The following is a 115,343-nucleotide window of genomic DNA, read 5'->3' as shown; positions in this document are numbered from 1 at the left end:
GCTCTGTCGTAGGAGTGACATCGAGTGAACTGTCAGGGAACAACGTGACATCGATTCCACTCGCCAGTGGGTCCAGTACCCCCATCGCGGCAGGTACTGAATTGGAAATCATCGACCCGAACGGGATAAAACCGGCGGCAGTCATTGTCGCGTCCGCAGTGAAGCAGGGCGATCAGCAAATAGCTATTCAGGCTTATGATTTCTCTTCAGCCCCTCTTGGTACGAACAGCGTCGTCCGTCTTCTTGCCACAAGCTCATTCCTTCACCCGTTTCAGCCGACGACGATGAACGTCGGTTTAAATCAGACTACTCAGTTCAACATCAACAACATCAATATCGGCAATAATTATTCCATCGAAGCCTGGGATGCACTTCAGAATCCTGACGGTCAGCTCTTCCTGACAGCCGTCGGGCCGGGAAATGTTTCTTTCGCGGCGTATGTCCCCGGAGTCAAGGATGTTTTTTCATTTACTGATACCGATGTTCCTCCTGAAGGAACCGGTGTTTATACATATACTTATATGGTCGTCGGCTGGTATTCCGATCCGGCGAATGCCGACCCGCTTCGCGGCGTAAACACATATGTTCCGGGAATCTGGAAGAGCCAGATCGATTGGCAAAATCAGACGCCTGCACAGCGCCTGCAGACGCTTCTCAATTATCTCAAGTGGTCCGTACAGGGAACGGTTTCGACAGTCCCGGCGACAAGCCTGTACCAGGCTACTGTGGTCGATGTGCAGTGGCCGCCGCCGCAGCCAAGTCCTCCTGAAAACACTCAAGTTGCAGTTGCCAATACATCGATCGACGCCCTTGCTGCACTTATTCAATGGCAGGCACAGCAGCAGGGCGAAAGCGACATCGGGGATACCCTCGCCGCGCTGGTTCAGGCTTCAATGTATGATCTTCTGAACGAATATGGAAAACCGGGAAGCAACGCGCTTATCAGGCAAAGAATCCAGCAAGCGTGGTACGGCTCAGATCCGGGCGGAACTATCTGGGAAGTCGTCTCTGCCGTGCCGCAGAGCTCCGGCCAATCTGCTATCACCTCACAGCTTACGCCGGAACAAGTTGCTGCACTTAATGCTCAATTGGCGGCATTAAACCAAAGTCAAAGCGATCTGGATGAGGCGCAGCGGCAACTGGAATCACTCCAGTCCAGCTTATATATGATGTGGATGAAAGTTGGAGTCGGGAACTCCTACAGCGGCTGGGTGAACCCGCCGCCGACTACGAACCCGGAATGGCAGTACCTTTTTCCATTTATACAGGGCACCATATACCCGACGATATTCAACTCAACATGGAATCAATACTGCCTGGTCAACCAGGCAAAGTCTAAACTCCCCAGTCCTACCGATTCGAAGGCGGCGAACGATTGGGCAAACTCCAGCTGGACTTTTCCGACACAAGATGGAACGACAACACTTGCAGATCTTAGTCTTGCACTGAAGGCAAGCCCTGCTCCGCGCTTCTGGCATCCGGTCGACCCGGTTCTCCTGATCTGCGGAGCGAATCGCTCACAGAAGCACGGCGAAGACGGTCGTTACAACAAAGATGGTACACTCACATGCCGATTGCCTGGCCAGACAATAACCGGCGTTCAAATCACGGGTCAACCCGCGATCAATATGCAGACTATGACGGCTGCCGGAGTCAACCTGAATCCGTGCGGCTCTTATTCTTCTGTTCCGGGTATTCCATCGCTGACGCAAGAAACATTTTTCGTCGACCCGATGAATTCAACGATCATGGCAAAAGCCGTCGGTGGAAATGCAACTGCTATTAGCCAGGGAATCACGAGCCTCCTCGGACAAAATCCCGGCACTAACTCGTGGATCGGAAAACCGCCTGTCCCGTTTGCACTTGTCTTGTGGTCGCAGGCATGGGCCCCTCTCTTCCTTGAATGGGAACTGCATTATTTTCCGACCGGGACCGGCCAGTTCTCGCCGAACGACTGGAGCTTCGACGGTGAGAAGTATGTCTGGCAGGGAACCGGATTCAACCAGCAGAATTATGTCCCGTTCAAGGGGAGGACGACTCTCACTCCGCAGGTGGCGCTTGTCTTCAAGGATAAAATTGAAAACTACCTCAAGAACCACCCCGACATCGACTCGCAGCATCTGGAAGATCTTATTTCCACCGTCGCAAACTGGGACATCTTATCGCAGTCGCTGAGCGGGCTGACCGGCCAGCTCGTCACGCTTTTGTCTCAGGAAGCTTTTCCGCCGACACCTTCGAACGACGTCGTGCAATGCCCTGCGGGGAATTCGCCTTCACCTTCCGCAACTGCGCTGATAGGCGACCAGTACCATAACATGCCGCTTCTCGAATCGAGCATAGATTACTTCTATCCTGTCCGGGGCGGCTTCGTGCAATTCCAAAAACTGCAGATCGTGGATGCCTTTGGACAAACGCTCGTCCTGTCCAATCCGAACACTCCGCAGGGATTTCTGCCGCTGATAGGGTCGGACCTCATACCGTCAGATTCGTCCACCGATCCCAACAATCCTCTTCCTTACGGCTCGATTCAATTTACTCCGCGCATAGTACAGAGCTCCGAACTTGATGTAGAAATCCTTGCCAACGACGTTTCAGGAAAAAATATTCTCGTTTCCGGAAATCCAAACCCGGTCTGCGGATGGCTTCTTCCTAACCATCTCGACGGCGGAATTTCCGTTTACGATGAAAACGGAATCTTATTGGGCGAACTGCTCCCCTTGCCGGTGCCAAACAATTGGAGGCCGAGACCCGGTGCATCAGGAATAACCCCGCCGCCCGCCATGCCAAAAGATATTCCAAACGAAACGTTGAGAAACGTCGTCGTAAGTATCGCCGCACAGACTCCGGCCATCTTCAAGGACTTTCTGAAGGTGATTGACGAGACGTTGTGGATGGTCGATCCGCTTGGGGGGAGAAAAGATCAATACCTATCGGTGCTCATCGGCAGGCCGCTTGCAGTGATCCAGGTGCAATTAAACCTTGAGCTGCGAGGTGAGCCGATCTACAGCCAGCTCTGGGATGACATGGCGACGGGAGGCAAATCTAAACCTCCCTTGATGTGGACGAAGAAGATCGGCGAGGTGGAAAACGTACCGTTTCCTGTGCGACTCGGAAGCCTCGAACTCCGCAACGACGGGCTGATCGGCTATTTTCTGCCGACCGGCGAGTACACAACCTTTTATTCGGTGCACACTTCACCCGAGATTAGCAAAGGCGACATGTACATCAAGCCGATCATGAACAACTCCCAATATCAGGGAGACATAACGCTCCAGTACCAGGGTCCCGGTGTCACTGCGACGTTGCTGATGGATCCGCGCGGTTGCTTCCACGCCTATACGGCGATACTTCCTGTCAAGTCCGTCAATCTACCGGCCAACCTGATCGAAAATTTTATCAGGGACATCAACGTAACATTTCAAACGGGTCCGATCATTGCCGATCCTGGTACACTTCGCATACCGAGGCCGGCTGAGCAACATGGAGTGTGGAATTGGATTCAGGCAGTACCAGCGCCGCAAAACTGGGAAGAGGATACGATCGTAAACGCCGACGACCAGGCGCGCATGCCGGATGCCCAGCTTCAGCTCCGCGAGGGATGGCTGCAGTTGTCGGGCTTGAAAAGCTCCGATGTGAAATCTAAGACCAAATAGATGAAGAAAACCTCTTTGGAGCCGATCCTGGAATACAGTATCACCACCGAGCCGTTCCCGCTCAAAGTCGATGCCTCCGAAGCGGAGTTGGAGATCGTCGCCACGAACAATTCGGAAGACGACGTAACACTTCGCGGGATAAGAGTAAAAATCCCGGTAGGGAACGAATCTACTCAACTTACGAACGATTCAAGAAGCATAGTCCCTATTTCACCCGAGGGATGGCGGTCCGTCGAACCGCCGAGGTATGCGGCCGGAAGTGTTGAGTTTACATTCAGACCCAATTCGGAGAGCACAAAGCTGCCAAAACACAAATCGCTCAGTTTTACTTTCAATGATGTCCGGGTAAATACCGAGCCGGGAATTGTGGAGATCGACATAACGGAAGGAACGGACGACTGCACTCCCGGCATGGACTGTCCGGTCGAGACATTATCACTGGCAAAGTTTCCGCATGCATGGGGTGAAGTCAAGTTTACGGCGAAACCTGTCAACGTACCTTACGACGGCGGCACGGTGCTAAGATGGGACGGACCCCAAGATGGAACATACTCGATAGAGTACATCGACTGGGGGCATGATGGAGAGAATGTGATAATCCCAAAACAGGGTGGGCCGCCTTTTGGAAACAGCGGGCGGTACCCGGCACAGGGTGCCCCTGAATTGAGACTCCGGCGGAGAACGACTTTTACTTTAAATGTTGAAGCGAATATAAGGAGAATGCCATTCTCCGCGCAGAAACAAGTCACCGTCGACGTGAAGATGCCTCGCCCGGTCATCGATTTGTTCGCGGCGGAGCCGTCGATCGTGAATATGAGCAATGTTCCCCCCATAAATCTGAAATGGAAGACTTCCAATGCCTCCATGATATCGATAGACGGCCAGGGAGACTTCGAAGATGCGAAAGCAGAAAATGGAAGCATCATGGTGACGCCAGGGAGAACGAGACAATATTTCGCGACGGCGTACGGACTCGAGGGTTATGCAGGACGCCCGGCAAAAGCAAACACTTGGGTGAAGTTCATCGGCACTGCTTCGTCCGGTTACCTGCCTACATTTTGGCCGCCGCGCAGTGATCCATGGTGGATTATCGAGATCTTAACTGGCAGGAAAGTCTTCGCGCTTTATACGACGATGAGGTTGGATAGTGAGAGACAGGAGGTCTGGGTAGAAGCATTCCTTTCAATTGTTCCCGGAGTCCGGGTCGCGAACCTTGGGTATACCCGGGAGGCCGCAAGCTATGACCAGGTGTTGAACGCAGAGTATGGTACCGATGTCCCGATGTCTCACATACTCAGCGGATTTAATAACGGGTATGATGTATGGGACCAGAAACCTGACAACGTAGGTGCGACATGGGGAGTGAAGTTCAACGACGGGCTGCTCGGCATCATTTGGTTCCACGGCGTCAACCAGCAAGACAGTAACATATCGTATACTTTCAAGTGGATTTTGTTCGATAAATCTTTGATGCAAAATAAAAAGAAATGAGGGGAGCCCTGCGGGAGAACAAGAAATCGGTAGTTCAACTTGCGGAGATTGCATGTATCAAACCGGAATAAATCTATGAACCCAATCTTGACTTACAGCATCACCACCAACCCTTTTCCTCTCCAGGCGAGCGCCGCGAGTGGAAACCCGAATATTGCACAGCTGACTATCGTCGCGACGAACAACTCGGAAAGCGACGTGACGCTACAGGGAATGATGGTACAGATGCCGATCGGTCAATTGTCGACCCAACTTACTAACGATTCTGCTGATATCGGCCCCGTCGCCCCCACGAACTGGCAGAAGCCGCAGGTACAAACTCCGGCAGGGTATGTGCAATACACCTATCTTCCGCAGCCAGGCTACGGCACTGTCAAGGCCGGGGAGTCTTTGAATTTTGTATTCAACAATATCCAGGTGAACAGTCAGACAGGACGGGTGGAGATCGATGTGACGGAAGGATCGAACAACTGTACTCCGGGAGATTGTCCGGTCCAGCAGCTGTACATTACGAAATTTCCGAACAGCTGGGGACAGGTATCGTTCTGGGTCGATTCACCGGTTATCCCTCTTGGAGGCAATATCACTCTGCACTGGTCCGGCCCGGCAGGTGCAACATACTCGATACAATATTACGATCCTCGAACAGGTATCGTCAATATCCCGTCCCAGGGTCAGCCGCCTCTTGGGAATCAGGGTCAATATCCGGCTCAGGGTGATCCGCCGTTAACTCCACAGCAAACGACTATTTTCACGTTGAACGTCACGGAAACCATCAGCGGGCAATCATACGCGGCACAAACTCAACTTACCGTTACTGTGGAGATCTCTCCACCGTTGATAAACTCTTTTGCCGCGGTGCCTTCAAACATGGATATGAATAATCCACAGAAGGCACAGCTGACATGGAACACATCAAATGTATCTCTTATCAAGATAGACGGCGTCGGAAGTTTCACCGGCCCGCAGGCAGCAAACGGTAGTACCACTGTCGCGCCGGTCAGGACGACCCGCTACTTTGCCACGGCTTACGGGAATCAGGGTTATTCGGGGCCGCCGGCCACTGCGAATGCATGGGTGAATTTTGTCGGGACCGCCGACTCAGGTTTCCTCAACGTTTGGGGATCGGCAGGGAATATCTGGAATCTAAGTCTCGGACAAGGAAGAAACGTCTTCGCGATGAACCTGCAGGTGAATGGAGATGGCACGCCCGGTAAGGAGCAGGACTTTAACGTTTATCTTAACCTGCAGCAGGGAGTTCAGGTCGCTAATCTCGGAGGCGCCAGAGGCGGTGCAGGTTACGATGCCGTCTTGAACGGGTCTTACGGAACTGGGGTTCCGATGTCGCAGGTGTGGAGCGGATATTGTTACAACTTGAGCGACGATATTTTCGGAGAAAATCCCGTGAATGTCGGTGCAACGTGGGGAGTGAAGTTCAGCGATGGTCTCCTGGCGCTGCTGTGGCTGGATAACGTATATCCTAGCGGCGACTATTATGGAACACACCTCTGGGCATTTACATTCAAGTGGATATTCTACAACCAGCAAACTCTTGTCGCAGGCAGGAAAAAGAAGCCATGACCCCACTTCTTCTCTACAGCATTACCACCAACCCCTTTCCTCTTCAGGCAAGTGCCGAAAGTGGAAAGCTGAACGTCGCCCAACTTACCATCGTCGCGACGAACAGTTCTGGGAGCGACGTGACGCTCCAGGGGATGATGGTACAGATCCCGATCGGAGATGGTGCGACCCAGCTTACGAGTGACGTCTCTGCTATTGGTCCCGTGGCCCCGCAGGAGTGGACAATGAAGACTCCACAATATCCGTCAGGTTATGTCCAGTACTTTTTTGTTCCCCCGCCCGGGAACCCCAAACTCCCTAATAATCAGTCGCTGACTTTCGTCTTCAACGGCATCGAGGTGAACAGCAGTACAGGTTCGGTGGAGGTCGATGTCACCGAAGGTTCTAATAACTGTACCCCCGATGACGACTGTCCTGTACAGAAATTATTCTTGACGAAATTCCCGAGCGGTTGGGGAAGCGTTTCGTTCTGGGCCGTTCAACCTTTGATTCAAAGTGGAGGGAGCACCGTTCTGCATTGGAACGGCCCTTCCGGAGCGACCTATTCGATTGAGTATTACACACCTCAAACCGGGATCGTAAAAATCCCCGCCGAAGGACAACAGCCTCTTTCAAATGAAGGAATATATCCCGCGCAAGGAGCTCCGCCTCTTACTTTGGAGCAGACAACGACTTTTACGATGGAAGTGGATGATTCGACAGATGGGAACGAATACCATGCGCAGATTCAAACGGTTGTGACCACAATTGCATCGCCTCCAACTATAATAAAGTTTTCGGGGACAGTTCAGAAGACCGTGACCGGCCTGATGCTCGTCCTTCATTGGGCAACCGATGGCAAGCAGTGTACTATCACAGGTAATGCGAACTTTCTCAGTCCGTCGTATGGAAGGTACGAAATAGTTCCGAGCGTCGACAATCCTTTGCTGCCGCAATACACTTTGACGGCTCTGAATGATGCCGGTCAGACGACTTCAACCATAAACATAGTCTGGGGAGTGAGCGGAAATACACTTGACGCACCATACGGCATCAACTGCGTCGTGGCCTCGGCAGACTCGACGCAGATCTATGCAGCGTGCCAGGATGGTTACGTGAGAGCCTTCGATGCCGGAACACTTGCGCAGACGGGCTCGCTGCCGATTGGCTTTCAATTCGGATACCTGGCGGCATCGCCGGACGGGAACTCGCTCTACGTTCTTGACCCCGGGGCCGACACCGTCTTTGCCGTAGAGACTTCCGGGGGTCAGATGGCAGCAATGGGCACGGCGAAAGTGGATGGTTACGCGACCGCTAACCTGACCCTCGACTCAGTAGTCGATCAAATCTTCGTCGCTTGCAATGTCGGGACTATAGTGGCATTCAAGACGACGGGCAACAGCGCCCAACCCATGGTGCAAAGCGGATCGATTTCGTTTCCATTATGTAATTGGGTGAATTCCATCGGAGTATCGGAAGATGGTTCGCTCCTTTTCGTGGCGGCGGATGTAAACAACGCCAATCAGGGGTTTGTCACAATGGTCGATGCGGCAAAAGTCAGCATCGTGGGTCAACCGGTCGAGGTCAACACTGTGCCGATGCTCGTAAGCGTTACGACGAACGGGATCTTCGTTGCATGCCAGAACAGTGACCAGACAGCGACGATCATCTCATACACTTTGGTCAATGGTGCGCTTGTTCAATCCTCTGAGTATCAAATCCCGGGGTTTAATTTCGGAATGGGAGTATCTGCCGACGGTGGGTATCTCTATGTATTCGCAGCCGATAAAAGCGGAAACCTGTCCATGACAACCTTCTGCGACGTCTTATTCCACGCTGTCGGGACACCGACCATATTGGATCAGGCAGAGATTTATGTTGCCCCAATCCCCGTTCCTGCATCGAGCGACGGAACAAAGATCTTCGTCAATACCTCTTCCGGCCGGACGTTGTGGGTTCTCGTTCCCGTTTCCATTTCAGGCGGACAATGAAATATCAGCTTCAACGCAAACTCTCGGAGTGTTGTGGATTGCCTTTTACTCTATAGCATAACAACCAGCCCGTTTCCTCTACAGGCAAGCGCTGCAAGTGGAAATCCGAATGTGGCAGTGATAACAGTCGTTGCCACCAACAATACCGGCGGCGAAGTTCCTCTTCAGGGAATAATGGTACAGATTCCGGTCGGAAAAGGATCGGCGCAGCTCACGAACGACGCAAAAGTCATCGGTGCCGTCCCGCCTGATGGTTGGATGCTGCATAAAACGAGCTATCCTTCTGGCGGTGTACAATATGAGTTTACCCCGAAAGAAGGTCATGGCACACTCGCCAACAATGCGTCCATCAATTTTGTTTTCAACAACGTGCAGGTCAATTCGCAGACGGGAACAGTCGAAATCGTCGTCACGGAAGGAAGCGGAAGCTGCACGCTCCCTGATTGTCCTGTGCAAAAATTATTCATCACGAAGTTCCCTCATGGATGGGGAGAGGTTTCTTTTTGGGCAGAGCCCGTGACGGTTCCTCCCGGCGGGAACACAACTCTCCACTGGAACGGTCCATCGGGCGCAACCTATTCCATAGAGTTCTACACGCCGCAGAAAGGGATCGTCAAAATCCCCGCGCAGGGAGAACTGCCTCTCTCGAACCAGGGACAATACCCGTCGCAGGGCGATCCACCACTTACACTCCAGCAAAGGACCGTTTTCACTTTGAATGTGACCCAGCGCGTCGAGGGACAAACGTATAACGCCCAGCTTCAGAAAACCGTCACCGTTACCGAAGCTCCTCCACCGAAGATCAATTGGTTCCGTGTTGCGCCTGCATGGACGGATTTTTCTCCGGGGCCCCAGTGGGTGACCCTTACGTGGGATGCCTCGAACGCAAAAGAGCTAGAGATTGAAGGAGTTGCCAAAGTCACCGGACTCAAAGATTACTCGACTCAGGTCGACAAGACGACCTCATTTGCATTAAGGGCGATGGGGTCCAAGCAGCGGTTCGATCTTGCGACCGTCACGGTTCAAAGCATCAGAGACTATCTCGCGACGCATTCGTTGAGATTGACCGACCATGACTTCGGATCTATTCCTGACTCAGACGGGGTGTGGACATTCGATTATAAGCTTGTCGAAACGCTGACCTTCCGTGCTGACGGCGGCGGCGAATACTCTTATTCCATAGATGGAGGCAGCAGCGCCGGCCGCGGCAGATACAACCCCCGGCACGAGAGATGGGGCTCGGCAACTAGATGGAGCCTTTCGGGAACCATTGTAACAATCGATACCGGTAAAGGGCAGATTGTCTTACAGCAATCGGCTTCCTCATTTGTGTACAAAAAATCCCTCGAGATATCTTTCGACCGTCACTCGTTTACGTTTAGTCCGGCATAATCCTTTGACCCGGAACAATTTCTGCCAAGCGAACTCAGTCTGAGATAAATTAAACATGACTCTAATTCATGTCGACAAATGGAATGATAATGATCTATGTCCACACTTCTTCTTTACAGCATCACCACGAATCCTTTCTCACTTCAGCTGCAGGAAGTTTTCCGAACTCCGAAGGGAAGTTGTCTCTGTCATTATCAGCAAGGAAAATTAATGCATGCGCATAGTATACAAATCTTTAAAAAAGATCTTCAAGTAAAAAGGAGGAGGTAGTAATGAAACAGATTCATATCATTATGATGTGCCTGGTAACTATTATGCTTGCCGGCGGCTTTACCGGAGGCACGGAGAAGAAGCCTGTCCAGCTTTGCAGGACGCGCCACCCGCTTTCGTTCAACCCGCAGCCCGGCAACCCGAACAAGCTCAGCTCGTTCATCCCGCATGATGTGGATTTCGTCCAGCTTCAGAACGGCTACTCGACGCTCACTGCCGAATGCCAGACTACATTCGATTACTATTCGTGGCAGTTGTTTGTCGCTCTCAACTGGCCTGCAAATCCGAACGGTACTCCGATGCCATCGCTTACATCGAGCAACAGCGCGCCGCGTGTCTGGGAGTTCTACACCGACCCCAAAGATGTCTTCAATCCCGCACACACAAAGAAGCTTCAGCTTCTTGCAAACGCCCACGGAAAAGATATTCTCACAATGATGTTCAAGAACGATCTCCCGGACACTATCAACGGATATCTGCAGGCACTTCCTCAGGATCCGCTGATAGACCGCAACCTGAACTTTGTAATGTATGAAGTCCGGGTGAATAAGGATTGGGTAAACTATGCGACAAAGAATCGTCTCAACACCATCCCGGGTCAACAGAGATTCGTTGACAGCGGCAAGGTGGTAATGTTCACTACCGGTTTCTATTCCGACACTACCCACAATAAAGGCGGCAGGGTGGGCGCTATGGAGATTAAGGCAGCATGGCGGATACTCGACACCACGAAGGGCGATGATCCGACCCGATATTATACTAAGCAGGTCGTGATCTACATGGACAGCTCGCATACCACGAATGGAAAACCGCTTATCATCAACGCGCTGGTCGGACTTGTTGGATTTCATGTGAACCACTATACGGATACAAAAGGAAGTGACGGTATCTGGACGACGTTCGAGCAGGTCGACAACGCACCCGCCGCTCCAGTCACACCGGGAGATACTATGTGGTATTCATTTTATAATCAGGGATGCACGGATTGCCCCGTGAATACTCCGCCGAGTCTGATCGACTCGCAAAAAGTCTACAAGTGGTCTCCCGGCCCGCCTTATGCTTCGATGTATGCATACGATGGCAAGTACGGTACGCAGGTCGAGCGTGCCGATTCGATTTTCTATGCGACGGAGAAGGTGAACGCAATCTGGAGGAAGAAACTGAAAGGCACCATCTGGGCAAATTATAAGTTGATCGGTACTCAGTGGCTCAATGCCGAAGACAGCCGCCCCGGCGACATCCTCGGGATTCCGCCTCAGCTTACCAACACGGTGCTGGAAACATACATACAGGGAAAGCCCATGGGATCCTGTATGAACTGCCACGGTTTTGCCACCGGCGCCGTGAAGAAGCTTAATTCGAACCTCAGTTTTCTCCTCGGTCATGCGACGGGAAAATAGATTCTACATATCCATTACATATGATATGAATCCAAACGAATCCGAATTTACGGGGTATGATGGGAACTTATTACCCAATTACCCCGTTCGGTTATTTAACTGGAGAGTAGAAGATAGGAACTATTGTCTGGCTTCAAATGTCAGCAGGTCGAAGATGGTTTAGACCACGAAGCTGTCATGGTTGCATACTCTCACACTATAAGAACTTAGATTTTGTAATTAATTGAGTTGGAGAAGAACTTAGAGTCATTGGATACACCGAACTTATCTGTTTCAGAACTCTTGCCTCGCTTAAGTGTAACCTTGCGAGACGCGAGGGGGGAGGATGGCGAATTTCTATTTCAACTCTTTTCCAGTACTCGCGAAGAGGAACTTGCCGCCGTCCCCTGGACGGAGGAGGAGAAAGAAGTTTTTCTTCGGATGCAGTTCGACGCACAAACCAGGCACTACTCAGCCGCGTTCCCCCATATGGACTACAAGATTATTCTCGTCGACGACAATCGCGCCGGGAGGGTCCTGACCACCAGGCTTCCGGGGGATTTGCATGTAATCGATATCGCGATATCTCCTTCCTGCAGGAATCTCGGGATCGGGACAATGCTGATACGAAAACTCAAGTCCGATGCCGAGAGAGAAAACCTGGTACTCTCACTTTACGTTGAAGTCTACAACCGGGCGCGAATCTTGTATGAGCGGCTCGGTTTCGTCGAGGTGAGTACGGATAACATTTATACGAGGATGGAGTATCGCCCGGGTAAAATACTTCAAGATGAAATTCACTCGGAATCAAACATGTCAAGACGAGAGACAGAAATCACAAGGTGATAGAGACCGCGTTGCAAGCGTAACCACTTTTTTTGCCGAGACAATAAACTCCTAGAATAAAAGAGAAGGAGACCAATGACTGACGAAATTATCGCGGAGAAACTCACATACAAAGAGTTCCATGAAACCCTGAACAGCGATTTCGAAGTAATCTTACCATCGGAAGTAAGAATCCCACTCAAATTATCTGGGATGTCGGAACGCAAGACTTCAGCGATTCAAGAAACTTTTTCTCTCACATTGCACGGCTCATCGAACATATTCCTTCCTCAAGCTGCATATAATTTTAATCATCCGAAAATTGGGGGGTTCGAAATGTTCATAGTTCCGGTGGGACGAGATCTTGACGGTTTCATCTACGAAGCAGTTTTTAATCGACTCATTAAAAATCAGTAAAGAGGAGGTAAATAGAAATGGCAACTCCCTACTTAGGGGAAATAAGAATGGTCGGATTCAATTTTGCACCGGTTGGTTGGGCCTTATGCGATGGATCTACGCTGAACATATCGGAAAACGATGCACTCTACAGTCTGATCGGCACCACATACGGCGGCAACGGTCAAACCACTTTCAACCTGCCGGACTTGCGGGGCCGCGTTCCAATTCATATGGGGAGAGATCAACCTGGAAATGTTTATGTTCTGGGGCAGAACGGTGGAGTGGAAGCTGTTCCCTTGACGGCAAACCAGGTCGGCGCGCACAACCACACGCTTATGGCGAGTGACAATAAGGCGAGTCAGCCAACTGTGTCCGGCAACGTGTGGGCGGTCGCGACAGAGACTGTGTACACCGACAGGCCGGGAAATGCAGCAATGAATCCTGCTGCAATGACATTAAGTGGGCAGAGTCTGCCTCACGAAAACATGATTCCGTTCCAGGTAGTGAATTTCATAATAGCACTGCAAGGGACATATCCCACACAACAGTAGATTTATAAGAGGAGCTCGCGCAAATGAATAATAGGAGGAGATAGACCCAATGGCATCACCTTATCTCGGAGAAATTAGAATCGTTAGCTTCGGTTTTGCACCGAGGGGTTGGGCGCAATGCAACGGTCAGACGATGGCGATCAGCCAGAACCAGGCTTTGTTCGCAATACTCGGCACGTTTTTCGGAGGCAATGGCGTAAGTACATTTGCGCTTCCAAACCTTCAAGGCCTCGTCCCATATCATGTTGGTACAAATAATTTTGGGACAAACTATTCAATCGGGCAGGTTGGCGGAGTGGCAAGTGTTGCACTTACATCCCAGCAGATACCGAGTCACACGCACTTCATGAGGGGAAGCTCGGCAAGTCCCAACAAAGGGCAGGTGGCGAGCAACTTGTGGGCGACTCAGACAGCCAACGCGTATGATCCAAATCCCACAGGCAACATGAACGGATCGGCGATCGGAACGATTGGCGGCCAGCCGCACACAAACATGTCGCCTTTCTTAACTCTCAACTTCGTTATCGCGCTTAACGGGATCTTCCCGTCTCGCAACTAAGCATACAAGGAGATTTTATGGCAGATCCATATTTAGGTGAGATAAGAATGTTCGCTGGAAACTTCGCGCCGGTGAATTGGGCGACGTGCGACGGACAGCTCTTGCCTATCAGTCAAAACACCGCTCTATTCTCACTTCTCGGTACAAATTTCGGAGGGAACGGCACTTCAATTTTCCAACTTCCTAATTTGAAGGGGAGTGCGCCGTTGTGCGCCGGGGCCGGAATCGGATTGACTGAAAGATTTGTCGGCGAAACGGGCGGGGTGGAATCGGTGACGATTGATTCTGCAACGATGCCTGCTCACAACCACGCGGTGCTCGGTGTTGGCGGCGGTGGAGATAAAACGACTCCCATAGGGAACACATGGGCTGAGATTCTTCACGGAAGGACTGCAGAGAATTTATACACGGATGACACTGCGTCTCTCGTCCAACTCGGGAAATCAGGAACGCAAATCGTCTCCTCCGTTGGCGGCAGCCTGCCCCACGAAAACAGGCAGCCTTATCTCGCAGTGACCTTCATTATCTGCCTAAGTGGGATATTTCCCCAACGCCCATGATTAGTTGATTTTCTTTCTGCTAACGAAACTTGAAGCACATGGTGCCGGCACGATCGGCGCTTGGGTGTCTTGAGGAGGATTTCTTAATTAAGGAGAGCTGATGATGTTTGGAAAGTTGATACCATATTCAAAGTGTGATTCTGAGAGGATTGCTGCTGCCGACAAAAGAAAGGATGCCTGTTTAATCTTTGCCTGGTTCGCGGCCGTAATTATTTTCATTTCCATCGGTGCGGCGGGAAGTGCATTATTCGCAGCAACGGTCGCCGTCAATACGACGAGCGATACTCATGCTTCGAGTCCAAGTACGTCCGCAAATGATGGCTCAGGAAATATTTCACTGCGTTCGGCGATAGAGTATGCCGACTACCATTCAGGAACCACGGTCAGCGTCGGATCTGGTACGTATAACCTTACTCTTGGTGAAATTCAGATTGGCGCGATAAGCACGCCGACTACTACGACCATAAACGGTGCAGGTGCTGGTTCTACGATCATTAATCAAACGGATGGAACAAACCGCATATTCGACATTGATCCCAGCATCGGCGGCGGAATTGCGTGCACCATTACTGGAGTGACAATTGAAAACGGCAAAGACAAAGCCGATGGCTTCGGTGGCGGAGGGATCATAGATGGAAATGGAGGTACCGGTACGTCAGATCATTTGACGTTAACGAACTGCACCATCCAAAATAATACTGCATACGGTGACGCTTCAACTCAGGAGCCGGTAGCTGGTGGTGTAGAGATGGACGGCGGGTATTTAACGCTTACCAATTGTACCATCTCGTCAAATACGCTTGTCACGAACACTTATGGTGGTGACGCGACGGGAGCAGGCGTGTCCTTTGCTCCGTTCGCAACATCTGAGACACTGACGATTTCAGGTTGTACCTTTTCAAACAATACAATCAATGTGAGTAGTGCAAGTGGGCAGGGCGCCGGCCTACAAATAGACAACACTATAGTGGGCGGAGCTGGCGTGAGTATCACGAATACTGTATTCTCAAACAACACCTTTGCTTCGGCGGGGACGAATAAAGGGGAAGGCGGCGGTATTTTTGTCTCAGAAGGCGGAACGCTTACAATGACCGGATGTACCTTTACAAGCAACTCCGCCGGTGGAACGGGTGGCATCGGGGGAGCAATCTTTTCCAATGGCGGCACGGCTAATATCAACTACTGCCGTTTCTCAGGTAATAGTGCCACATCCGATGCGAACATTAACGTCACCGGGGGTGGCACGGTATCCGCGACCAATGATTGGTGGGCAAGTAATTCAGGAGCGACGGGCATAAGCGCTGGTGTAACGGCTACTCCTTACTTAAAATTGACAAACACTGCTGCCCGGACAACAATCAATTCAGGTGATACAACAAAGCTTACGGCGAGCTTTCTTACAAACTCTGCCGGCTCGACAATTTCCGCGAGCAACTTGAGTGCGTTGAGCGGGCTTGGTGTTTCATGGGGAAGCCTTGTACTTGGCACGCTCTCGAACCAACAAACTTCAATCTCAAGCGGAATCGCGACGGCAACGTTCACAGCTGGTGGAACCGCTGGAAGCAACGGCAGTGCGCAAGCAAGTGTTGACGGCGGGACGGCAACGACTTCGCCGACGATCACTGTGAATGTCGGCCCGAGCGTTACCGTGCAGCCAACTAACCAGACCGTGAATACCGGCCAGGGTGCCTCGTTCACCTCAGCCGCCAGTGGAAGTCCTTCACCGACAGTCCAGTGGCAGGTGAGCACAAATGGCGGCTCGACATGGAATAACATCGGAGGTGCCACGAGTACGACTTATTCGTTCACCACTGCATCGACCGACAATGGAAAAGAATACCGGGCAGTGTTCACGAACACCGTGAGCTCGGTGAACAGTAATGCTGCGATATTGACGGTGGATTTTGCTCCCACTGTTACAACAAACCCTGCAAACGATACGGTAGTTGTCGGCAACAGCGCCTCGTTCACCTCAGCCGCAAATGGCAATCCCGCTCCGACCGTGCAATGGCAGGTGAGTACGGATGGCGGTACGACATGGACCAATGTTCCCGGTGCAACCGGTACAACTTATTCATTCGTCGCGTCGATAACTGAAAACGGCTACGAGTACAGGGCGGTCTTCACCAACGGCGTTTCGTCTGCAACATCGAACCCTGCGTTGCTTGTCGTCAAAGATAATTCGCTCGCGGTAGAAGTCTCTTCGTTCAAAGCCGCGGCGAGCTACAGCTCTGTTGCATTGACATGGCAGACCCAGTCGGAAGTCGACAACGCGGGATTCAACATCCTTCGTGCAGATTCCGGGACAAACGGATTTAAATTGATTGCCGGTTTCATTACGAATAACGGCTTAAGAGGTATAGGTACGAGCAGCACGGGGAAGGTTTATAACTTCACAGATGACCATGTAACGGCCGGTTCCACATACGAGTACGAGATTCAGGGCGTTTCCACGAGCGGCGCGGCAAAAAATATAGATACGCTTACGGTTAGTGTAGCAATCCCGAAGGATTTCGCGCTCTACCAGAACTATCCAAACCCGTTCAATCCATCGACCACGATCAGGTTCGACTTGAAAGAACAATCGACGGTGGCTCTGGATATCTATAACGTACTTGGACAAAGGGTACTTGAGAACAATTACGGAGCGATGAACGCCGGAAGATTCAACGAGGTGGTGAATATGGACAGGTTCGCAAGCGGAGTGTACTTCTACAGAATCGCTGCCATCGGTAATAATGGACAAAAGTTTGTTTCGATAAAGAAGCTGGTGTTGATGAAGTGAAGTAGCTTCACGGAAGGCCCCGCGGAAAGAGCGATTGGAAGTATCGGATTGACAATTGGAAACATCGTATCGTGTATTGGATCCGTCGTATTGCTAATTGGAAGTTTCGTATTGTTGATTGGAACCATCTAATTGCCAATTGGAGCCATCGGAACGTCAATTGGAAAGATCTCAAGGTCGATTTGGGGCCTTGGATCGTCAGCTCTGCCAGTTTTGAGAGCTTTCGGAAAGCACTTTGAGTCAAATGGAGCAAACGTCTCTGTCCAGAGTCAGTCAGTAATCTCGGAAAATTTTCCCAGGGGACACCGGGAACTTAATACGCAATTCAAAAGTTGGAAATTAACGTGAAGGAGGAGAACACTGTGTAAACGTTACGGCACATCTTAACCCCATCCAGTTTTAGAAAATCAATTGCCATTCGAACGAAAATTCTCGAGGAGGAGAAATGAGAAGAAGTATATACAAGTTAGCTGCAACATTGGTCGTTGCTTTGATCAGCGCTGCAAGCATTTCGCTTATCCCGTTATTTGCGCGGACAACTCTGGCACAGACAGAAACAGCACCCACACGAAATGGGGACACACTATACATAGCAAATCTTGACAACCTCGCTTGGCTTCAGGATGCGAACAATGACACCGCATGGAGTGATGCGAACGATTACTTCAAACAGACAGCGAACATAGATGCGTCGCCGACCTCGGGTTGGAACTCAAATGCTGGCTTTGGACCGATCGGGACTTCGCAGCTTTCTAACCCTTTCAAAGGCGTTTACGATGGAGGAGGTTATTTAATATCGGGCCTACATGAAAACAATACGAGTACTTTAGGAGGGATGTTCGGTTATACCGCTTCGGCGACTCTAAAAAATATCGTGCTTGTTAGCGAGAGCATCACTGCGAATGGAACCAACGCGTATGTTGGTGGCTTGCTCGCGTTTCCGGATGGCAATGGCGGGACCACCACCGTTAACGGGTGCTCCACTTCTGGAACTATAACATCCAGCAGTGGATCAAACATCGGCGGTCTTGTTGGTATAAGCAGCTCAGGAACAACCATAGAGGACAGCTACAGCTCCGCAAACGTTACCTGCACCTCGAGTAGCAGCCCCGTTGGCGGGTTGGTAGGTGATAATAATGGATCGATAAGAAACTGTTACACTATAGGAGGAAGCGTTCAGGGCGGCAGTAGTGCTGACGTGGGAGGATTGGCGGGTGAAAACAACAGTGGCACCGTTCAATACTGTTACAGTGCTAACACCATCACAGGTGGATCCTCAACCGCTACTGGCGGTCTCATCGGATACAACTATCTTGGCTCGGTCACCAATAACTTCTGGGACACAGACTCTTCCGGATCTACCGGGATCCAGGGCTATCCTACGACGGGCGCAACGGGCGAAACAACATCAAATATGAAAACGGAATCGACCTTCACCGGCGCCAGCTGGGATTTCACGAACACATGGGCGATAAATTCAAACACCAACAGTGGATTTCCCTATTTGCAAACTGCCCCGCCAGATCATTCTCTTCCCGTCCAGGCAATCGCCTTCCTTGCGACCGCCGACATGAATTCCGTAACTCTGTCATGGAACACGCAATCTGAAGTTGATAATGCAGGATTCAACATACTTCGCGAAGACCCAGGAACAAGTTCTTTCAAACTGCTGGCAAGTTACATCGCCGACGGCAGCCTCCGGGGTCTCGGGACCAGCAGCACAGGAAGAGCCTACAATTACACGGATGACAAAATAATTTCCGGTTCTACGTATCAATATGAAATCCAGAGTGTCTCGACAAACGGAACGACTAAAGACTTATCCACTCTCACCGTTACCGTAGATGTACCGAAGAATTATGCATTATACCAGAACTATCCGAACCCGTTCAACCCGAGTACTACGATACGGTTCGACCTCAAGGAGCAATCGATGGTTATTCTGGAGATCTATGATGTTCTGGGTCAACGAGTGTATTCGGAGAACTACGGCAGCATGAATGCCGGAAGATTCGACGAAGTCGTGAACATGGACAGGTTTGCCAGTGGAGTTTACTTCTACCATATCACAGCGCAAGGAAATGACGGACAGAAGTTCGACAACGTAAAGAAGCTAATGCTGATAAAGTAGAGGAAAAAATTTTTGGCCTGCGCCGAAGTTTTAGCGCAGGCAAGTGGTAAAGTTGAATCCTGGTGCCACAGGATCAAATCCCGCCCTGCGGGAAAGCTGATGTTGATAAAGTGAAACTCATAAAATATATTATTTCGTCTAAAACGGGCGGGGCCTAAAGACCTCCGCCCAATTTGTCTTAAGCATAATTGAAGAGTAAGTGGGAACTTCATCCGCATCAGACTGGCTAGGGAGCGATGAAAAAGAAAGTTGATGATTTCTGGAGAGCAGCGGAGCAGAAGGGAATTAGGGACCATTCGTTACATAGAGTTTGTTTCATCCCACTGACTCTCCAATTCCATATGAGATCGATTGATGCAAGCATTAAGTTCCTTTGAAATCGGAACATTGCTTCCAATTTCGATCGCAACCGTCAACAACCAAGATAATGGAGGGTAAAATGAGCAAATTCTACAAATGCATATTCCTTACTTCGATTATTTCAATTGTGATCGGAACGAACGTTTTTGCTTTCCCGTCTTCAGTCAAAAGACATTCGCATCCCGGAGTCATGTCCGTCTTGAGAACCAGACCACGTGTACCATCTGACTTTCTAAGTAAATTCAATTTCACAGCTTCGACTGGATCGTTCAACAGTATCACTTCAACTGGAGATACGATTCCTGAGGTATTTGATTATGACGAAGGGGTATCGGTCGCGCTGCCGATCGGCTTCGCATTCTATTTCGGTGGAAACCCGTATTCCTATGTCTTCGCGTCGTCAAACGGGTGGCTTTCCTTTAACCCACTCTCTAGAAACGATTCACTTTACAAATACGCCGATACCCTTGCAGACGCGGATACAAGAATGCTGCCGTTCATCACGCCGTTGGATGCAGACCTTATCGTAAATAATCATATCTATTATGAGACAGATGGCAGTGCTCCCAATAGAATATTCACGGTTGAGTGGAGCCAGGTTGTCGGTTATGGGAACTCCGTCGGCCCTAATGCAACTGACCAGCTTTCATTCCAGGTTAAGCTTTACGAGACAACGGGCGAGATCCAATTTATTTACCAGCCGGGACCTGATTCCTCCGTCGCTTTCGACGCGTATGACACGGGTACTAGTATCGGGCTTGTCGATTCCCTGGGGGAATTCATATCGCTGAGCGGCATGAGCACTTCAGCAACGGCAAGCTCAGTGACGGAAATTGATTCCGTAAAAACGCCCCCCTCCGATGGGCTCACGTTCTCGTTCGTCCCAACGGATCACTCCCTTTCTGTTCAGGCGACGGATTTTGTTGCTACGACAGATGTCGGCTCCGTGATGATTTCATGGAAGACGCAGTCTGAGGTCGGCAACGCGGGATTCAACATTCTCCGCGAGGATCCAAATACTTCCACCTTCAAACTCATTTCGAGCTACACGAGCAACGACAGTCTTCGCGGCCTCGGCACGAGTAGCACCGGAAGAAGTTATGATTTTACCGACTACCATGTCGTTTCTGGCTCAACATTTCAGTATAAGATTCAAAGTGTTTCGACAGGCGGAGTAACGAAAGACTTGTCTACACTTTCCGCTACAGTGGATGTTCCGAATGCCTGCGCTCTTTACCAGAACTATCCAAACCCGTTCAACCCGACTACCACGATACAGTTCGACCTGAAGGCGCAATCGACGGTGACACTGGATATTTACAACGTTCTTGGACAGAGAGTTTTTGAGAACAACTATGGAACAATGAATGCCGGAAGGTTCACCAAGGTCGTGAACATGGACATGTTTGCGAGTGGAATGTACTTCTACCGGATCGTAGCGATTGGAAATAATGGCGAAAAATTTGTGTCGATGAAGAAATTTGTGTTGATGAAGTGAGAAAAAGGGAAGTAGTTATTGTCATTCATTGATTGGCTTTTTGAACGACAAATGACTAAATGAGAAAATTCATTAAGATTTTCGGGGCGGTAGTCGGAGGAATTGCCGCCCTGATAATAATCGGCCTCGTTTATTTCAATCTGTCGTTCCCCAAGGCCGAGCCCGTACCGAATATCAAAGTTGAACTTACGTCTGCGAGGCTTGCACGAGGTGAATATCTCGTCAGGCATGTCGCAGGTTGCTTCGATTGCCACTCGGAGCGTGACTGGACAAAATTTTCCGGCCCGGTAATTCCTGGAACCGAAGGCGAAGGCGGCGAGGTATTCGATAAGGTTACGGCAGGAGTTCCCGGAACGGTTTACGCGAAGAACATAACTCCGGCGGGAATCGGCGGTTGGACGGACGGCGAATTAATCAGGGCAATAACAACGGGAGTTTCAAAAGATGGAACGGCACTGTTTCCGATAATGCCGTATCAGGATTTTAATTATATGAGACACGAGGACCTTTACTCGATAGTCGCGTACCTCCGCACCATCAAACCTGTCGAGAGTAAAATTCCTGAGCGCCATTTGGATTTCCCGATGAACTTGCTGGTGAAAACGATCCCATTCGGGAGTTATAACCCCGGTCGGCCGATCGACAAGTCCGACTCAGTGATCTACGGAGAATACCTTACGACCATGGCATCATGCAGCGGATGTCACACTCCGGTTGACAAAGGTGAGCCGATAAAAGGGATGGACTTTGCGGGCGGAATGGATTTTATTTTACCTGCAGGAATCGTTCGATCTGCCAATATCACTCCCGATGATGAAACAGGGATCGGGCGATGGACCAAGGATGAGTTTGTTAAGTATTTCAAGAATTTTTCGTCGGACAGTTCGCGCAATATCCCGGTGGCACCGAACGAATACAACACGGTGATGCCGATGACATCGTTTGCCGGGATGACAGAAGGGGATTTGGGCGATATCTACTCTTATTTGAGAACGCTACGACCGATGCACAATCAGGTGGTTCGATTCACTCCGAAACACTGATATCGCGGGCCGGACAATCCTATTTCAGCAGGACTAATTTTCTTGATTGGATAAAACTCCCGGTGTTTAGAGTGCAGAAATAAACTCCGCTCGCAAATTTGGTCCCGTCGAATTTAACCTCATGTTTCCCTGGCTTATTAACTCCGTTCACCAAGGTCTCGACTTCTCTCCCAAGTACATCGTAAAGTTTCAGTGTGACACTGCTGGCAGCCGGAAGTTGATAGCGAATTATCGTGGTCGGGTTGAATGGATTCGGAAAATTTTGATACAGCGCAAAGCTTGCCGGAATTCCCGGCGCCTGCCTGACCTCGGTTAACGAAGACGCCGTGACAAACCCAATAGCGTTTGCAGAAGCGGTCGTGTCGAATCCGTTTGTGGCGAACCCTGTAAGAACATAGTTGCTTAATGGCTGGATGTTGCCGACAGAAAATGTGTCGGTTGTGTCGACGGTCGTGAAGGTCGTATCCACACCCGGCCCAAAAAAATGCATTACATAAGTAACTGGTTTTCCCAGCGGATCGAAAGACCTTGACCAGGAAACTGAGAGGTTCTGATAAAAATGTCTCAAGCTGTCGCCGGGTGCGGGAGCGAAGTTGATCGTCGTCGGGTTGTCAGTTGTGTCGCTGTTCGCCGGCTCGCCGTAAAGAATTCCGCGACCTCCGGTCGAGACATAACATCTTCCGTATACTCTCGGGTCACCCGTCACATAATACAGATAGCCAAATTGGTGAGCATCATCGTTTACTCGGATCCATGACGCGCCTGTATTATCCGAACGGAAGATGCCGAGGGTCCCGTTTATGATCCCCCACAGATAAAGTGCCGGATATCCTCCTGGCGTTGAGGATTTACCTGCTCCTAACAGCCAGGCAGTATTAACACTGCTCATTTTCGACACGGATGATCCAGAGTTTGTTGAGTGGTGTAACCCTCCGCTGCCGGTACATATCCACAAATCTCCTTCAATGCCCGGCACGGTGGTTATAAGTCCGTCTTGTGCTTGATAGCTCGGCACCGTTGGTAGACCTCCGGCGCCTTTTGAGAATGTTTTGCCGGCGTTGGTGGAAACCCAAATTTGCCCCATCGAGGTCGCATCAAAAACGTAGAACTTCTCGGGATTTACCGGGTCGGCCTTTGGTTGCACGGAGGACGGCACTCCTCCGCCGCAGCCAGTCCACGTTTTCCCGTTGTCAGTGCTGTAAGACATAGATGCGCCTGCCGGTGACCACACGATCGTGTTTCCATCTGCAGATATTGTGATCGAGAGCTGGCCCCAGCTGCCTCCGGCGGTTGTTCCGCTTGGATACGTGGTGAAATCATTCCATGTTGTGCCGCCATCAATAGAATAGGCAGCGTAGGGCGATGACCCGTTTGTGTTGTTGTACGACTTGACTATTTTCGATGGGACTTTTCCGGCAAAGGCAATTGAATATGTTGTGCCTTTCGGAGGATTCCATCTTCCTTGCGGAGGCGGAACGCCGAGACTGTCATGTCTGAAGCCATCATAGTCCGCCATCGCAGAAAGCAAGTTTGTGAAGGGAGGGCTGATAATTTCGAATGGAACTGTCTCCTCCAAATTTTGGTCTTTGAAATGCCATGTTGGCGACGACGCAAAGAGATTATCACAAGCCCAGATTCCATATCCTGTCCCGAACACTGCCCTGCTTGAGTCGAAAGGATCCATCGCAATCGAAGCAAGCCAATGCGGTTTAAGGTTCCCGCTTGCTGTATAAGGAGCATAGCTGTGATTCAAGTTCGCACTTCGAAGCTTGCCGGTCCAGTGTGTTCCACCATCCGTCGTCAGGTAGACTTCGTCCATAGGAGACCAGCAATCGAGTGTGCTGACGATAATATAATTCGGATTTTTGGGATATAATGATATGCCACTATACCCACCCTGGGCTGGTGGTGCTGGAGCTGGAGTAACGTTTGTCCAGGCAGAGGTGCTTACGTTGTATTTCCAGACGGATCCTGCGGTCGCGCCGTTTGGGCCTTGGTAATTTGCGAACGTCATGTAAAGGAGGCTGTCTGCGATGACGGCCCTGATCGCCATAACGCCTTGCGGTTGTCCGGAAACGATAGTCCATGTTCCGCCGCCGTCTGTGCTCTCATATAGACTTTTGCCGCTGGTATCAGCCGCGCCCACAAATATCCTTTGTGTCGGATTCCCGGGAGAAGAGCTTGAAGGATCAAAGAGGACGAAATTCACATTCTTAGGAGTGAACAAGGAAACGCTCGACCATGATGCTCCGGAGTTGGCTGATTTCCAAAGTCCAGGCTGGGAGGGACTTGTCCCGGAGAAGGAAGATGTTCCCATGAAGAATATAGAGTCAACATTGGGGTCGACCTGCAGTCGCTCGCCGCATCCGCGTCCGTCCTCGTTTCCGCCGACCTTCATCGGGAGAGTGAATATTGACCATGTATTGCCACGATCGGTTGAAGATAGTAAAGCTCCGTATCCCGCCCACGACTGTGTGTATTGGCCTGTTTCCATGAAGACGCGGTTTGTATCCTTTGGATCAACAGCGATTGACAGGATGCCCATGTAATCGTAAGTGCTTCTGTTCATCATATCGGTCAACGGTATCCATCGATTTGTGGAATTATCCCATCGATATGCGCCGCCGATGTCTGTTCGCGCGTAAGCAAGCCCCGGAGCTGCGGGATGATAAATTATGCCGGGAACAAATCCGCCGCCTCCGGCTGCTACGCTCTTCCATGTGTAGCTGCTCTGCGTCAAAGCATCCTGGGAGATTGAAACTGAGATAATGATAAAAAAAGAAATCATCCATGGTATCTTAGACCCGATGGCAAAATTTTCACGCATGATGGATTGCCTCCGATGCTTGATTCTCATTGAGTTAGAGATCCGGTAACCTGGCGCAAATTTAGAAAATTCTTTCGGCTACTGTACTTGATTACATTACAAAATATTTGGAATTTTAGAACGCTATGTTAACAAGTACTCAGGCATTATTCGTTGCTGCTGACATTTTACCTGCATAATGTAGTTCTTCGTTTGAGTCTTATCAAGATTCAGTCTTGCAGAATTGATGAGCGCCGTCGAAAGGTAGCTAGTATGAATAGATTTTTACCGATCTGTGTTCTTCTTTTTATGAACCTTGGAGTTGCAGAAGTTCCGCCAAGAATTGAGATTCCTATCAATGACAATTGGAAGTTTTCGAAGGGCGACTTCCCCGGCGCGCAGAACACAAACTTCAACGATTCCGGTTGGGATAAAGCGTGCTTGCCGCACACATGGAATAATCTTGATGGACAGGACGGCGGCAATTATTATCGCGGTCCCGGTTGGTACCGCAAGAGTCTTCTCATTGCAGAAGAATACTCCAGCAAAAGAGTTTTCGTAAGATTTGGGGCGGCAGGCATGATCGCGGACGTATACGTCAACGGCAAGTTTGTCGGCGAGCATCGTGGCGGCTTCGCGGCTTTTGTCTTTGATATTACCGATTTCTTGATTCCCGGAAGGAGTAATTTCATTGCTGTCAAAGTTGACAACACATCACCCCAAACCTCCGACAAATTCAAGATACCGCCGCTCAGCGCAGACTTCACCATGGACGGCGGGTTGTATCGCACTGCAAAATTGATTGTCACAAATGATGTCCACATCTCATTGTCAGATTACGGATCGCCCGGCGTTTATATCAGTCAGAATGAAGTCTCCGATACTTCGGCAAAAATATCCGTAATGGCGAAGTTAGCCAATGAGTCAAAGAAGGCTGAGACTGTTTCTGTTAGAACATCGGTGTACGATGCTGAAGGTAATCTTGTGTCTGATTCCACCGGAAGGACTGAGATCCCGGGAAACAGCAACAAGGATTTCACGAACGAATTTAAAATTGACAAGCCGCATTTGTGGAACGGGCGAATTGACCCGTATCTCTATAAAGTTGTTGTCTCGGTTTACCGGGATAATGAATTGGTCGACCGGGTCGATCAGCCGCTGGGTCTGCGTTATTACAGTGTCGATCCCGAGAAAGGATTTATTTTAAACGGCAAACCATACAAGTTGCACGGAGTCGCCCTTCACGAAGACAAAAAGGATAAAGGCAGAGCGATCACCGGCGAGGATCGAATGCAGGAGATGAAGTATATCGTCGACATCGGTGCCACCATGGTACGCTTCGCTCATTACCAGTACGATCAGGAAATGTACCGGCTCTGCGACAAAAACGGGATTGTCGTATGGACTGAAATACCCATCGTGAATCAAATCGACAGCTCAGAGTTGTTTGAGGAAAATGCAAAGAAGCAGTTGATTGAACTGATCCGCCAGAATTACAATCATCCCTCCGTTCTTTTCTGGGGGATCTTCAATGAAATACACAATGTGAAAGGTCCCGATCCATTAGAGCTTATAAAAAAACTCGACAGCCTGGCGAGAGATGAAGATGTCACGCGGCTCACTACCGCTGCATCGAACGATGAAGGATCCGCCAATTCCGTAACCAGTGTTTTGGGGTTGAACCAATATTTCGGATGGTATCGCGGCAAAGCCCAGGATCTTGGAGAGTACCTGGACACATATCATAAAGAACATCCCGATCGAGCGATTGGTTTAAGCGAGTACGGCGGCGGTGGAAGTGTTTACCAGCATGAAGAAAATCCGAAGCAGCCTCGCCCGGACGGACCATGGCACCCCGAAGAGTATCAGACATATCTCCACGAAGTGAGCTGGAAAGCAATCGAGTCAAGGCCGTTCATATGGTTTTCCACACTCTGGAATATGTTTGATTTTGCATCCGACTCGAGGAGGGAAGGGTTTCAGCCGGGAATAAATGACAAAGGAATCATCTCACAGGATCATGAAACAAAGAAAGACTCATATTACTGGTACAAAGTAAATTGGAATCCGGAGCCGATGGTCCACATCAACAGCAAGAGGTTCATGGTGAGAGATACGAGCATGATTACCGTCGAGGTTTACTCGAATGCAAAAGAAACGGAGCTGTTCGTGAACGGGAAGTCGGCAGGAAAAATTGCGAGCGGAGATCATCGCTTCTTCTGGAACAACGTCAGCTTGAATAAGGGTTCTAATTACGTGAAGGCTGTTGCAATCATTGACGGGAAAGAATATTTTGACGAGTGCTGGTGGAGATATCAGAGGTGAGAGGCAAGAAGCCGGAATTGAGAAAAGACATGATGAAGATTCGGAATGATGGATTATCTTTTTACTTTCGTTTGATAAAGGAGAATTAAGATGACGGGGATAATGAAAAAAGAATTACCGGCTTTTGTCCTGATATCATTTGTCCTTTCCTCTGCAGCATTCTCTCAGCGAACAAAAACCTACTTTAGTGTAAAAGATTATGGCGCGACGGGTGACGGACATACAACCGATTCTAAAGCAATCAACGCAGCGATAATTGCCGCGTCAGATGCCGGTGGAGGCACGGTCTATTTTCCTGCCGGAGATTACATTTCGGGATCCATTCGACTGAAAAGCAACGTCACTTTATATCTCGCGCGAGGTTCAGCTATCATAGCGACATCTGACAGCCCGCAGGTTAACTATGACCAGGCGGAGGAGAGTGTTAATACTATTTTCCAGGATTACGGTCACAGCCATTGGCACAACGCGCTGATCTGGGGAGACAGCATCCAAGACGTGTCTATCATTGGGGCGGGAAAAATATACGGCAGAGGTTTGGTCAAAGACTGGGTAAAGGATAGCAGGGCTGCGGACAAGTCGATCAGTCTGCACGAGTGCCGGAACGTCATCATCAGGGACTTGACAATAGTTCATGGCGGATGGTTCGCGATCCTGGCCACGGGTGTCGATAACTTGACGATCGACGATCTCAAGATCGACACCAACAGAGACGGAATAGATATCGACTGCTGTAGAAACGTCAGAGTTTCCAATTGCTTCGTAAATTCACCTCACGACGACGCCCTATGCCTGAAGAGTTCGTATGCACTCGGATATGCACGTTCGACTGAGAACGTCACAGTGACGAATTGCCAGGTGAGCGGCTATGATGAGGGAACACTCCTGGACGGAACCTACGAGCGTGTCAACAGCGAAAAGTATGGATACCATCCGACCGGCAGAATCAAGTTCGGAACCGAGTCGAACGGAGGCTTCAAAAATATTACGATCACCAACTGCGTGTTCGATTACTGCGGAGGATTAGCGCTGGAGAGCGTCGATGGAGCGCACCTTGAAGACGTAACCATCAGCGATATCACAATGAGAGATATAGTCAACGATCCAATTTTCTTGAGGCTCGGTGCACGGATGCGCGGACCCAAAGGGACCTCAATTGGTGAGATAAGAAGAATCAAGATAAGTGACATAGTTGTTTACGGCGCGGATTCCATGCACTCCTGCACAATCGCGGGTCTGCCGGGCCATGATATTAAGGATGTTGAGTTGAGCAACATCAGCATTTACTACAAAGGCGGCGGGACCAAAGAGCAAGCTGGAAGAGAAATCCCGGAGGAGGAAGAGAAATATCCGGAGCCCGGTATGTTCGGCGCGGCACCCGCTTACGGATTGTTCGTCCGCCACGCCTCAAATATCCAAGTGAGAGATGTTCAATTCAAATTGTTGAGTCCGGATCAGCGACCTGCACTTGTTTTTGACGATGTAAAGGGAATCTATATGAACCACGTTACCGCAGAACGAACAGGCGATGCCGGGATGGTTGTTTTCAAAGACGTCTCGGACCTGGGTATATACCAAAGTCCTGGAATAAAAGACCAGCAAGTCAAGACTATTAAAGAAGAAACATTGAGATGACAAGGTTTTTGAGGTTCAAACTTTAAATCGACGGAGCTAAAAATGTACTTGCCAAATGAACATCGTTATGAAAAAATGAAATACAACAGATGCGGGAGAAGCGGGATCGATCTCCCCGCAATTTCTCTGGGGCTCTGGCATAATTTCGGCGGTGTTGATGTGATTGAGAATTCGAGGGCGATGGCGCGAAGAGCGTTTGATCTGGGAATTACGCATTTCGATCTGGCAAACAATTATGGCCCGCCTCCGGGTTCTGCAGAAGAAACGATGGGATACATCTTGAGGCATGATCTCCACGGCTACCGTGACGAGTTGATCATTTCTTCAAAAGCCGGCTATGGAATGTGGCCCGGACCTTACGGCGATTGGGGCTCGAGGAAGTTTCTTGTCGCGAGTTTGAACCAGAGTCTGCGCAGGATGCATTTGGAATACGTCGATATTTTTTATCATCACAGACCCGATCCGAATACTCCGCTCGAAGAAACGATAGGAGCATTGCATGACATCGTACACAGCGGTAAAGCCCTGTATGCCGGGATTTCAAATTACCCGGCAGAGCTGACCAGGGAAGCGGAACAGATAATGAATTCGATAGGAACTCACCTTCTGATACACCAGCCGAAATACAGCATGTTCGAACGCTGGATCGAGGATGGCCTGTTGAGAGTTTTGCGTGAACACGGGATGGGCTGCATTGTCTTTTCGCCGCTTGCACAAGGGCTCCTGACAGACAAATATCTTGAAGGAATTCCTGCAGGTTCCCGGGCATCAAAGCCGACCGGTTTCTTGAGACCGGAGCAGGTCACCGCGGAGAAGGTCGGGAAAGTTCGCAGGCTCAATGAGATGGCAAAGGTCCGCGGGCAGTCTCTCGCTCAGATGGCGCTTTCGTGGGTGCTTCGCCATGATGAAGTAACAACGGCGTTGATCGGCGCAAGCAGAGTTGAACAGATCGATGATGCTGTGAAAGCGCTGGATAATCTATCTTTCAGTTCCGAGGAACTTAAGAAAATTGACAACATCCTTCTCGGGAAATAGAACTCAAGTTTGTTAATCGAAGTGTATGCAATCGGATCCAGCAGATATGCGCCTCATCATCAGGGAAATCATTTTCCCGATTAACCACAATCGCAAATGGAGGAAACAAACATGAAAAAATCTTTACTCACAGGATTAGTTTTGTCGGTCGCCTTTCTATTGTTCGGAAACGCTCACTCACAGCAATTCGAGGATATCGCTCTTACGCCGCCGATGGGGTGGAATACATGGAACAAATTCGGATGCAATGTGAATGAGCAAATGATTCGCGATATGGCGGACGCCATGATTGTGTCGGGCATGAGAGACGCCGGGTACGTTTACATAAATATCGACGATTGCTGGCACGGCGAGCGAGATAGTCTAGGGTTCATTCATCCGGATTCCGCGCGGTTCCCCCACGGCATGAAGGCTCTCGCGGACTATGTCCATTCCAAGGGATTGAAATTAGGAATATACTCGGATGCCGGATATAAGACCTGCGCGGGCAAACCAGGCAGCCGGGGATTCGAATATCAGGATGCACTCATGTACGCAAAATGGGGGATCGATTATTTGAAGTATGATTGGTGCAACACGGAAGGAATGTGCCAGCTCGGTGCTTACATGACGATGCGGGATGCGCTGTACACTGCAGGAAGGCCGATGGTGTTCAGCATCTGCGAGTGGGGTACGAGTAGACCGTGGGAATGGGGAAAGGGGGTCGGCAACCTGTGGCGGACGACCGGAGACATCTCAGCCAACTTCGAAAAAAACATAGATCATGGCACATGGATACAGTTAAGTGTTCTGTCAATCCTGGATCAGCAAGACAGTCTGAGAAAGTATGCCGGACCCGGTCACTGGAACGATCCCGATATGCTGGAAGTCGGCAACGGTATGACGAATAGCGAAGACCGCGCGCATTTCTCGATGTGGTGCATGCTGGCTGCCCCGTTGATTGCAGGAAACGATTTGACCGCTATGACCAAAGCGACCAAGGATATTCTCACAAACAAAGAGGTAATTGCGGTCGATCAGGATTCTCTCGGCATAGAGGGCTTCAAGTATTCTTCGAACGACAGCGTAGAGATTTGGTTCAAACCTCTCGAGCAAGGGAACTGGGCGATGTGTTTTCTAAATAGGGGCACAACGCCGAAACCTGTCTCCTTCGATTTCCTGAAGGAACAGGTCACCGATAGCCTTTCAGGAAGAGGTATTGAAAATGCCGAGTATACCCTTCACAACTTGTGGACGCATAAAGACATCGGCACGACGAAGAAGAAATTGAGGGGTGTCGTATCTGGACACGATGTGTCGATGCTTGAGCTCGTCAGGAACAAGAACTAGCGGGAGAGTCAGCATGAATTCATTTTTGTTCTCGAGCAATGTCGGAGATCGAAAGTTGAAAATATTCTTAGTAGTCATTGCCTTATCGCTCACTTTCGCATCGGGACTTGTCCGTGGGCAGAATACTATTTTTACCGGACAGGCAAATGTCGGGAATGTCAGGATACCGGGCTCAGTGCTCTATGATTCAGCAAAAGGAACGTACACCATTACCGGCAATGGGAACAACATGTGGTTTAATGAAGACGACTTCTTTTATGTCTGGCGCAAGGCAAAGGGAGACCTTGTTTTGAAAGCCGACATCGGCTGGGTCGACGAAAGCAAACAGCCTCATCGGAAAGCGGGCTGGATGATTCGTGCGGGTCTGGACAAAGACGATCCATATGTAGATGCTGTCGACCATGGAGTCGGACTGATTTGCATGCAGTACAGGGCAACCAAAGGCGGAGCGACGATGGAGGTGCAATCACCGATTGCTGCACCGGCCACTTTATTGTTAGAACGGACAGGAGATCAGTTCACCATGACGGCGACAAAGGACGGCATAACTTATCCGGTCGGAACTGTCTCCGTTCAATTGCCCGACGAGGTTTATGCCGGTCTGGCCGTCTGTTCTCACGACTCGACAACTGCGGAAACGGCATTCATCTCTGATCTTGGATTCAATCAAACTGGAGCTGTGTCAATGGACGAAAGGATTTTGGAAAGCACACTTGAGACGGTGGACGTAGATTCCGGAATTAGGACAATTGTCTACCGGGCAAAGGAACATTTTGAAGCGCCTAACTGGAGCCGCGACGGAAAGACTCTGTTTTACAACAAAGACGGAAAGATTTATACCATACCCGTGACCGGCGGAACACCGAGATCTTTGAACACCGATTTCGCGGACAAATGCAACAACGATCATGGACTTTCTCCGGATGGGAAACTTCTTGCGATCAGCGACCAGAGCAAGGACGGGAAGTCACACATCTATATTCTATCGAGTGAAGGAGGAGAACCAAAACTCATCACGGACCTTGCACCATCATACTGGCACGGATGGTCGCCAGATGGAAAAACACTCGCGTACTGCGCAGAGCGAGATGGCAACTTCGATATTTACACAATACCGGTGGATGGCGGGGAAGAGAAGAGACTGACAGATGCGCCGGGGCTCGACGATGGGCCTGATTATTCACCGGATGGAAAGTACATCTACTTTAATTCTGAACGGACAGGTCAGATGAAAATATGGCGGATGAATGCCGACGGATCCAACCAGGTCCAGGTGACGCCGATCGATCAGTACGGGGACTGGTTTGCGCATCCCTCACCGGATGGAAAGTGGATCGTATTTGTTTCATACGACAAAAGCGTGCAGGGACATCCTGCAAACAAAGATGTCGTTCTAAGAATCATGGCGGCATCCGGCGGCGTACCGAAAGTTCTTACAACTCTTTTCGGCGGGCAGGGAACGATAAATGTGCCATCATGGTCTCCCGACAGCAAGCGTTTCGCTTTTGTAAGCTACAGGCTGGTTGCACCTTAATGCATGTGCATCAACTGTCATTGTAACAATGCCATGTCAGGGACTTCATGAAATAATCGCACAGCATTTACATGATGCTGCCCTGAGTTTCGGCTCATATTATTTGGCTCCTGCGCAGGTCTAAATTTCTCCACAGCCACGTTACCAGTCGGTATCGCAATTCCATTTTTGTAATCGTTTCTTGCGAATTTGAGGCGATTTAGCATCATACTCCTGGCTCGTTTGTTGATATAAATGAATTGAGCTTGAGCTTGGACGAGTAACGCAGGTAAACAAAAACTTGCAGGTGGATCATGGAGAACATCAAATGCAAACAGCAGGTCTCAGTCCTGATGGACTGGCGCGTAAGGATCTCGCAGAACCTCGAGGTCATCGAACTAAGGCCGCTTAGTCTCGATCCATCGAGGATCCGTCTCATGCCGGTCTACCTGGAAACAGGAGAGATGAGCATCGTCGTCCCGGCTGCATCAAAGGAAGCCGCCGAAGAGAAGGCGAAAAACATTGCAACACAGATTGCCTCTGTCGGTCTTTGGGGAACGGAAATCTGGGACAGAGACGGTTTCCTGGCATCAATAGAGAGCGTATTGTAACACGCTAGTGACAGGAGACATCAGCACTTCTAATGTCCCGCCGAAACGCGTGTATCTTGTCGGTCCGGTGCGAGATTTATTAGACCGCAATCCTTCAGATTATCAGTAAGATCTTCTCAGACTGATCAGGTTGAATCAGACACCCCTCGAAACTGTATCGACACTGGGGACTGTTGTTCTTGCCGCATCTACGGCAAGGAAGCCACGCTAGTCAATGCCCGCATTGTCCCGCAATGTCTCCATCGGAGATTAACATAAACAATCCCACTTCCTTGAAGGGAAAGAATTGAGCTTGTCCCGTTTCACTTGAAATACGTTTTCAATCGCCTTAGATTAAAACTCCAGATAGCATATAAACCGAACTGCAAAAAAAAATTATCGGAGATTTTGTTACTGATCATTTCGACAAGATCATTCTTTAAGTTCTTCCATCAGGCAAGGAGGCTTTTGTTATGGGAAATAATTTCAATAGACGTTCCTTCATAGGGCGGGTTGTCACTGCAGCCGCAGGTCTTGGACTTTTAAATGGGTCCAAACCAGCGGATGCTTTAGCAAATGCTTTTCGCGGCAGGGAAACAAATTTGGATGTCGCGACCGACTTTTCAGGGTATGAAATAACTGGTAAATACGCTATTCCTCCCGACACTCCGGAATGGGCGCACCATGCAGTGTTCTATCAGATTTACCCTCAGAGTTTTTATGATTCCAACGGCGACGGAATAGGCGACCTGCCGGGAATAATTCAGAAGTTAGACTACATAAAGAGCCTCGGCGTCGACGCCGTTTGGGTCAACCCATTTTTCGAGTCGCCGTTCGGCGATGGCGGCTATGACATTTCGGACTATTATAAGGTCGCTCCACGATACGGAACGAACGACGATGCGAAAAGACTCTTCGATGAAGCCCACAAACGCGGCTTGAAGATCCTGTTTGATTTCGTCGCGAGCTACACATCCATGGAGCATCCATGGTTTAAGGAATCGGCCAAGCAGGAAAAAGGGAAACACTCGAACTGGTACATCTGGACGGATAATGTCTGGCTGAATCCTCCGAAAGAGTACCAGGGCTCGTTTATAAAAGGTTACGGGACAAGAAACGGTCAGTACATGCTGAACTTTTATTATTCCGAACCGGCTTTGAATTACGGATTTGCATCGCCGGACGCCGTCCAGAACTGGGAATTGCCGATCGATCATCCGGATGTTCTTGCCGTGAGAGAGGAAATGAAAAAAGTATTTCGCTTCTGGATGGAGATGGGTGCGGATGGTTTTCGGGCCGACATGGCAGGAGCGCTCGTAAAGACCGGCAACGTCGAAGGCAACCAACAGTTCTTCAAGACTCACGAAGATGGCACAAAAAAATTCTGGCGGGAGATTAGGGAAATGCTAAAGAAAGATTTTCCTGAAGCTTTCATCGTGTCGGAGTGGTCTTATCCGATTGACGCTCTCGACGGCTGCTTCCACGCGGATTTCTTTCACTGGTTCGAAGGATACAACGATCTTTTCCAGAAAGAAAGCTGGAGGATACTCAACGGCTATTCCGAAGGACACAGCTATTTCGATATGGAAGGGAAAGGTGACATCACATTTTTTCTTGGTAAGTTCATGGAACAGTATGATGCCACGAAGGGGAAAGGTTATATCTCGCTGCCTCTTGGGAATCACGACAACGCCAGATTGGGAAACAAGCGCAGCGACAACGATCTTGAGATAATCTATGCTTTCGGGCTGACGATGCCGGGCGTGACATTCATCTATTATGGAAATGAAATCGGGATGCGTCAGATGCCGGAAGACTGGCCCCAGGTCGAAGGAGCATATCGACCGCGGAACGGTGCACGAACGCCGATGCAATGGAACAAAGACAAAAACTTAGGTTTCTCCACTGCCTCTACGGAAAAACTTTATTTGCCGATCGATCCGGCGGCGGATGCACCAAACGTTGATGCACAGGAAAATGATCGGAACTCTCTCCTCAACAGGACGAGGAGATTGATCAGGCTGAAGAATACAGAGCCCGCCCTAGCCGCTTATGCAGAATTTGTACCCCTGTATGCAAAGAAAAATTCTTACCCGTTCATATACGCGAGAGCCAGGGACAGGGATGTCGTCATTGTCATTCTAAATCCGTCGGCGACGGAAACTAAAGCAGAGTTCGATTTGAATATTCCATACTCGAAGATGACGCTGTTAGCCGGAAAGGAAGTCGCAATCAACAAAGATGGGAAGAAAATATCAGTAATCGTGCCTGGGCAGACTTATTCAATTTATAAGCTGGGTTAAAACATGAAAGCACTATTTATCGGCGGCACCGGAAACATAAGTACTTCTGTAAGCAGATTATGCATTGGCCGTGGCATCGACTTGCATTTGCTTAATCGTGGAAAGAGAAAAGTGAAAATTCCCGGTGCGAAATTAATCAAAGTGGACATTTCGAATCCATCTGCTCTAAACTCTGTTCTGAAAAAGCATGAGTGGGATGTCGTCGTGGATTGGATTGCCTTCAACCCCGATCAAGTGGAAAGAGATATTGAACTTTTCCGCGGGAAGACGAAGCAATATGTGTTCATCAGCTCCGCATCCGCCTACCAAAAGCCGCCGTCATTTCCGATCATCACCGAATCGACACCTTTGTGCAACCCTTTTTGGGAATACTCACGAAACAAGATTGCCTGTGAAGAAAAACTCAATCGTGCGTACAGAGAAGAAGGTTTTCCAGCGACGATAGTCCGGCCGTCATTTACCTACGACACGGTTATCCCGCTCGCCATCGGCGGCTGGGACGAGTACACGGTAATCGACCGCATGAAGAAAGGAAGAAAAGTGATAGTGCATGGCGACGGGACTTCGCTGTGGACAATCACACATGCTGAAGATTTCGCCAAAGGATTTGTCGGACTTCTTGGAAATCAGAGAGCGGTCGGTCATCCTTTCCAGATCACTTCGGACGAGGCTTTGACGTGGGATCAGATATATCGGACGACTGCCGATGCTTTCGATGTTGAGGCGCAGATCGTTCACATATCTTCCGATTTTATCTGCCGATTAGATAAGTCCATGATAGGAACGCTGCTGGGAGATAAATCACACTGTGCCATCTTTGACAATACAAAAATCAAGACTTTTGTTCCCGATTTCAAAGCCACCATTCCATTCAACGAAGGCGTGAGAAAAACCCTGGCGTGGTTCGATGCCGATCCCAAAAGAAAGATCGTCCGGGCGGAGACAAATGAAAAGATCGATCGAATAATTGAGGCTTATGAAAGGAATAGCTTTTAAGACCTTTACCGGAGAAATCTCAAAACAAACGATACAGATTCCAAACAGATGACAGCACCAAAAACATAAATGCCGTCTCTCGAACATTCGGGTCTCGATATTGTTGGGATTTCGTGTTCACATCTCGAAATTTTCAAAATAGGAAGGCTTCATCCATGAGAAAAATTGTGTTTACTTTCTTGATGCTTGCTTCGATTTCTGCATTTGCCCAAAAATTTGATGGGCTTGCCCTGACTCCACCCATGGGATGGAACAGCTGGAACACCTTCGCGACGAACGTCGACGAGAATCTTATCAAGAGCGTTGCTGATGCGATGATAATGAATGGGATGTGGGATGCCGGATACATCTATATAGTAATCGACGACGGTTGGGAAGCGATGCAGAGAGACAGTCTCGGAAATATCTTTCCTGATCCGAAGAGGTTCCCACACGGGATGAAGGCTCTTGGAAATTATCTTCACGCGCACGGCTTCAAATTCGGAATCCACAATTGCGCGGGGACCGAAACATGCTCGGGTTTTCCCGGCGGACGCGGTCATGAGTACCAGGATGCCAGAACTTACGCGTCATGGGGAGTCGACTATCTGAAATACGATTGGTGTAATCATGGTACGGCCAATGCGGAGGAGACATACAAGACAATGAGAGACGCATTGTACCACGCGGGTCGGCCGGTGGTGTTCAGCATCTGCGAATGGGGAACGAACGAGCCCTGGATCTGGGGCCCGGAGATCGGACATCTCTGGCGGACCACCGGTGATATCACCGATTGTTACGATTGCCAGGGGGTTTACTCGATGGGGTGGAAATACATCCTCGACAAGGAAGCGGAGCTCACTCAATACGCAGGACCGGATCACTGGAATGATCCCGACATGCTGGAGGTTGGCAATAAAGGTCTGACGCTCGCTGAGTCAAGGGCTCACTTTACTCTATGGTGCATGCTCGCCGCGCCTCTGATGGCGGGGAATGATGTAAGAAATATGCCCGAGGAAATTCGCGACATTCTCACGAACAAGGAAGTCGTTGCAATCGATCAGGATTCATTGGGAAAACAGGGCTTCAGATACATGGACCAGATCGGCAAGCAAATATGGGCGAAGGAATTATCAAACGGTGCGTGGGCAATCTGCGTTTTCAACTCAAGCACCGATCCTTTCAAGATTAGAATAGATTGGAATTCTCTACCGTTTCTTAAAGGTACATATAGTATTCGAGATATCTGGCACAAACAGAATCTTTCGACCACGGCAAGCAGTTTTATCGAAGACATTCAATCTCGCGACGTTGTGTTGCTGAGATTAACCCCGGTCAAGTAGGGAAACTTAAGCAAGGGCAAAGAAATGAGAAAAATTTTTCTGTTTATGAATTTCGCACTCTTCAATTCATTCCTGGCGATCCTGGCGGCCGTGCCCGCAGCCGGAAAATCAAAGCCGCTTCCGGAACAACCGGCGGTTCGTGAACATTTGCTTCTGAACTCCGGCTGGCGATTTGCATTAGGGAACTCTTGTGATCCATCGAAAGATTTTGGAACCGGTACGGCATACTTTTCTTACTTTGCCAAGGCAGGAGGTCACGACGGCGAAGTCGAAGGCGAGTCGTTCAGTTTTGATGACCGTGCGTGGCGAATCGTAGATCTTCCACATGATTGGGCTGTGGAGCTCCCGTTTGATTCGACGGCCAGCAGCAGTCATGGATACAAACCGCTTGGTAAGAAATTTCCTTCGACGAGCATCGGGTGGTACAGGAAATCTTTTTCCATTCCGGAATCGGATCTCGGCAGGCGAATCAGCATCCAGTTTGACGGCATATTCAGGGATTCGCAGGTCTGGGTCAACGGGTTTTATCTCGGCGAACACCACAGCGGCTACTCCGCTTTTGAATATGACATCACTGACTATTTGAACTATGGAGGCACAAACGTCGTAGCCGTTCGCGCAGATGCGACGATGGAGGAAGGATGGTTTTACGAAGGTGCAGGAATTTATAGAGATATGTGGCTGAACAAAACGTCTCCGGTGCACATCGCGCCGAACGGAACTTTCGTCATGTCCGAAGTGAAAGGCAATTCCGCTACGGTCACCGTGACAGCCACGGTGAAAAATGACGGGAAGAAGGATATGCCGATCAGTCTTGGCCAGACCATCATCGATGCGAAAGGTGAAACCGTCGCGGGCGGAAAATTTGAAAAGGTGGTTCTTGCTCAGGGAAAGGAAAAAGATTTCACGTGCACGATGGGAGTGCCGATCCCCAGATTGTGGTCGCCTGAAAATCCATATCTATACAAATTGGTGACGAAAGTTTTTTCTGGAGATTTGGTTGTCGATCAATACGAAACCCGATTCGGAATTCGGACAATCTCCTTCGATCCCAATAAAGGATTTTTCCTCAATGGCAAACATGTGTTATTAAAAGGGACAGACGTCCATCAGGATTTTGCCGGTGTCGGCACAGCAGTGCCTGATCCTCTACAGGTATTCCGTATCGAGCAGCTGAAGGCGATGGGAAGCAATGCGATTAGATGCGCGCATAACCCTCCCAGTCCTGCCTTCCTGGACGCATGCGACAGTCTCGGTATGCTGGTCATCGATGAAAACCGTCTGATGGGGAGCAGTCCCGAGGAGCTTGACGAGCTGAAGGCCATGATCGTTCGAGACAGAAATCATCCGAGTGTCTTTGTCTGGTCGCTGGGAAATGAAGAGTGGGTTATCGAAGGAAACGAGAAGGGTGCCCGTATCATTTCTACCATGCGAGATCTTGTAAAGGGACTCGATCCGTCCCGCCATACTACCGCTGCAGTCAGCGGCGGATGGGGTCAAGGAATCTCTACCGTAATCGATGTGATGGGATTCAATTACATTTTCAACGGGGACATCGACAAGCAACATGCGGATTTTCCAAATCAACCGAGTATGGGAACGGAAGAATCGTCTTCTGAAGGAACACGGGGAGTTTATACAGAAGATCGTTCTGACGCGCACCTTGTAGCTATCGACCGCAAGGATCCGAATATCGGTATTGAAAACGGCTTCAAGTTTTATGCGGCACGTCCGTTTCTCTCCGGTTTATTTTTCTGGTCAGGCTTCGACTACCACGGTGAGCCTAATCCGATAGGCTGGCCGCAGGTAACTGCTCAATACGGCATCATGGACCTCTGCGGTTTCCCGAAGGACATGTTTTATTATTTGAAATCATGCTGGATTGATAAATCTCTTCTTCATCTGCTCCCGCACTGGAATTGGACAGAGGGACAGAAAGTCGATGTCTGGGCTTATAGTAATTGCGACGAAGTTGAGCTCTTCCTCAATAAAAAAAGTTTAGGTCGAAAGTCTGTGCCAAAATATTCTCATGTATCATGGGACGTAAAATACGAACCCGGAACTTTGGAGGCGGTGGGATATGATGCCGGAAAAGAAGGTGTCGCAGACAGGGTCGCAACTACAGCGGATCCCGTGGCTGTTCAACTTATTCCGGACAGAGATACGATAAATGCTGACGGGGAAGACGTGTCGGTGATAACGGTGAAAGTTGTCGACTCGTTGGGGAGAGCGGTGCCGGATGGAGACAATGAAATTGTTTTCGGGCTTCAGGGGCCGGGAAAAATTATCGGAGTCGGGAATGGTGATCCGTCTTCTCACGAGCCCGAGAAGTATCTTGAGACAGTAAGCGCGATCAGGATCGCGGGATTGAAAATCCACGCCGTCGGAAGCTCAGGGAATACTTTGGAAGTAACACCGGACTACGATGATTCTAATTGGGATCCGGCGTTTGCCGAGCAGGATCGTGAGAGCCGTATTCCACAGGATTCGTCCAAGATCGTTGTGATTCGCGGAACTTTTGACTTGCCGCAGATTACAGATTCATCACGAATTACGCTTTTGACAAAAAGCGTATGCCAGGTCCAAACGGTTTACATAAATGGTCACCTCATTGTGAAAGACGTGTCAAGGGAGGCGTCTGGCCAGGAGTACGTGCTTGACCACTCTTATCTTCATCCCGGAAAGAACATTTATGCTGTGGTCGGACCACCTTTGGTAAAAAGAAATCAGTGGGAAATTCTGAATACGGATCCGGGATTAGTTCAGGTCATCACGCCGTCAAGCTCGTGGAAGCGCCGTGCGTTCAACGGTCTTGCGCAGGTTATCGTTGAATCTGAAAAAATATTCGGTCAGATAACGATAACTGCATCGTCGAAAGGCTTGTTGAGCAGAACATTATCAGTTGAATCCGTGCAGCCGATTTTGCCGGCGGAAGTTCCGGAAAAGTGAGAATGTTTCACCAGTGTTGAACGGAATTTTTACCGTTTCTTGTTCGACTACGTGAAGATGACGTTTTCCGAATCATTTAACTTCACATTGAGAACGGAGACGCATTTGTCTCGTTGACCGAGTGGCCAAAATAGTTTACTTTGTGTTTAATAAGATGACCATGGGAAATTGTTTTCATCTGCACGCTCGATATACGTTTTCTTTCGCGGTGTTGCCACTTCTGACTGCACTTGCGCAAAATCCTGCCGAGTCTTCCGGACACGAACAGAGCATAGAGACCAATAAGGACACTATCTTAGCGGAACTTAGATCCGCTTTGAAGAGCGAGTTCGATCTGTTCTATCCACTGTGCATAGACACGGTCGACGGCGGTTACTTCAGCGACATCAACTATAAGTGGCAATTGGAAGGACGACAGGCGAAGATGATCGTCACGCAGGCGCGCCATGTGTGGTCTCTTTCGACAGGATCTATTTTTTACAAAGAGAAAGAGCCTTACCTCGAATATGCTCGTCACGGTTTTGTGTTTTTAAAAAATGTAATGTGGGACAAAGACCACGGCGGCTTCTATGATCTCGTTACTCGCGAAGGGAAACCGATCTCGTTCGGATACGGACCCGCCGGGAAGACGGCATACGGAAACGGTTTTGCGATTTACGGTCTTGCCGCATATTACAGGGCATTTGGAGACACTGCTGCACTGAATCTTGCCGTTAAGACTTTTGAGTGGCTGGATAAGCACAGCTATGATCCTGAGTATGGCGGTTATTTCCAAAACCTTTTGGTGAACGGTGATCCTCAGAAGGATTGGTACAAAGGGATTCCACCGAAAGATCAGAACTCCATGATACACCTGATGGAGGCTTTCACCGAGCTATACGATGTTTGGCCAAACGAGACCTTGAGGCAGCGGCTTGACATGCTGTTCCATGAAATAAGAGACATAGTCGTCGGCAGCAAGGGATATATGACTTTATTCTTCAATCGCGACTGGACTCTGGTTTCGTACCGGGATTCAACTGAAGAGAATAGAAAATCACATTTGGAATTAGACCACATCTCGTTCGGGCACGATGTCGAGACGGCTTATCTGTTGCTCGAAACTTCAAAGGCGTTAGGCCTCAAGAACGACACGACGACGCTCCGTATTGCCAAACAGCTTGATGATTTCGCTTTGGCAAACGGCTGGGACAAGGAGAAAGGCGGAATCTACGACGGCGGATATGAGTTCAAAGGTGATAACAAAGTAACGATTGTGTTGTCCACAAAAGAGTGGTGGTCTCAGATTGAAGCATTAAACTCTTTTCTAATGATGTCGGAGCTATTTCCTGATGATGAGAACAATTACTATTTGAAATTCTGCGTGCAGTGGGATTATGTCCAGAGGTATCTCATCGATCACAAATACGGCGGCTGGTTCTGGGGCGGCATCGACGAGGCCCCGAACCTCGAACTGGGGTCGAAATCTTCGATTTGGAAATGTAACTATCATACCACGCGAGGACTTGAGAACTGTATGAAAAGATTGGCTCGCAGTTCAGAAAATTGACCATGCTTGTCTCGATTAAAACCCGTGCGATGACTTGCCGGATTGAATAGTTTGTCCTATGTTTTGATGGGAAGATGATGACCTCTAGTTTTTGCAAACGGAGAAATCGATTGGTTAAGGAAATAGCAGCTATTATTTTTATCGGAGGTTGTTCAGCAGTCGGGCAGACCAGCCCCCAAAACGTGGATTATAACTCTCAAACTGTTTACGCGCCCGTGAACCACGATGCGACCCCGGCCGCAAAGAAGCTGCTTGCATACCTTTATTCGATAAGAGGGAGGAAGACGATTTCCGGTCTCCAGGTTTTTGCAGGTGCCGAAGACAAATATATTTATTCCGATTACATAAAGGCCCTTACGGGAAAATCTCCGGAATTGCTGGGCTATGACTTCGTCGATTATTACGAACCGGGCTATGCTTCGCAGCTTATCCAGGAAGTATACAAACAATTTCTCGAAGGCCACATCGTAACCCTGATGTGGCACCAAGGGCGGCCGTCAGATGAACCGCCATTCGATTGGAGAACCAGCATACAAGGAAAGTTATCCGATGAACAGTGGAAGGAATTGATAACCCCGGGGACCAGGTTGTACGAACGGTGGTTGTCTCAGGTGGATGCAGTTGCCACTTACCTTAAAGCGCTGCAGAATCTGGGCGTTCCCATTCTGTGGAGGCCTTACCATGAAATGAACGGTGTCTGGTTTTGGTGGGGGAATCGAAAAGGCCCCGATGGATCGGCAAGATTGTACAAGATGATGTATGATCGGTATGTAAATTATTTCCATTTGAACAATCTCATCTGGGTTTGGGGGCCGAATTCGCCGCGGAACTTGCCCAACGACGAGGCTTATGATTACGCTGATTTTTTCCCTGGCTCGGATTACGTCGATGTGCTGGCAGCGGATATCTATCGCAACGATTACAAACGGAGCAACTACGATCAGCTGCTCGATCTCTCGAAAGGCAAACTAGTCGCTCTCGGCGAGGTTGAAGAAGCACCGACGCCGGAGATTTTAAGAGACCAGTCTGACTGGACATATTTCATGATATGGGCGGAATTTGTGCACACCAACAATTCCGACGAACAAATCAAAGAGCTGTTCAGTGATCCGAGAACGATTACGCATAAAGTTTTCATCGATGAACAGTTCACCAACAATGCGGATAATGAATAATCGGCAGGACTGAGCCAGAAGTTTCCGCAGGATTAGTTTTCAAGGAGCATGAAAGGATGAAACATTCTATACCTCTTACAATCGTGTTGGTTATGACGTTTGGGCTCAATAATTCACTCCACTCCTCGAACCTAGTTCCAGCCAATGATCCCAGCATCCAGTATTACGGCAGATGGGATTTCTCAAATCCACTGGCACCGACGCATTCGTGGCCTGGAGTCTATATATTTGCCGCATTTGAAGGGACAAGCATCGGCATTAGTCTTAATGATAACTTCAGTTATTATAATGTCTTCATTGACGATACCACGTTCATTGACTTTCATGGTACGGGATCGGGCATTTCATCGTACATTTTGAAGACAGGACTTCAAGACACCGTTCACACAATTCTGATCACGCTGAGAAACGAGACGAACTGGACGAAATTTTCCTTCAACGGGTTTATTCTCGATAGTGGCAGGACGCTTGTTCCGCCGCCCTCGGCGTCCTCAAGAGGAATTGAATTCATCGGGGATTCCTACACCTGCGCGTCGGGAAATTTGTGGGACAGCACGGATGCAGCGCCGAGCGGCGACTGGACCGATCTATATGAAGGATTTCCATCAATCATAGCCCGCCACTATGGGGCGCAATATACCGTGACAGCACACTCCGGTTGGGGACTCGTTCTCGATTATCTTGGGAACTATGCCAACAACCTTCCGAGTATCTTTGGCAGCACCGTGGCCTATGCAACTGCACCCGCATGGGATTTTTCAAAATGGAAACCGAATCTCGTCGTAATCTGTCTCGGTCTGAACGACTACAACGGCTGGGGCGGTTATTCTACCGGGACCATTTCGGCGGCTAACACGAGCACATTCAAAGAAGAATATCACACTTTTATTTCAAACATAATGGATGTGTACCCCCATGCGAAGATCCTGGCGGTGGCCGCAAACGGAATTACATGGCTGCAGAATACAATTGCTCAAGTTGTTTCTGAAGAAAATGCCATCGGACACACGAACGTCTTCTATTCTTATTTTCCATACTACAATGGCGGTTATGTGAACGGAGGACATCCTAACGTCGCCACTCATCAGAAAATTGCCGACACGCTGATCGCGTTGATCGATACAATCGATGCTTGGACTCCGTTCAATGAAACAACTCCTCCATCAATTGTGCGTTATCCTGATTCGTTATTTGTCGTGACGACGCCAACGTATACCCTAAATGTTCGAACTGCAGAGTACGATACGGTTCGATACAGCACCTCGGACAAACCATACGATGAGATGGAGAATCAATTTGCCGTAACCGGGACTCGCATCCATTCTACAGTATTATCATGTCAGCAAGGACAGTCGTACACTTATTATCTAAGAGCGAAGAACGCTTACGGTATAACGATGGACACTTCTGTCGTGGTACGCTTCAGCGTCGACACGACAAAAGCTTTGTTAACATGGGACGGTTCGACCGCTTACGATCTTTCCGAATGGAAATTAGGGAAGGCTCCGCTGGGCAACGATGGAGCACCAGGCGACAGCACGAAAGTCTCTTCCGCAACAACCGTTTATTTCAGGCAAACAGTGGACCTTAGCGATGTTGCCTCCATGCTTGATTTCCGTGTCTACGTAAAAGGTCACGACGGTGCTGTCGCATATGTAAATGGGAAAGAGATCGGCAGAGTGAATATCGATCCAAGTGCTGATGTTTCATACGATACCTACGCAAAGGGTCCGATGACACTGGCAACGTCAATCGTAATGAGCAGTCAGGATCGATCTGCCTATTTGAAAGACGGAAAGAATGTGGTTGCCGTTGAGGTGCATTCCCGAGACACAGTGCCTCCGAATATTTCTTTTGATGCCATAGTTATAAATAACACCGGTCTGACTTATATTAACCTCGGTCAGGAATGGTATTATTATGACAAAGGAAATATCCCACCCGACCAACTGGTCGACAAGGCAACACTGTTCGCTGGTGGTGGGAATTCGCTGCCGGAAAGGACAATGCTGTTCTCAAATTATCCCAATCCGTTCAACCCAACGACGGAAATTACATATCAACTTTCAGCCGGTGGTCGTGTGACGTTGAGAGTTTATGATGTGCTTGGTCGAGATGTTGCGACACTTGTTAACGCGACCCAAGCGGCCGGGAGGCACAGCGTCGCTCTTGATGGTTCGCGTTTTGCAAGCGGAGTGTATTTCTATAGATTAGAAACCGCGGGTTATGTTTCGACAAGAAAAATGCTTCTTCTTAAATAACAACATACCCGGTTCATTATGAATAATTATCAATGTCGGAGGAATAACTTGATATCAAAAATTTTGAAAGTGAAAATTTTTCTCTTGCTGATTCTAATTTCGGCGACATCTTTTGCGCAATCGCCGGTTCCGGCGGGGGCCAAGGTTGAAAAACTCCATACAGGTTTCCTGCAGGTGGAGGGACCTGTGTGGTATGATGGGCCGGGATTAAAATCGGCGACAGACAGCACGCTTCTTTTTTCGGACATAGCGGGAAACAAGATTTACCAGTACGACCCGAAAACGGGCATCGCGACTCCGTTCCTAAATCCTTCCGATAGTTCAAACGGAATGACTTTCGATCATCAGGGGCGGCTTGTGTTTTGCCAGATGGGGTTCCGGAGGGTTGTCCGAATGGATTCAAGCGGAACGATCACTCCACTCGCCTCGACTTATCAGGGGAAGAAATTCAATAGCCCCAACGATGTCGTCGTGAGGTCCGACGGATCCATATTCTTTACTGATCCGCCGTTTAACGTCCCCTCCGGGCAAAGTCGCGAGTTGAGTTTTGCGGGCATTTACAGAATAAGCCCGGCGGGGTCGGTCCGACTCCTTGATTCTTCGCTCAGTCTCCCGAACGGGATCTGTTTTTCTAACGATGAGTCCAAGCTTTACATCAACGACTCGCAGGCCCGCATCGTATATGTCTGGGATGTCGTCGACGATTCGGTGTTGGCGAATAAGCAGGTATTTGCGACCATCAGGCCGACAGGATACGCGGATGGCATGAAGTTCGATTCCTCGGGTAATCTCTTTTGCGCGGGACCGCTTGGTGTTTGGGTTTTTAGTTCGAATGGAAGTTGCGTCGACACTATCTTGATTCCAAGCCCCGACGTGGCGTCTAATTGCAATTGGGGAGACCATGATAGGAAAACTCTTTATATAACTGCAGGGAAAACCTTATACCGAATTCGTCTTGCAAATCCCACAAGCGTAAAGACGGAGGGAAATAATATTCATAAGCCTTCCTTCAGGCTCTTTCCGAATTTCCCGAATCCGTTCAATCCGACAACGGCGATCAGCTATCAGCTTGCGACGATGAGCCGTGTGACTTTGAGAGTCTACGACTTGCTTGGAAGGGAAGTCGGGACGCTGGTCAATGAAATCGAAGAGGCCGGCGCGCACGAAGTGAAATTCGACGGCAGCAGGTTATCAAGCGGAATTTACTTTTACCGTCTGAGCACGGGGAGTCTGATGGAAACAAAAGCGATGGTGCTTTTGAAATAATGGGCTACCTTTAGAAAAGCAGGAACCATGAAACTACTCCTTCGCTGGGGCAGCGGTCTCTTAATTTTAATATTTGGACTCAGCAGTTCAGCTCTTGCAGCAAAATTTTTTCCTGCGAACGATTCTTGCATCAAATATTTCGGCCGGTGGGACATGGCGGACTCTCTTCATCCGCGGCATTCGTGGCCGGGAATTTTTATTGAGACGGGATTTTACGGCGACAGTATTGGCGTCAGAATGAACGACACTGTAAACTATTATGACGTTTATATAGACGGCGAACTGCGCCCCGTTTTGCATGGCAACAAAGCCGGCGATGCTGATTATATCCTTGCGGATAGTCTTGGGAGCGGACGCCATTTACTGCGATTTAGTCAAAGAAACATTTCGTTCGGAATATATTCATTCTCCGGGATCCTGCTCGCGGATAGCGGCTCGCTGTGTCCACCTCCCGCTCCGCCAGTCCGGAAAATAGAATTCATTGGAGATTCATTTACGGCGGCTGAGGGCAATGAGGCGAAAGACTCTGTGATGCAATGGGAAGCTAAGTTTCCAGTGACCGACATCGACAGCGGCTTTGCAGTAATGGTGGCACAACATTATAATGCCCAGTATCATATAATCGCGCGGTCAGGGATTGGAACGGTTTGCGATTGGCAGGGAAAGTTCGATATTTCAATGCAGCAATATTATGATCGCACATTGATGGAATCGAGCGAGCCGAAATGGGATTTCAAACGGTGGACCCCGGATTTAGTCGTGGTCTGCCTTGGACTCAACGATTATTCCGGCCTGAAAGAGAAAAGCGGAAAAGTCTCGCAAGAGAATTCTCTGATTTTCCGGAGAGACTATCACAAGTTGCTCTCGTTGATTCGTAGGGAATATCCGGGAGTTTCGATCATTGCGGTTTCGCCTCCTGTAAAATGGATAGAGCGAAATGTTGAGAGAGTTGTCAATGAAGAGCATTCTCAAAAAAGACACGATATATATTTCACGCATTTTGATTTTTATCCGGGCGGTTATGTCGCAAACGGACATCCGAGCGTCTCAACTCACAGGAAGATCGCGGATGTGATTATCAAGAAGATTGAGTCGTCCGGGCTCATCCGATAGGATGCTTGAATTCTTGTGTTGATTTTTTCCTTGGAACAAACTACATAGCTGATGGAGAGGTTTATTCACTCGAAATTGATAAATGAAGTCAGAATTTGGCGTTATAGATTTAAGGAGAGTCTATGAAAACTTATCATACTGTCTTTTCAGCGATGATCAGGAATTTTCTTCTTTTGCTTTTGATCCTTGTAATTGAGATTCCTGACTCTGCGTTCTCACAGTCCGATACGAATCTAGTACACTTTGCTGGAAGAAATGTTTTTCTCAACGGTATAAATGTAGCTTGGGTGAATTTTGCGAATGATTTTGGCCCAGACCTTATCAATGCCGCACAGTTTAATACCGAGTTTCACACTGTTCATTTATATGGCGGCAATGCGCTGAGAGTTTGGCTGCATACAAATGGGGCAGGGACCCCCGCATATGATGCTAATGGATATGTCACGGGACCAGGATCTAATACCATTACAAATCTAAAAACCCTTTTGAATTTGGCGAAGCAGAATGATGTCGGCTTGATCCTGTGTCTGTGGTCGTTCGACATGTTGAGGATAACGGAAGTGGATACGGCACGATTGCATGCGAACGAATATATGTTAACGGATACGGCATATACGATGGCGTATATCAGGAATGCTCTTGCCCCGATAGTGGATTCAGTCAAAGGCGATACATCAATTATTGCATGGGAAGTTTGCAATGAGCCTAACGGGATGACTACTGGGACGCAGTACTATACTGTCGATCCATCCGTTTCCGTATCGGCGGTTCAGCAGTTTACGAATTTGATTGCGGGAGCGATTCACAGGGCGGATCCGAAGGCTCATGTGACCACCGGCCCCGGGAGTTTTCAGACTCTGACCGACGTCAACCCGACGGCAAGCAACAAGATTTCGGAATTGGAAACAATAAACTCTTTGCCGCAGGCAGAATTGCAGAAGATGACCGACGAGTTCAACCTATCGCACAGGGGCAATTTGACGACTCAGCAAATGCTCGAATACCTGGACAGAGTCGCGGCGCAGGCTGACAGTAACTATTACCGCGATGATCGTTTGATCGCTGCGGGCGGGGATTCCCTGGGCACGTTAGATTTTTATACGGTGCATTATTATAACTATGGTTCGAGTCTGCTGTCTCCGTTGACACACCCATTCTCAACATGGGGATTGAACAAACCGACGGTCATCGCTGAGTTTTGGATGCAGACGACTGACGGATTAGGAGACCAAAGCATCTATCCTACTATTTACAGCAATGGTTACGCAGGCGCGCTGGCATGGTCCTGGACGGATTTCCCTAATACACCAAACAATGGCGCCAATGCCGAGTCTGATGCTTGGGACGCACTGAAGTACATGTTCCTGAATTATAGGAATGTCATTAACCTTTACCCGAAGACCGGATCGATTTATTTGTTCACGGCCACTCAAAGTACTATACAGAAAACGGATAGTACTTATCTCAAATGGGATGTCGAGCCTGGCTCAACTGTCAGAATAAATAACATAGATGTCTCATCGACTCCAAAGGATAGCATGCAAGTAAGACCGCTCAAAGATTCGACATATACGATGATTGCCTCCGGAGTGGTTACAGATACCGCAATCGTGAAGGTTGTCGTAATACCAAGTGGTAGGATCATAATGTTTAAAGCGGCCCCGCTTGAAATCGGGACCGGGGAGAACACCTCATTGGTTTGGCAGGCGGTGAAAGGGTCGAACGTAACGTTGAATGGGAAACCGGTTCCGGTAAAGGATTCCGTGGTTGAGTATGCCGACTCTGCCACCAGCACGTTTACGCTGATAGCGCAAGGAGATGAACGTGATTCGAGTACGATAACAATAAATGTACTGCCGCCTGATCAGGTTGACCGAGCTTACGAAGCTTCCGTCACTGTGTCTTCAAACGATACTGTCGCATGGTCTTTCAGCAACCCTCAGAACATCGTGGATGAGAATAATTTTTCAAGATGGCAGGCGGGCTCATCGTCTTCCCAGTGGGTACAACTCGATATGGGCAGGGTAGATACAATCAATTCAATAATTATCCATTGGGGAAACAAAGCCTACGCGAAACAATACTCTGTGCAGGCTTCAAGTGATTTAATCAACTGGTCCGTATTGAAGCAGGTTGTCGGCGGCACCGGTGGAACAAATTATGTGGAGACTTTAAGCGGGTTGCAGGGTGTTGGACGGTATCTGGATTTCCTTCTCCAAGCAGAAGAAAATGGGGCTTACTCGATAGCGGAGATTTATGTTTATGGGACGATGGCCGCCGGAATTAAACGAGTACCTGGAACGCCGATCGTTTATTCACTTTCGCAAAACTATCCGAACCCGTTCAATCCAACTACAACCATTGAGTTTGCAATACCGAGATCTGGTCAAGTCGATCTATCTATTTATAACGTGCTTGGGCAGAAGGTATCCGATCTGGTTAATAAGAGGATGAATGCGGGCGATTACCAAGTCAATTTTGACGCTTCGAGGCTCACAAGCGGCGTCTATCTCTATTCATTAAGATCCGGCGGTTACTCAATTACGAAGAAGATGATGGTCCTTAAATAAAAAGGCCGTACTGTATTCGGTACGATATCATTGATGTGACCGGCATGAAATAAAGTTGCTGCTGAGTAAATGATTTCTGTCATATTCGACTTCCGCGGTGACTTGAGTTCCGCATCGGTAAACATAGAATTGGCGTGATCGACGAGCATAATCAATCAGCGCGGCTGGGCCGCGTTAGGAGAAATATAATGAGAGTTTTTTGCTCCTTTGTCATTACCCTTGCACTGTATGTCCAACCTTGTGCGCAAACTTATTATGTCAGAGATTTCGGGGCTGTCGGCGACGGAAAGACCATTAATACTGCGGCAATTCAAAAAGCCATCGATAGCTGCAGAGAGAATGGGGGCGGTACTGTCGTAGTTCCCACCGGAACTTTCATATCGGGAACACTACAACTATTCAGCAATATTAATCTCCATTTGGAAAGAGGGGCGGTCCTAAAAGGTAGCAACAAGGTTTCCGATTATTATCTCCACGGAAAGAGAGTCGGCCTAATCTATACCGAGCACGCAAACAATGTTTCCATAACCGGCGAGGGAAATATCGACGGGAGTGGCGATTCGTTCATGGATTTGAATAAATCGAAAAGAATTGACGGCGCGGGTACGATGTACACGCGACAGGGGGTTCATTTCCGCGAGGTATCGTCGGGGTTGGGGGACGGTCCGCTTGTTCCTCTCGACCGGCCTTTCCAGATGATAATCTTTTCCGATTGCAGGAATGTCACAATCAGGAATGTGACGATCTCGAATTCGCCGTTCTGGACTGTCCATCTTGCAGATTGCGACGGCGTCGTAGTCTCCGGCGTTAGAATATGGAACAACCTCATGATTCCTAACAACGATGGGATAGACTTTACCTCCTGCAGCAATGTACAGATGTCGGATTGCGATATCCGCACAGGCGATGATGGGATCGTGACTGTCGGCTACGCGTACCACTTTGATCTGCCCGGATACAATAACCTCAGGCACGTTTCCGAAAACATAACGGTCACTAATTGTCACATAGTCTCCCGTTCAAGTGCGATCAGGGTCGGGGGGTGGGATCAAAATGAAATGAGGAATTACACCTTCAGCAATATTGTAATCGACAGTTCCAACCGGGGGATCCACCTTTGTGTAAGGGATTCCGGGTCAATCAGAAACATAATGTTCTCAAACATTTACATCCAGACTCGATTATTTACCGGAGATTGGTGGGGAAACGGTGAGCCGATCAACATTGAGGCAATAAGAGGCAAGGAGAAAGTTCCGCTGGGAAATATCCGCGGAGTGAAATTCAGCCATGTTATCGCCGAGGGCGCGGCGGGAATACTTTTGTATTCATCGGATGAAAGCGAGATCGAAGACGTGTCTTTCCACGATGTGTCGCTCACAATCGAGAACGATCCGCTGGGTTCGACTTGCGGAGGTAACTTCGATCTCCGTCCGGTGACCGATCAGCGGTATTCATTATTCAAGCATGACATCCCGGCTTTTTATGCGCAGCACGTGAGGGATATTCGGCTCCGCGATATGGACATAAGATGGGGAGATGTCAGGGAGAATTATTTCACAAACGGGATCGAATTCTCCGATTTTAAGAACATCATGATTGAGGGCTGCACCATTGCTCCCGCTCCGCATAGCAAGAATACCGCAGCAATCTCGTTGGAGAATGGAAAGGGGTACAGGATAATAAATTCATTTCCCCTTTTCAGTGGGATGAAATTCCTTTCCAAACGTAATGTTGAGACAAACTAGGCTCCCGCCGCGGAATCGTCTTCCATCACATGCCGCTGCGGCAGGGATGCATCCATGATCGATGGTCAGATGGACGGCGGATTATTGAACATGTCGATATCAGCCGGAAGATTTGGTTAAGCGAACTACTGGATTGTCTTCTATCAGTCGGTCAACACTCTTGTCGATTCTCTGATAATAAACTCTGTTTCTAATACCACCTTTTCAACCGGCAATAATCTCGGAGATTCGGTATTACGAATAAGAATTTCCGCGGCCCTTCTGCCGATCTCATATTGGGGTGCTCTTATCGTGGTCAACGGCACAGGATAATTTTTTGAGTAATAGATATCATCGATTCCGACAATAGAAATATCCCCCGGTACGGAGATGTTCAACTCTCTTAATGCTGACATAACTGCGAGAGCCTGGTGATCGTTAAAGCATACGATCGCGGTTGGATATTGATCCACGGTTCTTTTCTTAAAGTAATCTATCGTGCTTGAATATGCGCTTTCATATTGAGAGCCTATCGGCACAATCATATCTTTGTCGAAGACCGACGTACTTTCACTGAAGGCATAGCGGAATCCTTCCATGCGTTCCTGAGCATGTGAATCATGGGGTGGGCCGGCGAAATGAACAATTTTTTTGTGACCGATCTCCATCAAATATTTTACCGCCTTCTTGATCGCCTTAATGTTGTCGATTGTAACGACATTTGCCTGTATCCCGCTGATTTCCTCTAGCAAGACGAAGGGGTAGTTTAACATTTTCAACTTGAAGAGATGTTCGATTTCCGCCGTCCCTTCAAGAACCGGACATATTATCGTACCTTTGATGTCCTTCATGGAAAAAAAATGCGATAGATTCTTCTCGTATTCCTGATTGCTGTCCGAGCTTGCGAGAATCAGGGCATATCCCTTATCCCTCGCGAAATCTTTTGCGCCCGAAGCGATAGCGGTGTAAAAAGGATAGTACAGATCTTTTGTGATTATTGCTATCGCTTTGTCCAATGACGAGTTTTTCAGATTCCTTGCAACGCCCCTGGGGCGGAAATTGAGTTCTTTCATCACCTCGAGAATGTGGTCCTTCGTCGCAGGCCTTACGGAACCTTTTGCGTTTATGACAGCCGAAACAGTACTTTTTGAAACCCCAGCCTTCCGGGCGACATGATCAATTGTTATTCTTTCCACTAAGCTCTCAGATTCCTACTTTCATTTGCAACAATCGAAACGGTTTTATGGATTGTTGAACAGCGTAAGTTAGGGTATCGTGGTCTGAAAATCAAATATCTGGGAGTCCAAACGGCATGCTTCATCATGTCTGCAAAAGTAAAAGTCGCTGTCGTGAATGATTTTTTAGTCGAATTTACTTCAAAAACCTCATTTTGCCTCTCGGTGATTCAACCGAAAAAATATTTTGAAAAAATTTTTGAATCCAGCTTCGACCCCTTGACATTATTGGCGGATCGATTTAAATTGGCAATTGACAAATCGAATCGGTTCGGAAAATATTCGATGTTAATGTTAACATGATGAACTTGGCAGGAGTTTAAGCAGCTAGCTATAACACGGAGGCGTGACGAGTAATTATTTACTAGATCAGAGTTCAGGCGGTCCTTTCTTTTTGCGGGCTCCAACGCAGAAGCTTTTTATAAGTCATATCATTCATACAAATTGTACTAATTAAATTCACTTAAGGGAGGTAAAAAATGAAGAAGTCGGTATTATTTATAGCCATGCTACTTTTCCTCGCAAGTTCTGTGAGAGCTCAGGTTCTCGCGAGCTTTGCAGACAGTACGCTAGATGGCTTTGTCCAAAATACTGGTGGTTCAGATTCGATCTACATCGCTGCTGATCCGGCGGCGGTCCATAAGCACGTTGTGGGCTGGCACATGACATTGATCGGCTCTAACAACGCGCAGATGCAGACGGATAACATTTCTGTTAATGGAGCTCAAGTTCTCACTGTCTGGATTTATATTCCGAGCAGTGCGAATATGCCTGATACGACAGAGATAGGAATATGGGCAATGGATCACACGCATTGGTCTTGGAAAGAAGTCGACACGAAGGCTTCAGCTATTCCGAAGGATACGTGGTTTCCGCTGTCATCTCCTTTGACTGAACTTGCGTTGCAGAATCCTGTCGGTTCTGCCGGACCCTTTGATCCGGTCAACAACCAGATAAGGCTCGGCATGCAAATATGGGGCTCGGTATGGACCGGCGTATTCTACATTGCTAACATTTCTATTGTTGGTGCAAAACCGACCGTGCTTGGCGACTTTAGTTCTGATCTGAGCGGTCCGAACAGCACAAAGTTCTCCAATCAGTGGCACAACGGCTGGGTCGACAGCACATACTGGAGCGATACTACTCTTGCCGGCAAGACTGGCGTCATGGTGTGCCAGCTGAAAAACGGTTCAGCTTCAACTGGTGCGACTTCATTTGGGAATCAACCTGATCCAGGGTTTGCCGCCCAGGGTCAGAATTTCTTGGTACAGTGGGTATATGTTGACACCACATTCCCTGACACCTTCAATATCCAGACGTGGGCGCAGAGCGATCCCAGCTGGAACTGGCCACCCAATGGTCCGGTGACTTACAATGGCATCAATATTCCAAAGAAGGTCTGGTATCCGTTGTATTTTGACCTTGCTCAAGCCAGTATCCTGGACACTGGTTCCGGTTCTTTCTTCAATACATACAGCAAGAGCACGGACAATTTAAGGAAGTATGGAATCCAGATCGGTGGCCCCAACGGCGTAACCTGGAATGGAAATGTATACGTCAGCAACGTTTCTGTCATCAACCAGGTCGTCGCCGGTCCGCCTAAAGTTTGGAACGCCGCGGACTTTGAAAGCGCTGGGTCAAATGGCAAGGAGGGATTTTATGTGCCGAAGTATGCTTCAGGTACGATAAAAAGATACGCCGACCTGACAACCAGCGATCAGAGCTATGTTTTGCAAGGAACTTTGAATATTTCCAAGAATGCCCCCAAGTTCGCAGTCGCTAGAGATACTGTTTCGATGATGGATGCAGATGATTCTGTTGCTAATGCGATTTCGTTCGGGTTGTATTTACCAGCGAAGTTCCCCAATAAGGCATTGGTGGAGTTCTATGTATCAAGCGGCAAGAACGACAGCGTTTTTGTCATTGACACGGTCGGCTCGCAGGTAACCCATGCTCAGTGGAACACGTTGTCAATCACGAAGCTGGATTCACTCGCAGGAGCAGGGAAGTTTGATCCTACCAAACCTTCGCAGGTTGGCGTGGTTATCTGGTATCCCGCTCCTTATGATACGACATCGTGGTCAGGCAATATCGAATTTGATAATCTTGTCGTAAGTGGAATCTCTTTCCCTCATGAGCTTGTTGACGGAGTTAGAGGTGCTAACAGTAATCTTCCCAAGGAATATCAACTGTACGCCAACTATCCGAATCCTTTCAACCCGTCCACAACCATAAAGTATGATCTTCCGAATGATTCGAAAGTAGTTCTTCAAGTCTATGATGTCCTAGGAAGAGAAGTAACTACGTTGGTCAACGAAAAGCAAGCTGCCGGATCCTACAACGTAAAATTTGATGGTACAAGGTACGCCAGCGGAATTTATTTCGTTAGATTGACGGCTGACAGCTTCGTCAGGACTCAAAAAATGATGCTTATAAAGTAGAAGCTTTTACTTCGAGAGGCGGGACCACCTCGGTTCCGCCTCTTTGTGTCAAGAATATTGAATTGTCGGCTCTCTTGACCTCATTATGGAAGAGCGACACGCCGCAGAAATTCCTTATGAAGTGAGATGGTCGACTGTAGTTGAGGCGATTTAAAACTAGGGAGAAGCTATGGTGGAAGAATTTTACAAATTTCTACGAAAGACCTCTTTTGTCTTGACTTTCCTTTTTATACTTTTTGTGCAGGCACTCCACGCGGCGAGTTCGGGGACAGTTAAGGGTGGTATTTTTGACAAGCAGACTAAGGATCCTCTGCCGGGGGCCACGATCGTCGTGAAGAACACCAGCATAGGTGCTGCATCGGACTTAAATGGCAATTATACCATCTATAATGTTCCTTCGGGTGAACAGACAATGACGATTTCCTACGTGGGTTATAACCAACTGACTGTCCAAGTAAACGTACCGGAAAGTGGTGAAGTCGAAAGGGATTTTTATTTGGAGCCGACAACCATTACAGGGCAGACGGTGGTCGTAACTGCCCAGGCCCAAGGTCAGATGCAAGCGATTAACCAACAGCTTTCTTCGAACAGCATAGTGAACGTGGTTTCCGCTGCCAAGATACAAGAGCTTCCGGATTTCAATGCAGCTGAGGCTATCGGTCGTCTTCCAGGGGTTTCAACCCTTAGAAGTTCAGGCGAGGCGAGCAAGATTGTAATCAGAGGTATCGCTCCGCAATATAACCTAGTAGCCGTAAACGGGATCGACCTCGGCGCTACGGGCAACGGTGGAGGGGTTCAGCTCAATCCTTCGGCGCCAGTTAATCCCACGCAAGACAGGAGTGTTGACCTGACAATGATTACTCCTCTGATGCTGCAGTCGGTTGAAGTGTACAAGAGCCTGACGCCGGACATGGAAGCTGACGCTATCGGCGGCTACGTGAATATGCAGTTAAGAGAAGCACCGTCAGGGCTGCATACCGATCTGTTGTGGCAGTCGGGTTACGTGAACAAAACCAAGACTTACAATAACTATAAGGCGCTGGGAGCAGTGAGTGATCGTTTCCTTGACGATAATCTCGGTGCATATTTTCTCTTGAACGTGGAACGATATGATCGAAGCGACGACAATTTTTATGCGCAATATCAGAATTTGAGTGCCACTAAGGACAGCATCACCGGTTATGCCCCTGTCGAAGTAACCAGTATCCAGCTGCGGCGGCATATTGAAACAAGGAGCCGCTATGGAGGCAACCTGATTTTAGATTACAAGCTCCCTGCAGGTTCTCTGACGGCCATAAACATGTTCACACGCTTGAACTCCGATGGTACGGACTACACGACAAATTATGGCACCGCGTCCGGGCAAAGCAAGAATCTCAATTTCAATCTTTCCAGTGGCAACGGCAACACCGATCAGATGACGAATGCGCTTCAAGGCAAGTACGATTTTGGATTCATGTCAATGGATTTGGGTGCTGCTAACACCTATTCTAGGAACTACATCCCGCATCAGTACACATTTACAGTTACTGAGGAAGGTGCAATAAGCGGCCAGATAAATCAGAACACTCTCCCTGAGAATATTGTTCCGAGGGCCCAATACATCGACTCGCTGACATACCTGCAGTTCCTTGGAGATGGGAATTATGATTTCAAGGAGAACGATCAAACCTATTCCGGTAATTTCAAAATTCCGTTCAATCTTGCTTCTTCGGTGTCGGGATTTCTGAAATTCGGAGGGAAATTCAGATATAACCACCGCGTGAACGATCAGAACCTGCCATACGCGCAAGTGTTCTACGGCGGAAGCCAGTTCCTTGTCGATTCAATGCACGCGCAGCCGCAGTTTAACAACCTTAAGTTGGTCCTGACTGGCCATAGCATTACCACATTCTTAGGAAGCGATTTTACAAACTCGGATCAAGGCCTTGCCAGGGACTTTCTCAATGATAAGTTCGGCGATCTAATATGGGTGCCGGCTTCGTCTACGCTGCAAGGAATGGTCAACTATATAGAGGGAGTTCCGGCACTACTCAATCCGTTGGGTAACGGCTGGGTATCAGGACTTTATCAAAACGAAATTAATGATTATGCTAATTACGAAAGATACTACGGCGCATATGCAATGTCCGAGCTCGATCTCGGTCCGAATCTGATGATCGTAGGCGGCGCGCGATTTGAACAGGACAATACGCAATTCACTGCATACCGGATGAGGAGCAGCGGTAATATCATAAATCAACAAGTTGACACGGTTACATTTTACCCGAAGAATAGATATTGGCTCCCCATGGTTCAGGGCAAGTACGAGATAGCCGACTGGGTGGATTTTAGATATTCGTATACTCAGACACTTGCTCGCCCTGATTTCACGGCAACCGCTCCATATTTCAATGAGGATCAAAATGGAACAAACATCAACGCCGGAAATCCTAATCTTGTTCCTGCGCAGTCATACAACCATGATGCTCAAATAGCTTTTCACAACAGTGAGATAGGTCTTCTAACCCTTGGGGGTTTCTACAAGACCATACGTAATTTCAGCTATTTCGTGGGCGGGTACAGGTTGGTGGCAGATTCTCTCCTTCCGGCAAATTACCCGTCAGGCTGGCCAACGATGGGACAGTATGCCAGGTATAACGGGAGTTCAAGTGCAACCATAAATACCTGGGAAAATAACCCATACAAAGCCTTTGTAAAAGGACTGGAAGGCGATTTCCAAACCAGATTATGGTACCTCCCGGTTCCGTTTGATGGAATTGTTATTGGTATTAATTATACTCATATCTGGTCGAACACTTATTATCCTTACGTGTTTAACAGGAATGTGACCTTCCCGGGTCAGAGGAGACCTACCACTGTCGTGATCGACTCCTCTCGTTCGGGCCAACTCATCGACCAGCCTGCCGACATTGTCAACGCTTCTCTCGGTTATGACTACAAGGGCTTCTCGGCGAGACTTTCTTTCTTATATCAGGGAAAGATGCTGACAGGTATCGGCGCGTTGCCCGAAGGAGACGGCATCGAGGAACCTTACTTCAGAATGGATGCGACAGTCAGGCAGACGCTGCCTGTAACGGGACTGCAGTTGTTCTTTGATGTAAACAACATTAATTCCCGGGCCGACATCTCCCTGCAGAGAAGCATTGGAGGTTTTACGTCCGAGCAATATTATGGTCTTACTGCTGACCTGGGCGTCAGATATACGATGTGATAATTTTTCTTGAAAGGAGGAATGAGACGGAAATAGAAATATTAAATGTTTCGAGAATGAGTTTTTTAATCTTAATAATTAACAAATGCAAAAATCAGAAGGAGAAGTGAAATGAAGAAGTTCATTTTCGCATTGCTTCTAGTAACTCTTGTCGCTCCGTTATCGTTGTTCGCCCAGACCGCTGACACCGTTGTCGTTCCGAATGACAACAATCAGGGGACGATCAACACCGTAATTCAAGGTGACACTACCGCGACGGGAGCTCGAAACAATCCGAATCGAGTGTATGAATTGGTAAGAGGCGGTTATTACCTCTTAAACGGTTGGATCACGGTTAAGGCAGGGACTCAGATTACCATCATTGGTGCACCGCCCCCGGCTTCCGGCACAGATCCTGGTCTGCCGGTGGTAATTCCTGGTGTAGCGACCGGTGTGTATTACAGCGAGCCGTTTGATTGCTACGGAGATTTAACCCTGAAGAATATTTGGCTCTTCTATGTTGACAACAGCGGCGCTCAATCATGGAATCAGATGACATTCGAAAATACAAGTGGATTACATGGAACTTTTGACAATGTCATTTTCGATTGGGATCAGGCCCCTGCTATGCACATTCTCGGCAAGCACTTTACGGGAATATTTACGAACTGTATTTTCCGGAATGATATTGATCCAGGTCAATGGTGGTCGGGCAGGCAAATATACTTCGAGTCGGCTTCCAGCGGCGACTCGGTCGGATGCGAAAACAATACCTTCGAGAATATGGGATTTACTTTCCAGACGCAAGGAATACCTGTGCATCGCATCTGGTTTAACCACAACACTTTCCTGAATGTTGCAAAGTTTGCGTTGCAGGAAAGCTACTGGACATGGCTCGTCTGCACGAACAACGTTTTTGTAAACGGCCATTTCACCGGCGAGCGTTACTCCGACAGGATAGGCCAGGATCCGAACAATTTACTTTACGGAGCGGTTCTGAATGTTGACACACTTGTGAACAATCCAACTTTCGATGGGACAGATAGCGTCCACGAGATGCAGCGTGTCATAATCTTCGAGAACAACAGCAACTACGCGGACACCTGGTTCCAGCCATTCTTTACCACCTATAACGATACGGTCACCGCTCTTAGCCGCCAGATCTTACCTGAACCTTTGATGAATGATCGGAGTGCAGGATTCTTCGATCCTGAGATCTATCCTCATCCTTTGGTGAAGATGGCAAATATTTATGACAGTACCGATCCCGGATTTACCACTCCTGCCACCAATAAGGACAGCATTCTGACGTTCCTGCAAGCAAGATACACAGTGGGAGGCAGCGTATTCTGGGGATATAACCCTGACCTCAATGCTGCCTGGCCGCTAATGGAGAACTTGACCTACAGCAATACGAAACTTCTTACGGCCGGAACGGATGGATTGCCGCTCGGCGACCTTTATCACTGGTTCCCGACACAGTACGCTACATGGTTGGCTAATCGTACAGCGTATGACAACGCAATCTGGAACCTGACCGATGTCAAAGAGGTTCCCAATACGCGTCCAACCAGGTATGCCCTCTTGCAGAACTATCCGAACCCGTTCAACCCGACAACTAACATCAGATATTCTGTCCCGCAGAATGGCTATGTTACGTTGAAGATTTACAATGTTCTCGGACAAGAAGTGGCGACCCTGTTCTCCGGTGTCCAACATGCGGGCGATTACGTAGCAACATTTGATGCCAGCAGGTATGCCAGCGGTATTTACTTCTATCGCTTGCAAGCCGGAAATACATCTCTTACAAAGAAAATGGTCTTGTTAAAGTAAGCAGTGAAGCCGTGACCTTTCCGCTGTAAGAGAACGGATACAGTTAATTTTCAGGAAAGACCGGGTATTGTTTTCATGAAGCTACCCGGTCTTTTTGATTTAGCCGTGTGATCTATTTTGTGATGGTAAGAAAATATTTTCCCCGAAGAAATTGCCGAGACGTTAAGAGGAATGTAATGGAACCGAATATGCTGAGGTCAGCTTGCTTTCTTTTTGCCGCATTGTTTTGGTCTTTCCTTGGTCATGCTCAAACCAAAGTTACAGGAACGGTCGATGGGTTTGATGGCAAGCCCATGCTTTGCGCAAATGTGACCTTGTTGAGGCTCCCGGACTATTCACCAGTCAAATCTGTTGTTGTAGAAAGGGATGGCAAGTTTGAAATAAATATAGACTCATCAGGCATCTGGGTATTGCAGTTTTCCGGCGTGTTCCATCAGGAACATATGACGCTACTCTATATCGACAAACCTGGGGCGATTGATGTTGATGTGCGACTCGCAGCTTATCATTATTTGAATGACCTCGACGGCGCAAAAGTAAATAGTAACGTCAACAACTGGTATATCCTGAAAGCCGTCCCTATGCAGAAAGAGCTTGGTGGTACGTATTCCGCAAACATCGAGACCAATGCCGATTCGATTCTTTATCGATTGTTGGGAGTCAGAGAGGGTGATCAGGTTGAAGGAACGCAGGCGGATAAATATGTATATAACGGGACAGGGGGTTATAATTGCGTGGTAACGGCGACAAATGGGAGAGTTGGGATTATTCTTGACCCTAAGAAACTTCCGCGTTCAGAAAAACCCGAGAGGATCGCTTTTGTCGGGACAGATCCGGTGATATCGAGGTTTGCAGAAATCTATGATGAGTTACAACATTGCCGGACTACGTATCAATCTGCGCTCAAAAATTACATAATGTCAAGAACTGCGCAAAAACAATCCAAGATGGATTTCTCCCCTATCCTGTCGTCCATCAAGAAAGAAATCAAGCATGAACGCAACAAAGTATTACGGAGAGAGTTATACCTAAATTATATCACCGTTGCCATGATGGCGAGACAATTGGATAAATCGATCTACAGAGAGTCTTTGAAACAGATTTCACCTTCATCAATCGTCTGGCTCGTAAATCCTCACAGTGTTTACTATGCTTTGGGACATTCGGGTCTGACTCAGATTGAACAGAACAAATACGTGAATGAAGTCCTCGATGAGAACCCTGAGGACAGAATAAAATCCGCATTGTTATATGATGAATTTATGGTTGCAAAGTTGTCTGAGCAAACAGAAACGGCAGCGCATTATTACGGCTTGCTCACCGGCAGATTCCAAAATACGCCCGAGGGGCAACAGCTAATCAAAACTCTTCCACATGAGTACGAGTTAAGGGCAGGTAGGTCCGTCCCGCCATTCTCTCTTGTCTCAATCGATGATTCAACAAAAATTATTTCTAATGAAACCTTAAAAGGAAAATATTATTTATTGAATTTTTGGGCTACAACGGATACAGAATCCGTCGACGAGGTAAAACTGCTGAGTGATGTATATGAAGGATACAGGCATAGTAACTTTGAGATATTGAGTCTTTCGGTCGACAGTATTTCTCAGAATGTGACGGAATTCAGAAAAAGCAAGGTGAAGATGCCATGGTTGAATGCATTCTTGGGGAAAGACATTAACAATGAAGTTGTCCGCGAGTTCCAGGCAAATACTATCCCGGATCTGATTTTGGTAAATCCGCGAGGGATCATTGTGGCTTTGGGGAATGAATTGGTAGGAGGTAATCTTGAGAAGAAACTCACAAAACTTTTGAAGTAGCCGGTCATCAATTTAAATCCTTTGCCGTCGCTGTGATTTTCTATTTGTGACATTACACGGCATTGGCTAACTTGCACCATTAGAGACCGATGAATGGAAACATTTCTCCCGATACGTTTATTCCTATCCTATGTTTTCCTAGTTTTTTCATCTCTCTCTACAACTCTTTTGTCCCCGATTGTTAGCTACTCTTTTGTATACATTCTTATTTCTCTTCTTTACATTTTGTTTTGTAAAACTATTTTGAAATATGCATCACCTGCAGGGCGTTTTCTTGTTTTGATAATAACGGGGCTGGTCTTGAGATTGGTGCTGATACCGATCCATCCAATCGGCTCTGATGACTTTTATAGGTATTTGTGGGATGGGAAAGTCATTGCAAACGGAATAAACCCATACAGATATTCTCCTTCAGATCCGGCCTTGACCGGACTTCATTCTCAGATTCTTCCGGCGCGTGTGAACTTTGCCGATATGAAGACAATCTATCCTCCCCTTGCCGAAATTCTGTTTTATCTGGCGTATAGGATCAGCGGGGAAAATTTTCTTGGAATAAAGCTCCTCTTGTTTGTCTTCGATATCATGACGCTGTTCGGGATATTTATGATTGTCCGGAAACTCAATCTTAGCCGGAAGAACATTTTGTTGTATGCACTCTGCCCGCTGCCGTTATTTCAGTTCTTTGTCGACGGACATATGGACGGATTCGGTCTCCCATTGCTTGTGTTTGGAATTCTTTTTTATATCACAGACAAAAAACTTCTAAGCTACTTTCTTATCGGTCTATCCATTTGCATCAAACCGTTAGCGCTGATTGTAATCCCGATATTCGTCTTCTCGGAGAGAGGCATGCTCAATCGTCTAAAAGTTGTCACAGTGCCCATCGCTGTCTGCGTTCTACTTTATCTCCCTTTCCTTTTTTCCGGTTCGCCATTTCAGGCTTTGATTACATTTACCGAGAATTGGACTTTCAACGGAGTTGTATTTGATTTATTGAATTCTTTTTTAAATGATAACCAGAGGACAAGAGCCGTTTGTGCGTTATTGCTTCTCGTCCTTTATGCTCCTATTGTCTTAAGCCGAAAAGAGCTTCTCACAAAAATCTATCTGTCGGTCTTTCTCTTGATGATATTTTCACCGGTCGTTCATCCGTGGTACCTAAGCTGGTTGGCAATCCTGCTGCCGCTGCATCCGAGGTGGAGCGGAATTGCCTTTGTAAGCCTGATAAGTCTGACTTCATTCACTCTAGTTACATACCAACTGACGGGTGTGTGGAAGGATTACCTGGCGGTTCTTTTATTCGAGTATGTCCCCGTATTGAGTATGTTTTTATACGAGATTGCCGTTCCATTACCTATCGTGCCTCGGCAATAATTTGTTCCAATTGCCTTACATAAATTGCTTTCCGAATGTTAAATTCATGTGAGTGAGTCGGGAAAGTTTTAACCTATTGATTGGAGCTGAATAATGGCTAATTCCTATTTGGAAGATCTTTTTAGATTAGACGGTAAAGTTTCCGTTGTGGTAGGCGGAAGCGGCGTCCTTGGCGGGAGCGTTGCGGAGGCGATTGCAAAAGCCGGGTCGAAGGTTGTCATAGTATATAACCACGGCAAGGATGCTGCAGAGGATCGGGTAAAAAAAATTCAGAAGCAAGGCGGGGAAGCCATGATGGTACACGCCGATGCTTGTGTCAAAAAAGAACTTGAATCAGCAAAGAACGAGATTGCATCAAAGTGGTACACGGTCGATATCCTGGTCAACGCCCCGGGGGTTAATTCTCCGACACCTGTTCTCGATATTCAGGAAGATGAGTGGGAGCGAATTCTAAAAGTAAACCTAAAAGGTATATTCTTTGCTTCCCAAGTCTTCGGGAAGCACATGATCGACAATAAAGTAAAGGGAAGCATAATAAACTTTTCATCCGCGTCTTCTGAGATACCGCTTTCAAAAGTTTTCACATATGGAATATCGAAGGCCGGTGTGAACAACATGACCCGCTTTCTGGCAAGGGAGTGGGCCCCGTATGGAATCCGCGTCAATGCGGTCATGCCGGGGTTCTTTCCCGCCGAACAAAACAGGAAAATCCTGACGGAAGAGCGCCGAAAGTCTATTTTTAACCATACCCCGATGGCAAGGTACGGCGAGGCTGATGAATTGAGCGGCGCGATAATCTGGCTCGCTTCAAACAACGCCTCGTCTTTTGTTACGGGTACGATCATACCGGTTGACGGCGGCTTCACCGCGATGACTATTTGAAGATCCGGGAATTACTTTCATGAATATAGTCGTAGACTCTGCTATCCCTTTTGTTGATAAAACTTTCGGCCCTTTAGGCACTCTCGTTAAACTTGAAAGCAAGGCAATTGACAGCGCTGCAGTTCACGATGCAGACGCCGTTGTCGTGAGGTCTGAGACGAAGGTCGATGAGAAGCTGCTCTCTGGAAGCAAAGTGCAGTTTGTCGGCACTGCAACAATTGGCACGGATCACGTCGACGTCGAATTCTTGAGGAGTAAAAATATTGTTTTCGCGAGTGCGCCGGGAAGCAATTCGAATGCGGTTGTGCAGTATGTTTTTGCTGCGTTGTTTGCACTAGCCAGGAGAAAACATTTTCTTCTGAAAGGAAAAACTCTGGGAGTTGTCGGTGTTGGAAATATCGGGAGCAAGATCGTCCGCATCGGGAAGAAGTTAGGGATGCATGTCCTGCAGAACGATCCTCCGTTTCAAAGGGCAACGCGCAATCCTGAGTTCATTTCACTCGATGATCTGATGGTGTCTGACTTCATAACGATACACGTTCCATTTACACGCGGCGGTTCTGACCCCACTTATCACCTGTTCGATGAGAAGAGATTAATGCTCATGAAGAGAGGAAGCCTCCTTATCAACTCATCGAGAGGAGGTGTCGTCGACAATAGTGCCCTGAAAAGTGCGATTGCAAATGGAGTTGTCGGCGACGCGGTTTTGGATGTCTGGGAAAACGAGCCGAAGATTGACGTTGAACTACTTTCGATGTGTGCGATCGGGACTCCGCACGTAGCAGGCTATTCCATCGATGGAAAGATAAATGCCACGAGAATGGTTCTCGAAGCATTTTGCGCGCACTTCAGTTTACCAAAGCCGGGAGATTTTTCTTATCTAGTTTCTCCGCCTGAGCGTCCAATCATAGAAACAGACAACTCTGGTTCGAGTGCTGAAGATATTCTTGCTCATGCCATGAGTCATTGTTACGATATTGAGAAGGACGACAAAGCGTTGAGGAACATTAATTCCGTTGATCCTGCCGAACGCGGAGCTTTCTTCAAACGGCTTCGAAGCGGTTACCACTTCCGCCATGAGTTTTCAAATTTCAAAGTGAAGATCGACGGAACAAAAGACGGTGAACTTAAGGAAATTTTGTCTTCATTCGGGTTTGGAATAAATGCCGTCCTCAATTCGGATTGAATTGAGGAGATAATATTTTTGTAATCAAATACTTGACAAGTTTCCGATCAATTTGTATCTTGTCTAAGTAAAACAAGTTCTTTATTAAGCCTCTATCTTATCAAGAACGGTCGAGGGAACAGGCCCGGTGACGCCGTAGCAACCGGTTTGAATCTTCAAACGCAGGTGCTAATTCCTGCCCGCCGAATATGAGCCGACGGGGAAGATGAGAGGAAGATGTGTACATTACCCGTTACCTCTTCTGATCATCGGAAGAGGTTTTTTCGTTTTCCCGAACAGGATGTTCGGGACGCCGAACATAACAGGAAGTGATTTTGATCGGCACAAGTGATGCACAATAAAAGACCACGATTGATCGTAGTGGTCACGAAAGGAGTTAATGTATGCGTTTTCAGACTAACACAATCCACACCGGAGTCGATAAAGATTCCGCATTCAACAGCGTTATCACACCGATTTATCAAACTTCAACATTCCGTTTCGAAGATGTCGGCCAGACCAAGGGATTTGACTACACGCGAAGCGGAAACCCAACACGACGTGCGTTAGAAGAAAATATTTCTGCCCTCGAAGGAGGTGCAAGCGCAGCCGCCGTTGCTACAGGTATGGCGGCAGTTGCACTTACGCTACATTTTTTCAAATCGGGGGATCACATTATTTGTACCCACGATTGTTATGGTGGTACAGAGCGTCTTCTGCGCACCTATCGTGAACAATTCGGGTTAGAAATCTCTTATGTCAATATGAACAGTCTTTCAGCGGTTCAGGCTTCGATCAAACCGAATACAAAAGCTTTCTGGATAGAAACGCCGAGTAATCCTCTCCTTAATATCGTCGATATCAAGGCGCTGTCGCAGATTGCTCATCAACATGGTGCGATTTCAATTGTGGATAACACATTTCTTTCTCCGTTCAATCAAAGACCGTTTGAGCTTGGCGCCGACATTATAGTTCACTCGACGACAAAATATCTTAATGGGCATAGCGATGTGGTAGGCGGTGCGGTGGTGGTAAAGAGCAGGGAACAAGCAGAGAGGCTGCAATTTCTGGCAAATGCACTTGGGCAAGGTGCGTCTCCCTTCGATAGTTGGCTCGTCCTGCGCGGGATAAAGACGCTGGCGCCCCGTATGAAAGAGCACGAACGAAACGCCCGTGCCGTTGCCGAATTTCTTTCCAAGCATTCAAATGTTCGTAAAGTTTTTTATCCGGGACTCAAGACTCATCCGCAGCATGAACTTGCCGGGCGGCAGCAATACGGGTTTGGAGCAATCATTTCGTTTGAAGTCGATGGGACGAGGGAAGAAGTGAATCGCGTGCTGCGGTCGACAAAGATTTTCGCTCTAGCGGAATCGTTGGGCGGTGTCGAATCTCTTATAGAACACCCTGCAACCATGAGTCACGCCTCGATGAATCCCGAATTGCGTGAGAGTGCCGGTATAAATGAACGAGTGATTCGACTTTCCATTGGTATCGAAGACGTAAACGACCTGATTGAGGATCTCGATCACGCACTGACTTTCGAAGAAAAAGTGTTTGTTCAACCCGGCAAGCACAAAATTGCAGTGCGATGCTAATCGCTGAAATAATTTGAGGTTTTTAAAAATTTTAATGTTTAAACTTGACAAAAGAGTTATGTATTTGTATCTTATTAATGAGATGAATAGTAAGACACCTTCGACAACGTTAAACAATCGCTGTGCAGCGTGTGCATGTTGTTGTTGTACCTGTATGATGGGATCGCGTTGTTTTCGCGAAGGTGTAGGCCCATGAGTTGATTTAACCTCAATTTGACTTTTGAAGCCCTTCGTTGAAAACGAGCGAAGGGCTTTTTTTATATACAGAGAGAAAGAGAACATAATGTCGCAAACCGAGGAATCAATATATAGCATTGACAATCAGGTAGCGTATGCGGAGGATATACGCCTATTCAGAAATGAATTGAGTCGTCTGAAAAAAAATGAGATATCCGAGGATGAATTCAAAAAATTCAGGTTGCACCGCGGGATATACGGTCAGCGGCCGGACCAGGAGGGTTTCAACATGGTCCGCGTCAGGATCCCGTTCGGACTCCTGACATCCCTGCAGTTGAAAAGGCTGGGCGAGATAGCGCGCGAGTTTTCCGACGGGATCGCTCACATCACCACGCGACAGGACATACAGTTTCACTGGGTTAAACTGGAGACCGTTCCCGACGTCATGGAGAAATTATCTGAGGTTGGACTCACTACACGTGAAGCATGTGGTAATACTGTCAGGAATATCATAGGTGCACCTTTGGCCGGCGTAGCGAAATCGGAGCTTTTCGATATAACTTCATATGCACATCTCCTCGCAAAGCATCTACTGCGAAATAATTTAAATCAACTCCTTCCGAGGAAATTCAAAATCTCCTTTTCCGGGAGCATCGATGAGAGTGACGGTATCATTCCGTGGATACAAGATATAGGATATGTAGCTGCGCTTCAGGACGAAGACGGTAAGACGAGAAAGGGCTTCAAGGTCTATATAGGGGGCGGACTTGGTGGTCAACCGCGAGTTGCGGATTTGTTCGAAGAATTTCTGCCGATCGAACTCCTGATTCCGACCACGGAAGCCGTCCTCACGATCTTCAATGCATTCGGCGATCGAAAAAATAGAAACAAAGCACGAATGAAGTACGTGCTTTGGAAGTTGGGATTCGAGGATTTCAAGCGCCGGGTGCTTGAAGAAAGAGAGAAGATTATGGTATCCGGCAGAACATATCCCGAACCCAAAGAGGAGAATGAAACAGGATATTTACCCGTCGACGAAAATTTTATCCTTAAGACAAACGGTGATGTCGAGTTTAATCACTGGCTTGACACTAATGTTGCCAGCCAGAAACAGACGGGTTATAATGTGGTTTACATCAACCCGACGATAGGTGATCTGACGGTGGATCAGCTGTTTGTAATGAGCGAGATCTCGCAGCGCTTTTCGAACGGAAAAATTCGTACCACGCCGCAACAGGACATAGTTCTACGATGGATCAGGTCTTCAGATTTGAATTCGCTTTACCGGGAATTGAAAACTTTAGGTTTGAATCAAGCGGGCGCACTTGATTCTTCAAACGTGACTTCATGCCCGGGAGCAGATACCTGCAACCTCGGCATAACTCATTCACGCGCCCTAGGGAAGGAATTGACTCAGCTATTTCATCGTAACGCCGATTGGGCCGAAGTGTTGGAAGGTTTTCGTGTAAAGATAAGCGGTTGCCCGAACTCATGCGGTCAACATCATGTTGCAGCAATCGGGTTGCACGGCGCAACAAAAAAAGTCGAAGGCGGAGAAATTCCTTCGTACTTAATTTCTGTTGGCGGAGGCATGAACTCCGGCAAACAAACGTTCGGTGCTACGCTGGGAAGAGTACCGGCTCGATATGCTGTCGAAGCTGTCTCACGCATCATTAAGAGATTCATCTCCCAGCGTAGCACCGACGAAAATTTCTGGCAGTTCACGGAACGTGTCGGAGTCCGTTCGTACCGCGACGACATCAAAGATCTCTCGGATTTCAGGGTGGATAATCGAAACGCGGAACTGTTTGTTGATCTCGGAGAGAAACAGGCTTTTGCCGCAGTGACAGGGGAAGGTGAATGCGCGGTCTGACGAAAACAAGTAAGGTGAACATCAAAAAGTGACAACGGAGGAATAAAGTCATGGTACAAGATAAATATGCACATCCTGAAGTTCTGGTCGACACAGCATGGGCCGACCAGCACAAGGAGGATTCAAATGTCAGAATAGTCGAAGTCGATGTAGATACGAAAGCTTATGGCGAGGGCCATATTCCTGGCGCGGTAGGTTGGGACTGGCAAACTCAATTGTCGGACAACGTCAGGCGAGATCTCGTTCCAAAATCGGAATTGGAGAAGCTCCTTAGCGAATCGGGAATCGACAGCGATACAGTCGTTTTGCTCTACGGCGATAACAACAACTGGTTCGCCGCGTGGGCGCTCTGGCAATTGAAAATTTATGGACACAAGGATGTCCGGTTGATAAACGGCGGTCGCAAGAAGTGGGTCGCGGAAGGAAAGCCGCTGACAAGAGATATCCCGAACGTGCCGAAAAAGGCATATAAAGCTTCCGAACCCGATTTTTCAATCAGAGCTTATCTTCAGGACGTCTTGAAGACAGTTGACGATGGCAAGAAGGTCGCATTGGTAGACGTGCGGTCCGGCGACGAATACACCGGAAAGGTTCTTTCGCCTCCCGGATTGCCCGAAACATGCCAGCGCGGCGGTCATGTCCCAAAGGCAGTAAATGTACCCTGGGGAAAAAACGTGAACGAAGATGGAACATTCAAATCGGTTGCTGAACTCAGATCGTTGTATGAACCGCTCGGAGTCAAGCCCGACAAAGATATAGTTGCATACTGCCGCATCGGTGAACGGTCGAGCCTCACCTGGTTTGTCCTCAGGTATCTTCTCGGATACAGTAACGTCAAGAACTACGATGGTTCATGGACGGAGTGGGGAAATCTTGTAAATGCGCCCATCGCGCGTGGAGAAAGAGCATGAACACGATGACCCCGCAAGAGTATCACGAGAGAACAGAGGAAGTTCCTCTGCCGAAGGGACCGATCAAGTCTTTCAAGATGCACATAGTGAGCTACAAACTCGGTGATCTTTTTTATTGCACCGTCGATAATGTTGATCCTGGAGCAAATATTGCGCGAGCCGAAGCCTCGACACGCGACGAAGCAGAATCAAAGGCGGTTGCCAAGGCAAAAGAACGATTGGAATATTCGGCAACAAGAGTGCAGAACGTATAAAGACATTATAGGTTGAGACTCACTCGGAGAGTGAGTCTCAATCGATAAGGAAATTATGGTAAATTTGAATCAAGAAGAAATTAGTTTGTTGAATAAACAATTCGAGCCCGCACATCCGGCTAAAGTGCTGGAATGGGTCAGTACTAATTTCCGGATCGGCGACATTGCGATGGCTACCGGATTCGGTGCAGAAGGTGTGGTCATCGTTGACATGATTGCATCAGTGAACAAAGGAATCCCGATTTTCTATTTGGACACGGATGTTTTATTCCCTGAAACTTATGTGCTTCGTGACAGGCTCGAGGAGAAATACGGAATCAGATTGATACGTTATGCAACTCCGATTTCACTGGAGCAGCAGGCAAAACTTCATGGTGCAAATCTATGGGAAAGCAATCCGGATCTTTGCTGCAATATCAGGAAAGTGGAACCGCTTCGTGAGGCTCTGAAAAATTATTTCGGCTGGATTACTGCTGTCAGGCGCGAGCAATCCCCGGGTCGCTCGAATGCGGGATTAGTTGAATGGGACAAGAGGTTCAATTTGTTAAAAATAAATCCTCTTGCCGGCTGGACTAAAAAGGAAGTCTGGAAATATATTGTGGATCACGAAGTGCCGTATAATCCGCTTTATGATTCAGGATACGCAAGTATTGGCTGCACTCACTGCACGACGCCGGTTGCCGCGGGTGAAGACGATCGCGCCGGAAGATGGCGCGGATTTCAAAAGAAAGAATGCGGACTGCACGTTATCGATCCCCAAAACCGGGAAGAAAGGCCGAACGCTTGATGTCCTGGGAAATTATTGCAGCGGGATTTTTTGTCGGAACGATGATTGGCCTTACCGGAATGGGAGGCGGAAGCCTTATCACACCGATAATGATTTTCATATTCAGAGTGCAACCCGTCTTCGCGGTCGGAACCGATCTTGTCCTGAGTGCCTTGACAAAAATCGCTGGAGCCATTACCCACGTCCGTTTGAAAAATGTTAACTTCAAAATAACGGGCACACTGTTATCCGGCAGTTTGCCCGGCGCAATCGTTGGATTCATTTTCCTCAGGCTTATTTCATATTTCCATCCTTTCTCGATTGACTCATTCATTACGCATTCTCTTGGTGCTATTCTCATCGTCGTTTCCGTCGGGTTGTTTTACCCGCCGATTTGGAAGCTTGCAGATAAATTCAAATCTTCGCCCGACGTCCGAAGGAGAGTCTTCGGAATAAGAGCCGTCAGTTTTGGGATCGGTTTTGCAGTTTCTATAACATCTGTGGGGAGCGGAAGCATCTTTGTTCCGTTCCTGCTTGCAACTTATGCGATCCCGGTTTCACAGGTCGTCGGAATTGACGTGTTCCATGGTGCGATCCTCACTGCAGTCGCCGGCGCAGGACACCTTGCGAATGGGACTGTCAATTTTAATCTGCTCCTTAATCTGTTGATTGGCTCGGTTCCCGGAGCAATTCTCGGAAGCAGGTTAAGCGTCTCGTTCCCGAAGAGAGCGACTGAAATAATCCTCGGCTCAATGTTAGTGGTGTCGGGAATAAAACTTTTGTAACCCATGATAAACAAGATGTCGCAGTTTGGTATAGTATTTCTTAGATTGATAAAGGCGATAAATAAGAGCCTGCATTCCCTCATCGACGCCCAGGCCATTCCATATAAAATTAATCAATCAATTTCCTACCAACTACGAAAGTCACTAAGATGAAAACAATTCAATCGGACGGAGAATTACTGACGCTGGCGGAAACGCTGTTTCAAAAGCATGAGCCGCATGGATTAACTTTGCCAATCAAGGCGGAGACCCGTCGGTTCGCGGATGAAATTATTGAGTGTCTATTCCCAACTCTCTCTGAACAAGTTTACTTTTCGCCCGAAGAAATACAGGCGAAATTAGTTTTGCTTCAGCGCAATGCCAAAGCGATTTTGCATTCGCTGCCGCACAAACCGGGTGATTCAGTTGATGAGATTGTCGGTGCGTTTTTCTCACGGCTTCCGGAAATTCATAACAAGCTCTGGCTCGACGCTGAGGCGATTTATCGCGGCGATCCCGCAGCAGAGAGCGTTGAAGAAGTGGTCCTCGCATATCCGGGATTGCTTGCGATCGCCATTTACCGTATCGCCCATGAATTCTACCTGCTTGACGTGCCTATTTTCCCACGCTTGCTGACCGAATATGCTCACCAGCTTACCGGAATCGATATCCATCCTGGGGCGCGAGTCGGCACTCCATTTTTTATCGATCATGGTACGGGAATCGTTGTAGGTGAGACAACGGTCATCGGCGACAATGTGAAAATTTATCAGGGCGTTACTCTCGGCGCGTTGAGTGTGGACAAATCGCTTGCAAATACAAAGCGCCATCCGACAATTGAAAACAATGTGATAATTTACGCCCAAGCTGTAATACTCGGCGGCGACACAACAATCGGACATGACAGCGTCGTCGGAGGCAATTCGTGGCTGACTCGCAGTGTACCGCCGTTTTCGTTTGTGTACACCGAGACGAAGGTAAATGTGCGGACTCCGAACGAGACGAATGGAGGTATCGACTTTGTCATATAAGATCACGGGATATCATAACTCGATTCATTTTTCCGCTAAAATAAAAGGGAGCATTTCTCATGAAAGTTAATTCTATACTCGAAACGATAGGCAACACGCCTCATTTGAAAATCAACAGGTTATTTCCTTCCAAGGTGAACGTCTGGATAAAACTCGAGCGAGCAAATCCGGGCGGGAGCATAAAAGACCGCATTGCACTTTCCATGATCGATGATGCGGAACGCCGCGGGATCTTAAAAAAGGATAGTGTGATCATCGAACCCACATCCGGCAATACGGGGATCGGACTCGCGATGGTGGCTGCGGTTAAGGGGTATAAACTTATTCTCGTTATGCCGGAATCGATGTCTGTTGAACGAAGACGAATTCTGACTGCATATGGAGCGACTCTCGAACTGACTCCGCGCGAAAAAGGCATGAAGGGTGCAATTGACAGAGCAAACGAGCTTGCCTCCAAAACGCAAAATGCCTGGATACCGCAGCAGTTTGAGAATCCCTCCAACATCGAAGCGCATGAGCGGACGACTGCTCAGGAAATTATCAGTGATTTTCCAGACGGCATAGATTATCTGATCACCGGTGTGGGAACCGGAGGACATATCACCGGCTGCGCAAACGTCTTGAAGAAAAAGTTTCCGAAGCTCAAAGTTTTTGCAGTTGAACCGGCATTGTCTCCCGTTATCAGCGGAGGCTCACCGAGCCCGCATCCCCTTCAGGGAATCGGCGCGGGTTTTATTCCAAAAAACCTGAACGTGAAGATCCTTGATGGAGTTGTGCTGGTGACCAAAGAAGAGTCGTTCGAATTCACCGTGCGGGCTGCAAAGGAAGAAGGAATTTTTGTAGGTATCTCTACCGGTGCGGCACTCGCTGCTGTCGCCAAGAAACTTCCGGAAATCCCAGAAGGTAGTACAGTTCTGACTTTCGACTACGATACCGGCGAACGCTATCTGTCGGTTGAAGGATTGTTCGGGTGAATTATAAGATTTTTGAAAGGTAAGATTCTTAAGGAGCCTACTAATTACATAAGGAAGTAATATGCCCAAGCACGAAGGATTCACGATATGGTTTACCGGTCTTTCCGGAGTTGGAAAATCAACGATAGCTGCCGGGCTCGTCAAGAAATTGGAAGAGCGGGGAGAAGCGAAGATTGAAGTTCTAGATGGTGATGTCGTCCGCACTCATCTGAGCAAAGGTCTAGGATTTAGTAAGGAAGACCGCGATATAAATATTTTGCGGATCGGATTTGTCTGCGAGCTTCTGTCCCGTAACGGAGCCATTGCAATCGCTGCGGCCATATCTCCATATAGGGAGATCAGGGATCATGTCCGTTCTCAGATAAAGGACTTCATCGAAGTTTTTGTCTCAGCGCCGATGGAGACTCTTGTCCAGCGTGATGTCAAGGGGCTCTATAAGAAAGCGATCGCCGGCGAAATAAAAAATTTTACAGGTGTCTCGGATCCTTACGAGCAGCCGCTTGCGCCTGAAGTTATTCTTGAGACTGACAAAGAAACAATTGACATCAGTGTGAATAAGCTTCTCCGCGCGCTTGAGCTCCTCGGTCTGCTGCCGGTCGGAGACACAAATCTCTCGGAACAAGAGGAAGAGAAGGTGATCGAACAATTGCAGAGGACCGGACGGCTTCATGAAACAGTTGCGACTTCACGTTTTGAGGATACGAATGGGAACGAAGATTATTCGACAATTGCTCCTCACGGCGGTACGCTGGTTAACCGGTTCCTCCCGGAAAATAAAAGGAATGAAGTCATCGACCGGATTGAAAAATATCCTTCAGTCACTCTCAGCGCACGTCAATGGTCGGACATCGAGCTAATTGCAAGCGGGGCATATTCTCCGTTGACCGGCTTTATTGGTGAAGGCAACTATAGAAACATCATAGAAAACGGTCGACTGACAAACGGCCTCGCATGGACTATCCCAATTCTCCTTCTTGTCGAAGATGAAGAAGCCGACCGTTTAAAGGTCTCCGATCAGGTGGTTCTTCGAGACAATGACGGAAAAAATATCGCGATCCTTCAGCTCAGTGAAATTTTCAAAGTGAATAAAGAAGAGCTCGCGCGGATGGTCTGGCAGACGACCGATACGAAACATCCAGGTGTAAAAAATCTGTTTGATGAAGGAGATACGGCCCTCGCCGGATCGATCGACGTTGTCAGATTAGAGGCACATCGTGATTTCCCCGAATATCGCCTCACGCCAACTGAAACCCGACATTACTTTAGGGAGCGAGGCTGGAAGAGCGTGGTTGCTTTTCAAACCCGCAATCCCATCCACCGTGCGCACGAATATTTACAGAAGGTTGCTCTTGAAATGGTCGACGGGCTTCTTCTCCATCCGCTCGTCGGCGAAACGAAAGGCGACGATATACCTGCGGGAGTTCGCATGGAATGCTATAAGACCCTGCTGGGAAATTATTATCCACAGGACCGTGTGCTTCTTTCAGTTATGCCGGCGGCAATGCGTTATGCCGGACCAAGAGAGGCAATTCATCACGCGATAATTCGACAGAATTATGGATGCACGCACTTCATTGTCGGCAGAGATCACGCAGGAGTCGGGAATTATTATGGTACATATGATGCGCAGAAGATATTCGACAGGTACTCAAAGGATGAACTAGGAATTACTCCTCTGAAATTTGAGCACACCTTCTATTGCAATAAGTGTGAAGGGATGGCATCTGAGAAAACGTGTCCGCATGGAGCCGACGAACGGATTATCCTCAGCGGCACAAAAGTACGTGAGCGGTTGAGTAGCACCCAGGATTTACCGAGGGAATTTTCGCGGCCAGAAGTAGTGGATATATTGAGAGAACACTATTCAAAAAGTAATCGCAAGGTTTCTGGCTGTTGCTGAACAAAGTGAACGATAAGTTGGAACAGATATAAAGAAACATGAACAGATTATATCCGATATTTTTAAAAGTAGAGCGCCGACCGGTAGTTGTAATCGGTGGAGGAAAAGTTGCGGAGCAGAAAATCAAGGGCATACTCGAAGCTAGGGCCGACATCACTGTAATTGCTCCAGAAGTTTCCTCATGGATAGAGGAACTTTCTGAGGATAAGAAAATTGTTTTGCATCGCCGGGAGTATGAAGATGGCGACCTTGAAGGGTATTCCCTTGTAATTGGAGCGACCGACGACCGCGAAGTTCAAGATAGAATTTTCAATGAAGCACAGGCACGCGGAATTCCTGCAAACATTGTCGATGTTCCTGAGCTTTGCACTTTTTATCTTTCGTCAGTTTTTCAGAGAGGCGATTTGAAGATCGCAGTTTCGACAAACGGAAAGAGCCCTACGCTGGGCAAAATTATTCGAGACAAAATCGAAGGTAAATTCTCTTCGGGGTATCCCGATTTGCTGGAGCGACTTGGTGAGTTACGTCCAGAGGTACAGAACGCTTTTTCCGATTTCGAGAGCCGCAAAAAAGTTCGCGAACAAATTGTGCGAAGTGAATTGGATAGGATGGAGCATGAGAAAGGAATCAAGAAGGATGAGACAGGAGAAGTGACTCGAAATCTTAAGGATCCCGGCAAAGTTTATCTTGTTGGTGCAGGTCCTGGTGATCCTGAACTTATCACTGTTAAGGGTCTCAGAGTTCTTCAACAGGCAGATGTTGTGTTATACGATGCTCTGATAAATGCTGACCTCCTTGCTGAAGTACCTGAGTCTGCGGAGAAGATATTTGTCGGTAAGAGGGCAGGCGAACACTGCATGAAGCAAGAAAAAATCAACGAGCTCCTGATCTGCAAAGCACTTGCGGGCAGGCGTGTCGTCAGATTAAAAGGCGGTGACCCTTTTATTTTCGGACGTGGAGGCGAAGAACTTGAGCACTTGCGGGACGCTGGAATTGAGGTTGAAATCGTTCCTGGAATAACTTCGGGAATCGGCATCCCTACATCTCTCGGAATCCCGTTGACACATAGGAAAGAAGCATCAAGCGTCGTCTTTGTAACTGGCCATTCCGCGGGAGCTGGATCTGCCTCCAGCAGGGAAGATCCTGGAACCGATCAAAAAGATATCGATTGGAAAAACTTGATGCATGCTGACACAATTGTTGTCTACATGGGCGTGAAAAAGTTAGGGCTGATTGTCGATCAACTTATCCGGAACGGTCTCCCGTCTTCCAGGCCGATCGCTGTTGTTTTCGGGGGGACTACGACCGGGGAAAAAGTTATCGTCGGAAGGCTGAAGAATATTGAGGAGAAGATTGAGGACATGCAAGAGAGCCTGCCAGGATTGATTGTGGTCGGTGATGTTGTGAATTTTTTTAGAAACCGCGAGAAGAATGGAGAGAATTGGTCGCCGGGTTCGTCATTGTTAAAAACTGTCGGTGCGGAAATCTTTTAGCGAAAAATTTCGTTCATGATATGGGAAGACAATGGAACAAATAGCGAATGGAAAAATAGATCGTCGTCAGGCTCGAAATCCCGGGAATGAACTCGAAGTATCGGAATTAGTTGAGGGGAGGGACCTTCAGTCCGAAATGCATGACCGCCATTCAATCCTCGGTAATATCGGGAATACGCCGCTTCTTCGTATCAGAAGGTTATTTACATTGAACAAAGAGGTGGAGATTTTCGCTAAGGCGGAATGGTTCAATCCCGGTGGATCTGTGAAAGACCGTGCAGCGCTTAATATGATCGTTGAAGCTGAATGGTCTGGATGGTTGACTAAAGACAAAACAATCATTGACGCGACAAGCGGGAATACGGGGATTGCTTATGCGATGATTGGGAGTGCGCTCGGTTACAAGGTTGCGCTCGCGCTTCCTTCCAACGCAAGCCGCGAGCGCAAGAACGCGCTGTCGGCTTATGGCGCAGAAGTTATACTCACCGATCCGCTCGCGGGCACCGATGGCGCGCAGCAAAAGGTGAAAGAGATGGTGGCGGCTAATCCCGAGAAATATTTTTATCCTGACCAGTATAATAATCCGGCGAATTGGAAGGCTCATTACAGAACCACCGCACCTGAAATTTGGGAACAGACTAATCATCGTGTAACACATTTCATCGCCGGACTCGGAACTACCGGCACGTTCGTCGGCACAAGCAGGCGGCTGAAGGAATTCAATCCATCGATCTCTTGTATATCTTTTCAGCCCGATTCCCCACTGCACGGGCTTGAAGGATTGAAGCACCTGAAAACGACGATCGTTCCCGGTATTTACGACCCAACTGTCGCCGACGGCCAACTGGCGATTTCTACGGAAGAAGCTTATGAGATGGTGAATCGTCTGGCACGCGAAGAAGGTTTATTTGTAGGCATATCATCCGGAGCCGCGATGTCAGCAAGTCTGAAAGTTGCCTCTCGATTAAAATCCGGCGTAGTTGTGACTGTATTTCCGGACAGCGGTGCGAGATATGGAAGCGAACATTTCTCTAATGGAGATAGTGGAAAGTAAAAAACAAGAGATGCTGTCAGTGATCAAAATTCCCAAGGATGCGATTTCCCAAATTGAAAAACACGGCGAGCGGGCATATCCCGAAGAGTGTTGCGGTATCATGCTCGGTCGAAGTGACGGTAATAACCAGATGGTCGAAGAAGTGGTTGAGCTTGATAACGAACAGGGTGAAAATCGCGGAAGAAGATTTTTCGTGACCCCGAAACAATATTTGCAGATGGAGAGGATCGCCGTCGAGCGAAAATTAGATCTGCTCGGTTTCTATCATTCTCATCCTGATCATCCGGCGGTTCCTTCGGAATTTGATAGGGACCATGCGCTCCCCTGGTTCACATACATTGTTGTATCTGTTTCGCAAGGGAAGGCCAGGGACATAAGTGCATGGCTGTTGAGTGACACCAGGGATCGATTCGATCGGAAAGAATTTCTGGTGGAAGAAGAAGTAAACAGCAGGCAGTAGGTAGCAGCAAAACAAAAACTAAAGACTAACCGGTATTCCAAATAGAGGTTAAATATATGTCAATAAAGGTTTTCATTCCGACGCCGTTGCGTCCATACACGGACAAAAAAGATACGGTCGAAGTCAACGGCAATACAATAAGTGAAGTACTGCAGGATCTAACTTCAAAATATGGAGACGTTCGTCAGCATCTGTATGGCGAGAATGGCGATCTGAGAAGTTATGTGAACATCTATATCAACGACGAGGATATTCGATACCTCGAGAAAGAAAAAACTCCGGTGAAGGAGTCCGATACGGTGAGCATCGTACCATCAATTGCTGGTGGTGTGGATGTCACCACAATCGAAGACGAGGTCCAGCTTTCCAACGAAGAGGTGCTTCGCTATAGCAGGCATCTGATTATTCCTGAAGTTGGATTATCCGGACAAAAGAAACTGAAGGCCGCAAAAGTCTTAATGATCGGCGCAGGCGGACTTGGATCTCCGCTGGGGCTGTATCTTGCTGCGGCAGGTGTCGGCAAGATCGGTATTGTAGACTTCGATGTCGTCGATTTGACAAATTTACAGAGACAGGTTATGCATTCAACCCCGGATATTGGAAGACCGAAATTGGATTCAGCACGCGAGACTCTAAATGGAATCAATCCGAATGTCGAAGTCGAGACTTATGAAGAAAGACTCTCGTCTGCGAATGCCCTGGGCCTATTTGGAGACTATGACGTGATCGTCGATGGGACGGACAATTTCCCGACCCGGTATCTGGTAAATGATGCCTGTGTTCTATTGGGAAAGCCGAACGTTTACGGCTCCATCCTGAGGTTTGATGGACAGGTGAGCGTGTTCGATGCGAAACGCGGGCCGTGTTACAGATGTCTTTACCCTGCGCCGCCTCCGCCGGGACTGGTTCCAAGCTGTGCGGAAGGCGGAGTGCTCGGAGTTTTGCCGGGAATAATCGGGTCATTACAGGCACTCGAGGTGATCAAGCTTATTCTGGGAGAGGGCGAGCCGTTGATAGGCAGGCTCGTCTTGTTCGATGCACTGAAATTCAAATTCCGCGAACTGAAGCTCCGGAAAAATCCCGAGTGCCCGATCTGCGGAGACAACCCGACGATTCACGAGTTGATCGACTATGAGCAATTCTGTGGGATTGCACCTCACGTGACTCAGCCCGCAGAGGTCGTCGATGGCGAAACTGAAATCACGGTTGAGCAGCTAAAAACAAGACTGGATCGAGGCGACGACGTTTTTCTCCTCGACGTTCGCGAGCCGCATGAGTATGAGATTGTCAATATCGGCGCATATCTAATTCCTCTTTCCACACTGCCAAAAAGGATTGATGAATTGGATCCCTCGAAAGAGATCGTGGTACACTGCAAGTCCGGAGGACGGAGTGGAAGAGCGGCAGACTTCCTTCGCAGAAACGGATTTAAGAGCGTGAAGAATCTGGTCGGCGGAATCGACGAGTGGGTCGAGAAAATAGATCCGAGCTTGCCAAGATACTGAATCTATGCAGGACATGATCCTAATCTTGTCCTGCCTTTGTCCTTCCTAAACAAAGTCTTGAAGGGTGGAGTCTAAGTTTCCGATTTCATCTTAGACCCGAAATCGTATTTCTCGCTCAAATCTTCAGAGAACGCGGACATGAGCTTGACTTTCTGTAATCCGCCGCTTAATATCTTTTGTATTTCATAATTACGTGAGAAAGGGGTTGTTTTATGAGGATCCATCGCACGAAATTCGTGTTCCCCTCAATGTTGATGCCTTGCTTTGTTATCGCTGTCGCCACGAGTCCTCTCTTTGCTCAGGAAAGTGTGAATCATTACACTCGAGACGCGATATATGCTGAAGGTTTTGGACCAGGTATCCTCTATTCAATCAATTGTGATCACCGCTTCACCCCGAATTTCAGTTTGAGGGTGGGATTCACCACTTGGTCGCTCCCCGCGTTTGCCTTGCTTGTTGCGGGTGAGTTGAAATTCACAGCCTTTCCTATCATGGTCAACTATCTTACCGGACAGGGGGATCACCACCTTGAGTTGGGAATTGGTTTAGTGCCCGCCGTCATTTCATTTCAAGGTGAAGAAATATTTTTTGGCACAGCTCACCAGAATAGGGCAAACGTTTTGTTAGGCGCGGCGACAATTGGGTACAGGATGCAGCCGAGAGATAGCGGCGTAATATTTCGAATCGGTTTCACTCCTCTGTTTACCTTCAAAGAATTTGTACCATGGGCAGGACTTTCCCTTGGAGTAGCACTCAAAGAGTGAGAGATTTCTAATTGGAACAACGGCAAAAGAGAGGCAGATCCCCGGCTCCTTGGGTTATTCAATGTCCACTTTGAAGGGAAATTAGAATGGTGTTAGAAGTGGCAAATCTATTGTCTGGCCAGCCATCAATAATTCTTTCCTGGATCAGGCGAAGCCGGCAAGTGACCTAAAATGAATTCAAGCTTTCTTAGTTATGCCGCGGATATTTGCATATCGCAGAAGCAAAACATAAATTTCAAAGGCAAGGTCGGCGGACATATTGTGGAAGAAATGGTGTGGAAATACTTCCGGTGTGCGAACGCTTAAGTTTCCATTTATGGTTTGAGTTTATCTAAGTTTGAAATATCGTCAGGCAGGGAGACAGTTATGAAACTTACCGGTTATCGTCTTACAGTCGTTCTCATTCTTTCCTCGTTTTGCGCGTATGCTCAAAGTACAGCTCCACATGGTGGTCCGGACAAGCTTACGCTGCTGTATTTACTCAAGAGCGGTTTGTACGAACCCTTGATGAAGAAATTAGACGATGTCACCGAGATTCTGGAGAAAGACAAGACACTCGAAGAGTATTATTGGCGTGCCTTCAGCACATTTGAAATACCTGATTCGACGATAGAGGTGAGCCTTAATGATTGGATCCGGCGTTACCCTGAGTGTGCGAATGCGTATGCAGCACGAGCCCGTTACTATATGAGGGTAGGGTGGCGTCTCCGGGGAGTCGGTTGGGCTAAAGATGTTACTGAAGAGCAATGGAATGGAATGCGTGAATACTTTAAAAAGGCCGTGCTGGACGCTTCCGAGGGGCTGAAAATTGACGAGCGCAATCTTGCTTGCTACGATGTCTTCATCACCATCAGCATGCATATGGGCGGCAAACTTGCCACGAGAAATTTTTTTGATGCGGCCTTAAAAATAGATCCGACGAGTCTTGGAATCTGGGTTTCATATATGAAAAGTCTCTGGCCTCGATGGGGTGGATCTCATGAGGAGATGCTCCAGCTTGCCGATGAAAGCCAAAAATATTTATCCTTGAATCCTCAGCTGAAAGTGCTCAGAGGTTATATCCCATTTGATGAAGGCATGGATCTCGAATATGAGGGGGACTACGAATCTGCAATTGTAAAGTACAACGAAGCAATTTCCTTCGGAGACCGCGCGGAATTTTATGACTACCGGGGTGATTGTTATTACAGTATAAGGAAATATCAGCAGGCGCTGGAGGATTACGAAAACGCAGTCCAGTTATCCCCCCAGAACTCAACATTCCTTCGCGCGGAGGCTGGTGCACTATACGCTTTAGGCAATTTTGTCCAGGCACGCTCGATAATCGACTACGCTTCAAAAATCAGTCCCGCAGATGAAAATCTTCAACAGACCAAGAGCTACTTGAATAGCAAAAGTGCTGAGGCGCATGGTCATGCAAAGAAGGGATATGATTTGCTGCAGGCGCAGCGATTCGAAGAGGCAATACAGGAATACACGTTGGCGATCAAAGCGGATCCGGGCGATTACCTTTCTTTCTATAACCGCGGCATCTGCTATAGAAACCTCAATCGTTACGATGAAGCCATTTCGGATTTCGAGCACACGATCGCTCTCAATTCAGGATATACCAGTGCATATAACAATATAGGATGGATTCACTATCAGCAGGGGAAATATGAAGATGCCGTCTCAGATAATAGCCGTGCGATCGATTCTAAACCCGATGACTACAACGGCTATATTAACCGGGCTTTATGCTATCTTCATCTGGGGAGGAAGCAGGATGCATTGAATGATTTGAAGCATGCGTGTGACTTAGGATGTGAAGATGCATGCGATAGATACAATCAAATAAATGGGCAGTAAGCAATAAACGAGCGAGGAAACGATTAACCACGCAGGGGAGACACAATCATGAGAGACTACAAAGCTCCATGGAGCACGTCGCTCATGGTCATTTCATCACTGTCAACAATCCTGTGTCTAGGCGTCGCATTTCTCGCGGTACGCGTCGATCATCGGCTCATGTCCTGGCCGGGTTTATTGCCACCAGCCCTGCTCATTGGTACGGTGCCTTTTGCGATCAGAGGATACACCATCACTCCGAATGCCATCCTGGTACACCGTCTTTTCTGGACGACGCGGCTGCCGCTGGCAGGCATAGCTTCGGCACGGTTCGATCCGGACGCGATGCGGGGAAGCATTCGCACTTTTGGAAATGGCGGAATGTTTTCGTTTACGGGATTCTACCGCAACGCACGTCTGGGCGCTTTTCGCGCGTTTGTCACCGACCAGCATAAGACAATAGTGCTGCGTTACCCGAATCGCACGGTGGTGATTTCGCCAGGTGAGCCGGAAGATTTCATTCGCCATCTTGCCATTCTCGGACATGCTGGACAAACTATCATGCAAGGATAAATAAATGCCAACGATTATCAAATCTCCGGTTAAAGTTCAGGCCGCGGGAAACAAACCGAAAATCATCGAAGAGTTTATCGGCAATGTGAGCTCAAAAACCCCGGCGGTCAGCATTGCGAGAATGAAAAGTTCGGAAGGGTGGATTGAACCGGGTCAGACACCGGAGTTCGATGAGTATACTGTTGTCCTTCGAGGCTTACTGCGCGTTGCAACTACGATGGAGGTCTTCGAAGTCAGAGCAGGCCAGGCAATCATCGCACACCATGGTGAGTGGGTCCAGTACAGCACTCCAAGACCGCAGGGAGCCGAATATATTTCCGTATGTCTGCCGGCATTCTCTCCGCAGACGGTTCACAGGGATATTGAGTGATAAACCAATTCCAGTCAAGATACCGGGAGCGGCCATCACGTTATTTAAAAGGTCCAGGAGATTTGTGCGACAGAAGAGAAGATTGAGGCTTTAGTTTCCGATGTATATTACTTCGACCTTCGATAGGCCGTTGAGCTCTTTTGTGGTTAGAGTTTTCGTCGCCCCATGACCGAGATGATCTGAATCCAACATTTTCTTTTCCCCAAAAGAGTTCAGAATGACGGCAACGTTGCTGGAGGTGCAAAATGTAATCCCGCCATCGTTAGCCTGATTCAGCCGCGAGGTATTTCCCACAGGATTTGCCGAAGCGAAGCTGATTCCGGGAGCGGGGATTACAGTCAAAGTTACTCTTGCGGTCGCGGTAATTTGTGCTTGTGATGTCGAAGCGCAAAGCAATAACACGATAACCGTGAGGGGGAGCGGTATGCTTAGTGTTCTTATCATTCTTCTTTATCCAGAATCTAGAACTAAACTAAGTCTAAATTAGTTCCCCCTCTCCCTTTGATCCACCTTGTGTAACGCTTACATGCAGGCACCCTTGACTTTCTGAGAACCGCGGATTAACATCTTGCGTAGCCAGCATAGTGAAGATTGCCATTGAAGACGTGCAGAGGATTTCTAGACAAAAGAAGCAATGACAACACTCTTTCTGCTGAACTGCTGCTTTGATTTTTTGCAGACTAGCTGTAATTAGGCAACACTTATATTCGACTTGTTATGGAGGTGTTTAAATGATAGAAGATGACAAATCCAACTACGTTCCCTGGCTAGGATATAAAGTTGGAGGTACAAACCGTGAAGGCCGGATCATCAAATTTATTGTTGTAGATGAGCCTGATATCGCTATCTATTTTATAGAACGTGAAAGATCTTTCGTTTACGAATATATTATTCCCAAATTTACCAATGCATCTGAAGTTATTGTAACTTCCAAGGCACTCCTTTCAAGAGTAACAGTTTCAATTCCCAAAAGACGACAATATCTTGCCCAGACTCTAATCGCGACAGCCTTTTATGTCGCACTAAAATCTGGAAAATCTCTTAAAGAGACAAATTATTTTGCGGAGGTTGAACAATTCATCGAGAGTAAATCAACCGAATCTGTACATCTCAAGTATGTTTTTGCGGCAATAGTATTTGCTGCCTTGTCAATCGTCCCCCACTCTTGTACTCTCAATATTTCGGCAAAACGCTAATTTACCATATTCTCATGGGTGGTACCTTCGGCGCGTGCGGATCTCTCGTCTCCGTTTTGACTCGGTTTAGAGGTATCTTGATTCCAAAATATTCATCATGGATGCACACCACTTTGAATGGATTCACGCGTATTCTAATTCTAATGCAACAGTCCGGAGTAGTTCTGACATTCATAGGCTCAAACCTGCTTTTGCTCTACACATTCTCATTTGGAAGTGGCCTGAGCGAACGATTTGTCCCTGATGTCATACAAAACCTTCAAAAGCAGACTCTTGAATGAACGAATCATCTCCATGGAATATTAGCGCTGACCTCAGTGGCTCCCCGATGCGGACCTCTCACTACAAGTTGCCTCTGGTTTGGAACGATTACAAGGCAGGCTGTTCATGAATGAGAGACAGTGAAAGAGTTTTAGAACCTTCTCCCCCAAATCATTCTTGTCACCACTTAATCCGTCGAATGTGTTAGTCCCAGCTTAATTCAAGTCACCACACTATGACTCCCCTTTGAAATAAGAGAGAGCGGTTGAGGTCGATTATTATGCCACGTTGCGAAGGATAATGAAGCCGGCGGCAATTATGACTGCAGCACCTGCGAGGCGTATGAGGAGATGCTTTTCGCTGAACATCTTTCCACCGATGAGGGATGCATAAAAAACCGAAGTGCGTTTGACTGCAAGAACCATAGCAACATTTCCGGTTTTCACCGCATCAAGCTGCGTTAGGCGGTATCCGATAGTAAACAGTGCCACCAAGCCGATGAGAAGCAGAACCGGGATATGTTTTCTCGTAAGCAATTGGCGAAGAGAATTTCTCCGATTGAAAAACAAAATTACATACACTACTAGAAAGACCGCGTGCTGGTAAAAAAGGACCACAATTGGCGAAGTCTTGTAGCCGCTCACGAGGACTTTATCCATCACGGCTGAGACTGCAAACAGCAATAGGGCCGCCCAGATGTACCGCTGTGCCCTAAAATTTCCGAGTCCGGTCGGTCTCCGCTCCAGGAGGAGGACTCCTCCAATCATAAGCAACAATCCAATCATTTCTATTGCAGTGATCGTCTCGCCGATTGCGGCAAATGCCAGGACTGCCGTGATGCCCGGAGTCAATGCGAGGAGAGGGAGTGTTCCGCTTATGTCAGAGCGTTCCAACATCATCATTACGAGCACAAATGCAAACGCATTGATGACGCCCTTGAGTATGAGGATGGCCAGCGTTATGCCAGAGACGTCTGTAACATCGACTATGAGCAGTGCACCGAAAGACATTATCATGATGACTGCGGAAAGCAGGAATGAAAATGTCAGGGCGTCGATCTTGAAGAGGATCTTTTTCTGCGTCACCGCGGCGGTTGCGGAGAGAATGGCAGATATAAACGCGAACGAAAGCCAGGTCATGTGCTAGATTTTTTTATAACTACCATTGCACCGACGCAGTCGCAAATATATTTCTGCCGGGCTCGTATTTGATTTCTCCTCGTGCGGTCGAAAGGAAGTTCATATAAGCACGATTGAAAAGATTGTGCACCCCTAAATTTAACGTTATAAATATCCCGGAAAATGCAACCGGAACACTTCTATAGCCTGCGTCTATAAGGATATAACCTGCAGGAGGATTTTCGCCGACAGCAGAGAAATCTTGCCTGGCATCTCCTTCCAGCTGGGCATCAATGGTCCCGAGGTTACCAAACATATAGTTAGCTGAGAATGCAGCGTGAAGCGGGGGAATTTGAGGAAGATTGGCATGACTCTTCGTGTTCTCACCACGAACGTAAGAAAGAGTCGCCCCGAATATGAGATGAGATGCCGCATCTGTTTCGGCAGACAACTCGTATCCATACATTCTTGCCTGGCCGATATTTATTTTTACATAGGCTGGATTTCCTTCGAAAGTTCCGAGGACTTCCGAGACCAAATCTCGAAGTGAATTGTAGTAGACGTCGCCATCGAGTCGCAGCAACAATGTGCGCCACTCTAATCCGCAATTAATCGAAACACTTTGTTCCGGCTGAAGATCGGGGTTGCCGACATGGATCGATCCGCCGAAGTTTAAATACTGGTAACGTTCTTCCAGCGAAGGGGATCGAAATGCGGTTGATAACAAAACGGAGCCGTTCAAGGACTCATAAATCTTCTGGTCAATTCCGAGATTGGCACTCCAGCTTGCCGAGCTGCTTGTATTTTCCGGCCAGAGGACATTTTCATCTTGAGGGAAAGTTTTTTGACCGCTGGAGTTTTGTATCCAGACAGTGTCTACTGTCAGGTCGTTGTGAACGCGAATAAAATCGCATCTTCCTCCAAGAACAACTATCGTCGCTTGTGGTATCAATTGCCACTCGTCCTGCGCATAGATTCCCGCGCTCCCGAACGAAGAATTGGGGAGAGGGACATCCTGGATGACGGTATTGTTGGAGTAGTTGTATCGTTCGCGTTTGCTATCCAAGGTTCGTTGCCAGACTTCGACGCCGGCGGTAAGGAAGTGGCCGGTCGCGGGGACAATCGAGCCTTCAATTTGAAACATGTCTGTGCCATGTATGGCATGTGGCGTCAAAGTCAGCGTTGGAGTTTGAATTACTTGCACATGCCTCTCGATGATCTGTCTTGACGCGCGAAGAATAAGCACGGGAAAAGCATCACTGATGTCCGGGATAGAATATTCCAACTTGTAAAGTTCGCGTCGCGCAAGCGTATATTTTGCCGAAGCGGTTTGAGTAAACAATGAATCGCCTGGGATCCCCGTATCCTCTGCCTGAAACCGCTGGTATGTGAGGTCGAGTGAATGGTTGTTGAATAACTTTATACCAGCGTCTCCGGTCAGACCGAAATCATTGTACTGGGAATTTGGCACATCTCCTAAAGGAGTTTCGTAATTCCCGGCTTTCCTGTATTCTCCGCTGCCACGAAGTTTAAAATTCTCGGACCCGCTTTCGAGTGCGAGATACTCCGCACTGCTGTGATTTACCGATTCATACTGAATTAGAGATTCGCCGTCAAATCTAGGCTGGTCGCTGTACGAGGGCGATTTGCTAATGCAATTTACGACTCCTCCGAACGCTCCGGTCCCGGCGAGAGCCGAGTTGGCTCCTTTGATAACTTCGATGCGATCGAGATCGAATGGATTTATCAAAGAAAGGGCTGTTGCAATATCATTAGCTGTCTCAAGCCGGGTGTTGTCGACCATCATCACAACATTATTTCTCGTCATGCCACGGATTGATACGTCGGTTTCCCACATCCCATCGCGTACCAGCGCAACGCCGGGTTGTTGACTCAGAATATCGGAAACCGTCGGCGCGCCGGTTTGCGGAAGCATCATTCCATCAACCACGATAGTCGGGACGGGCGACGATGGAACTTCCCCTTTAGTGCTGGTGACGATGACTTCCGGTCCGTGGAAGACAACCGGGTCGAGGCGAATTATCAGTGTGTCGTCGGTGCGGACTTCCTTTTCGTACCGGGCATAAGCCGGGTTTGCAAACGATAGGTGATATGTTCCTGCTTCTACCGATGTGAAACTAAAAAAGCCGCCGCTATCTGAAATGGCTTCCCTCTGTAATTCGTGGATGAGCACGTGGATGTTCTTTAACGGAAGTCCTGTTTCTGCATCCATGATTTTTCCTTTTAGGTCGGTCGTTTTTGAAAAAGAGGATGTAGGATATATTGATATAATTATTCCAATTACGGACAAAAAAATTTTTTGCATGAATTCCCACGCTTTTGTTGCGCTATAAATTGCAAAAAAAAATTGTAATAGCCAAATCGCGAAATCCAAGATGCTTTTAGCCTTTCAGTCCCGGGTTGTCTTGATTTTTTTGTGTCCCTTTGTTAATATTATTACATCGTTTTCGTGCAGTATGCAAAAATTTTATCACAAACTCTAAATATTAAGAATATAAAACTAAAATAAATGTCAGTGGGTGTGCGTAAATAAAATTTATCCGATCCCATTCTAATATTCTAAAAACCTCATCATTCACTTTTCTTTTATTCTCATAAAGGAGTAGGCATGAACGAGTCACAAACGACATCGCGAGAACTATCCGATGGAATTCATCTTAGCGGAGATTCCTTTTTACATGAAATAGATTCGGTTGTCGCTAAACACAAGGGTCAGCAGGGTGAGCTTCTTGGGATACTTGAAGAGACACAGCTTCAGAGCGAACAGAAGTATCTTTCCGAGGACGCATTGAACCACGTCGCGATGAAAACCGGTGTACCACTTTCCAGAATTTACAACGTCGTTACGTTTTATTCTTTTTTCAATCTTAAACCGCAGGGTGAACACACCGTCACCGTATGTCGGGGCACTGCATGCCATACGAAAGGCTCCAAGGTACTACTCGATGACCTTGGATTAGTGTTGGGCGGCGGAAAAGAGCTCGATGCCGGAGAATCCGGATTCACCTCCTCCGATAACAAGTTTACGGTATCGACCGTAGCCTGCTTTGGCCAATGCGCTCTCGCTCCAGTCGTTGCTATTGACGGAAACATTTGTAGTAATATGACAACCGCAAAACTGAAGAAGCTATTGAGCAAGGTTTCCAAGGGGAGGAAAAATCAATGAAACTACTTGATAGTGCAGCGTTGGAAGAAATCAGGCAGAGAGGGCTCAAGAAAATATTGCCGGATATTCCCAGGATTTCTGTGGGAATGGGGACCTGCGGAATCGGGAACGGTGCAAAGGAAGTTTATGAGAGTTTTCAGAAAGCCATAAGAGTAAAGCACGCCAAGATCCAACTTTCTATAACAGGCTGCTTCGGGTTCTGTGCCGAAGAACCGATCGTCAATTGTTATTTGCCGGGAATGCCGCTTGTCATTTTGCACAAGGTAACTCCGAAGGACGCAGAGAAAATCGTGGAAAGCCTGAGTAACGGCCTTATGCCGGTGAAGAAGGCTCTCTGCAGGATTGAGAAATGGAATTTTTTCACTTCAGGAATTGAGTTCGGTGCCGGTCTCAGTAATATTCCGCTATGGAATGAAATTCCCTTTTTCAAGGGACAGAAGAAAATTGTTCTTCGGGAAGCAGGGTTGATTAATCCTGAAGACATAGAAGAATACATAGCGGTTGGCGGCTACGCAGCACTGCTGAAGGCGTTGACCCAGATGACACCCGATTCCGTGCTCGATGAGATTAAAAAATCCAAATTGCGTGGACGTGGCGGGGCAGGGTTTCCTACAGGCATCAAGTGGGAAATGATGAAGAAGGCAGAGTCTGACAGAAAGTATATCATTTGTAATGCCGACGAAGGCGATCCGGGCGCATACATGAACCGCAACGAGATTGAGAGCGATCCGCAGGCATTGATCGAGGGAATGTTGATCGGCGCTTATGTGATGGGTGCGCCTGAAGGCATAATGTATGTTCGCGCTGAATATCCGCTTGCGGTCGAGCGGTTCAAGAAAGCTGTTGCTGCCGCACGGGAGTGCGGGATCCTCGGGCAAAATATTTTCGGCGCTTCTTTCAGTTTCGATCTGACTCATGTTGAAGGTGCCGGCGCATTTGTGTGCGGTGAAGAAACGGCTCTTATTGCATCGATTGAAGGCAGAGCAGGACGTCCGATTACTCGTCCGCCATACCCCGCGCAGAAAGGTTTGTGGGGAAAACCGACGAACATAAATAATGTTGAAACATGGTACAATGTCCCGTTGATTGTGACGATCGGCGGTGACGAGTTCTCAAAATTTGGGACTGCAAACAGCACCGGTACAAAAGTTTTTTCGCTTGTCGGCAAAGTTAAAAACACCGGCTTGGTTGAGTTGCCGCTCGGCACTCCGCTTGAAAATATTATTTATCAGATGGGAGAGGGCACCGGAAACAAAAAAAAGATACGTGCAGTCCAGACCGGCGGCCCTTCCGGCGGATGTATACCGGTCGAATATTTTAATACTCCTGTCGATTATGAGTCTCTGACGAAGCTAGGCACGATCATGGGGTCTGGCGGTATGGTGGTGATGGATCAGGATAATTGCATGGTGGACGTCGCCAGATATTTCGTCGAAGTGACTCACAACGAATCTTGCGGGAAGTGCACTCCGTGCCGAGAAGGTCTCTCGCAGATGCTGGCCATCCTGAATAAAATCACGCGCGGCGATGCGACGATGGCCGACCTGGATACGCTGGAAAGATTGGCATATGTGATAAAAGATTCCGCCCTCTGCGGTCTCGGACAAACGAGTGCAAATCCGGTTCTGACCACACTCAAGTATTTTCGCGACGAATACGAAAGACATATAAACCAAAAGCGGTGCAAAGCCGGCGTGTGTGAAAGTCTGTTCATGGCTCTTTGCGAAAACAGTTGCCCGCTGCACATGAATATCCCGGGATATCTGCAGCTCTTGAAAGAGCGGAGGATCGAAGAAGCCTTTGAATTGACTTTGCGCGACAATCCGCTTCCAGGTACTGTAGGAAGGATCTGTTACTTCCATTGCCAGATGCGATGCCGCAGAGATATGATCGACGATGCGGTGTCACAGGGCGAGATTCATCGCTACCTTGCGGATACTATGTACAAGATGGGAAGAGAAAAAGAAATTTATCAGCGTCTGATCAAAGAGAAACTTTCGCCGACGGGAAAGAAGGTCGCAATCATCGGTGCTGGGCCTGCGGGATTGACTGCCGCATACTATCTCGTTCGGCTCGGACACAGTGTCACGGTTTACGATAGTCATGCAAAAGCAGGAGGGATTCTGCAATACGGCATTCCGGCTTATCGCCTGCCCAAAGACGTGTTAAACAAGGAACTCGAGCTTTTCAAAAAGTTGGGAGTAAAATTTGTTTTCAATACTCGCATCGGAAAAGGAGCCGGCTTCAAGCATCTACAGAAACAGAATGATGCCGTATTTATTGCGGTCGGTGCGCAGAAGGATATCGGACTCGATATTCCGGGCAAAGAACTGGACGGCGTACTTGAAGGTTATGAATTTCTCGAGAAGTTTGCTCTTGGAAAGAAACTCCCAATCGGAAAAAATATAGCGATCGTCGGTGCCGGCAACGTGGCAATAGATGTTGCCCGTTCCTGTCTGAGACTCGGTGCGGATGTTGCGATAGTCTATCGCCGTGATAGAGATGAGATGCCGGCAAATTCTCACGAGATAAACGATGCCGTGGATGAATGCATCAAGTTCATGTTCATGTCGGCTCCGAGCAGAATCATCGGCGATGCTAAGGGAAGGGTTACCGGACTAGAAATCCACAAGATGAAACTTGATGGGTTTGACAGCGCCGGAAGGAAGAAGCCCGTAGACACCGGGGAAACCGCCGTTGTGGAATGCGATATGGTAATATTGGCAGTCGGCGAGAAAGTGGAATTCGAACCGGCGAAGGAGATCGGACTGGAAGTCAGAAAAAATGGCTCGATCAGAGCGCATCAGCCGGGATACAGAACCAACCTGGCCAGAGTATATGCCGGCGGCGATGCGGTTACCGGTCCGGCAACCGTTTCCGAAGCGATGGGAATAGCAAGAAGCGCAGCAGAAGCAATCGACTTCGACTTGATGAAAGAAAAGAGGTTCCATCATCTATTTAGAGAGTTCAAGTACAAAGATGAAGTCCCTGCCGAGCCGGAATCGATCAAGAAAGTTGAGGTAAAAAAGCTTCCCATCATGGAACGCATCTTGACCTTCCAGGAGATCCTGTCGGGTTTAAGCGGGCAAGAGGCACTTGAAGAAGCTGCGCGGTGTTTGCGATGCGACGTGAAATGCGTCGACCAGACCGAAGGGTCATTCGAAAAAGATTAAAGTCGGGCGAATTGAAGATCGCCGTATATTTAAAGGAGAATTTTTGATGGATACCAAGATGGTGAACATAAAAGTCAACGGCAATGAGTATCAGGCACCGGACGGTATGACGATCCTCGACGCGTGTGCGAGTGCGGGAATAAAGATACCGACACTGTGCTACCTCGAGGGGGTCTCACGAAATGCGTCTTGCGGTGTTTGTCTCGTCGAAGTCAAAGGCGCAAGAACTCTCGTGCGTTCCTGTTCGACATGTATCCGTGAAGGGATCGAGATTGCCACCAACTCTCCACGCATTCGCGAGGCACGACGGACAAATGTCGAGCTTCTTCTCGCCAACCACCCGAAAGATTGTCTCTCCTGTCTGCGAAACCAGAATTGCGAGCTCCAAGAGATATCGGCGGAATTGGGTGTGAAGGACGATGTTTTTGTCAGAACGAGACCCGTTGAAGAACTGGATTTGACTTCTCCATCGATCATAAGAGATCCGAATAAATGTATCCTTTGCGGAAGATGCGTTGCCGTGTGCGCGACGGTTCAGACGGTTTACGCAATTGATTTTACGAGGCGAGGAAACAAAAGCAAAGTTTCGACTTACATGGACAAGGGACTCGGAAATGTTGCCTGCACAAACTGCGGGCAATGTGCGCTGGTTTGCCCGACCGGCGCAATCGTCGAACGTGACGATACCGATAAAGTGTTTGAAGAGATTCTCAATCCGGACAAAGTTGTGATAGTACAGACGGCTCCTGCGATCCGCGTCGGCATAGGCGAAGCCATGGGCATGGGCCATGGTGCACTTGTGACGGGACAGATGGTCGCAGGCTTGCGCCGCCTCGGCTTCAACAAAGTGTTCGATACGCAGTTCACTGCGGACCTGACGATCATGGAAGAAGGACATGAGCTGATAAAACGCCTTACCAAGGGCGGCGTCTTACCTATGATCACTTCATGTTCGCCAGGATGGATAAAATTTATCGAACATTTCTTCCCGAATTCTTTGGATCATCTATCGACATGCAAGTCTCCGCAGCAAATGTTCGGTGCGGTGGCAAAAACTTATTATGCAGCTAAGACCGGCATTGATCCGAGAAAGATGGTGGTTGTCTCAATTATGCCGTGCACTGCGAAGAAATATGAAGCGAAGCGGCCTGAGATGATGAGCGCATTCGCTTACTGGAAAGAGAAAAAGTCCTGGTCGGATGACGATGCATTTTACGATGTCGATTACGTGCTGACAACTCGCGAGCTTGCGAGGATGTTCAAGGAATCGGGGATCCAATTCTCGTCGCTTCCCTCCGAAGAGTTTGACAATCCGTTGGGTGAATCAACTGGAGCTGCGGTGATCTTTGGCACGACAGGCGGAGTGATGGAAGCCGCGCTCAGGACTGCTTATGAAGTTGTGACCGGTTCCTCTCTGCCGAACATAAATTTCACCGCCGTGCGTGGTATGGAAGGAATCAAGGAAGCAGAAGTTGACATGAGCGGTACTAAGATAAGAGTCGCGGTGGCGCACACATTGAAAAATGCCCGCCGGCTTCTTGACCAGATTGAAAAGGGAGAGTCCCCTTACGCGTTCATAGAGGTAATGACGTGTCCCGGCGGATGCATCGGCGGCGGCGGACAACCGATCCCGACGAGTCTGGAAATCAGAAAAAAACGCGCCGCATCTATTTATGCGGAGGACGAAGGTAAACCGATTCGCAAGTCGCATGAAAATCCCGAGATCGGAACGATTTACAGGGAATTCTTGAAAGAACCGTTGGGACATATCTCTCATAGTCTTCTTCATACTTCTTATAAGAAGCGCGGCTTGCTCACCTGGAAGTCTAACGGTGAGATTAAGAAGGAGCTCGTTCTTTCTTAGTATTGACGGAAGCAGCGGCCTCTTCGACCTTGTTCTGTTGCCGACGTCTGCCTTAACCTGACTCCGAACTCATTTTTTGGGGGTTATTTAGACTTCACTCCATTAGGCAAATTATCAAATATCTGTTGCGTTTTGAAGGATTTTTTCCGATATTTTTAATCGAAATGAACCGGTTCATTTTTTCAAATTTGTTTTTCTATTTTGCAGGGAGATACTGAGACTTATGCTGACTGTTGGTTACGATATCGGCAGCTCATCCATTAAAGCGGCGCTCTACGACGTCAAGTCGGGCGAAGCGGTGGCGAGCGCCACTTATCCAAAAGACGAGATGAGAATAGACTCTCCGAAACCCGGCTGGGCCGAGCAGAATCCCGAGACATGGTGGAACGCGGTAAAAAAAGTTTCTGCGGAAATTCTTTCATCTTCACGAGTGTCGGCATCCGACATTTCGGCGATCGGCATAACGTATCAAATGCACGGTTTAGTTTTGGTAGACAAACGCAAAGATGTCTTGAGACCATCTATTATCTGGTGCGACAGCAGAGCCGTTGGAATAGGCAGCAAGGCGTTCGCCGAGATCGGGAAAGAAAAATGTCTTCGATTCTTGCTGAACTCTCCGGGAAATTTTACGGCATCCAAGCTCAGATGGGTGATCGAAAACGAACGTTCTGTCTTCGAAAAGACTTTCAAGTTCATGCTGCCGGGAGATTACATCGCGATGAAAATGACCGGCGAAATTTCTACAACAGCCGAGGGCCTCTCGGAAGGAATAATGTGGAACTTCGAATCGGAAGAGCCGGCACATTTTCTTATGGCGCATCTAGGGATCAGTGAAGCTATGATTCCCGGAATAGTCCCCGTATTTGGACATCAGGGTACGCTTACGAAAGAATCCGCCGACGAGCTTGGTTTAAAGAGCGGCATTCCGATAACCTATAGGGCGGGCGATCAGCCGAACAATGCATTCTCACTTAACGTGCTGCGTCCGGGTGAAATTGCAGCGACCGCCGGCACTTCCGGTGTCGTTTATGGAGTAAGCGATCAAATCAAATTTGACAGAGACCAGCGAGTGAACACTTTTGCTCATGTCAATCATACGAAAGATAAGAGAAGACTTGGAATTCTCCTCTGTATAAATGGCACGGGAATCTCAAATAGTTGGATGCGAAAAACAATTTTCGACTCGTCCATCCCATATGAGGAAATGAATCGCGCAGCCGGAGAGATCAGAATCGGCTCGGATGGTTTGGTTTTTCTGCCGTTTGGAAATGGCGCGGAGCGAATGCTTACAAACTTAGAGATCGGGGCCTCATTCTCCGGATTGAATTTCAACATTCATTCTCGAAAACACCTCACACGGTCCGTTCTCGAAGGCGTTGCATTCTCATTTTATTACGGGATAAATATTTTGAAGGAACTCGGAGTCGATTCAAAAATTATTCGTGCCGGCATGGCAAATATGTTCTTGAGCAAAATATTTAGAGAGACAATTGCCTCACTCAGCGGAGCAGTGATCCAGCTTTACAATACCGACGGCGCGCTGGGAGCTGCGAGAGCGTCGGCTTTCGGCGCAGGATTTCATCCTTCTTTGGACGAGTCGTTTAGGGGGCTGGAGTGCTTGATGACGGTCGAGCCAGATTCCAATAATATCTCGAAATATAAAGCGGCTTACGAAAAATGGCTGAACGAATTACAAACTAATCTACAATCTTTGGGAGAAAAAAATGAAGATTAACTTAACTTTAGGCCAGATAGAATACTTCCCCGGTATTAACCAGGTAAAGTATGAGGGGCAGTCGTCTAAAAATCCTCTTGCTTTTAAGTGGTACGATCCTGACAAGGTGGTTGCCGGAAAGAGACTCCAAGATCATTTGAGATTTTCGACCGCATACTGGCACTCCTTCTGCAATACCGGAAACGATCCGTTCGGCCCTGGTACAAAGGATTTCAAATGGAACGAGTCCGACGATTCAATAAAGAGAGCTAAAGCCAAGATGGATGCCGCATTTGAGTTTATGACAAAGATTGGTACTCCGTTTTATTGCTTCCATGATTTTGATATCGTCGACGAAGGCGCGACGATTGGAGAATCGGACAGTAGAATTCGAGCCATGGTCGATTATGCGAAAGAAAAACAGGCCGCCTCAGGGGTGAAACTTCTCTGGGGAACGTCGAACCTTTTCAGTAACCCTCGTTATATGAACGGTGCAGCGACGAATCCCGATTTTAATGTGATCGCTTATGCCGGCACACAAGTCAAGCGGACTCTGGACGCCACGATCGAGCTGGGCGGAGCAAACTATGTGTTCTGGGGCGGCCGCGAAGGATATTTTTCTCTTCTCAATACGGACATGAAGAGAGAAAAAGAACACCTTGGGATGTTTCTTAAGATGGCGCGAGATTACGCGAGGAGTAAAGGCTTCAAAGGAACATTTCTTATCGAGCCGAAGCCAATGGAACCTACGAAACACCAGTACGATTTCGATGCCGAGACCGTCATAGGTTTTATTCACAAGCATGGGCTCGAAAATGATTTCAAGCTCAACATCGAGGTGAACCATGCCACGCTCGCGGGACATACTTTCCAGCACGAGCTTCAAGCTGCCGCCGATGCCGGCCTGCTTGGAAGTATAGATGCAAACCGGGGCGATTATCAAAATGGATGGGACACCGACCAATTTCCCGTCAACGTGCATGAGGTGGTCGAGGCCATGCTTGTGATTTTGCAGGCTGGAGGATTCACTGCCGGCGGAATAAATTTCGACGCCAAAACCAGAAGAAGTTCAACTGATCCTGAAGACATTTTCATCGCGCATGTTTCCGGCATGGACACATTTGCAAAAGCATTAATTATTGCCGACAAAATTCTTAAGGAGTCGGATTACCTTGAGTTCAGGCGGAAAAGATATTCCTCTTTCGACAGTGGTGCGGGTGCGGAATTCGAAAAGGGGAAGCTTGCTCTGGACGATTTAAGAAAACTAGCAGAGAAGGGCGGCGAGCCGAAACAACTCAGCGGAAAGCAAGAACTGTTAGAGGCGATCATCGCTAATTATGTCTGAAAGCATTTCTAATCAAAGACCTCAATAGAAGATTCTGCAGGACGGGGAGGGAATCCCGTCCTGCGTTCGCGGATTTCACTAAAGCGGTGATTTCCGGCATGGAAGCAGCACGCTTTGCGTCAAAGGCGCATTTTTTGTCCATCCTTAGCAGATAAATAGAAAATCCTTGACATTCAAAATTATATTACACATATTATGACCGGTTAAAGTAACCGTTAACTTAAACGTTCACTTTTAACCCGGTTTGATTAAGGAAAGGCTTCGAGTTGGATAATTGCTACATCGTCTGCAGTGTCAGGTTCTGTTCCACTATGGTAGTTCTCGCCGCCGTATCGTCTAATGTATCTTGCAGTTGTTGAAAGGTGGAATGTCCTCGTCCGCATGAAGGTGAACAAATACCCGTGTACCATGACGTTCAAAAACATTTAGGAGCTAATTATGAGATTGAGAATGTTGCATAGAATCTTGAAGCTGGGATTGCCATTCGCGATCATAGTTTTTGCTTTCGCTTCGATTTCTTATTCACAATCGAGAAGCAAAATTCAGGGGACGGTGAAAGACGCTAAGACCGGAGAAACGTTGCCGGGCGTAAACGTTTTTGTCGTCGGAACGAGTTTGGGAGCAACTTCGGACATCAACGGCAAATACTTCATTGTGAATGTGCCTGCTGGTACCTACGATCTCAGGGCGTCTATGATCGGCTACACCCCCGTGGTTGTGAAGGGGGTAGTTGTCGCTATTGAGAGAGTTGCCACGGAAGATTTCGCGCTGGAATCTGCAGAAATCAAAACTGGGGAAGTTGTGATCACTGCAGAGAGAAACGAGCTGCACAAAGAGGTCTCGGGGACGCAAATGGTTGTCACGAACGCGGAAATTCTTAATACTTCCGGTATAAGAGAGATCAACCAATTCCTTGAAAAGCTTCCCGGTATTTCTGTCGACGTGAACGGTTACTTGACTATCCGGGGAGGCACGGCCGACGAAGTCGGTACCATGGTGAATGGGCTTGCCTACGACAACCCCGCGGTGGGAAATTCCGAGACGAACCTTCCGCTAAGCTCGATTGACCAGGTGTCCGTATTGTCCGGCGGCTACAATGCGGAGTATGGAAATTTCAGATCGGGTTTGGTCAACTTTACCACGAAAACCGGAACTGCCAGCGCATATCATGGTACACTGACTGTCTCAAGAGATCAATCCCACATGCGGAGATTCGGAAATTCGCTGTATGATCCTCATAATTCCATACTCGGCCCTTACTTGGATCCGAGTGTGGCATTTCATCCAGATACCACCAGCCAGTTGCTTTTCGTTCCCGGTTGGGACTCGGCAGCCTCCGCCTATAACAAGGGAAAACCGCTGAGTCAACAGGTGACTCCGCTTGAAATGTATATGCTGATGGCCTGGATGACCACAACCGTCCCGGATTATAACGGGTTGAATAAACAAATGCAGTCGGATCCGACCATACTTGGAAACATGACAATCACTCAGGCCGAAACGCTGCTGACCAGCACTCGCAGCGCATTTCTCAACCATGCAAACAAAGAAGGTGGCAGCGATTACAATCTTGACGGAGGTTTCGGTGGACCGGTCCCCCTTATCGGGAAGGCACTAGGTGATGCTACTTTCTACATCTCTAACAATACGAAGAACACGAACTACATGGAACCTGTTACTCTCGATAACGATTTCACCTCGGTAACCATGCTGTCAGTCAAGGCAATGCCGTCTGCCGCTATGTCGCTGACCCTCAACGGACTCTGGAAGAGAGAAATCGGCGTGAGTCCGATTCGGCCTCCTAATGGAGATCTCCCTGATGTTTCCAACAGAGGAGGTTTCATGCAACAGGATAACCTCCAGTGGATCTACAGCAACACAAGCATAATTGGAGACGGTTACAATTATCTGTATGACCAGGCATATTTCCCGATTCTCGATCAAACAACTCTCGTAACCGGTTTGACGTTCAATCATCTGTTGAGTCCGACGACTTTTTATGAGATTACTCTGAACAGGTCGGAGATATCGGATAATTCTCCGACAGGAGACAATAGGAACACCTCTCTGATCACGGAAATTGGCCCATTTAATCTCGATGAGTCGCCCTACGGGAAATTGCAGTTTGCTCCAAATCATAGGGTCTATTCTCCGACAGACACATTCACTTTTGCATCCTATGACGATCCGCCCAGCACACCATGGGTTTCATTATTTAGATTCAGAAGCAAGGAAGGCGATCTGCACGACAACTCAAAATCGTACTCATATACGGCGAAGGGAGACTTTTCTTCTCAGATAGGTGAACATAATTTCGTGAAGGGAGGTATCGAATATAATGAATTCGATTTGAATCACAATTTTTATGAGACATGGAACAACAATGCCTACAATACTTACGAGTTCAACTATCATGAAAAGCCGAGTCAGACCGGTCTTTATTTGCAGGACCAGATAAACTATGAAGGAATAGTCGCGAATCTTGGCATTCGTTTCGACTACTACTACGGAGGAGGCGGACTCTGGCCGAGCTCCGACAGTGCCTTCGCATACTCCACAATATTTTTACCGCAAGACACTACAGGGCTCTATCAATATTTGGCAACTGGCCAATCGCAGATATGGCATAAGTGGGATAGTCTGAATGCTGTGGAACCTGGGTTTTTGCAGCCTATACAAAACTTTTATGCCATCAGCCCTCGTGTCGGTCTTTCGTTTCCGATAACGGAGAACTCCAAGTTCTATTTTAATTACGGTCACTTTCGATCCAGCCCGCCATATTATTCGATGTATGATTTCCAATATAGATACACGAAACAAGGCTTGTATATGATGTCCAACCCTAACATGGAGCCTCCGCGGACAATCCAATATGAAACTGGCGTGGAATACAACCCCATCGGAGGTGTGATGCTTCGCGTGTCCGGTTACTATAAGGATGTCACAGGAAAGCCGGGAAGGGTGACATATAATGCAGCCAGTAATGGAGTCACATACAATAGCTACCTCGGCAATGAGTATCAGAATATACAGGGTGTCGAAGTGGAATTATCCAAACGCGATAACTCATGGATAAACGGATGGATAAATTTCAATTATGAATTTAGAAAGACGGGACTCACCGGGTACCAGAAAATAAACGAGATCCCGGATACCACCGGAGCTAGCCTGTATATCGGCAATGAACAACCCACTTTTGCTGCCCCACAACTGAACGGGGACTTGATTCTGAGGTCTCCGCAGAATTGGGGACCGCAGCCCGCGGGGCTTGACCTGCTTGGCAATTGGGCGTTGACCATTTTCGGCACATGGAAGAACGGGGAATACTTTCCATTATTTACGGGAACTGTCTCCGATCCTCAGCTCAGGAACATATATCTGCAATGGCCAGGATTTTTCAGGATCGATGCGCGACTCGAGAAACAATTCAAGATCGCCGGGCTGGCGGCATCGTTCTTTGTGGATGTAACAAATGTATTTAATACGAAAATAAGTCTGTTGGGTGAAGAGACCGCATTATACAATCAACAGGCTTATGGCGGAACCGGAGCAATATCAAACTCAACTCCGCCTTACGCATTCTTGAGCGCCACTGATGAAACAGAGTATCTGGCTACACTGCGTTTGCCCATATACAATTCTTCTCTCTTTGATAACCTACGTCTTGAAAATCCCGGTTGGTATATTCCCGGCAATGACAAAGTCGGCGACTTGAATTCCCCCAGCAAGCCTTACATACATAATCCCGCGTTCGCCGACCTGTTCATGTACGGTCAACCGAGAGACATATGGTTCGGAGTGAAAATAGACTTCTAAGACCATGGAACATAGAAAAAAACCTCAAGAAGGGAATAGGTCATGATAAGTAAAGGATTTAATTTTCTCATATCGCTGATATTGATGAGTTCTTGCGGCATTGTTTGGGCTCAGTCTCCGACAACAACTATCAGGCTAGGCCATCTTTGGTTCGGGATGCCCGGTAATGGTGGTCCGATGAACGTGAACATTGATCCCTCGACCAGTTTTTTCCCAAACGATTACGGCATCATGGCCGACAGGGGACAGTATCCTCAGGCTTTTACAGGAGCGGGAATTGTTTTGGCCGTCCCGCACTGGCACCATACTTTTGTGCGCAATAAAGTCACGATAGACACTGTCGAAATTCCCGCGGTCTACAGCTACATAAATACTTACCTGCAAAACGGCCGGATTATTGGTTCCCTAACGAATTATTTGAGGTACAATTATCCATCACAAACTATAAACGGTGGAAGTGTCCCTGTAGCCGGTTTCGGCACTTATAATCCATCGTACTCCGGATTTACAAATACCACAGCGGATGAAATCGCGGATGTCGTAGACTCAAGCGTGTTTGGCGTTACAGTCGATCGCAAAGTGCTTGTATGGTCGCAGAGCTATAATAATGACTACGCAGTAGGTGATTTCATTTTTACAAACGTGTTGCAGGATACGCTGGACAGCCTGTACATAAACTTGCAGGAGACAGCCGCGAATGCAATTTTCTCAAACGGGAATGATCCGGCGCCGTTAACAAACGAGACGTATGATCCCACGATCAGCTGGCAGCACTATTACGGAGGAAGGCCCGGAGATTCACTTCGAGTTTTCTTTGAATACAGCGCTGATGATCCCGCTAAACCTGGCGACAATATGGGCGCACCCGTAGGTTCGTCGAATGGAAGATTGATTGCGCCGAACATGACATACTATGCAATCCTCCACGCGTCTCAACCTTACGACAGCACTAATCCGTCCGGTGACCAGGACGATGCTTCGGAGCCGGCAGTAACTTATTCGGGAGTCTCAAACGTGCTGCCATACGTCTCTTCGGACGATCAATATGGGAACAAGAATTTCTTCGCTGTCAGGGGAGCGTTTTCGGATATGGATCCAATGACCGGCGAAATTGCCGGTAGTCACCATTGTGAAAATCCGGACGAAATTGGAATCTCTAGTCCTTTCTTCTTTCCATCGGCCGAGCGTGGAGGTGTTTCCTACAGGACTTGCAGTTTCGGTCCGTATACATTTTACCCCGGGCAGAAAATCCATATCGTCATAGCAAGCGGCTTCACAGGAATCGGATTTGACAAAGGAAAGGAAGTCGGCGATGAATGGCTTCATCGGACACTTCAGGATCCGCCGAATATGCCCGATCCGAATACCGGATGGCTTCCTCCGACGTTCCAGTTTCCTACCGGTGCGACCGAGTTTGATAAAAGCAAGGATAGATGGATAAGCATGGGAATAGACTCCGTAATGTTAAGCGCATCTAGAGCAAAATGGAATTATGATCATGGCTACCAGATTCCGCAAGCTCCTCCTCCTCCGCAGGCTGTCAGCATCAGTTATACAAGTCACGCTGATTCGATAATGTGGTCCGATCCCCAGGCGGAGAGTATGCCAAATTTCGCGGGCTACAGAATCATGCGTAGAATATCAGCCTTCGACACGGTTGCGTATGTTCAGGTCTATGATTCTGACTCCACCGACGTTGGAGTGTCTCATTTCTTTATAGATTCGACTGCGATGTATTTAGCAAATGCATACTATTATGTACAGTCGAAAGCTAGAATAGGAATTACCGATCCGAATGCAGATCCCACGACAAGAGGAAAAATTATCTACAGCGGCAGGACTCTCTATCCGAACACTCGTTCCATACCTCGACCCGGCCCGGCACAAAATGATCTTTCGAAAATTAGAATTGTGCCGAATCCTTACAACGTCAAAGATCCGTTGCAGGTGGTGACTGGTAGGTTAGATCCCGTTTTGGCCCCTTTTGGAACGATTGCTTTTTTCAATCTGCCATCTGTCTGCACGATCAAGATTTATACGGAAAATGGCGATCTGGTGTACACCATAAATCATAATCAGAAAATTGCTGATGCAGGCACAGAGCAATGGAACCTGCTGACATCAAGCCAGCAAGTAGCTTATAGCGGTGTTTATATCGCCGTGTTTCAAAAGCCCGATGGTGAGACGTCTTTCCAGAAATTTATCATAGTCAGGTAGGCAGAAGGGAGTTTATTAGATGAGATCGAAAAGAGTTTTTGAGATAGTGCTTGCATTGCTGGTGACAACTTCAGTGGGTACGCGCGCGCAGGTTAACTTGAACAAGCTTGGGCAGAGCACGATGGATTTCCTCCTTGTGAGTGTCTCTCCGGAAGCCAGCGGGATGGGAGAAGCTTATTCCGCATTCGGGACCGGCGCCGATGCAATGTTTTACAACCCCGCGGGATTGGCGGAGATGAACACCACATACAACGCGTCCGTAAATTTTACACAGTGGATCGCTGACATCAATTACTATGCTGGCGCGATCTCCTGGAAGATCGGAAACTACGGCGTCGTCGGTGTAAATCTCCTTTCCGTCGACTATGGAACGCTTATCGGAACCACTATCGATGTGCAGAAAGGGTACCTCGATACAGGCCCGATACCGAACGTAGGAGCATATTCTTTCGGCATAAGTTATGCGAAAGCGATCAGCAGCCAGTTCATGGTTGGGGGCACCGTGAAATACGCCGGACAGAATCTCGGCGTTAACAATTTTGTAGACGGGACTTCCGTCAAGAACGACGCTGCAAAACTGGCCTTTGACATCGGCGTGAAATACTATACATCCTTCAACGATTTTAGGTTCGGAATGGCGATACGGAATTTTGCGTCCGACGTGACACGCGAAGTATATGCCGAACAACTCCCGTTATTGTTCACGGTCGGCGGAGCAATCGATTTGATGGATTTCGTGGATCAGAACCACGACAAGGGAACTGCACTCACGCTCGCTGCCGACTTCCTTCATCCGAATAATTATTCCGAAAGATTCAACCTCGGTATGGAATACAAAGTTCTCGGCATGCTTGCGCTCAGAGGAGGTTACCAAACGAATCGTGATATCCAGTCATGGTCCGCTGGCGCCGGATTTAATGTGCAAGTCGGCGGGACAGCTTGGGAAGTTAATTATTCTTTTTCTAAGATGGATGTATTTACTAATGTGAACAGGTTTTCTCTAGTGGCGTCTTTCTAGGATTATCAGCGTCGTGCAAGCAAGATGAGAAATGCATACATGAAGAGAACGCTTCAGATATTTCTTCTAATGTTGACGGCGGGATTTTCCGGCAACGTGTACCGCGACGCCGAAGTGAGAGTTTTTCTGATCGGAGACTCGACGATGGCCGATAAACCCCTCGCCGACAATCCGGAGAGAGGCTGGGGACAAATGATCCCGATGTTCTTTGACGACAGGGTCGCTGTCTTGAATTATGCGAAGAACGGGAGGAGCACAAAAAGCTTCATAGACCAGGGACTCTGGCAATCGGTGCTGGACCAGATAAAGAACGGCGATTACGTTTTCATTCAGTTTGGTCATAATGACGAGAAGAAAGAGGACACATCCCGGTACGCTGAGCCCCATACGGCATACAAACAGAATCTGCTGAAATTTGTCCGGGAGTCAAGGGAGAAAGGCGCCGTTCCGATTTTGGTCACTCCGGTTGATCGCCGTAAGTTCGATGACAATGGGAAATGCATCAACACTCACGGGGACTATCCGGCAGTGGTCAAAGAGATCGCGAGAGACGAGAACGTTCCGCTGATCGATCTTCAAGCCAGAGATGAGACGCTGTTCGACGGGCTCGGGCCCGATGGATCGGAGAAAATTTTTCTCTGGATACCGCCCGGAAAATATCGGCTTTTGCCGGAGGGGAAACAAGACGACACGCATTTTACACAATACGGCGCAATCCAGATTGCCGCTCTCGTTGTTAGCGGAATCAGAGAATTGGAGGTTCCGCTGAAAAACTTTTTGAAGCAGGACACTTCGATGGTAAATGTCGGTGAGGGCAAAAAGATAGGTCTCGATTATTATTTCAACAACGAATGGAAAAAGGATAAGGATGGGAAAGAGCGCCGCTTCCATTACGTCTGGGAAGATACGGAGAACACGGGTTACTCTCAACTTGGGGATATTCTGACGCAGCTCGATGCAGAGTTGACGGAACTCGATTCTGCCCCCACGGAAAATGACTTGAGCAAGTTAGGTCTTTACATTATAGTCGATCCCGATACGCCTCTTGAAAGTCCGCACCCGAATTACATCGACGATAAATCTGTCGAAGCGATCGTGAATTGGGTGAGCCGCGGCGGGGTTCTTGTCCTCTTTGCGAACGATAGCGGCAACTGCGAGTTTGCCAATCTTAACAGACTCGCCGAACATTTCGGAATTCATTTTAATCAAGATAGCCGGAATCATGTAGGGGGAAAGAATTACGACGACGGCGCATTTGTCGATTTCCCGGGAAGCCCAATATTCAAAGGCGTTAAAAAGATCTTTCTGAAAGAGATCAGCACTTTGAGTATTTCAGGGCAGGCAAAGGCGGAGCTTGTCGATAAGAGTGATGTCATCATGGCGTCGGCAAAATTCGGAAAAGGATTTGTCTTTGCGGTGGGCGACCCGTGGTTCTATAATGAATACATGGACAATAGAAAACTCCCTGATGATTTTGAAAACAGAATTGCGGCGCGAAATTTATTCGCGTGGCTTCTTCAGAAAGCGCCGGTGTCCAATTGACCCTGCATGAAGAATTGGAAGATGCCATCCGGGCTAACTGTAAGGAATTACTTGCCAATTTTTACGAAAAGGAGTTACAATGTTTATGAGACATATTCTCTTGACTATCTTTTTTTCTTTCTTGAGTGTGAGCATAGGGTTCTCGCAAGGTACGTTCCTCAAGAACGGAGAAAGCGGTTTTGAAGTTGGCGCCGCCTACGCGTCAAGTAAAGTTGGCACGGCCATCGGGGGCGGGATAGGGTATTCGATTGAAAGCTTAGCTGATTTCAGCGTATCTGTCTCTCGAGCGGCTCTGGCTCAAAAGATGAACGGCAACAAAGTCCTTGAATACGCGATTTCACCGAGTCTTGAGGTGAATTTCAAGCGAGACTCCGCTACCATTCCGATCTTCGCCTCTCTGATCTTCGGATATGAGAAAGATATGTATAGGTCATCGCCCTTAAATCGCTTGAATGAGTCGATGAACGGTGATTTTTTCTCCGCAGGCTTTCTCCTGTATGGCAACATCTATGTTTCGCGAAGAATATATATACAACCATCGGCTGAGATCGATTATGTAATAGGGACCGGTGACCTGAGAGATAAGTATCAAATGTATATCCAAAGCAGTGACTATAGCACAGGCGTGGCCACCGTGAGTGCCGCTCTTGTTTTCAATGCGTCATCCAGGAGAATGTTTGTGATCGAACCGGCCGTCTCGAGAGACAAAGATTACACGACTTATTCAGTTGAAGTAGATTTCGTAATGGCGACTTTTCGCTGATTGCCGGATTCCGTGAATGGGCTTAATTGTGAAACAGCAAAAAGGGTACGTCAAACAAAGAATCGTTCTTAACTATGAAAGACCCTAAACCGATGAAAACTTCAAAGCTCAACAGCTATCGTTTTTTTGATCCCGATCCGAAAGTCAGGCAGATCGCCTTCGAATTATACAAGGGCGTGAAGGATCTACCCATCATCAGTCCCCACGGTCATGTCGATGCGAAGCTCCTGGCCGACAACGAGCCTTTCCCCGATCCGACGGAATTGATACTCATACCCGACCACTATCTTTTCCGGATGCTTTATTCGCAGGGAATTGACCTGGAGTCGCTCGGAATCCCGACCATTGACGGTACGGAGGTGGAGAAGGATCACAGAAAAATCTGGCAGGTCTTTGCCGACAATTATCATTTATTTGACGCGTCGCCGAGTAGCGCATGGCTGGATTATACTTTTGAAAAAGTTTTCGGCATGGAAGGAAAGTTGAATTCCAAGAATGCGATGAAGTTTTACGATGCCATCCGGAAGAAACTGCAGACCAAGAGCTTTCTGCCTCGGTCTTTGTTCGAGAAATTTAATATCGAAGTCCTCACGACGACTGACGCGGCATCCAGCAGTCTGGAATATCACAAGAAATTAAGAGAGTCTGGATGGAATCGAAGAGTTATCCCATGTTTTCGTCCCGACGCGGCCGTAAATATTCTCTCGCCGGGCTGGAAAAAAGAGATCGACTCACTTGGTGAGATTTCCGCCACACAAATTTTCGATTACAAAACCTTTATCAAAGTTCTGGAAAATCGCCGCGAATTCTTTAAGTCGACGGGATGCGTGTCGACAGACCAGGGCATTGAAAGCCCGCATGCTCATAGACTGTCGGAAAGCGAAGCTGAAGCAATCTTTAATCGTGCCCTTAAAGGAACCGCGAGTGAGAAAGATTCCTCCGCATTTACCGCGCATATGTTGATGGAGATGGCCCGGATGAGCGCCGATGACGGGCTTGTCATGCAGATCCATGCCGGCGCGATGCGGAATCACGACAAGAGAATTTTCAGCAGATTCGGAGCTGACAAGGGAGGAGACATCCCGGTTCGGACAGAGTATGTACGCAGCATGCACGAATTTCTGAACGAATTCGGTGACAATCCGAAGCTTACGGTCGTCCTTTTTACTCTTGATGAGACCACTTATTCGAGGGAGCTTGCACCGCTGGCAGGAGTCTACCCTGCAGTTAAGCTGGGTGCACCATGGTGGTTCCATGACAGCCTTCAAGGAATGATAAGATACCGCGAGAGTGTAACAGAGACCGCCGGAATTTATAACACTGTTGGTTTTACCGACGACACACGCGCGTTTATGTCTATCCCTGCAAGACACGACTTAGCCCGCAGGATGGATGCAAATTTCCTTGCCGGTATGGTGGCACGCCATATTGTGACGAAGGAAGACGCGAAGGTGATGGCGAGGGCCATGGCATATGAACTTGCAAAGAAAGCTTATAAGCTTTAGAGATGCCTGATTTTCATTGAAATATGGTTTTATTTGCTTGAAACAGCTAATTTAAAGTAAACGGGAAAGTTATTGGTTAACTACAAGGATCACGGAAGAAGTTGAAAAAGAAAACACACATCACGCTCTACGACATAGCCAAAAGGCTGAACGTTTCAAAGGTCACCGTCTCAAAAGCGCTTAGAGGACATCCGGATATTTCGAGAGAGACGACAAAAGAGGTGAAGAAAATCGCGGAGGAGCTGGGATACACTCCGAATTTTGCTGCGAGGAATCTCTCTTCCCAGAAATCAAATACGATAGGTGTCGTGGTGCCCAAAATCGCGCACTTTTTTTTCAGCTCCGTAATCGAGGCAATTTATGATGCGGCCTTTAATAATAATTACGATATTGCATTGATGGTCTCTCAAGAAGACTCTTCAAGAGAAAAGAAGCATATCGACACTCTGCTGGCTATGAGAGTCGATGGGATCATAGTTTCCATAACCCAACAAACTAAAGACAAGGCTATATTTGAAAAAGTCCTGAGTCGGAATGTTCCGTTAGTCTTTATGGATAGAGTTGTTGAGATGAAAGGTACGAGCCAGGTTACGGTGGATGATCGGGGGGGGGCGTTTAATGCGGTGGAGCAGGCGATAAGAAAAGGCTACAAAAAGATCGCACATCTTGGCGGCTACAGAGAAATAAACATTGGTAAAGACAGGTATGCTGGTTTTGTCGATGCGATGAAGCAATACGACTTGCCGGTCAATCCGGGCTGGGTTGTCTTCGGCGGTTTTGGAGAAGACAACGGCTACAACGGCTTTATGGAATTCTACCGGACCGGGAACATGCCTGAGTTTATTTTCGCCGTTACTTATCCCGTCGCGCTCGGCGTGTACACTGCCGCTGCTGAAGTAGGAATGAAAATTCCCGATGACATAGATCTAATCTGTTTTGGCAACAGCAGCGTGAGCCGGTTCATCAAACCGGAGATTTCTTATGTAAATCAACCGACCGATGTACTTGGCAAAACGGCTGTCGATCTCGTGTTAGAGCACATTCGTGACTATGAAAACTACAGGCCAAAGCGCATTCAAATCCCAACCAATCTGGTTTTACGGGAGACATGCGTGAAGAAAAAGGGTGTTGGCTTGGCCGTTATCTCTTAGCTAAAAAATTGAAGCTTGCGGAAATATTTTTCGATGTCGCGGGGATTTCGTTTGTTTACCGATGCAAGTGATTGACAATCGAGATTATATTCGTTGTAATATCTTTCCTTAATTTATAATTTCATAATCATGAGAAAATTCTCTAAATATGCAATTTGTGGGAAGGCATGAATAAAGACCAAATAGTAAAGTCCATAATAGATGCGGGAGCAGTTGCGGTCATAAGATTATCTGACTCTAAGAAACTCCTCAGAGTAGCTGAGGCGATTTACAGAGGAGGAGTCTCTGGGATTGAAATTACCATGACGGTCCCCAACGCGATCCAGGTGATCGAAAATGCGAGCAGGGAAATAGGAAGTTATATGATCCTCGGAGTTGGAACCGTACTGGATCCGGAGACCGCGAAGAGAGCGATAGATGCTGGAGCAACGTATGTCGTCAGCCCGATATTCAAGAAGGAAATAATCGACGTGGCACACAGGAACGGTGTTCCCGCGATGCCGGGTGCTTTCACTCCGACTGAAATCCAGACGGCATATGAATGCGGAGCAGACATTGTGAAGGTCTTTCCTGCGGATGTTGTAGGAATGCCGTTCTTCAAAGGAATACTAGCGCCGATGCCGCATCTCAGGCTTATGCCGACAGGAGGGGTAACTCTGACCAACGCGGGCGACTGGCTCAAGGCCGGCGCATGCGCGGTCGGCGTCGGAACGGCTCTTCTAGATAAGAACGCAATTGCATCCGAGAATTATCAAGTTCTCACCGACAACGCAAAAGTTTTGATGGAAAGCATCTCGAACGCGAGAGGAGAAAGGAGATCGTAAATGTCGAATTTTAAGAAAGGATTTTCCAAAGCTCCGGCTCGAATTGACATTCGCGATTTAAAATTCTTACCTAAGAAGGATTGTCATGTCTGAAAAAGTCGTTACGATAGGCGAAATAATGCTTCGGCTATCTACTCCGGGTTATTCACGATTTGTGCAATCGCAGCAGTTCGACATAAATTTCGGCGGCGGCGAAGCAAACGTTGCCGTGGCTCTGTCGAATTACGGATTCGACAGCTATTTCATTTCCCGACTTCCCAAGCATGAGATCGGGCAATCTGCCGTTAACAGCCTGCGGAGGTACGGTGTGAAGACGGACTACATCGTACGTGGCGGCGATAGAATTGGAATTTATTTTCTGGAAACAGGTGCCAGCCAAAGAGGATCGAAGGTCATCTATGATAGGGCTAACTCTGCGGTCAACGAACTTGCCGAAGACGAGCTCGATTGGGAAAAAGTTTTCAAAGATGCCAGGTGGTTTCACTGGACAGGTATCACTCCTGCACTTGGAGAGAAAGCGCAGAAGACATTGAAAACGGCTTGCGCAGCGGCCAAGAAGAACGGAGTCATGGTCAGTGCGGACTTAAATTATCGGGCGAAATTATGGACGACACAGAAGGCGCAATCGGTGATGACTCCACTCATGGAGTATGTCGATGTCTGCATTGCAAACGAAGAAGATGCCGAGAAGAGTCTCGGCATGAAGGCAGGGATTACAAATGTTGACGAAGGCACGCTCGATCAAGAGGGGTACTTTGAACTTGCGATGAAGTTGAAGGAAAAATTTCATTTCAAGACGGTAGCAATTACACTCCGAGAGAGTTATTCGGCTTCACAAAACGGGTGGAGCGCCATCATGCACGACGACAAAGACTGCAAGGAGCCACGTCGGTCAAAGAAATACGATGTTTTCATAGTAGACCGAGTCGGCGGCGGGGACTCTTTTGCCAGCGGGTTGATCTACGGTCTGCTCAGAAAAAGCAGCACAAGGGAAGCGCTCGAGTTTGCCGTCGCTGCTTCTTGCCTGAAGCAGACAATTCCCGGAGATTTCAATTTGGTTTCGGTCGATGAGGTTGAAAAACTCGCAGGCGGGAGCGCTTCAGGAAGAGTTGAAAGGTGATCAGGACCCTCCCTCCTGATTGACGGATCGTGTGCCTTCATCGTCCGCAGAGCAAGGTAGTAATCACAGGTTTAAGGTTTTGCGGATCATGAGCGCATTCCTTGATATTGGAAACTAGTTGGATTAGATTCTTGACGGTGTTAGCGCTAACAACTAGACCTGGAATCAAGAGAATACTCACCTGTCATTCAGGAATAAATGAAGAACGCTTATCGACGAATTGATATAAAGCAGTTTACCGCCATATCTTTAAGTTTATCTTCGAGTTTTTTAACCATTCATTTTTCAAACGATTAGGATCAAAAAGCAGAAGGGAGATTCATGACTAGCGAAATCGTGCCGTTCATCGCGTGGATATTTGCGGCCGGGTCAAGCATCGTCTCACTCGATTGGGTTGACTCGCTCATAATTGGAATATATTTCATTTTCGTCCTAGTAATAGGTTACTATCTGTTGAGATTTACGAAGACCGGTGAAGATTTTTTCATGGCGGGCCGAAGAATGACGATGTGGATCGCCGGTCTTTCATTCGTTGCCGCAAATTTGGGTTCGCTTGAATTAATGGGCTGGGCGGCATCGGCTTATCAATATGGAATTCTGGCAACGCATTGGTACTGGGTCGGCGCGATTCCCGCAATGCTTTTTCTTGCAATCGTCATGATGCCTTTCTATCACATCAGCAAGACACACTCTGTACCAGGATACCTGAAACTAAGATACGGCGAAAGCGCAAGCATGCTTTCCGCGGTTTCTTTCGGTTTTATGACAGTACTCATGAGCGGCATCAACATGTTTGCGATGGCTTTGGTTATGAAAGTCGTGCTTGGCTGGGATATTCATTTTAGCATTTGGGTTTCATCCATTACCGTCATGGTCTACGTCGTTCTTGGAGGTTTGCTTTCGGCGATATTCAACGAAGTGTTGCAGTTCATGCTTATCTGGCTCGGGGCTCTCGTAATACCGATACTGGGTCTGGTGGAGGCCGGTGGTTGGAACGGAATGGTCGCAAAAATTCACCAGAATTTTCCCGTGGGTGACTACACGCATCTCTGGAGTACCCTTGGTTCCTTCAAAGACAACCCGATGGGGATCAACTGGGTCGGCATAGTGTTTGGGCTGGGAGCGTGCATCTCGATGGCATACTGGACGACCGATTTTCTTGTGGTTCAGAGGGTCCTGGCCGCGAAAGATTTGCGAGCGGCGAAGATGGCTCCGATCATTGGCGCCGGATTCAAGATGATGGTTCCGTTCATTGTGATATTGCCCGGGTTGCTCGGCCTCGCAGTGATGCCGGGACTCTTGCCCGAGGATATAGCTGCGAAGACAGCCGGTGCGCACAGTTTCAACGAAGTCCTTCCGCTTATGCTCGCAAGATACGCCGGTCCCGGATTGTTGGGGCTCGGAATTACGGCCCTGATTGCCGGGTTCATGTCAGGCATGGCGGGAAATGTCAGTGCATTTGCGACCGTATGGACCTATGATATATACAGACCCGCGCATGTTTTTTTCACGAATAAAGAAGAAGCGGATGCGTATTACGTTAAGATAGGAAGATGGTGTACCATCATAGGTGTCTTCATAAGTATTGGAACAGCTTATCTCGTGCAGCAGTTTGCGAGCATCATGGATTATGTGCAGGCATTGTTCAGCTTCTTCGTCGCACCTACGTTCGGTATCGTTCTTCTCGGAATGCTTTGGAAAAAGGCCACTCCGAAGGCCGGCTTCTGGGGATTGTTTGCCGGGATCGGTTCTTCCATCGGAATGTGGGCGTGGGTGAAAATTGATCCGAGCGCATTAAAATACATCGCGCTATCCTCGTATGCGCAGCCGATGGCGGAAAACATGTTCCGTGCTTTGTGGTGTTTCTTAATTGGCGTGATTATTACAGTCGTTGTAAGTCTGCTTTCAAAACCAAAGCCTGAGTCCGAGCTAGTCGGGCTTGTCCGTGGCTGCACCGAAATACCGTCCGAAGGAAACTACCCGTTGTACAAGCGGCCAATATTCTGGGCAGGCATTGTGTTCGCTGTATTTATCGCACTACAAATAATTTTCTGGTAAGGAGCTGACAATGGTAGACAACAAAGGCGTTTCAATATGGTTCTTCATAGGAAGTCTATTGCTGCTTTATGGAATCATTATTACTCTTTCGAATATTGCGGAAGCGATGTTTTCGGCATTCGGGAGGAATGTCGTTTTCGGAAATCTCCATTTCGGAATTTGGTGGGGATTTTTGTTGATCATCATCGGTCTGATTTATTTTATTTCGTTCAGGCCCTGGAAGAAGAATAACTCTAAACAAGAAGCTGTCCAAAAATGAAAATTCACGGAGCTTTGTGATGAAAAAAATCTTTTTTGTCTTTGCCGGTCTCGTAATGATGTCGGCAATT

The 115,343-nt window shown here is 48.0% G+C and carries 79 protein-coding genes, 1 pseudogene and 1 riboswitch (1 of these 81 running past the window's edge); of the genes and pseudogenes, 74 read left to right on the top strand and 6 right to left on the bottom strand.

Features of this window, described 5'->3' with window-relative positions; genetic code table 11:
• From VLX91_10190 to VLX91_10120, 15 genes are all read left to right on the top strand, one after another.
• Positions 1–3,653, top strand: partial view of a hypothetical protein gene (locus VLX91_10190; protein HUI30575.1) — the 3' portion only. Its footprint begins 361 nt before the window's first position; the window shows 3,653 of its 4,014 coding nt (coding positions 362–4,014); the start codon falls outside the window, past its left edge; it ends in the stop codon at positions 3,651–3,653.
• The gene (locus tag VLX91_10185) at positions 3,654–5,144 is read left to right on the top strand and encodes a hypothetical protein (GenBank protein ID HUI30574.1); all 1,491 of its coding nucleotides are present in this window, start codon (positions 3,654–3,656) and stop codon (positions 5,142–5,144) included. It begins immediately after the preceding gene.
• A 75-nt stretch (positions 5,145–5,219) separates the two neighbouring features.
• Positions 5,220–6,725 (top strand): hypothetical protein, encoded by a 1,506-nt coding sequence (locus VLX91_10180; GenBank protein ID HUI30573.1) that lies wholly within the window; start codon positions 5,220–5,222, stop codon positions 6,723–6,725.
• Positions 6,722–8,695: a hypothetical protein gene (locus tag VLX91_10175; protein ID HUI30572.1), complete on the top strand. Its 1,974-nt coding sequence runs from the start codon at positions 6,722–6,724 to the stop codon at positions 8,693–8,695. The genes VLX91_10180 and VLX91_10175 overlap by 4 nt, the downstream gene beginning before the upstream one ends.
• Before the next feature lie 33 nt (positions 8,696–8,728).
• Entirely contained in the window at positions 8,729–10,087 is a 1,359-nt protein-coding gene (locus tag VLX91_10170; protein HUI30571.1) for a hypothetical protein, read from the top strand.
• Between the two features lie 272 nt (positions 10,088–10,359).
• Complete coding sequence (locus VLX91_10165) at positions 10,360–11,757, top strand: hypothetical protein (protein ID HUI30570.1); 1,398 nt, start codon at positions 10,360–10,362, stop codon at positions 11,755–11,757.
• 228 nt (positions 11,758–11,985) lie between these two features.
• Entirely contained in the window at positions 11,986–12,582 is a 597-nt protein-coding gene (locus tag VLX91_10160) for a GNAT family N-acetyltransferase (GenBank protein HUI30569.1), read from the top strand.
• 75 nt (positions 12,583–12,657) lie between these two features.
• Entirely contained in the window at positions 12,658–12,978 is a 321-nt protein-coding gene (locus VLX91_10155; protein HUI30568.1) for a hypothetical protein, read from the top strand.
• Between the two features lie 17 nt (positions 12,979–12,995).
• A complete protein-coding gene (locus tag VLX91_10150; protein ID HUI30567.1) occupies positions 12,996–13,511 on the top strand; it encodes a tail fiber protein in 516 nt (171 codons plus the stop codon).
• 49 nt (positions 13,512–13,560) lie between these two features.
• Positions 13,561–14,070, top strand: coding sequence for a tail fiber protein (locus VLX91_10145; GenBank protein ID HUI30566.1), 510 nt, complete (start codon positions 13,561–13,563; stop codon positions 14,068–14,070).
• A gap of 17 nt (positions 14,071–14,087) precedes the next feature.
• Positions 14,088–14,630 carry a tail fiber protein gene (locus VLX91_10140; protein HUI30565.1) on the top strand — a complete coding sequence of 181 codons (543 nt, stop codon included), beginning with the start codon at positions 14,088–14,090 and terminating at the stop codon, positions 14,628–14,630.
• Between the two features lie 103 nt (positions 14,631–14,733).
• On the top strand, positions 14,734–17,415 hold the full coding sequence (locus VLX91_10135; GenBank protein HUI30564.1) for a right-handed parallel beta-helix repeat-containing protein: 2,682 nt from the start codon (positions 14,734–14,736) through the stop codon (positions 17,413–17,415).
• Positions 17,416–17,860: 445 nt separating this feature from the next.
• A complete protein-coding gene (locus tag VLX91_10130; GenBank protein ID HUI30563.1) occupies positions 17,861–19,546 on the top strand; it encodes a T9SS type A sorting domain-containing protein in 1,686 nt (561 codons plus the stop codon).
• A 439-nt stretch (positions 19,547–19,985) separates the two neighbouring features.
• A complete protein-coding gene (locus VLX91_10125) occupies positions 19,986–21,404 on the top strand; it encodes a T9SS type A sorting domain-containing protein (protein HUI30562.1) in 1,419 nt (472 codons plus the stop codon).
• Positions 21,405–21,463: 59 nt separating this feature from the next.
• On the top strand, positions 21,464–22,447 hold the full coding sequence (locus VLX91_10120) for a c-type cytochrome (protein ID HUI30561.1): 984 nt from the start codon (positions 21,464–21,466) through the stop codon (positions 22,445–22,447).
• A gap of 19 nt (positions 22,448–22,466) precedes the next feature.
• Here VLX91_10120 and VLX91_10115 read toward each other — a convergent pair whose 3' ends face one another.
• Positions 22,467–25,274 carry a T9SS type A sorting domain-containing protein gene (locus tag VLX91_10115; GenBank protein ID HUI30560.1) on the bottom strand — a complete coding sequence of 936 codons (2,808 nt, stop codon included), beginning with the start codon at positions 25,272–25,274 and terminating at the stop codon, positions 22,467–22,469.
• 252 nt (positions 25,275–25,526) lie between these two features.
• On the opposite strand from VLX91_10115, the gene VLX91_10110 reads away from it, so the two are divergent.
• From VLX91_10110 to VLX91_10030, 17 genes are all read left to right on the top strand, one after another.
• Complete coding sequence (locus VLX91_10110) at positions 25,527–27,578, top strand: glycoside hydrolase family 2 TIM barrel-domain containing protein (protein ID HUI30559.1); 2,052 nt, start codon at positions 25,527–25,529, stop codon at positions 27,576–27,578.
• Positions 27,579–27,668: 90 nt separating this feature from the next.
• On the top strand, positions 27,669–29,213 hold the full coding sequence (locus tag VLX91_10105) for a glycosyl hydrolase family 28-related protein (protein HUI30558.1): 1,545 nt from the start codon (positions 27,669–27,671) through the stop codon (positions 29,211–29,213).
• Between the two features lie 42 nt (positions 29,214–29,255).
• Positions 29,256–30,248 (top strand): L-glyceraldehyde 3-phosphate reductase, encoded by a 993-nt coding sequence (gene mgrA / locus VLX91_10100; protein ID HUI30557.1) that lies wholly within the window; start codon positions 29,256–29,258, stop codon positions 30,246–30,248.
• Between the two features lie 111 nt (positions 30,249–30,359).
• On the top strand, positions 30,360–31,577 hold the full coding sequence (locus VLX91_10095; GenBank protein HUI30556.1) for a glycoside hydrolase family 27 protein: 1,218 nt from the start codon (positions 30,360–30,362) through the stop codon (positions 31,575–31,577).
• A 13-nt stretch (positions 31,578–31,590) separates the two neighbouring features.
• Positions 31,591–33,111, top strand: coding sequence for a hypothetical protein (locus VLX91_10090; protein HUI30555.1), 1,521 nt, complete (start codon positions 31,591–31,593; stop codon positions 33,109–33,111).
• Between the two features lie 293 nt (positions 33,112–33,404).
• Positions 33,405–33,701, top strand: a complete 297-nt coding sequence (locus VLX91_10085) for a hypothetical protein (GenBank protein ID HUI30554.1) — start codon at positions 33,405–33,407, stop codon at positions 33,699–33,701.
• Between the two features lie 452 nt (positions 33,702–34,153).
• The gene (locus tag VLX91_10080; protein HUI30553.1) at positions 34,154–35,983 is read left to right on the top strand and encodes an alpha-amylase family glycosyl hydrolase; all 1,830 of its coding nucleotides are present in this window, start codon (positions 34,154–34,156) and stop codon (positions 35,981–35,983) included.
• 3 nt (positions 35,984–35,986) lie between these two features.
• Positions 35,987–36,979, top strand: coding sequence for an NAD-dependent epimerase/dehydratase family protein (locus VLX91_10075; protein ID HUI30552.1), 993 nt, complete (start codon positions 35,987–35,989; stop codon positions 36,977–36,979).
• Between the two features lie 155 nt (positions 36,980–37,134).
• Entirely contained in the window at positions 37,135–38,301 is a 1,167-nt protein-coding gene (locus VLX91_10070; protein ID HUI30551.1) for a glycoside hydrolase family 27 protein, read from the top strand.
• 24 nt (positions 38,302–38,325) lie between these two features.
• Positions 38,326–41,250: a beta-galactosidase GalA gene (galA, locus tag VLX91_10065; protein ID HUI30550.1), complete on the top strand. Its 2,925-nt coding sequence runs from the start codon at positions 38,326–38,328 to the stop codon at positions 41,248–41,250.
• A gap of 160 nt (positions 41,251–41,410) precedes the next feature.
• Complete coding sequence (locus VLX91_10060) at positions 41,411–42,799, top strand: AGE family epimerase/isomerase (protein ID HUI30549.1); 1,389 nt, start codon at positions 41,411–41,413, stop codon at positions 42,797–42,799.
• 110 nt (positions 42,800–42,909) lie between these two features.
• The gene (locus VLX91_10055; protein HUI30548.1) at positions 42,910–43,974 is read left to right on the top strand and encodes a glycosyl hydrolase; all 1,065 of its coding nucleotides are present in this window, start codon (positions 42,910–42,912) and stop codon (positions 43,972–43,974) included.
• Between the two features lie 56 nt (positions 43,975–44,030).
• Positions 44,031–46,235, top strand: coding sequence for a T9SS type A sorting domain-containing protein (locus VLX91_10050; GenBank protein HUI30547.1), 2,205 nt, complete (start codon positions 44,031–44,033; stop codon positions 46,233–46,235).
• A gap of 48 nt (positions 46,236–46,283) precedes the next feature.
• The gene (locus VLX91_10045) at positions 46,284–47,501 is read left to right on the top strand and encodes an SMP-30/gluconolactonase/LRE family protein (protein HUI30546.1); all 1,218 of its coding nucleotides are present in this window, start codon (positions 46,284–46,286) and stop codon (positions 47,499–47,501) included.
• 27 nt (positions 47,502–47,528) lie between these two features.
• Positions 47,529–48,614, top strand: a complete 1,086-nt coding sequence (locus VLX91_10040) for a GDSL-type esterase/lipase family protein (GenBank protein ID HUI30545.1) — start codon at positions 47,529–47,531, stop codon at positions 48,612–48,614.
• A gap of 122 nt (positions 48,615–48,736) precedes the next feature.
• Entirely contained in the window at positions 48,737–51,184 is a 2,448-nt protein-coding gene (locus VLX91_10035; protein ID HUI30544.1) for a discoidin domain-containing protein, read from the top strand.
• Positions 51,185–51,372: 188 nt separating this feature from the next.
• The gene (locus tag VLX91_10030) at positions 51,373–52,929 is read left to right on the top strand and encodes a glycosyl hydrolase family 28 protein (GenBank protein ID HUI30543.1); all 1,557 of its coding nucleotides are present in this window, start codon (positions 51,373–51,375) and stop codon (positions 52,927–52,929) included.
• A gap of 143 nt (positions 52,930–53,072) precedes the next feature.
• Here the strand turns inward: VLX91_10030 and VLX91_10025 are convergent, their stop codons facing one another.
• Positions 53,073–54,104: a LacI family DNA-binding transcriptional regulator gene (locus tag VLX91_10025; GenBank protein HUI30542.1), complete on the bottom strand. Its 1,032-nt coding sequence runs from the start codon at positions 54,102–54,104 to the stop codon at positions 53,073–53,075.
• Between the two features lie 518 nt (positions 54,105–54,622).
• Here VLX91_10025 and VLX91_10020 point away from each other — a divergent pair.
• From VLX91_10020 to VLX91_09900, 25 genes and pseudogenes are all read left to right on the top strand, one after another.
• Complete coding sequence (locus tag VLX91_10020; GenBank protein ID HUI30541.1) at positions 54,623–56,584, top strand: T9SS type A sorting domain-containing protein; 1,962 nt, start codon at positions 54,623–54,625, stop codon at positions 56,582–56,584.
• A gap of 169 nt (positions 56,585–56,753) precedes the next feature.
• The gene (locus VLX91_10015) at positions 56,754–59,798 is read left to right on the top strand and encodes a TonB-dependent receptor (protein HUI30540.1); all 3,045 of its coding nucleotides are present in this window, start codon (positions 56,754–56,756) and stop codon (positions 59,796–59,798) included.
• Between the two features lie 111 nt (positions 59,799–59,909).
• The gene (locus tag VLX91_10010) at positions 59,910–61,610 is read left to right on the top strand and encodes a T9SS type A sorting domain-containing protein (GenBank protein ID HUI30539.1); all 1,701 of its coding nucleotides are present in this window, start codon (positions 59,910–59,912) and stop codon (positions 61,608–61,610) included.
• A gap of 176 nt (positions 61,611–61,786) precedes the next feature.
• Positions 61,787–63,430 carry a thioredoxin-like domain-containing protein gene (locus VLX91_10005; protein ID HUI30538.1) on the top strand — a complete coding sequence of 548 codons (1,644 nt, stop codon included), beginning with the start codon at positions 61,787–61,789 and terminating at the stop codon, positions 63,428–63,430.
• A gap of 243 nt (positions 63,431–63,673) precedes the next feature.
• On the top strand, positions 63,674–64,804 hold the full coding sequence (locus VLX91_10000) for a glycosyltransferase 87 family protein (GenBank protein ID HUI30537.1): 1,131 nt from the start codon (positions 63,674–63,676) through the stop codon (positions 64,802–64,804).
• Positions 64,805–64,897: 93 nt separating this feature from the next.
• On the top strand, positions 64,898–65,686 hold the full coding sequence (locus tag VLX91_09995) for an SDR family oxidoreductase (GenBank protein HUI30536.1): 789 nt from the start codon (positions 64,898–64,900) through the stop codon (positions 65,684–65,686).
• Between the two features lie 19 nt (positions 65,687–65,705).
• Positions 65,706–66,872, top strand: coding sequence for a 4-phosphoerythronate dehydrogenase (locus VLX91_09990; protein HUI30535.1), 1,167 nt, complete (start codon positions 65,706–65,708; stop codon positions 66,870–66,872).
• A gap of 94 nt (positions 66,873–66,966) precedes the next feature.
• Positions 66,967–67,084, top strand: a riboswitch (SAM riboswitch).
• 171 nt (positions 67,085–67,255) lie between these two features.
• Positions 67,256–68,446: a PLP-dependent aspartate aminotransferase family protein gene (locus VLX91_09985; GenBank protein ID HUI30534.1), complete on the top strand. Its 1,191-nt coding sequence runs from the start codon at positions 67,256–67,258 to the stop codon at positions 68,444–68,446.
• Between the two features lie 283 nt (positions 68,447–68,729).
• Positions 68,730–70,496: a nitrite/sulfite reductase gene (locus tag VLX91_09980; protein ID HUI30533.1), complete on the top strand. Its 1,767-nt coding sequence runs from the start codon at positions 68,730–68,732 to the stop codon at positions 70,494–70,496.
• 50 nt (positions 70,497–70,546) lie between these two features.
• The gene (locus VLX91_09975) at positions 70,547–71,407 is read left to right on the top strand and encodes a sulfurtransferase (protein ID HUI30532.1); all 861 of its coding nucleotides are present in this window, start codon (positions 70,547–70,549) and stop codon (positions 71,405–71,407) included.
• On the top strand, positions 71,404–71,661 hold the full coding sequence (locus VLX91_09970; GenBank protein ID HUI30531.1) for a hypothetical protein: 258 nt from the start codon (positions 71,404–71,406) through the stop codon (positions 71,659–71,661). The genes VLX91_09975 and VLX91_09970 overlap by 4 nt, the downstream gene beginning before the upstream one ends.
• 55 nt (positions 71,662–71,716) lie before the next feature.
• On the top strand, positions 71,717–72,448 hold the full coding sequence (locus VLX91_09965) for a phosphoadenylyl-sulfate reductase (protein ID HUI30530.1): 732 nt from the start codon (positions 71,717–71,719) through the stop codon (positions 72,446–72,448).
• A complete protein-coding gene (locus VLX91_09960; GenBank protein HUI30529.1) occupies positions 72,448–73,212 on the top strand; it encodes a sulfite exporter TauE/SafE family protein in 765 nt (254 codons plus the stop codon). Before VLX91_09965 ends, VLX91_09960 begins: the two co-directional genes overlap by 1 nt.
• Positions 73,213–73,361: 149 nt before the next feature.
• Positions 73,362–74,222 carry a serine O-acetyltransferase EpsC gene (gene epsC / locus VLX91_09955; GenBank protein ID HUI30528.1) on the top strand — a complete coding sequence of 287 codons (861 nt, stop codon included), beginning with the start codon at positions 73,362–73,364 and terminating at the stop codon, positions 74,220–74,222.
• A gap of 59 nt (positions 74,223–74,281) precedes the next feature.
• The gene (gene cysK, locus VLX91_09950) at positions 74,282–75,196 is read left to right on the top strand and encodes a cysteine synthase A (protein ID HUI30527.1); all 915 of its coding nucleotides are present in this window, start codon (positions 74,282–74,284) and stop codon (positions 75,194–75,196) included.
• 61 nt (positions 75,197–75,257) lie between these two features.
• Entirely contained in the window at positions 75,258–77,096 is a 1,839-nt protein-coding gene (gene sat, locus VLX91_09945; protein HUI30526.1) for a sulfate adenylyltransferase, read from the top strand.
• 38 nt (positions 77,097–77,134) lie between these two features.
• Entirely contained in the window at positions 77,135–78,589 is a 1,455-nt protein-coding gene (gene cysG / locus VLX91_09940; GenBank protein ID HUI30525.1) for a siroheme synthase CysG, read from the top strand.
• Positions 78,590–78,620: 31 nt separating this feature from the next.
• On the top strand, positions 78,621–79,643 hold the full coding sequence (locus VLX91_09935) for a cysteine synthase family protein (GenBank protein ID HUI30524.1): 1,023 nt from the start codon (positions 78,621–78,623) through the stop codon (positions 79,641–79,643).
• The gene (locus VLX91_09930) at positions 79,633–80,103 is read left to right on the top strand and encodes a M67 family metallopeptidase (protein ID HUI30523.1); all 471 of its coding nucleotides are present in this window, start codon (positions 79,633–79,635) and stop codon (positions 80,101–80,103) included. The genes VLX91_09935 and VLX91_09930 overlap by 11 nt, the downstream gene beginning before the upstream one ends.
• A 56-nt stretch (positions 80,104–80,159) precedes the next feature.
• A pseudogene (locus VLX91_09925) lies at positions 80,160–80,420 on the top strand (MoaD/ThiS family protein).
• Positions 80,421–80,447: 27 nt separating this feature from the next.
• Positions 80,448–81,608 (top strand): molybdopterin-synthase adenylyltransferase MoeB, encoded by a 1,161-nt coding sequence (moeB, locus tag VLX91_09920; protein ID HUI30522.1) that lies wholly within the window; start codon positions 80,448–80,450, stop codon positions 81,606–81,608.
• 212 nt (positions 81,609–81,820) lie between these two features.
• Positions 81,821–82,372: a hypothetical protein gene (locus VLX91_09915; GenBank protein ID HUI30521.1), complete on the top strand. Its 552-nt coding sequence runs from the start codon at positions 81,821–81,823 to the stop codon at positions 82,370–82,372.
• A 366-nt stretch (positions 82,373–82,738) separates the two neighbouring features.
• On the top strand, positions 82,739–84,220 hold the full coding sequence (locus VLX91_09910) for a tetratricopeptide repeat protein (GenBank protein ID HUI30520.1): 1,482 nt from the start codon (positions 82,739–82,741) through the stop codon (positions 84,218–84,220).
• Positions 84,221–84,268: 48 nt separating this feature from the next.
• Complete coding sequence (locus VLX91_09905; protein HUI30519.1) at positions 84,269–84,772, top strand: PH domain-containing protein; 504 nt, start codon at positions 84,269–84,271, stop codon at positions 84,770–84,772.
• A 4-nt stretch (positions 84,773–84,776) separates the two neighbouring features.
• Positions 84,777–85,142 carry a hypothetical protein gene (locus VLX91_09900; protein ID HUI30518.1) on the top strand — a complete coding sequence of 122 codons (366 nt, stop codon included), beginning with the start codon at positions 84,777–84,779 and terminating at the stop codon, positions 85,140–85,142.
• Between the two features lie 90 nt (positions 85,143–85,232).
• Here the strand turns inward: VLX91_09900 and VLX91_09895 are convergent, their stop codons facing one another.
• The gene (locus VLX91_09895) at positions 85,233–85,586 is read right to left on the bottom strand and encodes a hypothetical protein (protein HUI30517.1); all 354 of its coding nucleotides are present in this window, start codon (positions 85,584–85,586) and stop codon (positions 85,233–85,235) included.
• A 287-nt stretch (positions 85,587–85,873) separates the two neighbouring features.
• Here VLX91_09895 and VLX91_09890 point away from each other — a divergent pair, with 287 nt between their 5' ends.
• Positions 85,874–86,338 carry a hypothetical protein gene (locus VLX91_09890; GenBank protein ID HUI30516.1) on the top strand — a complete coding sequence of 155 codons (465 nt, stop codon included), beginning with the start codon at positions 85,874–85,876 and terminating at the stop codon, positions 86,336–86,338.
• 539 nt (positions 86,339–86,877) lie between these two features.
• On the opposite strand, the gene VLX91_09885 is transcribed toward VLX91_09890, so the two are convergent.
• A complete protein-coding gene (locus VLX91_09885; protein ID HUI30515.1) occupies positions 86,878–87,738 on the bottom strand; it encodes an EamA family transporter in 861 nt (286 codons plus the stop codon).
• A 19-nt stretch (positions 87,739–87,757) separates the two neighbouring features.
• On the bottom strand, positions 87,758–90,043 hold the full coding sequence (locus tag VLX91_09880; protein HUI30514.1) for a TonB-dependent receptor: 2,286 nt from the start codon (positions 90,041–90,043) through the stop codon (positions 87,758–87,760).
• A 303-nt stretch (positions 90,044–90,346) separates the two neighbouring features.
• On the opposite strand from VLX91_09880, the gene VLX91_09875 reads away from it, so the two are divergent.
• The 5 genes from VLX91_09875 (at position 90,347) to xylA (ending at position 99,000) form a co-directional block, all read left to right on the top strand.
• The gene (locus tag VLX91_09875; protein HUI30513.1) at positions 90,347–90,904 is read left to right on the top strand and encodes an NAD(P)H-dependent oxidoreductase subunit E; all 558 of its coding nucleotides are present in this window, start codon (positions 90,347–90,349) and stop codon (positions 90,902–90,904) included.
• Positions 90,901–94,077, top strand: coding sequence for an FAD-dependent oxidoreductase (locus VLX91_09870; protein HUI30512.1), 3,177 nt, complete (start codon positions 90,901–90,903; stop codon positions 94,075–94,077). Before VLX91_09875 ends, VLX91_09870 begins: the two co-directional genes overlap by 4 nt.
• 46 nt (positions 94,078–94,123) lie before the next feature.
• Positions 94,124–95,941 carry an NADH-dependent [FeFe] hydrogenase, group A6 gene (locus VLX91_09865; protein HUI30511.1) on the top strand — a complete coding sequence of 606 codons (1,818 nt, stop codon included), beginning with the start codon at positions 94,124–94,126 and terminating at the stop codon, positions 95,939–95,941.
• Positions 95,942–96,164: 223 nt separating this feature from the next.
• Complete coding sequence (locus tag VLX91_09860) at positions 96,165–97,676, top strand: FGGY family carbohydrate kinase (protein HUI30510.1); 1,512 nt, start codon at positions 96,165–96,167, stop codon at positions 97,674–97,676.
• A complete protein-coding gene (gene xylA / locus VLX91_09855; protein ID HUI30509.1) occupies positions 97,666–99,000 on the top strand; it encodes a xylose isomerase in 1,335 nt (444 codons plus the stop codon). Before VLX91_09860 ends, xylA begins: the two co-directional genes overlap by 11 nt.
• 248 nt (positions 99,001–99,248) lie before the next feature.
• Here the strand turns inward: xylA and VLX91_09850 are convergent, their stop codons facing one another.
• Positions 99,249–99,425, bottom strand: coding sequence for a hypothetical protein (locus VLX91_09850; protein ID HUI30508.1), 177 nt, complete (start codon positions 99,423–99,425; stop codon positions 99,249–99,251).
• Positions 99,426–99,450: 25 nt separating this feature from the next.
• On the opposite strand from VLX91_09850, the gene VLX91_09845 reads away from it, so the two are divergent.
• The 11 genes from VLX91_09845 (at position 99,451) to VLX91_09795 (ending at position 115,273) form a co-directional block, all read left to right on the top strand.
• Positions 99,451–102,816, top strand: coding sequence for a TonB-dependent receptor (locus tag VLX91_09845; GenBank protein HUI30507.1), 3,366 nt, complete (start codon positions 99,451–99,453; stop codon positions 102,814–102,816).
• Positions 102,817–102,858: 42 nt separating this feature from the next.
• The gene (locus VLX91_09840) at positions 102,859–105,033 is read left to right on the top strand and encodes a hypothetical protein (GenBank protein ID HUI30506.1); all 2,175 of its coding nucleotides are present in this window, start codon (positions 102,859–102,861) and stop codon (positions 105,031–105,033) included.
• A gap of 19 nt (positions 105,034–105,052) precedes the next feature.
• Positions 105,053–106,051 carry a PorV/PorQ family protein gene (locus VLX91_09835; GenBank protein ID HUI30505.1) on the top strand — a complete coding sequence of 333 codons (999 nt, stop codon included), beginning with the start codon at positions 105,053–105,055 and terminating at the stop codon, positions 106,049–106,051.
• Positions 106,052–106,090: 39 nt separating this feature from the next.
• Positions 106,091–107,593, top strand: coding sequence for a DUF4350 domain-containing protein (locus VLX91_09830; protein ID HUI30504.1), 1,503 nt, complete (start codon positions 106,091–106,093; stop codon positions 107,591–107,593).
• A gap of 85 nt (positions 107,594–107,678) precedes the next feature.
• Positions 107,679–108,356, top strand: a complete 678-nt coding sequence (locus VLX91_09825) for a hypothetical protein (protein HUI30503.1) — start codon at positions 107,679–107,681, stop codon at positions 108,354–108,356.
• Between the two features lie 92 nt (positions 108,357–108,448).
• A complete protein-coding gene (gene uxaC / locus VLX91_09820) occupies positions 108,449–109,861 on the top strand; it encodes a glucuronate isomerase (GenBank protein ID HUI30502.1) in 1,413 nt (470 codons plus the stop codon).
• Between the two features lie 101 nt (positions 109,862–109,962).
• The gene (locus VLX91_09815; GenBank protein ID HUI30501.1) at positions 109,963–111,012 is read left to right on the top strand and encodes a LacI family DNA-binding transcriptional regulator; all 1,050 of its coding nucleotides are present in this window, start codon (positions 109,963–109,965) and stop codon (positions 111,010–111,012) included.
• Positions 111,013–111,179: 167 nt separating this feature from the next.
• Positions 111,180–111,836, top strand: a complete 657-nt coding sequence (locus tag VLX91_09810; GenBank protein HUI30500.1) for a bifunctional 4-hydroxy-2-oxoglutarate aldolase/2-dehydro-3-deoxy-phosphogluconate aldolase — start codon at positions 111,180–111,182, stop codon at positions 111,834–111,836.
• A gap of 85 nt (positions 111,837–111,921) precedes the next feature.
• The gene (locus tag VLX91_09805; GenBank protein ID HUI30499.1) at positions 111,922–112,956 is read left to right on the top strand and encodes a sugar kinase; all 1,035 of its coding nucleotides are present in this window, start codon (positions 111,922–111,924) and stop codon (positions 112,954–112,956) included.
• Positions 112,957–113,277: 321 nt separating this feature from the next.
• Positions 113,278–115,014, top strand: coding sequence for a sodium:solute symporter family protein (locus tag VLX91_09800; GenBank protein ID HUI30498.1), 1,737 nt, complete (start codon positions 113,278–113,280; stop codon positions 115,012–115,014).
• 10 nt (positions 115,015–115,024) lie between these two features.
• Positions 115,025–115,273 (top strand): hypothetical protein, encoded by a 249-nt coding sequence (locus VLX91_09795; protein ID HUI30497.1) that lies wholly within the window; start codon positions 115,025–115,027, stop codon positions 115,271–115,273.
• Positions 115,274–115,343 lie beyond the last annotated feature (70 nt).

The sequence above is a fragment of the Candidatus Acidiferrales bacterium genome, from assembly GCA_035515795.1.
GTDB lineage: Bacteria > Bacteroidota > Ignavibacteria > Kryptoniales > JAKASW01 > JAKASW01.
This window is presented reverse-complemented; position numbering and strand designations above follow the sequence as displayed.

Bases quoted from the DNA above. Each gene is read 5' to 3' on its own strand.
- VLX91_09860 (HUI30510.1), top strand. From the start codon at position 96,165: ATGCTGACTGTTGGTTACGATATCGGCAGCTCATCCATTAAAGCGGCG.
- VLX91_10105 (HUI30558.1), top strand. From the start codon at position 27,669: ATGACGGGGATAATGAAAAAAGAATTACCGGCTTTTGTCCTGATATCA.
- VLX91_10175 (HUI30572.1), top strand. From the start codon at position 6,722: ATGACCCCACTTCTTCTCTACAGCATTACCACCAACCCCTTTCCTCTT.
- mgrA (HUI30557.1), top strand. From the start codon at position 29,256: ATGTACTTGCCAAATGAACATCGTTATGAAAAAATGAAATACAACAGA.
- VLX91_10070 (HUI30551.1), top strand. From the start codon at position 37,135: ATGAGAAAAATTGTGTTTACTTTCTTGATGCTTGCTTCGATTTCTGCA.
- VLX91_09835 (HUI30505.1), top strand. From the start codon at position 105,053: ATGAGATCGAAAAGAGTTTTTGAGATAGTGCTTGCATTGCTGGTGACA.
- VLX91_10120 (HUI30561.1), top strand. From the start codon at position 21,464: ATGAGAAAATTCATTAAGATTTTCGGGGCGGTAGTCGGAGGAATTGCC.
- VLX91_09845 (HUI30507.1), top strand. From the start codon at position 99,451: ATGTTGCATAGAATCTTGAAGCTGGGATTGCCATTCGCGATCATAGTT.
- VLX91_10080 (HUI30553.1), top strand. From the start codon at position 34,154: ATGGGAAATAATTTCAATAGACGTTCCTTCATAGGGCGGGTTGTCACT.
- VLX91_10010 (HUI30539.1), top strand. From the start codon at position 59,910: ATGAAGAAGTTCATTTTCGCATTGCTTCTAGTAACTCTTGTCGCTCCG.
- VLX91_10165 (HUI30570.1), top strand. From the start codon at position 10,360: ATGAAACAGATTCATATCATTATGATGTGCCTGGTAACTATTATGCTT.
- VLX91_09905 (HUI30519.1), top strand. From the start codon at position 84,269: ATGAGAGACTACAAAGCTCCATGGAGCACGTCGCTCATGGTCATTTCA.
- VLX91_10150 (HUI30567.1), top strand. From the start codon at position 12,996: ATGGCAACTCCCTACTTAGGGGAAATAAGAATGGTCGGATTCAATTTT.
- VLX91_10090 (HUI30555.1), top strand. From the start codon at position 31,591: ATGAATTCATTTTTGTTCTCGAGCAATGTCGGAGATCGAAAGTTGAAA.
- VLX91_10110 (HUI30559.1), top strand. From the start codon at position 25,527: ATGAATAGATTTTTACCGATCTGTGTTCTTCTTTTTATGAACCTTGGA.
- VLX91_10005 (HUI30538.1), top strand. From the start codon at position 61,787: ATGGAACCGAATATGCTGAGGTCAGCTTGCTTTCTTTTTGCCGCATTG.
- VLX91_09965 (HUI30530.1), top strand. From the start codon at position 71,717: ATGGTAAATTTGAATCAAGAAGAAATTAGTTTGTTGAATAAACAATTC.
- cysK (HUI30527.1), top strand. From the start codon at position 74,282: ATGAAAGTTAATTCTATACTCGAAACGATAGGCAACACGCCTCATTTG.
- xylA (HUI30509.1), top strand. From the start codon at position 97,666: ATGAAGATTAACTTAACTTTAGGCCAGATAGAATACTTCCCCGGTATT.
- VLX91_10140 (HUI30565.1), top strand. From the start codon at position 14,088: ATGGCAGATCCATATTTAGGTGAGATAAGAATGTTCGCTGGAAACTTC.
- VLX91_09980 (HUI30533.1), top strand. From the start codon at position 68,730: ATGTCGCAAACCGAGGAATCAATATATAGCATTGACAATCAGGTAGCG.
- epsC (HUI30528.1), top strand. From the start codon at position 73,362: ATGAAAACAATTCAATCGGACGGAGAATTACTGACGCTGGCGGAAACG.
- VLX91_09850 (HUI30508.1), bottom strand. From the start codon at position 99,425: ATGTTTTTGAACGTCATGGTACACGGGTATTTGTTCACCTTCATGCGG.
- VLX91_09830 (HUI30504.1), top strand. From the start codon at position 106,091: ATGAAGAGAACGCTTCAGATATTTCTTCTAATGTTGACGGCGGGATTT.
- uxaC (HUI30502.1), top strand. From the start codon at position 108,449: ATGAAAACTTCAAAGCTCAACAGCTATCGTTTTTTTGATCCCGATCCG.
- galA (HUI30550.1), top strand. From the start codon at position 38,326: ATGAGAAAAATTTTTCTGTTTATGAATTTCGCACTCTTCAATTCATTC.
- VLX91_09915 (HUI30521.1), top strand. From the start codon at position 81,821: ATGAGGATCCATCGCACGAAATTCGTGTTCCCCTCAATGTTGATGCCT.
- VLX91_10095 (HUI30556.1), top strand. From the start codon at position 30,360: ATGAAAAAATCTTTACTCACAGGATTAGTTTTGTCGGTCGCCTTTCTA.
- VLX91_09890 (HUI30516.1), top strand. From the start codon at position 85,874: ATGATAGAAGATGACAAATCCAACTACGTTCCCTGGCTAGGATATAAA.
- VLX91_10185 (HUI30574.1), top strand. From the start codon at position 3,654: ATGAAGAAAACCTCTTTGGAGCCGATCCTGGAATACAGTATCACCACC.
- cysG (HUI30525.1), top strand. From the start codon at position 77,135: ATGAACAGATTATATCCGATATTTTTAAAAGTAGAGCGCCGACCGGTA.
- VLX91_10015 (HUI30540.1), top strand. From the start codon at position 56,754: ATGGTGGAAGAATTTTACAAATTTCTACGAAAGACCTCTTTTGTCTTG.
- VLX91_09995 (HUI30536.1), top strand. From the start codon at position 64,898: ATGGCTAATTCCTATTTGGAAGATCTTTTTAGATTAGACGGTAAAGTT.
- VLX91_10145 (HUI30566.1), top strand. From the start codon at position 13,561: ATGGCATCACCTTATCTCGGAGAAATTAGAATCGTTAGCTTCGGTTTT.
- VLX91_09810 (HUI30500.1), top strand. From the start codon at position 111,180: ATGAATAAAGACCAAATAGTAAAGTCCATAATAGATGCGGGAGCAGTT.
- sat (HUI30526.1), top strand. From the start codon at position 75,258: ATGCCCAAGCACGAAGGATTCACGATATGGTTTACCGGTCTTTCCGGA.
- VLX91_09900 (HUI30518.1), top strand. From the start codon at position 84,777: ATGCCAACGATTATCAAATCTCCGGTTAAAGTTCAGGCCGCGGGAAAC.
- VLX91_09880 (HUI30514.1), bottom strand. From the start codon at position 90,043: ATGCAAAAAATTTTTTTGTCCGTAATTGGAATAATTATATCAATATAT.
- VLX91_10075 (HUI30552.1), top strand. From the start codon at position 35,987: ATGAAAGCACTATTTATCGGCGGCACCGGAAACATAAGTACTTCTGTA.
- VLX91_09795 (HUI30497.1), top strand. From the start codon at position 115,025: ATGGTAGACAACAAAGGCGTTTCAATATGGTTCTTCATAGGAAGTCTA.
- VLX91_09825 (HUI30503.1), top strand. From the start codon at position 107,679: ATGAGACATATTCTCTTGACTATCTTTTTTTCTTTCTTGAGTGTGAGC.
- VLX91_09895 (HUI30517.1), bottom strand. From the start codon at position 85,586: ATGATAAGAACACTAAGCATACCGCTCCCCCTCACGGTTATCGTGTTA.
- VLX91_09960 (HUI30529.1), top strand. From the start codon at position 72,448: ATGTCCTGGGAAATTATTGCAGCGGGATTTTTTGTCGGAACGATGATT.
- VLX91_10135 (HUI30564.1), top strand. From the start codon at position 14,734: ATGTTTGGAAAGTTGATACCATATTCAAAGTGTGATTCTGAGAGGATT.
- VLX91_09975 (HUI30532.1), top strand. From the start codon at position 70,547: ATGGTACAAGATAAATATGCACATCCTGAAGTTCTGGTCGACACAGCA.
- VLX91_09865 (HUI30511.1), top strand. From the start codon at position 94,124: ATGGATACCAAGATGGTGAACATAAAAGTCAACGGCAATGAGTATCAG.
- VLX91_10030 (HUI30543.1), top strand. From the start codon at position 51,373: ATGAGAGTTTTTTGCTCCTTTGTCATTACCCTTGCACTGTATGTCCAA.
- VLX91_09935 (HUI30524.1), top strand. From the start codon at position 78,621: ATGGAACAAATAGCGAATGGAAAAATAGATCGTCGTCAGGCTCGAAAT.
- VLX91_09805 (HUI30499.1), top strand. From the start codon at position 111,922: ATGTCTGAAAAAGTCGTTACGATAGGCGAAATAATGCTTCGGCTATCT.
- VLX91_10125 (HUI30562.1), top strand. From the start codon at position 19,986: ATGAGCAAATTCTACAAATGCATATTCCTTACTTCGATTATTTCAATT.
- VLX91_10020 (HUI30541.1), top strand. From the start codon at position 54,623: ATGAAGAAGTCGGTATTATTTATAGCCATGCTACTTTTCCTCGCAAGT.
- VLX91_09910 (HUI30520.1), top strand. From the start codon at position 82,739: ATGAAACTTACCGGTTATCGTCTTACAGTCGTTCTCATTCTTTCCTCG.
- VLX91_10180 (HUI30573.1), top strand. From the start codon at position 5,220: ATGAACCCAATCTTGACTTACAGCATCACCACCAACCCTTTTCCTCTC.
- VLX91_10040 (HUI30545.1), top strand. From the start codon at position 47,529: ATGAAACTACTCCTTCGCTGGGGCAGCGGTCTCTTAATTTTAATATTT.
- VLX91_10085 (HUI30554.1), top strand. From the start codon at position 33,405: ATGGAGAACATCAAATGCAAACAGCAGGTCTCAGTCCTGATGGACTGG.
- VLX91_09870 (HUI30512.1), top strand. From the start codon at position 90,901: ATGAAACTACTTGATAGTGCAGCGTTGGAAGAAATCAGGCAGAGAGGG.
- VLX91_10155 (HUI30568.1), top strand. From the start codon at position 12,658: ATGACTGACGAAATTATCGCGGAGAAACTCACATACAAAGAGTTCCAT.
- VLX91_10035 (HUI30544.1), top strand. From the start codon at position 48,737: ATGAAAACTTATCATACTGTCTTTTCAGCGATGATCAGGAATTTTCTT.
- VLX91_10130 (HUI30563.1), top strand. From the start codon at position 17,861: ATGAGAAGAAGTATATACAAGTTAGCTGCAACATTGGTCGTTGCTTTG.
- VLX91_10060 (HUI30549.1), top strand. From the start codon at position 41,411: ATGGGAAATTGTTTTCATCTGCACGCTCGATATACGTTTTCTTTCGCG.
- VLX91_09970 (HUI30531.1), top strand. From the start codon at position 71,404: ATGAACACGATGACCCCGCAAGAGTATCACGAGAGAACAGAGGAAGTT.
- VLX91_09875 (HUI30513.1), top strand. From the start codon at position 90,347: ATGAACGAGTCACAAACGACATCGCGAGAACTATCCGATGGAATTCAT.
- VLX91_10050 (HUI30547.1), top strand. From the start codon at position 44,031: ATGAAACATTCTATACCTCTTACAATCGTGTTGGTTATGACGTTTGGG.
- VLX91_10115 (HUI30560.1), bottom strand. From the start codon at position 25,274: ATGCGTGAAAATTTTGCCATCGGGTCTAAGATACCATGGATGATTTCT.
- VLX91_09885 (HUI30515.1), bottom strand. From the start codon at position 87,738: ATGACCTGGCTTTCGTTCGCGTTTATATCTGCCATTCTCTCCGCAACC.
- VLX91_09990 (HUI30535.1), top strand. From the start codon at position 65,706: ATGAATATAGTCGTAGACTCTGCTATCCCTTTTGTTGATAAAACTTTC.
- VLX91_09985 (HUI30534.1), top strand. From the start codon at position 67,256: ATGCGTTTTCAGACTAACACAATCCACACCGGAGTCGATAAAGATTCC.
- VLX91_09800 (HUI30498.1), top strand. From the start codon at position 113,278: ATGACTAGCGAAATCGTGCCGTTCATCGCGTGGATATTTGCGGCCGGG.
- VLX91_09840 (HUI30506.1), top strand. From the start codon at position 102,859: ATGATAAGTAAAGGATTTAATTTTCTCATATCGCTGATATTGATGAGT.